Origin of the sequence: Mycolicibacterium palauense (genome assembly GCF_002592005.1) — a bacterium.
GTDB lineage: Bacteria > Actinomycetota > Actinomycetes > Mycobacteriales > Mycobacteriaceae > Mycobacterium > Mycobacterium palauense.
The window spans coordinates 1-94,437 of the sequence record NZ_NVQF01000013.1 but is presented as its reverse complement, the minus strand read 5'-3'; the positions used below and the strand labels follow the sequence as shown (position 1 = coordinate 94,437).

Sequence of the window (94,437 nt, the reverse complement as noted above, 5' to 3'; positions counted from 1 at the left end):
ACGGTGTCTTCGCCACCCCCACCCGGCGGGGCCGCTACGCCCCGGCCCCGGCGCAGATCCCCAGCACCGCGCCCGCCCGGTTCAGCTACCCCGTGGTCGCGCTCGCCCTGGCCGTCGGCCTGCCCGTCACCGCATGGGGAATGACGCTGCCCGACTACGCCCCCCAGGAGTATGCGCTGGGCGCCGTGCTCGACCCCGACCCCGACAGCGTCGACCCGCAGAAGGCGGTGGAACGCCGCATCGCGGCGACCTTCTCCACCGAGCGCGACATCGCGCGCTACCTCGACGATCTCGGTCTGCCGGAGGGCTCGGTGATCACCGACACGGTGTACGGATTCGCCGTGGTGGCGGCCTCGCAGAAGCCGCAGACCTTCGTGGTGCCCTCCGATGAGGACTTCACCAGACTGCTCAACGATCCCCAGGACAACGGGGTCAAGTACCTGCTGGTGGTGCCGCCGAGCGGGCGGGGGATCTCCGATGCGCTCAATCAGCGCTACCCGACGCTCTACGACACCGGGGCCGACATCGCCACCCTCGAGTTGGAGATCCCCAATGACGGCGACAGTCAACCGGATTGGCGGCTCTACCGGGTGAACGAACCGCTCTCGCCGCAGGCCTGAGATGCCGGCGGCGCACGCGCCGCCAAACGCGGCCAATGCCGCACCCAAAATTGTGCTGTCGGTCAATACTTTCGGTGTACTGTCCGGGGCGTTCGGGCAGCACGAGGCCCACCACACGAGGACGGAGTCGGCATGGCGACCGAATTTGCGGGCAGGATCGAACTGGACATCCGTGACTCCGAGCCGGACTGGGGGCCCTATGCGCCGCCGACGGCACCCGAGGGCGCGCCCAACGTGCTCTACCTGGTCTGGGACGACATCGGCATCGCCACCTGGGACTGTTTCGGCGGGCTTGTCGAGATGCCGAACATGGGCAGGATCGCCGATCGGGGCGTGCGTCTGTCGCAGTTCCACACCACCGCGCTGTGTTCGCCCACCCGGGCGTCGCTGTTGACCGGGCGCAACGCGACCACCGTCGGTATGGCCGCCGTCGAGGAGTTCACCGACGGGTTTCCCAACGCCAGCGGGCGGATTCCGGCCGAGACGGCGCTGATCTCGGAGGTGCTCGCCGAGCGGGGCTGGAACACCTACTGCGTCGGAAAGTGGCACCTCACCCCGCTGGAGGAGTCGAATCTGGCCGCCACCAAACGGCATTGGCCGTTGTCGCGTGGATTCGAGCGCTTCTACGGGTTCCTCGGCGGCGAGACCGACCAGTGGTATCCCGAACTCGTCTACGACAACCACCCGGTGGCGGCGCCGGCGACCCCGGAGGAGGGCTACCACCTCTCCAAGGATCTCGCGGACAAGACCATCGAATTCATCAAGGACGCCAAGGTGATCGCCCCGGACAAGCCCTGGTTCTCCTATGTGTGCCCCGGCGCCGGCCACGCTCCGCACCACGTGTTCCGCGAATGGGCCGACCGCTACGCCGGCCGCTTCGACATGGGCTACGAGCGCTACCGCGACATCGTGCTGGAGAACCAGAAGAGAATGGGGATCGTCCCCGCCGACACCGAGATGTCCCCGATGAACCCCTATGCCGACATTCAGGGACCCAACGGCGAGCCGTGGCCGGTGCAGGACACCGTGCGGCCCTGGGATTCGCTGAGCGCCGAGGAACAACGGCTGTTCGCCCGGATGGCCGAGGTGTTCGCCGGCTTCCTGTCCTACACCGACGACCAGATCGGCCGGGTACTGGACTATCTGGAGGAATCCGGGCAGCTGGACAACACGATCATCGTGGTGATCTCCGACAACGGCGCCTCCGGTGAGGGCGGGCCCAACGGGTCGGTCAACGAGGTCAAGTTCTTCAACGGCTACATCGACACCGTCGAGGACAGCATGCGCTTCTACGACGAGCTCGGCGGGCCGCAGACCTACAACCACCACCCGATCGGGTGGGCGATGGCGTTCAACACGCCCTACAAGCTGTTCAAGCGGTACGCCTCCCACGAGGGTGGGATCGCCGACACCGCGATCGTCTCCTGGCCCAAGGGCATCGCCGCGCGCGGCGAGGTCCGCGACAACTACATCAACGTCTGCGACATCACGCCCACGATCTACGACCTGCTCGGCATCACGGCACCGGCCACCGTGGCCGGTGTGCCGCAGCGACCGCTCGACGGCGTGAGTTTCGCTGCGGCACTGGCCGACCCGGAGTTCCCCACCGGCAAGGAGACCCAGTTCTACACCATGTTGGGCACCCGGGGGATCTGGCACCGGGGCTGGTTCGCCGCCACGGTGCACGCCGCCACCCCGGCGGGCTGGGGCCACTTCGACGCCGACCGCTGGGAGCTCTACCACATCGAATCCGACCGCAGCCAGTGTCATGACCTGGCCGCCGAGCAGCCGGAGAAGCTCGAGGAGCTCAAGGCGCTGTGGTTCGCCGAGGCCGCCAAGTACAACGGACTTCCGTTGGCGGATCTGAACCTGATGGAGGTGCTGACGCGGTTCCGGCCGAGCCTGGCGGGGGACCGCACGACGTTCGTCTACTACCCGGACACCGCCGAGGTGGGCATCGGTGCCTCCGTCGAGCTGCGGGGCCGGTCCTTCTCGGTGCTGACCGAGGTCGACCTCGACGGCGACGCCCGGGGGGTGCTGTTCAAACACGGCGCCGGCCACGGCGGCCACGCTCTCTACCTCGCCGATGGTCGCCTGCACTACGTGTACAACTTCATGGGCGAGGAGGAGCAACTGGTGTCCTCGCCGGATCCGGTTCCACCCGGCCCGCACATCCTCGGCGTCCGCTACGAACGCACCGGCACCGTGGCGGGCAGCCACACCCCGCTCGGTGACGTCGCGCTCTACGTCGACGACGCCGTGGTGGCCACCCGGGCCGACGTACGCACCCACCCCGCGATGTTCGGACTGGCCGGCGGGGGAGTCTCCGTGGGGCGCAACGGCGGTCAACCGGTCACCACCGCCTACCGCGCGCCGTTCGCCTTCACCGGGGGCACGATCGCCCAGGTCGTCGTCGACGTCTCCGGGATGCCCTACGTCGATGCCGAACGCGCGCTGGCCGCGGCCTTCGCGCGGGACTGAGCCGGGGCATCCGGTGGTCGACACCGCGGCCGCCCCGTTCTGCGGGGCTCGGCAGCCAGGCACTGTGGCGGGGCTTCGCGGTCGTCATACCCTGAAGGCATGCTGACCGAGCTGATCGAGGTACCCGGCGGGTCGTTCCGGATGGGATCGACCAGCTTCTACCCCGAGGAAGCGCCGGTGCACACCGTGACCGTCGGGGCGTTCGCGATCGAACGCCACCCGGTCACCAACGCCCAGTTCGCCGCGTTCGTCGAGCAGACCGGCTACGTCACTGTCGCCGAACGCGCGCTGGACCCGGCGCTGTACCCCGGTGTGGCAGCCGCCGATCTGCAGCCGGGCTCGCTGGTGTTCCGGCCCACCGCCGGCCCCGTCGATCTGCGGGACTGGCGGCAGTGGTGGGACTGGGCGCCCGGCGCCTGCTGGCGGCGGCCGTTCGGCCCGGGCTCGGGCGTGCAGGACCGCCTCGACCACCCCGTGGTGCAGGTCGCCTACCCCGACGCCGCCGCCTACGCGCACTGGGCCGGCCGGCGACTGCCGACGGAGGCCGAATGGGAGTACGCGGCGCGCGCCGGGACCACGACGACCTATCCCTGGGGTGACGAGGCGGCCCCGGGCGGGCGGCTGATGGCCAACACCTGGCAGGGCCGGTTCCCTTTCCGCAACGACGGTGCGCTCGGGTGGCGCGGAACCTCGCCGGTGGGCACGTTCGACGCCAACGGCTACGGGCTCGTCGACATGATCGGCAACGTCTGGGAGTGGACCACCACCGAGTTCAGTGCCCATCACCGGCCCGCACCGGCCGGCGCGGGCTGCTGCCCGCCGACGGGCAGATCGAATCCGGTCCCGCGTGGCGTTCCGAAGGCCGAGCCCGACCCGGCGATCAGTCAGGTCCTCAAGGGCGGCTCGCATCTGTGCGCGCCCGAGTACTGCCACCGCTACCGGCCCGCGGCGCGTTCGCCGCAGTCGCAGGACAGCTCCACCACCCACATCGGGTTCCGTTGTGTGACCACTGCTTAGTGCGGTGTCCGCCCGCCGCGGCCCTCGGGTACCGCGGCGCTACCGGACATCGAGAGGTCGTCGAGCGCCGTGGCCATCGCGGCCACGAGCCGACGGGCGTCGAGGAACTCCGGGTCGGACGCCAGGCCGACGCCCAGCACACCGTTCCAGCTCAGCGCGCCCAGTGCCAACGGCGCCCCGGGCGCCAACGGCAGGATCGGGGTGACGTGTTCGAGCGGGATTCCGGCCACCGTCATCGGCACCGTCGGCCCCGGCATGTTCGAGACGATGCCCTGCACGAAGGCCGGGCCGTAGACGGTGCGGGCACACCACCGCTGAGCCGGGGCGGGCAGCACGCCGAGGACCGTCGACATCACGAAACGGGACGCCAACGCCCGGGTCGGAGAACCCAATCGGCCGCTGCGGCGGCCGATCTCCGCAAGCCGGTCGGCCGGGGTCATCGGGGCCAGCGCCAGATCGGTGATCACACCGGCGGTGACGTTGCTCTCCGGCGCGGTCCCGGGTTCACGCAGCATGATCGGCACCGACACCCGCAGCCGGCCCCCGGCCGTGCGGGCGAACTCGGGGTGGACGACGACGACGGCGGCGGCCAGCAGGCACAGCACCAGGTCGGTGACCCGTGTGTGCGCCCGGCGCGACAGTGCCCGCACGGTCGCCAGGTCCAGCTCGGTGGTCGCGAAGTCCCGCCTGCCCGAGCCGGGCGGCAACCTGCGTGCCGGGCGGCCGTCGGTGGCCAGTTGGGCCAGCCCGATCGCCGCCGCGGCCGCCGAGCGCAGCGGTCCCGGTGCGCGCCGGTCGCCGGTCGGTAGCTCCAGTCGCGGCCGCAGCAGGTTCAGCGCGTGCACGATCGTGCCGATCCCGTCGGCCACGCAGTGATGCATCAGAAACACCAGCCCGGTCCGCCCCGGCGAGATGTCCCGGACCAGCGCGACCCGCCACATGGGCCGGTCCCGGGGCAGCCGCTCACGGGCCAGTGCGGCCACGGTGGCGCCGAGCACCGCGGCGGGGCCGGCGCGGTCGCGATCGGGTTGCGCGGGCAGTTCGCGGACGTGCCAATCCCAGTCGAGTTCGGTCTCGTCGACGTCGACCCAGCGCCACCACCGCCACGGCGAGGCCCGGTCCGGCCGCTGCCGGGCCCGCGGCATGTGCGGCAGTTCGGCGCGCAGCAGCGCCCGGACCTCGTCGAGGGTGGGTCCGCCCCGCGGATCCTCGGCCAGCACCACCATGCCGCCGACGTGCTGGGGGGCGGTGTCGGTCTCCACGTGCAGGAAGAACGCGTCGGCGGCGGCCATCCGCTGGGGCCGGGCCCCGTGCCAGTCGACCAGCGCGACGCTGAGCCACACCAGCGGGACCGCCGCCACGGCGTCGAGCAGGAAATGATTGGCCGTGGCCATGATGACGTACAGCGTGACGGCCACGTGGACGGCGCTGATCGCCTGCACCGTCAGACCCCGGGAGAGCCGGGCGAGTACCACGCTGACCCACAGCGCCCAGGCCAGATGCAGCGAGGGCATCGCCGCGAGCTGATTCGCCGACGACACCAGCGGTGTGCCCCACGATCCGACGGTCGTGTTGGTGGCCACCGTGTCGAGGTAGCCGATCCCTTCGAGCAGTCGCGGCGGGGTGACGGGGAAGATCCAGAAACACGCGATCGCCAGCAGATTGAGCAGGATGAAGGAGCTGCGGGCGCGCCGGAAGTTGTCCGGATGCCGGACGTAGAGCCAGCCCAGCAGTGCGAAGGCGCTGATCACGTAGGTGTAGGCGTACTCGTAGTTGGCCAGGACCGTCAGCACCGGGTGCCGGGCCAGCCACTGGTTGAGCGACAGCTCGACGTCGATGTGCACCAGGCGCTCGAACTCGAGCAGGATCTGCGCGTTGTGGTCGGCGACCTGTCGTCGGGCGGGGGTGGCCTCGGCGGCGACCACGATGTACACACCGAACACCGCCAGTCCCACCACCAGCTCCCGCCACAGCGGCGGGCGGGTGCTGAGCCGGTCAGGTTCGACGGGCACCGTATGACAACCTTCCCCGGGCTCAGGGCCCGTCCAACCCGGCCGGCGCTACCGTCCGGAACCGCCGCGCAGAGTGTCCACCTCCGTATGATGCGCCCGCGGCGGCCCGGTGCGGGCGTCGCCGCGCTGATGTCGGGCCGGTCCGGCGTCCCCGGCGCGGCCGTAGACCTCGCGGGCCTCCGAGGAGTAGGCCAGCCCGGTGATCCCGGCCGCGATGAGTACCCCGCTGAACCCGAGCATCACCAACGCGTGCGCGCCCGTGGGGGCGGGGACGTCGAAGGCCAGCACGCCCACGGCGAAACTCGCGACCGGGTTGGTGGTGCTGATGGCCGCGACCGCCGGCGGCAGCGCTCCGCTGGCGAAGGCCAGCTGGCCCAGCAGGAGTCCGGCCAGGGTGGAGCCGGCCAGGGCGTAGCCGGGCCAGTCCACCGCCGTCGCCCCCACACCGCGCACGCTCAGGTCGTCGATGGTCAGTTTGAGAAACACCGAGTTCATCGCGTGGCACAGGCCCGCGGCGACGCCGACGAGCATGCTGGCCAGCCAGGTGCGGCTGCGGCGGCCGAGCACGATCAGCGCCACCGTCAGCCCGGCCGCGCACGCCGTGGCCAGCAGGATGCGGTCGCGGTCGGGGTCGCCGTGCAAGGGTGCGGCGTCCTCGGTGGTGAACAACAGCACCAACCCGCCGCTGACCGCCAGGGCCGAGGCCCAGTCGCGCGGGGCGGGCCAGCGTCGGTGCTGCGCCGCGACCAGTGCCACCACGAACAGCAGCTGGGCGGCCATCAGCGGCTGCACCACGGCGACCGACCCGATTCCCAGCGCGGCGGCCAGCGTCCCGAAGCCGAGCAGATTGGCCAGCCAGCCCGCGAACCACGTCCTGCTGCGGACCAGGCCGTGGAACAGGCGCCCCAGCCCGGCGCGGTGGCGAAGCGCCGCGGCGTCTCCGCCGGTGACCGCGTGCGCGGCGCGCTGCTGCAGGAACGCCGAGAGGGCGAACAGGAACGCCGCGGTCACGCCCAGCGCCACCGCGGCGGTCATCGGCGGGATGTGGTGCATGTCAGGTCCCCACCAACCAACGTAGGTGGTGAGTGCGGAGGGTGCGCCGTCGGGCGCATCGCCGAGCCTGTAGATATCGAACTATTGTTCGAGTGGCTGGCGCGGTAACTCCAGGGTCGAGGGAACGAACCGCCGATTCAGGACACTAGGGCCGCTGCGGGGTGGGTTCCGGTGTCGGGGCGTGGCGGCCGGCGGCGGTGAGCGAAAGCCGTGTGTGTCCCAGCACGGCCACCACGGCGGTGATCGCCGCGGCGGTGCCGAAGGCCAGTGCCGTGTGCAGGCGCAGCAGCAGCGCACCGCCGACCGCGCCGGCGAAGAGCACCAGGATCGCGCCCAGCCGCCGGTTGAGCAGCGCCCCTCCGCCGCCCCGCGGCCACGACTCACCCGCCAGCGCCGCCAGCGTCGAGGTGACGACCACGGTGGTCATGTCGGTGACCGCCAGCGTCCGCGCGGCCACCGCCTGGGACCCCATGACCGCCGCGGTCGCCGCGGCCATCGCGATCTGCAGCCCGGGGCCCGGACGGCCGTCGGTGACGGCGGCGAGCACCGCCAGCGCGGCCAACGTCGCGGCCCCCGCGCCGAGCAGCACGGTGACCCGGTCGTGCCAGCCCGGCGGGTGCACGGACCGGGGCTTGCGCAGCAGCATGCCGGCGCCGTAGGCGGCCAGGGTGAAAGCCGCCAATGCGATCGCCGGGCCCGCCACCGGGAGTTCGTCGGCCCCGGCGATGCCCATGCCGAGGATGACGATGTTGCCGGTCATGTTGCCGGTGAACACCCGGTCCAGCGCCAGGAAGCCGACCGCGTCGACGACCCCGGTGACGAAGGTGAGCCCGATCGTGGCCGCCAGGGCCAGGCGCTGCGTCCGCTCGGTGTCGGTCATCGGGTCAGAACGCCAGGATGGCGAACACGGTGGACAGCACCAGCCCGGCCATCACGGGCAGGAAGCACTTGCGGGCCAGGGTCAGCACCGGGACCCGCGCGAACCCGGCCACCGCGATCAGCGACGACCACGCCACCAGAGTTCCCCCGCCCGACCAGATATTGCCCATCTGGCCGACCGCGGCCAGGGTCGACGGGTCCATCCCGACGGCCGGCCCCAGCGCGCCGGCCAGCGAGCCGGTCAGCGGCAGACCGCTGAAGCCCGAGCCGTCGAGCCCGGCCACGATGCCCACCAACAGCACGCCGAAGGCCAACACGAACGGATTGGGGGTCAGGTGAGCCTGGGCGGCGGCGATGAGGTCGAACAGGAACGCCGGCCCGGTGGCGCCCTCGGGCAGACCCAGAATGCGCGCGGAGAAGTCGCCGTTGCCGATGAAGAAGAATCCCGCGATGGGCAGCACGATTCCCATGGCCTTGAACGCGAACACCAGGCCGTCGACGACGTGGGTCGAGGAGCTCTCCAGGAAGTTGCGCTTGTCGCTGGCGGCGCTGGCAGCGAACAGCACCATGGCGGCGATGCCACCGACGATGCCCGCGGCGTCGCCGCCCTGCAGGGGCGGCACCAGCTCGGTGAACTTGCCCAGCATCAGGTAGACGATGAAGGCCAGGTACGCCATCGGCACCAGGACGGCGAACACCTTGGCGGGCACCGGCTTGGGCACCGGATGCGCGTCGGTGCTCAAGCCGGTGGCCGGTTCGGTGCGGGTGGCCGTGGCCACCGCTGTGGCCGATCCGGCCGTGGCCACCGCGGTGGCCGATCCGCCGGAGGGGGACGGCGAGGGGGCCGGGTCCTGGGACGGGGACGGACGGGGCCCGGTGCAGTCCGGGGCGGAATCATCACCGGGCCCTGCGTCGCTGCCCGGTGCCACACCGAGGTGATCGGCCTTGTTCTCCCACGCGGTGAGCAGTGCATCGGATGGCTTCTGCCAGGTCCGGCGCTGCATGACATAGGTGATCAGCAGCGCGGTGAGCCCGACGATCAGTGACAGCACCAGGGCCTTGTCGGCCACGCTGTCGGTGTCGGTGCCCGCGGCGGTCGCCGAGATCCCCGGGGCGACCTTGATGATGTAGTCCGAGGACAGCGCCATCCCCTGCCCGGCGATGGCGATGACCATGCCGACCGACAGCGGGGCCAGCCCGGCGCGGATCGCGACCGGGATGAGGACCGCCCCGACCAGCGGCACGGCCGGAGTGGGCCAGAAGAACAGTGAGATCACGTAGGTGACGACGGCGAGGACGACGAAGCTGCTGGTGCCGGCCCGCATCACCCGGCGGAACGGCGTCACCATCAGGCGGTCGGCGCCGAGTTCCCGCAGGGCCCCCAGCATCGCGGTGACCAGCGCGATGATCAGGAAGATGTTGAACAGCTCCTGGGCGGCCACCAGGCTGGCGTTGAAGATCGAGGACAGCCCGGTGATGATGCTGCCCGAGAACACCCAGGCGGTCAGGAAGGTGGCCGTCACGGCGGGCACAACGATGTTCTTGCGCAGCGCCATCGTGATCAGGATGACGACAATTCCGCCGAGGTAGACCCAGTGGGCCGCGGTGAGGTGTATGTCCATCGGTGGTCTTTCGTTGCAACTGCTCTCGGGCTGGGCAGTTTGATGCTGGAATGCTCGGCGCGCTGCGCTCCTGGGTCAACGACCACAGTGCACACCCGCGTACGCCTTCCCTTGTGCAATATGCGCCGCCGGTGTCGTCGGTGTGTCCTGCGGTTTCGGGGACGTAACGATGCCCCCGTGATATGCGCGCGCCGCGCCCGGCGAGGTGACCGGGACCGCGCCGTGACGCCACCGGGCGCCGCGGGTGAATGTGCGGGCACGCTGTGCACGATGGCGTGCCGGGGCGCCTCCCGGTGTGCACCCTGACCTGGACGGGCACGGCCGGTGAGGGGCCCCGGATGAGACAGTGGACGGGTTCGTCCCGTCCGGCTCCCCGCCCTGTACACCGAGGCCGCATCCCCCGATGACCGATACCCGATGACCGACACCCGTTCGCCCGCGTCCGGCGCCGGGTCGCCATCCCCGGAGGAGGGCACCGGCACCCCGCTGGGCCTGGCCGCGCTGTTGGCGGGCACCTTGGTCGGGACCGTCAGCAACAACGTCGTCAACGTGCCGCTGCCCGCGATCCTGGCGGAGTTCGGGGCCGAGCTCGACGCCGGGGTCTTCGTCGTCGTCGGCTTCCTGCTGACCTTCACGGCCACCATGCCGCTGGTCGGCTGGATCGGAGACCGCTTCGGCCGGCGGCGGGTGTACTCCGCGGCGCTGATCGGCACCGCGGTGTGCGCGATCGGTGCGGCGACCGCGCCGTCGCTGCCGCTGCTGATCGCCTGGCGGTGCCTGGGGGGAGCGCTCGCGGCGGCCTTCGCGCCCGCCGTCATGGGGCTGCTGACCTGGATGTTCGCCGGCGACCGGCGCGCACGTGCAGTCGGCGCCTGGGCGTCGGTCAACGGCATCGGGCAGGCCGTCGGCCCCACCATGGGGGGTTTCGTCGCCGACGCGTGGGGGTGGCGGTGGGTGTTCGTCCCGCTGGTGCCCGTGGCGCTGGCGGGGCTGGTCGGCACGCTGCGGCACGTCCCCGCCTACCCGGGGTTGCGGATGCCCATCGACGCCTGGGGGGCCGCCGCGCTGACCGTCGGGTCGGCCCTGGTGATCGCCGGTGTCGCGCTGATTCCCCGCGCGGGTGCCGCCCCGGTGGTGCTCGCCACGATCGGTGTCGGCGTGGTCGTCCTGGCCGGGTTCGTCCGGCACTGCCTGCGAGCGGAGGCGCCCTTCGTGCAGGTGCGGCTGGTCGCCGAGGTGCGCTTCGTGCGCAGCTCGCTGGCCGGCTACGCGCAGATGTTCAGCCTGGGTGCCATCCTGCTGGCGGTGCCCCTGTTCCTGGCCGGCAGCGGCCGGGCCGCATCGGTGTCGGGGGCGACCCTGCTGGCCGTGCCGGCCACCATGGCCGTGCTGGGACCGCTCGTCGGCCGCTACCTCGACCGGCTCGGGCCGCGACGGGTCATGCGGGTGGGCCTGGCCGTCCTGGCCGCCGCGCAGCTGGGTCTGGCCGTGACCGTGGCCGGGGCGCAGGAGGGCCCGCGCGGCGGACTGGCGGGCCTGGTGGCCGTCCTGGTGGTCGCCGGTGTCGGAATCGCGTTGGTGCAGACCCCGGCGGCCACCGGAGCCACCCGCTCACCGGCGGGGCAGCAGGGCACCGGACTGGGTCTGTACAACCTGATCCGGTTCAGCGGTTCGGCGATGGGGGCGGCGTGGGTGGCCATCGCGCTGGGTGTGGCGTCCTACCCGGTGGTGTTCGTGGCCGCCGCCGTCGTCGTCGCGGTGGGTTTCGCCGGGTCGTTCCTCGGGCCGGATCCGCAGCCGGCGTGACGCGCGCACTCAGCCGAAGCTGGCCTCCCGGTGCACCGCGGTGCGGACCTCGGTCAGCAGGTCCAGCCGCAGCGCCAGCCACACCGTGAACTGGTTCTCCGGGAGCCGGATGTCGAGCCCGACGATGCGCGAGATCCGGTCCAGCTTGGACAGCATCGTGTTGCGGTGCACGGACAGCGCGCGCGCCGTGGCATTGACGTTGCCGCCCTGGGCCAGGTAGGCGGTCAACGTCTCCAACAGGTCCGGGACGGTCCGCAGCGGGGCGACGACATCGTCGACGAGCGCGCGGCTGGAGTCCGCGTCGGCGACTCCGGCCAACACGGCGAAACTGCGCAGGCCCCCGTAGGGGGTGGCGCCGGTGCGGCCCAACCGACGGGCGATGCCCAGCGCCATCCGCGCCTCCCGGTAGCTGCCCGCGACCTCGCCGGCGCCGCGGGCGGGGGCGCCGAACGCCACCGCCACCGGGACACCGCGCCGCTGCTCGAGTTCGTCGGCCATGGCGGCGGCGTAGTCGGCCATCTCGGCGCGCATCGCGGCGGCCTCCTCGGCCTGCAGCGTGCGCACGACCACCAGGACGTCGCCGATCACCGTCACATAGGACTGCACCATCGGGTCGGGCGCCACCCCGGCGGCGTAGCGGGCCAGGCGCACCATGCTCGCGGCCGGATTGTCCACCCCGTGGGGGAGCACACCGGGGGCGACGAACACCCCGAACCGCGAGTCCACATCGAACTCGTGGTGCTCGGCGCGGGCGTGCATGTCGTGTTCGCTGGAGAAACTGCCGTGCACCAGGGCCTGCACGAAGTCGCCCCGGGCGCGTTCCTCGGCCTCGTCGACGCTGCGCTGCCGCAACATCTCCGAGCCGATGATCGCCGTCGCCTGCTCGGTGACCACCACGTACTGGGCGACGTCGTGGCGGCCGGGCTCCGCGTGCGGCACCAGCACCAGCACCCACCCCTCGAAGTCCCTGCCGAGCCTGATCGCGCTCGCGATCACCGTCCACATGGCGCCGTGCGGCCCGGTGAGGGTCTGCACCCTGGTGTCGTGACCGCCCGGCCGGCGGGCGGCCGCGGGGACCGGAGCCGCCAGCAGCGCGGCGATCGGCTCGGCGAACGCCGCGGCGGGCTCGGCACCCAGTCCGTGATGCGCGACGACGGCGCCCCGGGAATCCAGCGCCATGGCGGGGTTGCGCGCCAGGCTGGACACCTCGCGGATCAGGATGCCCAGCCCGGCACCGCGGTGGAACAACCCCGCCAGCGAAGCGTGCACGTGCGTCGAGTACCGCATCACGTGGACCTCGCGGCTCAACGCCCGCTCGGCCAGCAGCCGGTTCAGCGCGGCGAACCCCACGGGGTAACCCATCTCGATCACCGGCAGCTGCGCGGGCAGGGCCTCCGGGGGCAGATCGGCCGGAACCGAACCGTCGACCAGCAGCGCGGTGGCCCCGCGCGCGAGGAGCGCCGGCAGCGCCGAATGACTGGTGCGCAACGCATCCGGGCGGGTGTAGACGCCGACGGCGTCCAGCGGGTCGGGCCGGGTGAGCACCTCGGACAGCGGCAGTACCCACTGCAGCTCCTCGTCGAGACGGTCGTCGCCCGCGATCACGCGGGCATCCGCCATCACCGATTCGTCGAGCAGTCCTGCGACGGTCATCCGATCGTCGTCGTGTGCCGGCATGTGTCACCTGCGCTGTTCTTCACCGGGCGGAGGGGTGTCGGTCGTCCGGCGATCGTCTCGCCGGTCTTCTCGTCACCGTGGTTGTGGATCGTGGTTGTGGACTCCGGTTAACCGAATACACCCTGGCCGTGCACCACACTATGTGCACTTTGACCGTGGCCGCCACCCGAAACCGGACATCTTGACCGTGTCGCGGTGGCGGCGAGGTTGGTAGACATCTCGGCAGGCGCAGGTGAGCCGCACTCGACCGGCGCCGGCTCGCATCGTCTCGGCGACGTCGCCGTGACGGCCACCCACCCCACGATGAAGGGACCGCCCAGCATGCATCAGATTCACCGGATCACCCTCGACGACGCCCTGCCCCTGCTGGCCGCCGGACGCGCCAAGGCCGAGGAGATCGGCGTCCGGCAGACGCTGTGCATCTGCGACGACGGTGGCAATGTCCTTGCACTGCATCGCCTTCCGGGAGCGCGACTGACCGGGGTGGACATCGCGATCGCCAAGGCGTTCACCGCGGCCGGCCACGAACGCGCCACCCACCTGTTCAACGAACCGCCGAACGGCCCGGCGCTGCCCGGCAACGAGGCGTTCGGGATCAGTCACATGCTGCCCGGCAAGTTCGCCATCTTCGTGGGCGGCTTCCCGCTGGTCTTCGACGGTCAGATCGTCGGGGGCGTGGGGATCAGCGGTGGAAACGGCGAACAGGACAAGGCCGTCGGCGCGGCGATCCTGGCCGAGTTCGAGGCGCTGACCGCGGCGGTGGGCCGGCGCTGACCCGGATGTGCACGATGACCGATTCGAGCCCGCTCGGGCGGTGACTGTGTCCATGGTCAGGCCGCCGGTGTCTCGTTAACGTCGCTGGTGCACAGCCCAATTGGCGACACCGCAACAACGTGTTCTCCGCGGGGACGCGGAAGAAAGACCAGTGCAAGCGATTTCGCTGAACCACACTCCGGAAAGGAATCCACCCGAATGACCGAACTGCTGGGGCGCGACGAGTTCCGTGCCGAACTGGAAAACGCCATCAAGGGACGCGAGGCCAAGAACGCCTCGTTCTCCAAGGCATGGGCCGAGGGCACGCTGCAACGGCAGCACTTCGCCCGCTGGGCCGAGAACCACTTCCACTACGTCGGGCCGTTCGCCGACTACCTGGCCAACATCTACGCCAACACTCCCGACGAGTTCACCGGCGCAAAGGATTTCACGCTGCAGAACATGTACGAGGAGGAACTGGCCGACATCCGCCACACCGACCTGCTGATCAAGTTCGGCGAGGCCTGCGGCACGACGCGGGAGCGTATCGAGGATCCCAACAACATGAACGCGATCACCCGTGGGCTGCAGTCGTGGTGCTATGCCGTCTCGGCGCGGGAGAACTTCGTGGTGGCCACCGCGGCGCTGGTGGTCGGTCTGGAGTCGCAGGTGCCCAGCATCTACACCAAGCAGATCGTGCCGCTTCGGGAGGTCTACGGGTTCACCGAGGACGAGATCGAGTTCTTCGACCTGCACATCACCTCCGATGTGGTCCACGGCGAGCGGGGCTATCAGATCGTGCTCGATCACGCCGACACCCCGCAGCTGCAGCAGCGCTGCCTGCAGATGGTGCGTTGGGGTGCCGAGATGCGGTTCGCCTACACCAAGGGCCTCTACGACACCTATGTCGCGGGATCCGAGGTCGCCCCCGAACTGGAGCCCAGCGCCGTCTGAGTCCCCGTCTGAGTCTCCGTCTGAGTCCGTCGGCCCGGCGCACCGCGAGAGTCCGGTGCGCCGGCCCGGACCAGCGTGATCGAGAGGAAACCGTCATGACCATTCAGTGGACTGCGGTGGCCACCACCAGGGAACTCACCCGCCGCCGCAAACTGCGGATCGAGGTCGACGGTGTCGCCATCGCGCTGTTCTGGGCCCAGGGGCGGGTGTACGCGTTCGCCGACCGCTGTGTGCACCAGGATCGGTCACTGGCCAAGGGCACGCTGTTGCACGGCAAGGTGATCTGCCCGGGCCACCAGTGGCAGTTCGACCTGGAGACCGGCCACGAGGCCGATCAGAACCGTTGCCAGCCAACCTTTGCCGTCCGCGTCGACGAGGCCGCGGGCACCATCTACATCGACCCGACTCCGCGGGGCGGCCTGCCGGCGCGGACCGAAGAGGAGGCCCGGACATGACCAGGCACACCTACGTCACCGTCGGCGCCGGGCAGGCCGCCGCGGTGGCCGCACGCCACTTGCGGCGCAACGGCTTCGACGGGCGCATCGTGCTCGTCGGGGACGAGCCGTATGCGCCCTACCAGCGACCGCCGCTGTCCAAGGAGTTCCTGGCCGCTCCCGACACCGGGGATTCCCAGGATTCGCTGTGGATCCTGCCGCCGGCCTGGATCACCGACAACGATGTCGAGATCGTCACCGGGACCACGGTCACCCGGGTGGATCCCGTTTCCCGGCGGGTCGAACTCGACGGGGCCCCGGCGATAGCGGCCGACGCGGTGCTGTTCGCCACCGGCGGCAGCCCACGCACCCTCGCGGTGCCCGGTCCGCGCCCGGAGCTGGTGCACTATCTGCGCACCCTCGACGACGCCCGTCGGCTGGCGGCGTGGTGCCGGCCCGGGTGCCGTCTGCTGCTGATCGGGGCCGGCTTCATCGGACTGGAGATCGCCGCCACCGCCACCGCCGCCGGCGCGTCGGTCACCGTGCTGGAAGCCGCCGACGTGCCGCTGGGCCGGGTGCTCGGCGCGCCCATGGGGGACGTGGTCGCCGGGCTGCACCGGGCCAACGGAGTGGACATCCGGACCGGCGCCGAGCTCGCCGCGCTGAACACCACCACCGACGGCGTGGTCGCGCGGCTGCGCGGCACCGCGGCACCCGTGGAGGCCGACGCGGTGGTGATCGGGGTGGGCATCACGCCCAACACCGCCGTCGCGGCATCGTCCGGGCTGCACATCGATGACGGGATCGTCGTCGACGCCGCCGGGCGCACCGCGATCCCCAACGTCTACGCCGCCGGCGACGTCGCCCGCCGCTACTCGGAGCGCGCCGGGTGCCATGTCCGCCTCGAACACTTCGACAACGCCAACCGCCAGGGCGCCGCGGTGGCGGCGGCGATGCTGGGCGGCTCGGCCGCCAGCGACGAGGCGAACTGGTTCTGGTCGGACCAGTACGGACGCAACATCCAATTCGTCGGGGCCGCCCACGGCGTACCCGTCATCCGCGGCGACGTCGGCGCCCTGGACTTCACCGGCTTCTACCTCGACGGCGCGGTGCTGCGGGGGGCCTTCGCCGTCGACCGCGGCGAGGACGTGATGGCCGCACGCGAGCTGCTCGGCCGGGAGGTCGACACCGCGGCGCTGCGCGACGAGGACACCGATCTGTGGGACCTCGTCTACGGGGACCTCGACGCGCAGGACGCCGCATGCCAGGAGGGGGCACCCGCATGATCGAGGGCGCGAACTTCATTGCCGGAAGCTGGGTTTCGGCGCTGTCGGGCAGGACCTTCACCCGGTGCAACCCCGCCGACCCGCACGACGTGCTCGGCCGGTTCCCCGCCTCGGGGCCCGAAGACGTCCAGCTGGCCGTCGAGGCCCTGGACAAGGCCGCCCCCGAGTGGGCGGCGAGCCCGCCCGAGCGGCGGGCGGCGATTCTGGACGCCGCGGCCGCGCATCTGGAATCACGGGCCGAGCAGCTCCTCGCCGAGCTGGTGCGCGAGGAGGGCAAGACCGTCGCCGAGGCGCGGGTCGAGGTCAGCCGCACCCCGGCGAACCTGCGGTTCTACGCCGCGGAGGCGACCCGGGCGGCCGGGACCACCCATGCCGCCGCCGGCGACGCGCTGGTCTACACCCTGCGCGAGCCGGTCGGCATCGTCGGCGCGATCACGCCGTGGAACTTCCCGCTGAACATCCCGTCGCGCAAGCTCGGGCCGGCCCTGGCGCTGGGCAACCCGGTGCTGTTCAAGCCCTCCGAGATCACCCCGCTGATGGGGCAGCGGCTCGTGGAGGCGCTGCTGGCCGGCGGGCTGCCGCCGGAGGTGATCGCCCTGGTTCAGGGTGACGGGGCCGCGGGGGCGGCGGTGGCCGCCGACGAGCGGGTGGCCGCGGTGACGTTCACCGGCTCCACCGCCGTCGGCCGCCGGATCCACGCGCAGGTCGGCCCGCACCGGCGGGTGCAGCTGGAGATGGGCGGCAAGAACCCCGTCGTCGTCGCCCCCGATGCCGACCCGGACCGCGCGGCCGCCCTGATCGTCAAGGGCGCCTTCGGGCTGTCCGGGCAGGCGTGCACCGGCACCAGCCGGGTGATCGCCACCGCCGAGAACCACGACGCGGTCCTGGAGCGGGTGGTGGCCCGCGCCGCCGCACTGCGCGTGGGGCCCGGCGCCGAGCCGGGGGTCGACATGGGTGCACTGGCAAGCCGGGCCCAGCTGGACAAGTTCCGCCAGTACCTGTCCGCCGGTGTCGGTGAGGGTGCCACGCTGCACTGCGGGGGCGTCGACGAGGACGGGCCCGGTGGTGGATTCTTCGTACGACCAGCGGTTTTCAGCGATACCGTGCCGAGTATGCGGATCGTGACCGAGGAGGTGTTCGGGCCGCTGCTGGCATTCCAGCGGGCCGGCTCGCTGGCCGAGGCCGTGGACCTGGCCAACGCCACCGAATTCGGCCTGTCGGCGGCGATCGTGACCGGCAGCCTGGCCACCGCCCAGTACTTCACCCGGCGCAGCCGCTCCGGGCTGGTGAAGGTCAACCAGCCCACGACGGGCATGGCGATGAACGCACCGTTCGGCGGCTACAAGGCGTCGTCCACCGCGACCTTCAAGGAACAGGCCGGTGCGTCGATGACCGAGTTCTACCTCACCGAGAAGACCGTCTATCTCGATCCGGCCGGCTGAGCACGCGGCACAGCACAAGAGATTCCACAGGAAATTCGGAGTATCAGCATGGAATTCGTTCGTGTCGCCCGATCCGGGCAGGTTCCCGAGGGCATCGTCCGTCGGTTCTACGCCGGTGAACACGAGTTCGCCGTCGCCCGGCTGGGTGGTAAGGCCTACGCAACCTCGAACTACTGCTCGCACCTGGACTGCCTGCTGTCCTCGGGCAAGCTTCGCGACGACGGCATCGGATGCTCTTGTCACGGAAGTGCTTTCGACCTGGAGACCGGCGAGCCGATCAGCCCGCCGGCCACCGAGCCGATCAAGACCTTCCCGGTGCAGGAGCGTGACGGCGAGATCTTCGTCGGTCTGCAACCGGGCGAGGCGCCCGTCGGGCCCACCCGTCGGCTGCGCCGGGAGGCCTGATGAATCCCGGGCACCGGCCGCCGGCCCTGTCGGCGACGGCGATGGTCTCCAGCAGTCACCCGGCGGCCAGCCTGGCCGGTGCCCGGGTGCTGGCCGACGGCGGCAACGCGCTGGACGCGACCCTGGCAATGGCGGCGGTGACCTGGCTGACCCTGCCCGGGCAGTGCGGTATCGGAGGCGACGCGTTCGCCGTGGTGCGCGAACCCGACGGCCGGGTCTGGACCGTCAACGGCTCCGGATACGGCCCCGACGGCGGCACCCCCGAGTTCTACGCCGAGCACGGGTTGGCGGCCATACCGCTGGACGGGGCGCGGGCGGTGGCGGTTCCCGGTGCCCCCGCGGCGTTGGCGGCCCTGCACGCCGGCGGCGCCAGCCGGTCCCTGCACGACCTGTGGGAGCCGGCGGCCCGCCTCGCCGAGAACGGGCTGCCGTGCTCGGCGCGCACCGCCGGCGACGTCACCGAGGCGCTGTCGGCCGTGCGCGCCGACCCCGGGCTGGCCGCGGCGTACACCGGCACCGGTGGGCCCCCGCACGTGGGAAGTGTGCTGGCACAGCCCGACCTCGCTGCCACGATCCGGGCCCTGGCGCTGGACCCGGCCGGTTTCTACACCGGCACCTTCGCCGAGCGGGCCGTCGCGGCGCTGCGCGCGGGCGGCGCGCCGTTCAGCGGCGACGAGTGGGCGGCCACCGCCGCGGTGACGGCCGAGCCGGCGATCACCGGGCGCTACGCCGGTGCGGTGGTCCATCAGACCCCGCTGCCGACGCCGGGGTGGATGGTGCTGCACCAGGCCGCGCTGTGCGACGGCGTCGTCGGATTCCACGGTTGGCTGTCGGCCGACGGGGTGGACCGGATGGCGCGGGCGGCCCGGCTGGCCTTCGCCGACCGGTTGGCGCTGTGCGGCAGCGACAACAGCGGCAGCCGCGACGTGCTGCATCCCCGGCGGATCGAGGCCCAACGCCGCGACCTGGCCGAACGCCGCGGGCGCTCGGCGCCCATCGACGTCCGCGCCGGCGACACCACCTCGACCGTCGCGGTGGACGCGCAGGGCCGCGCGGTCAGCTTCATCCACTCGCTGGCGTTCACGTTCGGAGCCAAGTTCACCGTGCCGGGCACCGGGGTGGCGCTCAACAACCGGCTCGGCCGCGGTGCCTACCTGACTCCCGGCCACCCCAACGCGGTCGCCCCGCGCCGCAAACCGTTGCACACGCTCAACGCCTGGATCGTCACCGACGATGCGGGACAGTTGCTGCACGTCGGCAACACCCCGGGCGGCGACGGGCAGGTGCAGTGGAACATGCAACTGCTCTCGCACCTGCTCGACCACGGTCTCGACCCCGCCGAGGCGGTCGCCGCCCCCCGGTTCACCGTCTTCCCCGGGTCCGACGCCGACGTGGTGGGGGCGCCCGACGAGCTGCGGGTCGAGGCCGGTCTGGCCGCCCCGGTGCGGGCCGCGCTGTCCGAGGCGGGCCACCGGGTGGTGGTCAAACCCGCGCTCGGCGAGGGCGGCAGCGCCCAGGTCATCTCCCGCGACGACCGGGGAATCCTGTCCGGGGCCGCCGACCCCCGACAGGAGGGGGTGGCGCTCGGTGTCGACTGACCCCGTCGCCCACGGCGACCGTCGTGACCCCGTCGCCCACGGCGACCGTCGTGACCCCGTCGCCCACGGCGACCGTCGTGACCCCGTCGCCCACGGCGACTACCTGCCGGCCGTGTGCCACGGCGACCTCGTCTACACCGCGGGCATGACGCCGCGCCGCGACGGTGAACTGGTCGTCACCGGGGTGGTCGGGGCGGGCGTGCCTGTTCCGGTGGCCTCCGCGGCCGCCGGACTGGCCGCGGAGAACGCCCTGGCCGCCGTGCGCTGGGCCCTGCCGCCCGGCGACACCGAGGTGCGATGCCTGCGGATGACGGTGTACGTTGCCTGCGCCCCCGGTTTCGTGCAGCTCAGCGCGGTCGCCGACGGGGCCTCGGAGACCATCCGCCGTGAACTGGGCGCCCGGGCGCTCCCGGCGCGCACCGCCGTCGGTGTGCAGTCCCTGCCGTCCGGGGCTCCGGTCGAGGTGGAGTTGGTGGCGGCCCGCGGTGCGGGCGGGTGAGCTGGGCCCGCGGTGCGGGCGGGTGAGCTGGGCCCGCGGTGCGGGCGGGGTGAACAGGACCCCGCTGAGCCGCGATTTGGTGCCTCGCAGGTCGTCACCTAGAATCTAGGGGTTGCCGTGGGCAGACCTCGGTCGGTGGGTGAACCGTCGACCCCGCGTGCCCTTCGGTGACGAAGACCGCGCACGTCAATGTTTCTTCGGCATGCCCAGGATCCGATCCGGGGCTGCCAGGGCTGCGGTGGCGTGCGAATGACCGAACCCGGTTCCCCCGGCGGCGCTGTTGTGCCGGTGGGTCCGGGGGGAGATATAGGGAGATCGAGTGATTCAGCAGGAATCGCGGCTCAAGGTCGCCGACAACACGGGCGCCAAGGAGATCTTGTGCATCCGCGTGCTCGGTGGCTCCTCGCGGCGCTACGCGGGCATCGGCGATGTCATCGTGGCGACCGTCAAGGACGCCATCCCGGGCGGCAACGTCAAGCGCGGTGACGTGGTCAAGGCCGTGGTGGTGCGCACCGCCAAGGAGCGTCGTCGCGCCGACGGCAGCTACATCCGGTTCGACGAGAACGCGGCGGTGATCATCAAGGCCGACAACGACCCGCGCGGTACCCGCATCTTCGGCCCGGTCGGCCGCGAGCTGCGCGAGAAGCGCTTCATGAAGATCGTCTCGCTGGCCCCGGAGGTTTTGTAAATGAAGATCCACAAGGGCGACACCGTGCTGGTCATCTCCGGCAAGGACAAGGGCGCCAAGGGCAAGGTCATCCAGTCGTACCCCACCCGTAACCGGGTGCTGGTCGAGGGTGTCAACCGCATCAAGAAGCACACCCCGGTCTCGGCCAACCAGCGGGGCGCGCAGTCCGGCGGCATCGTGACCCAGGAGGCGCCCATCCACGTGTCCAACGTGATGGTCGTCGACTCCGACGGCAAGCCGACGCGTGTCGGCTACCGCGTCGACGAGGAGTCGGGCAAGCGCGTCCGCATCGCCAAGACCAACGGCAAAGACATCTAGGACTAGAGCATCTGATGACTACTGCAGAGAAGGTTCAGCCGCGGCTGAAGCAGCGCTACCGCGAGGAGATCCGGGACGCGCTGAACAAGGAGTTCAACTACGCCAACGTGATGCAGATCCCGGGCGTGGTCAAGGTCGTCGTGAACATGGGCGTCGGCGACGCCGCGCGCGACGGCAAGCTGATCAACGGCGCGGTCAACGACCTGGCGCTGATCACGGGTCAGAAGCCGGAGATCCGCCGGGCCCGCAAGTCCATCGCGCAGTTCAAGCTGCGCGAGGGCATGCCGATCGGCGCGCGCGTCACGCTGCGCGGCGACCGGATGTGGGAGTTCCTGGATCGGCTCATCGCCATCTCGCTGCCGCGTATCCGCGACTTCCGCGGGCTGAGCCCCAAGCAGTTCGACGGCACCGGCAACTACACCTTCGGGCTGACCGAGCAGTCGGTGTTCCACGAGATCGACGTGGACTCCATCGACCGGCCCCGGGGGATGGACATCACCGTCGTCACCTCGGCGACGAACGACGACGAGGGACGCGCGCTGCTGCGGGCACTGGGCTTCCCGTTCAAGGAGAACTGAGCATGGCAAAGAAAGCTCTGGTCAACAAGGCCCAGCGCAAGCCGAAGTTCGCGGTGCGTGCCTACACCCGCTGCAACAAGTGCGGTCGCCCGCACGCGGTCTACCGGAAGTTCGGCCTGTGCCGGATCTGCCTGCGCGACATGGCCCATGCCGGCGAACTGCCCGGTGTGCAGAAGTCCAGCTGGTAACCGAGCCAGACCACTCATAGACCTACAAATGTAAGGGCGCGGACAGGCCCGCCGGCGCAGAGGTGCTCCGGCCGGGAACCGCCGCGAGGAAGGTGAAACACCTGTCATGACCATGACGGATCCGATCGCAGACTTCTTGACGCGTCTGCGTAACGCCAACTCGGCGTACCACGACGAGGTGACCCTGCCGCACTCGAAGATCAAGGCCAACATCGCCGAGATCCTCAAGAGCGAGGGCTATATCACCGACTACCACACCGAGGATGCCCGCGTGGGTAAGTCGCTGGTGGTGTCGCTGAAGTACGGCCCCAGCCGGGAGCGCAGCATCGCCGGCCTGCGCCGGGTGAGCAAGCCGGGCCTGCGGGTGTACGCGAAATCGACGAATCTGCCTCGGGTGCTCGGCGGCCTGGGCGTGGCGATCATCTCCACGTCCTCGGGTCTGCTCACCGACCGTCAGGCGGCACGACAGGGCGTGGGCGGCGAAGTCCTCGCATACGTGTGGTAGCGGGAAGGGGAGCTAGACATGTCGCGCATTGGTAAGCAACCGGTCCCGGTTCCCACCGGGGTCGACGTCACGATCGACGGGCAGAACCTGTCGGTCAAGGGCCCGAAGGGCACGCTGTCGCTGGAGGTCTCCGAGCCCATCTCGGTGTCCCGCGCCGACGACGGCGCCATCGTGGTGACTCGTCCCAACGACGAGCGCCGCAACCGCTCGCTGCACGGGCTGTCCCGGACGCTGATCGCCAACCTGGTGACCGGCGTGACCGAGGGCTACACCACCAAGATGGAGATCTTCGGTGTCGGCTACCGCGTGGTGGCCAAGGGCAGCAACCTCGAGTTCGCCCTGGGCTACAGCCACCCGGTGCTGATCACCGCCCCCGAGGGGGTGAGCTTCGCCGTCGAGACGCCGACGAAGTTCTCGATCTCCGGTATCGACAAGCAGAAGGTCGGCCAGATCGCGGCCAACATCCGCCGCCTGCGGCGCAACGACCCCTACAAGGGCAAGGGCATCCGCTACGAGGGTGAGCAGATCCGCCGCAAGGTCGGAAAGACAGGTAAGTAGTCATGGCTGATACCAAAACCAACACCGGTACAGGCACCGCCGACCGTAAGCCGGTGGGGCAGAACATCTCCGCGACCCGCCGCACCGCCCGGATCCGCCGCCACGCGCGTCTGCGCAAGCGGGTGTCCGGCACCGCCGAGCGTCCCCGCCTGGTGGTCAACCGTTCCGCGCGGCACATCCACGTGCAGCTGGTCGACGACCTCACCGGCACCACGCTGGCCGCGGCCTCGTCGATCGAGACCGGCGTGCGCGGTGTCGACGGTGACAAGAAGGCCCACAGTGTGCGGGTCGGGCAGCTGATCGCCGAGCGCGCCAAGGCTGCCGGGGTGGACACCGTGGTGTTCGACCGCGGCGGCTACACCTACGGCGGCCGGATCGCGGCGCTGGCCGACGCCGCCCGCGAGGGAGGGCTGAAGTTCTAGTGATGACGGACTTGTTCAACAACGGAAGGACCGCATGATGGCGGACCAGACTTCGGGTGCCGCCGGCGGTACGGCCGCCGGCAGCACCGACAGCAGTACCCCGACCGCCGGCACGCGTACCGACACCCAGCGCGGTGGACGCGACGACCGTGGTGACCGCGGTGGCCGGGGCCGCCGCGACGACCGCGGCGGGCGCGGTGGCCGCGACGGCGGCGACAAGAGCAACTACCTGGAGCGGGTCGTCACCATCAACCGCGTCTCCAAGGTGGTCAAGGGTGGTCGGCGCTTCAGCTTCACCGCCCTGGTCATCGTCGGCGACGGCAAGGGCATGGTCGGTGTCGGCTACGGCAAGGCCAAAGAGGTCCCGGCCGCGATCGCCAAGGGTGTGGAGGAAGCCCGCAAGAACTTCTTCCGCGTCCCGCTCATCGGTGGCACCATCACCCACCCCGTGCAGGGTGAGGCGGCCGCGGGCGTGGTGCTGCTGCGCCCGGCCAGCCCCGGTACCGGTGTGATCGCCGGCGGTGCGGCCCGCGCGGTGCTGGAATGCGCCGGCGTGCACGACATCCTGGCCAAGTCGCTGGGCAGCGACAACGCGATCAACGTGGTTCACGCCACGGTGGCCGCGCTCAAGCTGCTGCAGCGGCCCGAAGAGGTGGCGGCCCGGCGCGGCCTGCCCATCGAGGACGTGGCGCCGGCCGGCATGCTCCGGGCCCGGCGCGAGAGCGAGGCGCTGGCTGCGGCAGCGGCGCGTGAAGGAAACGCATAACCAATGGCAGAACTGAAGATCACCCAGGTGCGCGGTGTCATCGGCGCCCGCTGGCGGCAGCGGGAGAGCCTGCGGACACTGGGTCTGCGCAAGATCCGCCAGTCGGTGGTTCGTGAGGACAACGCCCAGACGCGTGGACTCATCAAGGCCGTGCACCACCTCGTGGAAGTAGAAGCGGTGGAGGGAGCCAAATGAGTGTCATCAAGCTTCACGACCTGAAGCCGGCCCCCGGCTCGAAGACTGCGCGGACCCGGGTCGGCCGCGGTGAGGGCTCGAAGGGCAAGACCGCCGGCCGCGGTACCAAGGGCACCAAGGCGCGCAAGAACGTGCCGGTGACCTTCGAGGGCGGGCAGATGCCGATCCACATGCGGCTGCCCAAGCTGAAGGGTTTCCGCAACCGGTTCCGCACCGAGTACGCCGTGGTCAACGTCGGTGACATCAGCCGCGCGTTCCCCGACGGCGGCAGTGTCGGCGTCGACGAACTGGTCGCCAAGGGGCTGGTGCGCAAGAACGTACTGGTCAAGGTGCTCGGCGACGGCAAGCTGACGGCCAAGGTCGACGTGACCGCCCACAAGTTCAGCGGCAGCGCCAAAGAGGCGATCACCGCCGCCGGCGGCAGCGCCACCGAGCTGTAGGACCGTAGGCACACGCACACGCGAAACCCCCGCCCCGGTGCGGGGGTTTCTGCGTTGCGGGACCGCCGGCAGGTGCGTGCGCGCCGGTGTCGCTAGACTTTGCCGTCTGGGGTCCGTGTGGGGCCGTCGGGGGCCGTTCACAATCGAGGAGCAACCATGATTCGCCACCGACGCACCGCGGGCCTCGTTGCCGCCGCGCTTTGCCTCGGCGCCGCATCCGTGTTCGGCGCCGGGCCCGCGTCCGCCGATGACGCCGATCAGCGATTCAGCGAGGCGATCGACAAGCTCGGCATCCCGCTGGCACCCGACGCCGACGCCCCGGCGATCGGCCACCACATCTGCGACATGATGAAGACCGGGCTGCAACAGAACGTGAACCCGGTCCCGACCGTGCGCGGTGTGGTCACCACCCTGCAGAACAGCGGGGTCGAACGCGGGCAGGCCGTCGGCCTGATGCAGGCCGCGGTGATCCTGTACTGCCCGGAGTACAGCAACGTCATGGGGCGGTAGCCGGGGGGCTGCGTCGACCGACGGCGGCCGTCGGGCGCGTCGGTACGCTGGCCGCATGGTCGCCTTTCTTCCCGCTCTGCCCGGCCTCGACGACGTGCGCAAGCTGACCCGCAGCGTGGACACCGCCCGCCACCACGGTGTGCCGAAGGGCTGCGTCCTCGAGCTCGACCTGCACACCGTGCCGCAGGAGACCGCCGGATTCGACCCGATCGCGGTCCTCAGCGGTGGCCGGCCGATGCTGCTGCGCCACGCCGTCGACGCGATCCACCGGGCCGCCGAGGACCCGCGGGTCGCCGGACTGATCGCGCGGGTGCAGATTCCGGCCGCCGCGCCCGGTCCGGCGCAGGAGCTGCGGGAGGCCATCGCCGCGTTCACCGCCGCGAAGCCGTCGCTGGCATGGGCCGAGACCTATCCGGGCACGCTGTCCTACTACCTCGCGTCGGCCTTCGGCGAGGTGTGGATGCAGCCCTCGGGCACGGTCGGCCTGGTCGGCTTCGCCACCCATGCGCTGTTCCTGCGCGACGCCCTGGACAAGGCCGGCGTCGAGGCGCAGTTCGTCGCGCGCGGCGAGTACAAGTCGGCGGCCAACCTGTTCACCCAGGACCGCTACACCGACGCCCACCGCGAGGCGGACAGCCGGCTGCTGCAGAGCCTGCACGAGCAGGTGTGGAGCGCGGTGGCCGCCTCCCGCGGCATCGAGGTGGCCGGGATGGACGCGTTGGCCGACCGGGCGCCGCTGCTGCGTGAGGACGCCGTCGGTGCCAAGTTGGTGGACCGGATCGGCTTCCGGGACGAGGCCTACGCGCGGATCGCGGAATTGACCGGCGCCGAGGGCATCTCCCCGGAGACCGGTGAGGCCGACGGCGAGGGTGCGCCGCCGCGGCTGTATCTGTCCCGCTACGCCAAGGCGACCGCGCCGGGGCACGGGCCGGCCACCGCCCTGCCAGGCCTGCCGGCGCTGCCCGGGCGCAAGGACAAACCGGCGATCGCGGTGATCACCCTGTCCGGGCCGATCGTCAGCGGTCGGGGCGGGCCGCAGCTGTTGCCGATCGGCAACTCCAGCGCCGGGGGCGACACCATCGGCGCGGCGCTGCGCGAAGCCGCCGCCGACGACGACGTCGCCGCGATCGTGCTGCGGGTCGACAGCCCCGGCGGGTCGGTGACCGGGTCGGAGACCATCTGGCGCGAGGTGGAACGGGCGCGCAGGGCCGGCACCCCGGTGGTGGCGTCGATGGGTGCGGTGGCCGCCTCCGGCGGGTACTACGTGTCGATGGGCGCCGACGCGATCGTCGCCAACCCGGGCACCATCACCGGCTCGATCGGCGTGGTCACCGGCAAGTTCATCGCCCGCGACCTCAAGGACCGCCTCGGCGTCGGGTCCGACGCGGTGCGCACCAACGCCAACGCCGACGCCTGGTCGGTCAACGCCCCGTTCACCCCCGAGCAGCAGGCCCAGGTGGAGGCCGAGGCCGACCTGTTCTACACCGACTTCGTCCAGCGGGTGGCCCAGGGCCGGGGCCTGAGCGTCGAGGAGGTCCACGAGGTGGCCCGGGGGCGGGTGTGGACCGGAGCCGACGCCGCCGAGCGCGGCCTGGTCGACGAACTCGGCGGGCTGCACACCGCGATCCGGCGGGCCAAGACGCTGGCGGGCCTGGAGCCCGACGCCGAGGTGCGCGTCGCCCATCTGCCGGGCTCGTCGGTGCGTGACCTGCTGCGACCCAAGCCGTCCTCGCAGCCTGCGGCCGGTCTGCCGGAGGCGATCACCGCCCTGGTCGCGGGCTCGGTGCGCTCGGCGCTGGCCCAGGCCGAGACGGCGCTGACCGGCGCCCACGTGCTGTGGTTGGGCTCCACCCGGTTCTGATGAACCCGCGCTGCGCTGCGGTTACGATCCGGTAACCGCAGCAGCCGGGCGTTTGCTTTGCCCCGGAACGGGCAACCAGACTCTCCGTAAACAAGTGACGGCTTGGCCCCGCGGTGGTTGAGAGAGCAGCCCGTGCCGTCTACGCGGAAATAGTCATCGCCGGGTGCCGTGTCGCGAGACACGAGGAGATCCGGTGACTGCTGAAAACCCTCCGTCAGACCGCCAGTCGAGTGCCGCCAGCTCCGTTGAGCAGGAACAACCCCCCGGCGTGCTCAGACGCGCGATCGCCGCGTCGGCGATCGGTAACGCCACCGAATGGTTCGACTACGGCATCTACGCCTACGGCGTCAGCTACATCTCCACCGCGATCTTCCCCGGGGACACCGAGAGCGCGACGCTGCTGGCGTTGATGACCTTCGCGGTTTCCTTCCTGGTCCGCCCGCTGGGCGGCTTCATCTGGGGTCCCCTGGGTGACCGGTTGGGCCGCCGGCAGGTCCTCGCCGTGACGATCATCCTGATGTCGGGCGCCACCTTCTGTGTGGGCCTGGTTCCCTCCTATCACCAGATCGGCCTGTGGGCGCCGGTGCTGCTGGTCGTGCTGCGGATGATCCAGGGCTTCTCCACCGGGGGTGAGTACGGCGGCGCGGCCACCTTCATGGCCGAGTACGCGCCGTCGCGGCGCCGCGGTTTCCTGGGCAGCTTCCTGGAGTTCGGCACCCTGGCCGGGTTCTCGCTGGGGGCCTTCCTGATGCTCGGGTTCTCCCTGGTGCTCACCGACTACCAGATGAACACCTGGGGCTGGCGGCTGCCGTTCATGGTCGCCGCGCCGCTCGGCCTGGTCGGCATCTACCTGCGGTCCAAGCTGGAGGACACCCCGGTGTTCAAGGAGTTGGAGACCTCCGGCGGGGAAGAGAAGAACATCGGCACCGAGTTCAAGGACCTGCTGATGCGCTACTGGGGTCCGATCCTGCGGCTCGGTGGCCTGGTGGTGGCGCTCAACGTCGTCAACTACACGCTGCTGTCCTACATGCCGACCTACCTGGAGACCTCGATCGGGTTGTCCACCGACGTCTCGCTGGTGGTCCCGATTCTGGGCATGCTCGCGATGATGGTCTTCCTGCCGTTCGCCGGGCACCTGTCCGACCGGGTCGGGCGAAAACCGCTGTGGTGGGTGTCGCTGGGTGGCCTGTTCATCATGGTGGCGCCGATGTTCATGCTGATGTCGACCAACGCCGTGGGCGCGTTCGTCGGGTTCGCGATCCTGGGGCTGCTCTACGTGCCCCAGCTGGCCACCATCTCGGCGACCTTCCCGGCGATGTTCCCGACCCAGGTGCGCTACGCGGGTTTCGCGATCGCCTACAACGTGTCGACGTCGGTGTTCGGTGGCACCGCACCCGCGATCAACGAGTGGCTGGTGGAACGCACCGGCGACAACCTGTACCCGGCGTACTACATGATGGCCGCGTGTGTGGTCGGTGCGATCGCGCTCATCAAGGTGCCCGAGACCGCCCGGTGTCCCATCGGGGGCACCGAGATCCCCGGCACGCCCCAGGCGCCGCCGCCGCTGGAGTACGAGATGGCCGGCAGTCGGTGAGCTTCCTGCTACGGTCCCCACTGGCGAAAGGGGACTGCAGTGAGTGAGGGGCCGGACGTGTCGGCGATCGTCGCCGGTGTCGAGAAGCGGTTGTTCGTCGACGGCAAGTGGGTCGATGCCACCGACGGGCGCACCTTCGACGTGGTGAACCCCGCCACCGGGGCGCCGCTGTGCGCGGTGGCCGACGCATCCCCGGCCGACGGGCGCGCAGCCCTGGACGCCGCGGCGGCCGCGCAGCGCTCCTTCGCCGCCACCACGCCGGCCGAGCGCGCCGACATGCTGATGGCCGCCTTCGCCCTGCTGCACGAGCGCATCGACGAGCTGGCGTTGTTGATGACCCTGGAGATGGGCAAGCCGGTGGCCGAGGCGCGCGGTGAGATCGCCTACGCCGCGGAGTTCTTCCGGCATTTCGCCGGGGAGGCCACCCGCATCGACGGCGGCTACCAGCGGGCCCCGTCCGGGTCGGCGCGGTTCCTGATCGCGCGCCAGCCGGTGGGGCCGTGCCTGCTGATCACACCGTGGAATTTCCCGATGGCGATGGGCACCCGCAAGATCGGTCCCGCGATCGCCGCCGGGTGCACCAGCGTCATCAAGCCGGCCCACCAGACCCCGTTGTCGATGCTGGCGTTGATGGGCATCCTCACCGAGGCCGGTGTGCCACCGGGCGCGGTCAACTGCGTCACCGCCATGGACGCCGGCGGGGTGATCGAACCGCTGATCCGCTCCGGGCTGGCCCGCAAGCTGTCCTTCACCGGCTCCACCCGGGTCGGCAAGATGCTGCTGGAGCAGTGCGCCGAGAAGGTGTTGCGCACGTCGATGGAGCTCGGCGGCAACGCCCCGTTCATCGTCTTCGGCGACGCCGACCTCGACGAGGCGGTCGAGGGCACGATGGCCGCCAAGATGCGCAACATGGGGGAGGCCTGCACCGCGGCCAACCGGATCTACGTGCACGAGTCGGTCATCGACGAGTTCGGCCGCCGACTGGCCGAGCGGATGGCCGGCCTGCGGGTCGGGCCCGGCGTCGCCGACGGTGTGCAGGTGGGTCCGCTGATCGACGACGCGGCGCTGCACAAGGTGGAGGCGCTGGTCTCCGACGCGGTGGGCCGCGGCGCGCGGGTCCTCACCGGCGGGACCGCCGCGGGCGGAGAGGGCTACTTCTACTCGCCCACGGTGCTGACCGGCGTGCCTTCGGAGGCGCGGATGGCCAGCGAGGAGATCTTCGGGCCGGTCGCCCCGCTGACCCCGTTCACCGACGAGGACGAGGTGATCGCGGCGGCCAACGACACCGAATACGGCCTGGTGGCCTACGTGTTCACCAACGACCTGCGGCGGGCGCTGCGGGTGGCCGAGGCCCTGGAGACCGGCATGGTGGGCCTCAACCAGGGCGTGGTGTCCAATCCGGCGGCGCCGTTCGGCGGGGTCAAGGAGTCCGGACTGGGCCGCGAGGGCGGCGCGGTCGGCATCGACGAATTCCTGGAGACCAAGTACATCGGCGTCGCGATGTGAGACCGGCCGACCCGACGGGCAGGCCGGGTGCGGCAGGTCAGTGGTGGGTGGCCAACGTGTTGTTGAGCCGCTCCACCGCATCCTCCATGTGGTTGATCAGCAACTTGTCCGACAGGTGCACGTCGCCGGACTGGATGGCGCAGGCCAGCGCGCGGTGTTCGGCCACCCGGTCACCCGGGGTGGCGTAGCCGTCGGTCTGGGCGTGCATGCACATACGGGTCTCGACCAGATAGGTCTGGTGCATCCGGTAGAGCCGCGGACTGTCGGCGAGCTCGACCAGCCGCTCGTGGAAACTGATGTCGGCCTCGGTCATCCCGGTCGGGGTGGGGGCGGCCGCCATCTCGTCGACGATCGCGAGCAGCACCTCGCCGGCGGCCGCGTACTCGCTGGGCTCGCCCCGCAGGATCTTGCGGGTGGCCGCCCGCTCGATGGCCTCGCGCGCCAGGTACATGTCGCCGACCTCGTCGGGGTTCATCTCGGTGACGAACAGGCCGCGGTTGCGGATCGAGACCAGCAGACCCTCCTGGGTCAGGCGCTGCATCCCCTCACGCAGCGGTCCCCGGCTGACCCCGAGCCGGCGGGCCAGCTCCGCCTCGCCGAGCTGTTCACCCGGTTCGAATTCGCCGTGGGCGATGGCCTGGCGCAACTTCTCGGCGACGATGCTGGGAGTGGACTCCTGGGCCACCGGTTCGAGGAAGCTGCTCACGACGCCTCCCTGAACAGCGTGCCCAACCCGGGCAGGGCCGGTACCGGTCCGATCAGCTGCAGCCCCTTCCAGACCGTCACCTGGTTGGCGGTCAGGACCGGTTTGCCGACCGCGGCCTCGAGGTCCTCGATGATCTCCAGCGTGTGCATCGCGGTGTCGGGGACCAGGACCGCCTCGGCGTCGGGATGATCGGCGGCGGTCACCATCGCCACCACCTGCTCGGGCACCAGCGTGCCGACCTCGGCGGCGGTGATGATGCCGTGGCTGCCCATGGCCACCACGTCCACGCCCCCCGCGGACAGGAACGACACGAAGTGCCGGGCGACATCGTCGGGGTAGGACGCGGCCACCGCGACCCGGCCGATGTTCAGGTGCCGCAACGCGTCGACGAACGCGATCGAGGTCGACGACGCCGGCACCCCCATGGTCGCCGCCACGGCGCCGGCCTGGTCGCGGGCACCCTCGGGTCCGAAGACGAAACTGCCCGAGGTGCACGCCCACATCACCGACTCGGGTTCGGCCGCCGCCAGGCGGGCCGCGCCCTCGGCCAGACGTGCGGTGCTGCCGAGGTCAAGCAGCGCGTCGACCCGGTGGGCGTCCTCACCGACCTCGGTGATCACCACCGGAAGGCGCACCGGCGCGGCCGACTGACCGCCCATCCGGTCCCGCAGGGCCTTCTCCAGGATGTCGAAGTCGTCCTCGGCGCTGTGACCTGGGTAAAGCAGGCCGACGGTCGGCATGGGATCTCCTGGCTCAGGCGTCGTTGCGAGGCGCGGTCCATCGACGGCGTCCGCCGATGGTCAACACGATCGTCAACAATGGTAGCGGCCGGCCCTTCGGCGCGGACCCGTCAGGCCTCCAGCAGTCGCTGGCCGTCGCCGACCGCCTTGCGGCCCGCGATGGCCAGCGCCGCCCACATGGTGACCTGGTTGGCGCTGATCACCGGCTTGCCGAGTTCGGCTTCCAGCGGTGCAATCAGGTCATACGTCGGCAGATTCGTGCAGCTGATCACGATGGCCTCCGCGTCGGGACGGTCGGTCCTGCGGACCAGCTCGGCGGTCGTCTCGTAGGGCACCGTCCAGATCGACGCGGTGAGCTCCAGGCCCGCGTTGGCCACCACCTCGACACCGCCGGCGGCCAGATAGCTCGACAGCCCCGAGGTCAGGTCGGCGGTGTAGGGGGTCACGGTGGCGACCCGGGACACGTCGAGGTGACGCAGCGCGGTGGCCAGCGCGCCGCTGGTGGTCAGCGCCGCGGGCGAGCCCGCCGAACGCATGGCCGCGACCAGCGCCGTCTCGCCGGCGACGCCGCCGACGAAGCTGCCCGAGGTGCAGGCGTAGGCGGTCACCAGCGGGGAGACCGCCAGCACGTCGGCGGTGCCGGCGGCCACATGGATGGGGTCGGAGACCTGGCGGGCCAGCTCCATGGTGACCGTCAGGGGCAGGTAGGGCAGCCGGGTCAGGAACAGGCTGATGTCGTGCGGAACCCACCGCCACAATTCGCGGTCGAGTGCGAAGTCGTGAGGCGCCACAACACCGATGCCCACCTGCTGCAATGGTGGGGGCGGCGTCACGTCCGCGATGCTCATCTGCACAGTGTGAGGCCGCGACGCCCCCGCGGCAACAGATTGTTGACAATCCTACGGAACGTTTTTCTGGCCGTTTCACGGGGCTACATTCCGGAAACGTTGCGCGGGGTGGACGTGCGCGCCGCGGCCCCGGTTGGCAGTATCGGAGGACGTGGGTACTCCGACGATCGCTGTGCTGTGTGAGAACGCCACCGATCGTCCGCCCGGCCTCGAAGAACTGCCCGTTGAGCTGCGGTTTTGCACGGCGGACGACCTGTCTGCGGCGGTACGCGGAGCGCAGGCGCTGTTGCTGTGGGACTTCTTCTCCACCGCGGTCCGCGACGTCTGGGACGACGCGGACAGCCTCGAGTGGATCCACGTGACCGCCGCCGGGGTGGACACGCTGCTCTTCGACGCGCTGCGCGAGTCCGACGTCGTGGTCACCAACGCCCACGGGGTGTTCGACCGCCCGATCGCCGAATACGTGCTGGGTGCGGTCATCGCCCACGCCAAGGACAGCCGAGCCAGCTTCGACCTGCAGCGGCGGCACCGGTGGAAACACCGGGAGACCCGCAGCGTCGCCGGGGCGCGTGCGTTGGTGGTCGGGACCGGCGGCATCGGCCGCGAGATCGCCCGGCTGCTGCGCGCGGCCGGCCTGCAGGTACGGGGCGCGGGGCGGACCCCCCGCTCCGGTGACCCGGATTTCGGCGAGGTGGTCGCCAGCGCCGACCTGGCCGCCGAGGTCGGCTGGTGTGATCATCTGGTGCTGGCAGCCCCGCTGACCGAGGCCACCCGCGGCCTCGTCGGCGCCGCGGTGCTGGCGGCCATGAAACCCGATGCGCACCTGGTCAACGTCGCGCGCGGACCGATGGTCGACGAGGCCGCCCTGCTGGCGGCGCTCGACGGCGGCGGCATCGCCGCGGCCACCCTGGACGTGTTCGACCGCGAGCCGCTGCCGGCCGACCACCCGCTCTGGGATGCGCCCGGGGTGACCGTCACCGCGCACATGTCCGGTGACGTCGTCGGGTGGCGCGACACCCTGGCCGCCCAGTTCACCGCCAACGTGCGGCGCTGGCTGGCCGGCGAGCCGTTGCACAACGTGGTGGACAAGCGACTCGGCTACATCCCCGGGATCCCCGGGATCCCCGGGGCGGGCCCCGGAGCGTCGAAAGGTGCGCAGTGAACGCAGAGGCACTCCCGGAAGCGGTGGACCTGATCGAGGGATACCGGTCGGGCACGTTGTCACCGGTGGAGGCCACCCGGGCCGCCCTCGACGCGATCGACCGGTACGACGGGGCGCTCAACGCGTTCATCCTGGTCGACGCCGAGGGCGCACTGGCGTCGGCGCGGGCCTCCGAACAACGCTGGCGGGCCGGGTCCCCGTTGGGTCCCGGGGACGGGGTGCCGACGTCGATCAAGGACGCGCTGTGGACGCAGGGCTGGCCGACGCTGCGCGGCAGCTGGCTCATCGACGAGGCGGGCCCGTGGGAGGAGGACGCGCCCGCGGTGGCGCGGCTGCGGGAGACCGGCGCCGTGCTGCTGGGCAAGACCACCACCCCGGAGTACTCGTGGAAGGGCGTCACCGATTCGCCCCGCTACGGCGCGACGGGCAACCCGTGGGATCCCACCCGCACCGCCGGTGGTTCCAGCGGCGGCAGCGCCAGCGCGGTCGGCGCCGGTATGGGGCCGTGGTCGGTCGGCACCGACGGCGGCGGTTCGGTGCGGATCCCGGCGGCGTTCACCGGCACGGTGGCGCTCAAGGCGACCTACGGGCTGGTGCCGGCGTACCCGCCCAGCCCGTTCGGCACGCTGGCCCACATCGGCCCGATGGCGCGGTCGGTGCGCGACACCGCCGCGCTGATGGACGTCATCACCGGATTCGACCCGCGCGACTGGTCGGCGATGCCCACCCCGGAGGGCTCGTTCCTGGTGGCCGCCAGCCAGGGATCCGACCTGTCGGGGCTGCGGGTCGCGTTCTCGCCGAACCTGGGGTTCGCGCGCAACGAGCCCGACGTCGACGCCGCGGTGCGGCGGGCGGTGCTGGTGCTCGCCGAGGCGGGAGCCCACGTCGAGGAGGTGGACCCCGGGTTCGCCGACCCGGTGGAGGCCTTCCACGTGCTCTGGTTCGCCGGTGAGGCCAAGGTGCTCCAGGGCCTGCTCAACGGCGAGAACGAAGAGCGGGTCGACGCCGGGCTGCGCCGCACCGCGGCGCTGGGCGAGACGTACTCGGCGTCGGACTACCTCGACGCCACGGCCGAGCGGATGCGCCTGGGCCAGCTGATGGGCCGGTTCCACCGGAACTACGACGTGCTGGTGACACCGGCGCTGCCGCTCACCGCGTTCCCGGTCGGCCGCGACGTGCCCGACGGCTCGGCCTCACCGGACTGGACCAGCTGGACGCCCTACACCTATCCGTTCAATCTGACCCAGCAGCCCGCGCTGAGCGTGCCGTGCGGGTTCAGCACGGCGGGCCTGCCGATCGGGTTGCAGATGGTGGGCCCCCGGCACTCCGACGCGCTGCTGCTGCGGGTCGGCCAGGCCTACCAGGACGCCACCGAGTGGCACCGTGCGGTGCCGCCCCTACTGACCTGACCGCTGACCTGACGCTGCCGACCCGGCCCTGCTGACCTGACTGCCGACCCGACCCCGCCGATCAAGGAGATTCGATGACCAGACTCATCACCGTGTCGCTGGACAAGCGCGGGGTGCGGTGTGTCGCCCGGCTGCTCGAGGCGGCCGCCCCGCGCACCTGCGCGGCGGTGTGGGACGCGCTGGCCGACGGGCGCACCCTCTCCGCGCAGGTGTTCCACGGCAAGTACGCCCGCAACGAGATCTACACGCTGCTGCCGCCCTTCGCCGCGGACCCGGGCAAGGAGAACACCACCGTCACCCCGATTCCGGGCGATCTGTGCTGGTTCTCCTTCGATTCCGACGACCTGGGCAACCCGGCCTACGGTTACGAGAACACCACGGGGACCGGGACCACCGGGGCGATCGTGGATCTGGCGTTGTTCTACGGGCGCAACAACCTGCTGATCAACGGAGACCAGGGCTGGGTTCCCGGCAATGTGTTCGGTGAGGTCATCGAGGGCCTGGAGGAGATGGCCGCGGCCTGCCAGGACCTGTGGATGGGTGGCGTGCGGGGGGAGACGCTGACCTTCGCCCGGGCCGAGGGCAGCTGAGGCGGTCGAGGGGCGGGCCGGGTGCCCAGCGCCGCACACGGGTGCGGAGATCTACTCCCCGGCACCGTCCAGGGTGGCGCTGACATAGACGATCTCGCCCAACGGATCCTCGCTGGCCACGGTCGGGATCGGCCGTCCGAAGCGCTGGAACAACTCGTCGCGCGGGACCCCGGTCACCCGCCAGCCCTTGGCCTGCAGGTACTCCATGACGTGGCTGCGTTCCCCCGCGTAGACCAGCGCGCCCATGTCGATGTCGAGTCCCTGGGCCCGCAGCGGCGCCGACATCTCCCGTGCCCGTTCGGCGTCGAACTCGCGGATCCCGGGGGCGTACTCGGTGGCCACGGTGCTGCCGGGCGCGGACAGCTCGGTGATCTGGTCGAACAGCCGGTCCTGGGCCTCGGGTGGCAGGTAGATCAGCAGGCCCTCGGCCAACCAGGCGGTCGGCTGGGCCGGGTCGAAGCCGGCGGCGGCCAGCGCGGCGGGCCAGTCCTCACGCAGATCGATCGCCACGGTGCGGCGGGTGGCGGTGGGCTCGGCGCCGAGACCGGCCAGGGTGGTGGACTTGAACTCGATCACCCGGGGCTGGTCGATCTCGTAGACCACCGTGCCCGCCGGCCAGGTCAGCCGGTAGGCCCGCGAATCCAGCCCCGAGGCCAGGATCACCGCCTGCCGGACTCCGGTGCCAGTCGCCCCACCGGTCGCCCGGGTGAAGTAGTCGTCGAAGAACTTGGTGCGCACCGCCATCGCGTCGATCATGGCCTGCACCCGCTCCGGGGAGGCGTCCGGAATCGTGTCCAGATCCAGGTCGCCGTCGAGCATCCTGGTGAAGAATTCCAGGCCCACGGCGCGCACCAGAGGTGCGGCGTAGGGGTCGTCGATCAGCGGGTCGGCGGCCGCCGAGGCCATCGCGCGTCCGGCCGCGACCATGGTCGCGGTGGCGCCGACACTGGAGGCCAGGTCCCAGGAGTCGTCGTCGGTCCGGGTCATCTCATCAACTCCGCGGTCAGATAGCCGCCGTCGCCGAACGCGGCGGTCAGCGGATTGTCGGGATAGTCGAATCCGTGTGAAGCATAGGAGTCGCGGGCCCGCAGCACGCTCGGCGCCCAGCCCAGACCGCGCAGGTAGTCGGCGACCAGATTGCGTTCCCCGCCGTACATCAGGTCGGCCATGTCCAGATCCAGGCCGACGCGCCGCCAGCTGTCGGTCAGGAACTTGGCGGTGTCGTCGGAGAAGGCGTCGGCGGTGGGGGTGTGCTCGGTGGCGACCCGGCTGCCGGGCGCGGACAGGTCGGTGATCCGGTCGAACAGCCGGTCCTGGGCCTCGGGCGGCAGGTAGATCAGCAGGCCCTCGGCGATCCAGGCCGTCGGCCGGGCCGGGTCGAAGCCGGCCGCGCGCAGGGCGGCGGGCCAGTCCGCACGCAGGTCGATGCCCACGGCGCGGTGCTCGGCGGCCGGCTCGGCGCCCAGGCCGGCCAGCGTCGCCGTCTTGAACGCCATCACCTCGGGCTGGTCGACCTCGAAGACCACGGTGCCGACCGGCCAGGCGAGCCGGTAGGCGCGGGTGTCCAGCCCGGCGGCGAGGATGACCGCCTGGCGGATGCCCGATCCCGCGGCCCGGATGAAGAAGTCGTCGAAGAAGCGGGTGCGCACCGCGATCTGTTCGTCGGCGGTCCGACCCTTCACCAGGGGGTCGGCTTGGGTGTCGGTCTCACCGTCGATCATCGCGGTGAAGGTCGGCGAGCCGACGGCGCGCACCAGCGGCTCGGCGAACGGGTCGTCGAGCAGGGCGTCGGACCCGTGCGAGGCCCGGGCCCGCCCGACCGCGACCATGGTGGCGGTCGCTCCCACGCTGGAGGTCAGATCCCAGCTGTCGCCGTCGGTGCGCGGGGAGTTGGCACGGGTGTTCACGGGTGGTTGTCCTTACTCTGTGCTGTCACTGTTTGACGGCGGTCACGGCCAGCGAGTTGCGCAGCTGTTCGACCGTGGCGTCCTGCGGGTAGGTGCGGCCGTACTGGGCGAACACCTCCGGGCGGGTCCGGGTGCTCACCGTCCAGCCGCGCTCGCTCAGGTAGTCCACGACGTGGCTGCGGTCGCCGTCGTAGAACAGTTCGCCGAGGTCGATGTCGAAACCGTGGTCGCCCCACTGGCCGACCATCTCCTGGGCGCGCTGGCTCAGCGTGCGCGACAACTCGCCGCCGTGGAACTCGGTGGCCAGCATGCTGCCCGGCGCGGACAGGGCGGTGATGTCGTCGAACAGCCGGTCCTGGGCCTCGGGCGGCAGGTACATCAGCAGCCCCTCGGCGCTCCAGGCCACCGGGCGGGCGGTGTCGAGCCCGTGCTCGCGCAACGCCGTGGGCCAGTCCTGGCGCAGGTCGATGGGCACGGTGCGGCGCTGCGCGGTCGGCTGCGCCCCCAGCGCGGCCATCGTGGCCGATTTGAACTCGATGACCTCGGGCTGGTCGATCTCGTAGACGACGGTGCCGTCCGGCCACGGCAGCCGGTAGGGGCGCGCGTCGAGCCCGGAGGCCAGGATGACCGCCTGGCGGACGCCGGCGCGGCCGGCGTCGAGGAAGAAATCGTCGAAGAACCGGGTCCGCACCGCCATCACGTCGGTCATCAGCGCAACCCCCGCGCCGGCCTCGCCGTCACCGGGGATCTGCAGTTCGCCGTCGACGAGCCTGGTGAAGAAGTCGATACCCACCGCGCGTACCAGCGGCGCGGCGAACGGATCGTCGATGATGGCGCCCGGCTCGGTGCTGGCCAGGGTGCGTGCGGCCGCGACCATGGTCGCGGTCGCGCCCACGCTGGAGGCCAGGTCCCAGGTATCGGAGTCCGAACGTGCCATGGGGTGGCTACTTCGTGGCGGTGACGTAGGCGACGTTGGCGAAGTTGGCCTGGCCGTCCTCGTCCTCCTCGGCGTCCTCCACGGCACCGTCCACGGCGCCGGCCTGGGGGGTACCCAGCCCGTAGCGGCGCATCAGATCGGTGCCGCTGGTCGCGTCGGCCCGCCAGCCGTGCCTGGCCAGGTATTCGGTGACCTCCGCGCGCTCGCCGATGTAGACCAGCTGGGAGAAGTCCAGGTCGAATCCGTGCGCCCGCCAGTGGTCGGTGACGGCCTGCATCCGCTCCCGCACCGTGTCCTCGTCGTAGTCGTCACTGTGCAGCACCCCCTCGGCGGCCAGCCGGCTGCCGGGGGCGCTCAGCGCGTCGACGTCGTCGAGCAGCTTGTCCTGGGCCTCGGGCGGCAGGTAGCCGAACAGTCCCTCGGCGATCCACGCGGTCGGCTTGTCCGGATCGAGTCCGGCCTCGCGCAGCGCGGCCGGCCAGTCCTGGCGCAGGTCGATGGGCACGGTGCGGCGCTGTGCGGTCGGCTCCGCACCCAGCCCGGCCAGCGTCGTCGTCTTGAACTCGATGACCTCGGGCTGGTCGATCTCGTAGACCACCATGTCCGCGGGCCAGGTCATCCGGTAGGCGCGGGCGTCGAGCCCGGAGGCCAGGATGACGGCCTGGCGGATGCCGGCCTCGGCGGCGGCGGTGAAGAAGTCGTCGAAGAAGCGGGTGCGCGCGGCCATGCCGTCGGTGAAGCGGTCCATGTTCCCGACTCCGCCGGTCTCCTCGGGGTCGAGGTCGGCCGGCGTGAGCTCGCCGGTGGCCAGGCGGGTGAAGAAGTCGACGCCGACGGCCCGGACGAGTGGCTCGGCGAACGGGTCGTCGATCACCGGGTCCGGCCCCCGGCTGGCGACCGCCCGCGCCGCGGCCACCATCGTGGCGGTCGCCCCCACGCTGGATGCCAGATCCCAGGTGTCGTTGTCGGTTCGCGCCATCGTGGGGTCGTCCTTTCGGTCGGGATTGCTCGGCACAGTAATTAGGTAATTTAACGACTTTGGTGCCGAGCTTACGCCCAACAAGCTGAGAGACACCTGAAGGGTTTCGCGGCCTCGGCTGATGCGGGCGGCGGGGAGGTGAACTGTTACTCTCGTAGACTGTTTGAGGCCCGACGCCGCAGGCCACGCCTGCCCGGGTCGGCATCCGACACACAGACTGACAATGACGCTGGCCAGGCCAGCCCCATCGGCACGCCGCGACATCAGCCCGGCTGCCCAGGAGGAAGAGTGCTCTCGGCTTTCATCTCTTCGCTCAGGACGGTCGACCTGAGGCGGAAGATCCTATTCACGCTGGGCATCGTCATCCTCTACCGGGTCGGTGCCTCGCTGCCCTCGCCGGGGGTCAACTACCGGAACGTGCAGCAGTGCATCGACCAGGTCAGCGGTGGCGACTCGGCGCAGATCTACTCCCTGATCAACCTGTTCTCCGGTGGGGCGCTGCTGCAGCTGTCGGTGTTCGCCGTCGGCGTCATGCCCTACATCACCGCGAGCATCATCGTGCAGTTGCTCACGGTGGTGATCCCGCGGTTCGAGCAGCTCCGCAAGGAAGGCCAGGCGGGTCAGGCCAAGATGACGCAGTACACGCGTTATCTGGCGGTCGCACTGGCGATCCTGCAGGCCACCTCGATCGTGGCGCTGGCCGCCAACGGCGGGCTGCTGCAGGGCTGCTCGCTGGACATCATCTCCGATCAGAGCATCTTCGCCCTGGTCGTCATCGTGATCGTGATGACCGCCGGCGCCGCCCTGGTGATGTGGATGGGCGAGCTGGTCACCGAGCGCGGCATCGGCAACGGCATGTCCCTGCTGATCTTCGCCGGTATCGCCGCGCGCATCCCGTCGGAGGGCAAGTCCATCCTGGACAGCCGCGGCGGCATGGTCTTCGCGCTGGTCTGCGTGGCCGCGCTGATCATCATCATCGGCGTGGTGTTCGTCGAGCAGGGCCAGCGCCGCATCCCGGTGCAGTACGCCAAACGCATGGTGGGTCGGCGCATGTACGGCGGCACCTCGACCTACCTGCCGTTGAAGGTCAACCAGGCCGGCGTCATCCCCGTGATCTTCGCGTCCTCGCTGATCTACATCCCGCACCTGATCACCCAGCTGATCCAGAGCGGCAGCTCCAACCCGGGCACCGGGTGGTGGGACCGCTTCGTCGCGAACTACCTGACCAACCCGGCGGACCCCGTCTACATCACGATCTACTTCGGGCTGATCATCTTCTTCACCTACTTCTACGTCTCGATCACCTTCAACCCCGACGAGCGGGCCGACGAGATGAAGAAGTTCGGCGGCTTCATCCCGGGCATCAGGCCCGGCAAGCCGACCGCGGACTACCTGCGTTACGTGCTGAGCCGGATCACCCTGCCGGGCTCGATCTACCTCGGTGTGATCGCCGTGCTGCCGAACCTGTTCCTCGAAATGGGCAACGGTGGCGGCGTCCAGAACTTGCCGTTTGGCGGCACAGCGGTTCTGATCATGATTGGCGTCGGTTTGGATACCGTCAAACAGATCGAGAGCCAACTCATGCAGCGCAACTACGAAGGGTTCCTCAAGTGAGAATCGTGTTGCTCGGTCCGCCCGGCGCGGGAAAAGGCACTCAGGCCGTCAAGCTGGCCGAACAGCTCGGGGTTCCGCAGATCTCCACCGGCGATCTGTTCCGGCACAACATCAGCACCGGCACGCCGCTGGGGATCGAGGCCAAGAAGTACCTCGACGCCGGTGACCTGGTGCCCGCCACGCTGACCAACGCGCTGGTGGACGACCGTCTCGACGATCCCGACGCGGCGGGCGGGTTCATCCTCGACGGGTTCCCCCGTTCGGTGGAGCAGGCCGTCGCGCTCGACGAGATGCTCACCAAGCGCGGCGTCAAGCTGGACGCGGTGGTGGAGTTCCGCGTGCCCGAGGACGAACTGGTCGAGCGACTCAAGGGCCGCGGCCGCGCCGACGACACCGAGGACGTCATCCGCAACCGGATGAAGGTCTACGCCGACGAGACCGCCCCGCTGCTCGAGCACTACAGCTCCGACCTGAAGACGATCGACGCCGTGGGCTCGATGGACGAGGTGTTCGCCCGGGCCCTGCAGGCGCTCGGTCGCTGACGCGCCCCATGGTGTCGGTGCCGAGGCTGCGCAGCCGCAAGGTGGTTCCGCAACGCAGCGACGGTGAACTCGACGCGATGGCCGCCGCCGGGGCGGTCGTCGCCCGGGCGCTGGCCGCGGTGCGTGAGGCCGCCGCGCCCGGGGTGTCCACGCTGGCCCTCGATGAGATCGCCGAGGCGGTGATCCGCGACGCCGGCGCCGTGCCGTCGTTCCTGGGCTACCACGGCTTTCCCGCGTCCATCTGCGCGTCGGTCAACGACCGGGTGGTGCACGGCATCCCGTCGGGCTCGGAGACGCTGGCCCCCGGCGACCTGGTGTCCATCGACTGCGGAGCGATCCTGGACGGCTGGCACGGCGACTCGGCGATCACCTTCGGGGTGGGGTCGCTGATTCCGGCCGACGAGAACCTCTCGGCGGCGACCCGCCAGTCCATGGAGGCCGGGATCGCCGCGATGGTGCCGGGCAATCGGCTCACCGACGTCTCCCACGCGATCGAGTCCGGCACCTACGCGGCCGAGGAACGCTTCGACCGGCGCTTCGGCATCGTCGAGGGGTACGGCGGGCACGGCATCGGCCGCCAGATGCACATGGACCCGTTCCTGCCCAACGAGGGGACGCCGGGCCGCGGCCCGATTCTGGCGCCGGGCTCGGTGCTGGCGATCGAGCCGATGCTCACGCTGGGGACCGTCAAGACCCGCGTGCTCGACGACGAGTGGACCGTCGTCACCGCCGACGGCACACGCGCGGCGCACTGGGAGCACACCGTGGCCGTCACCGACGACGGCCCCCGCATCCTGACTCTGCTCGCCTGACCGGGGTCGCCCTTGCCCGGCGCGACCCGCCCGCGGATGCGGTATGAAGAGCGGATGCTCGATCATCCGGAGAAGCCCGACCCGATCGCGCAGGCCCGTACCAACTGGGAACGCGCCGGCTGGGGCGACGTCGCCGAGGGGATGGTCGCGGTCACCTCGGTGATGCGCGCCCATCAGATTCTGCTGGCCCGCGTCGAGACCGCCCTGCGGCCCTACGACCTCAGCTTCTCCCGCTTCGAGCTGTTGCGGCTGCTGGCGTTCAGCCGCAACGGGGCCCTGCCGATCACCAAGGCGTCGGACCGGTTGCAGGTGCACGTCACCAGCGTCACCCACGCGATCCGCCGGCTGGAGGCCGCCGGGCTGGTGCGCCGGCTGCCGCACCCGACGGACGGGCGGACCACGCTGGTCGAGATCACCGACCTGGGCCGCTCCACCGTCGAGGACGCGACGGTCACCCTCAACGACAAGGTGTTCGCCGACATCGGGATCACCGCCGAGCAGTCCCGTGCCCTGGTGACCTCGATCGAGACGCTGCGGCACAGCGCCGGCGACTTCTGATCACGCCGAGACTGCAACTTGTGTACGCAACCCCCGAGTGGGGTCGCCACAACCTGCAGGTTCGGCGTGATCAGCCGCGACGGTCAGCCGCGACGGTCAGCGCAGGGTCTCGATGATGGCGCTGAAGTCGAGCGCGGCGTTGTCCTGGTCGGCCTTGGCGAATTCGGCGTAGATCTCGGCGGCGTGCGAGCCCAGCGGCGCGGTGGACCCGCTGCTGTGCACCGCGTCCATCGCCAGTCCGAGGTCCTTGTTCATCAGCGCCGTGGCGAAGCCGGGCTTGAAATCGTTGTTGGCGGGGGAGGTCGGGACCGGTCCCGGCACCGGGCAGTTGGTGTGCACCGCCCAGCAGTTGCCGGTGGCGCCGGTGATGACGTCGAACAGCGACTGCGCCGGCAGGCCCAGCTTCTCGGCCAGCACGAACGCCTCGCCGACCGCGATCTGCTGAACGGCCAGGACCATGTTGTTGCACAGTTTGGCCGCCTGGCCGTTGCCCGAGGCGCCGCAGTGCACCACCTTGCCGGCCATCGGCTCCAGCGCCGGGCGGGCACGCTCGACGGCGTCGTCGGCGCCGCCGACCATGAAGGCCAGGGTGCCGGCGGTGGCGCCCTTGACCCCGCCGGAGACGGGCGCGTCGATCTGGGCGAAGCCCGCCCCGGTCGCCTGCGCGTTGATCTCGCGGGCATCGGCCACCGAGATCGTCGAGGTGTCGATGAACAGTGCCCCCTTGTCGGCGGCCGGCAGCACCTCGGCGTAGCAGGCTTTGACGACGCCACCGTTGGGCAGCGAGGTGATCACCACTTCGGCGCCCGCGACCGCCTCGGCGCCGCTGTCGAACACCTTGATGCCCTTGGCTTCTGCGGCCTCCTTGAGCGCGGGCACCGGATCGAAGCCGCGAACGGTGTGCCCCGCGGAGACCAGATTGGCGGCCATCGGCCCGCCCATGTTGCCCAGACCCAGAAATGCGATCGTCGTCATCGACTCTCCTTTGTTGACCAGACCTACGCAGACGCGCGGGCGCGGGCCGCGGCGGCCCGGCCGATCACGACCCGCATGATTTCGTTGGTGCCCTCCAGGATCCGGTGCACCCGCAGGTCGCGGACCACCTTCTCCATGCCGTACTCCTTGAGATAGCCGTAGCCGCCGTGCAGCTGCAGCGCCTGATCGGCGACCTCGAAGCAGGCCTCGGTGACGTGCAACTTGGCCATCGCGCACAGCTCCACCTTGTCCGGCGCGTTGGCGTCCAGCGCGGCGGCCGCGCGCCAGAGCATCATCCGTGAGGTCTCCAGCGCGGTGGCCATGTCGGCGAGGGTGAACCGGATGGTCGGCTCGTCGAGCAGGGCGCCGCCGAAGGCCACCCGGTCGCGCACATAGGCCGCGGCCTGGTCGTAGGCGAACTGTGCGCCGCCCAACGAGCACGCCGCGATGTTGATGCGCCCGCCGTTGAGGCCGTTCATCGCGATCCCGAACCCGGCGCCCTCGCCCTCCGGCCCGCCCAACATGGCCTCGGCCGGAACCCGCACACCCTCGAAGATGACCTGCGCGGTGGGCTGGGCGTTCCAGCCCATCTTCAGTTCGTCGGTGCCGAAACTGAGCCCCGGAGTGTCCTTCTCGACCAGGAACGCCGAGATGCCGCGTGGTCCGGAGTCGGGTCCGCCGGTGCGGGCCATCACCACGTAGACATCGGAGGTGCCGGCCCCGGAGATGAACTGCTTGACCCCGTCGAGCACATAGTGCGAGCCGTCCCGGACGGCCCGGGTCCGCAGCGCCGCCGCGTCGGACCCGGCCCCCGGTTCGGTCAGGCAGTACGAGGCGATGGCCTGCATGGCCGCCAGCCGGGGCACCCAGGTCTTGCGCTGTTCCGGGGTGCCGTAGCTGTCGACCATCCACGCGCACATGTTGTGGATCGAGATGAACGCGGCCACCGTCGGGTCGGCGTAGGCGAGCTCGGAGAAGATGCGCGCGGCGTCGAGCCGGCGCAGCCCGCTGCCGCCGATGTCCTCGGAGCAGTAGATCGCCGCCATCCCCAGTTCGGCCGCGTCACGCAGCGCGTCGATGGGGAAGTGCTTGTCGGCATCCCAGTCCAGGGCGTGTGGTGCGAGCCGTTTGGCGGCGAACGCGCGGGCCGTCTCGGCGATCACGCGTTCGTCGTCGTCGAGCTCGAACGGGTTGTCGGCCATGGTCATCGGTGGTTTCAGCTCACTTCATCGTGGGGATGACGAACTCGGCGCCGTCCTTGATCCCCGAGGGCCAGCGCTCGGTGATCGTCTTGACCTTGGTGTAGAACTGGATCGAGGCCGGACCGTGCTGGTTGAGGTCACCGAAGCCGGACCGCTTCCAGCCGCCGAAGGTGTGGTAGGAGACCGGCACCGGGATCGGCACGTTCACGCCGACCATGCCGACCTGCACGCGGGAGACGAAGTCACGCGCGGTGTCGCCGTCGCGGGTGAACACCGCGACCCCGTTGCCGTATTCGTGCTCGGACGGCAGCCGCAGGGCCTCTTCGTAGTCGTGGGCGCGCACGATGCACAGCACCGGCCCGAAGATCTCGTCGGTGTAGATCGACATGTCGGTGGTGACGTGGTCGAACAGGGTGGGGCCGATGAAGTAGCCGCCCTCGAGGTTGGCGTCACCGAAGGTCAGCTCGTCGCTGCTCTTCTGCCGGCCGTCGACCACGATCTCGGCGCCGGCGGCCACCCCCGCGTCGATGTAGTCGTGCACCCGCTTCAGCGCGGCGCCGGTGACCAGCGGTCCGTAGTCGGCCTTGGGATCCAGGCTGTGACCGACGCGCAGGTTGTTGATCCGCTCGACCAGCCGCGCGCGCAGCCGGTTCGCGGTCTCCTCGCCGACCGGCACCGCGACGCTGATGGCCATGCAGCGCTCGCCGGCGCTGCCGTAACCGGCGCCGATCAACGCGTCGACGGCCTGGTCGAGGTCGGCGTCGGGCATGATGATCATGTGGTTCTTGGCCCCGCCGAAGCACTGCGAGCGCTTGCCGTTGGCGGCGGAGGTGGCGTAGATGTACTGCGCGATGTCGGAGCTGCCCACGAACCCGACGGCCTTGACGTCCGGGTGGTGCAGGATGGCGTCGACGGCCTCCTTGTCGCCCTGCACGACCTGGAAGACGCCCGGCGGTAGGCCCGCCTCCAGGAACAGCTCGGCCAGCCGCACCGGCACCGAGGGGTCGCGCTCGGAGGGCTTGAGGATGAAGGCGTTGCCGCACGCCAGGGCCGGTCCGGCCTTCCACAGCGGGATCATCGCCGGGAAGTTGAACGGGGTGATGCCGGCGACCACACCCAGCGGCTGACGGAGCGAGTAGACGTCGATGCCGGGACCGGCGCCCTCGGTGAACTCACCCTTGAGCAGGTGCGGAATGCCGACGGCGAACTCGATGACCTCCAGGCCTCGCTGGATGTCGCCGAGCGAATCCGGCACGGTCTTGCCGTGCTCGATGGACAGCAGCTCGGCCAGCTCGTCCTTGTTCTGGTTGACCAGGTCGATGAACTTCATCATCACCCGGGCCCGGCGCTGCGGGTTGAAGGCCGCCCATTCCTTCTGGGCCTCGACGGCCGAGGCGACCGCGGTGTCGACGTCGGCGGCCGAGGCCAACAGGACCTGGGCCTGCACCTCGCCGGTGCTGGGGTTGAGCACGTCGGCGGTGCGGGTCGACGCGAGGTTGCTGCGGTGGCCGTCGATGAAGTGGGGAATCTGTGTGGTCATCTTTGTGTCCCGGGGGCGTAGCGGATGGTGGAGTTGGGGCGCGGGCGCGCCCACACCGAAGATACTTGGATATCCTAGTAAGTCGTGTCACACCTTGGCAAGGCTCCGCCCGCGCCGAGAAACCCCGGGAAAACCGCCAGAAAGTTGCCGATCAGGTCGCCAACCTCCGCACCTCGGCGCCGACGAGGTCTTAATGTCGTGCCTGAGCAGGAGGGGGAGCCGCAGATGAGCGAGACCACCGAGGGCAGCCAGGGCACCGAGACCCCCGGGAGAACGGCCGGGGCCGGGGATCCACTGCCGGGCGGGTACCCGGCACCCCGGACCGTCGACCTGGGCTACGAGGCCCTCGATCTCAACCGGGCCGTGCAGACATACCGGCAGTACTACCGCGCGGTCTCCGGCGCGGCGATCTTCGACGGGATCACCAAGGCCGGCGGGCGGGCCAACGAGGTGTTCGGATACTTCCAGACCCGCCCGCATCACGTCGGCTTCACGCTCAACGCCGACACCCCCTACGGCGTGGCGCTGCTGGACCTGAGCGCCGGGCCGATGGTCATCGAACTCCCGCCCGGACCCTTCGTGGCCACCGTCTTCGACATCCATCAGCACTGGATCCTGGACATGGGACTGCCCGGCCCCGACGGCGGCGAGGGCGGCAGGCATCTGGTGCTGCCGCCGGACCACTCACCGGACCCACCCGAGGGTTTCCACACCGGGGTCGCCGCCTCGGACCGGGTGATCGCCGCGATCCGGGTGATCCCCGCCGGCGCCGACGTGGCGGCCGCGCTGGAGCGACTCACCACGGTCAAGGTGTACCCGCTTGACCCCGGGCCGGACTGGTCGGATCCGGCCTGGTTCGAGATGACCGCGCAGGGCCAGGACACCACACCGCTGGCCTATGAGACCGGCCTGGAGTACTGGCGGGCACTACATGCGCTGATCGACTCCGAGCCGGGCCTGCCCGAGTACCGCTCCGCCTGCGGGGATCTGGCCGCACTGGGGATCGTCCGGGGCCGGCCGTTCGCCCCCGACGAGCGGATGACGCGCATTCTGGAGCTGGCCGCCAAGACCGCCAACACCCAGATGCGGGTGGAGTCGCTGGCCGACCGGAGTCCCGAGCGGGAGGTCTGGCCGGACCGGCAGTGGGAATGGGCGGCGCTGCGGCACGAGAACGGCACCTTCGACGCCGAGGGCTACCGCGACACCCACGCGATCGACAAGTGGTTCTTCCAGGCCATCGCCGTCTCACCGGCGATGTTCCGCCGCGACCCCGGTGCGGGCTCGCTGTACTGGCTGGGCAGCCGCGAGCAGGGCGGCGACTACCTGTGCGGCGAGAACGGCTACCGGCTCACCGTCCCGCTGCCGGTCCCGGCCACGCTGTTCTGGTCGGTCACGGTCTACGACGCGGAGACGCGCAGCCAGATCCGGACCGCCCAGGACCGCGCGGCGCTGCGGTCGGAGTTCGAACTCGCCGATCTCGACGGTGATTCGGTGGATCTGTTCTTCGGCCCCGAGCCGCCGGAATCCGGCGCCGACCGGTGGATACAGACCACCCCGGGCCAGGGCTGGTTCGCCTACCTGCGGCTCTACGGTCCCGAGGGGCCGGCGTTCGACGGGTCCTGGAAGCCGGGCGATTTCGTCGCGCTCTGACGCAACCGCTCGGTGAACGAACGCGCCTCGTCCCAGGTCGGCAGCAGGCCCGCCGCGCGGATGTCCGCCAACGGGGGAGCGGCCCGGTCGCGCTCGGAGAGCGCCGTCGCCGCGCCGAACACCGTGGCGGGCCACTCGATGCCGATCTGCGGATCGAAGGGGGAGATGGTGTGCTCGCGGTCGGGGGCGTAGCCGGACGAGCACAGATACATCACCGTGGAGTCGTCCTGCAGGGCCAGGAATCCGTGCGCCAACCCCTCGGCCAGGTAGACCGATCGGCGGTCCACGTCGTCGAGCAGCACCGAATCCCAGCGGCCGTAGGTGGGCGAGCCGACCCGGATGTCGACGACGACGTCGAAGACCGCCCCCCGCACGCAGGTGACGTATTTGGCCTGGCCGGGCGGGAGCCGGCTGAAGTGCAGCCCCCGCAGCACCCCCGCCGAGGACACCGAGCAGTTGGCCTGGGCGAGCGCGAGCCGGTGACCGGTCATCCGGGCGAACTCGTGTTCGGTGAACCACTCGAAGAACGTCCCGCGGTCGTCGCCGTGCAGACGGGGCGTGAGTTCCCACGCACCGGGCACCGTCAGTTCACGAAAGCCCATGTTGCCCCGTCACTGCCCGCGCCCGGCGTAGGTCGCCTCGACACCGTCCTTGAGCGGCTCCCACCAGTGGCGGTGGGTGCGATACCACTGCACGGTCTCCGAGAGCGCCGCCGTGAAATCGGAATGGCTTGGAGCCCAGCCGAGTTCGCTGCGCAACAGCGACGGGTCGATGGCGTAGCGCAGGTCGTGTCCGGCCCGGTCGGTGACGTGGTCGAAGTCCCCGGGGTCCCGGTCCATGACGGCCAGGATCGCCTGCAGCACCTCCAGGTTCGACCTCTGGCAGTCGGCGCCGATCAGGTACGTCCGGCCGATGCGGCCGTCGGTGAGGATGGTGCGCACCGCGGCATTGTGGTCCTCGACGTGGATCCAGTCGCGCACGTTGGCGCCGGTGCCGTAGAGCTTGGGCCGTCTGCCGGTCAGGATGTTCGTGATCTGCCGCGGAATGAACTTCTCCACGTGCTGGTAGGGCCCGAAGTTGTTGGAGCAGTTGGAGATCGTGGCCCGCACCCGGTAGGACCGGACCCAGGCGCGCACCAGCATGTCGGCGGCCGCCTTGGTCGCCGAGTAGGGACTCGACGGGTGGTAGGGCGTGGTCTCGGTGAACCGTTCGGTGCCGCCGAGCCCGAGATCGCCGTACACCTCGTCGGTCGAGACGTGGTGGAGCCGGACGTCGTGCCGGCGCACGGCCTCCAGCAGGGTGTAGGTGCCCACGACGTTGGAGTGCAGGAACGGCGCGGGATCGGCGAGCGCGTTGTCGACGTGGGTCTCGGCCGCGAAGTGCACCACCGCGTCGGATTCGGCGACCAGCCTGGTGACCAGCTCGGCGTCGGCGATGTCGCCGCGGATCAGCCGGATCTCGTTCTCGATCGGGCGCAGCGACTCCAGGCTGCCCGCGTAGGTCAGCGAGTCCACGACGGTCACCGCGTCCTCGGGATGCTCGCGCACGCAGGCGTGCACGAAGTTGGCGCCGATGAAGCCCGCGCCCCCGGTGACCAGCAACCGCATGGGCCAACCCTAGCCGGATGCCGGCGCGGCGGTCGCGATCAGCCCCGGGCGGAGAGACCCAGCGGTCCGGCCAGCTCCGCCAGCGCCGGCACCAGGTCCTCGCGGCTACCCAGCACCTGAACGGTGACGTGGTCGGCCCCGGCCGCCAGGTGCTCGCCGAGGCGCTCGGCGATCTGTGCGGGAGTGCCGTAGGCCACCACCGAGTCGATCAGCCGGTCGCTGCCGGGCGGGGTGACGTCGGCGGCCGTGAAGCCGATGCGGCGCCAGTTGTTGACGTAGTTGGACAGCCCCAGGTAGAACTCCACCGTCTTGCGGCCCAGTTCGCGGGCCCGCTCGGCGTCGGTGGAAAGCACCACCTTGTGTTCGGGCGCCAGGAACACGCTGTTGCCGATCGTCTCGCGTGCCATGGCGGTGTGTTCGGGCGTGGTCAGGTAGGGGTGGGCGCCGGCACTGCGGTCGCGGGCCAGCCGTAGCACCCGGGGTCCGAGCGCGGCCACCACCCGCCGGCTCGTCGGCACGCCCGCGGCGTCCAGCGCGTCCAGGTAGGACACCAGTGCGTCGTAGGGCTTGACGTATTCCTGGGTGTGCTCGGGATGCCCGGCGCCGATGCCGAGCAGGAACCGGCCCGGGTGGGCGGCCTCGATGCGGTGGTAGGACTCGGCGACCTGGTCGGCCGGGGCCGACCAGATGTTGACGATTCCGGTCGCCAGCGTCAGGGTTTCGGTGGCCTCCAGGATGGGTTCGACGAAGGTCAGGTCGGCCGGCGGGGAGCCGCCCACCCAGATGGCGCCGTAACCCAGCTTCTCGATCTCGGCGGCCTGCTCGGGTGTGACGGGGCCGCCGGTCCACACGCCGTAGGCGCCGAGGTCGGGCTTGAGTTCGACGGCGTCGGGCTTGGGTGCGGTGTTCGGTGCGCTCTCGGTCACGGGGGTTACCTCTCGTCGGGCGGTGTCGTCGGGCGGATTCGTCCTGTTGGCCGTTCGGGGACCGCTGTTCGGGGCCCGGGCATGCCCGCTGCAACCGGCACGGCACGGGCCCCTATTCCGCTGCGGTGCCCGTGGTTGGCGGGCGACCGGTCAGTCCGAACGGGCCGGCAGTTCGGTGGGGGTGGGCGCCTCCGGCGCGGGGGCCTGCAGCGGCAGGCACACGATGAACCGGGTGTCGCCCGGTCGCGACTGCACGGAGATGTTGCCGTGGTGTTTTTCCACCACGATGCGCCAGGCCAGGTCCAGGCCCAGGCCGGTGCCCTCGCCGAACGGTTTGGTGGTGAAGAACGGGGTGAAGATGCGGTCGATGATCTCCTCGGGGATTCCCGGTCCGTCGTCGCAGATCTCCACCCGGATCATGTCGTCGCTCTCGCGCATGGTGCGAACCGTCAGCGTGCCGTGGCCGTCCATCGCCTGCAGCGCATTGTCGATGATGTTCGTCCACACCTGGTTGAGATCGCCCGGGTAGCAGAGCAATTCGGGCAGCGACTTGTCCATGTCCTTGACCAGGGAGATGGGTTTGTCCTTCCCGAGCTTGTCGCCGAACATCATGATGGTGCTGCGCAGCAGTTCGTGGACGTTGGCGCTCTGATAGGAGCCGCGGTCCATCTGCGAGTACTGCTTGGCGCCGGCCAGCAGGGCCGAGATGCGCTTGCTGGCCTCGACGATCTCGGACATCCGCAGCTCGGTGTCGATGGTGTACTTCAGCCAGCCGATGGCGCTCTGCAGCGACGCCGAGGCGTCCACGTCGTCCACCGATGCCGACACCCGTTCCAGCCAGTCGATGTCGAGACCGGCCTCGACGAACGTCGGCGCATAGTCCCAGGCGCCGAGGATGCCGTGGTCCTCCAGCCAGTCGCCGATCTGGTCCTCGCGGTCGGAGGTCTCCAGCGCCGACAGCTCCTGGTCGCGGGCCTTGGCAACCCGTTCGGCGACCTCGTCCTGGATGGTCACCAGCGTGTGCAGCGCCTGCGGGGTGAACTTGCCGTCGGCGAGCATCGCCAGCTTGTGGCGCATCTTGCCGACCCCCTCGCGCAGATCGGCGACCGCACGCGCGGTGGCCGCGGCCGGGTTGTTGAGCTGGTGGGTCAGTCCGGCGGTGATGGTGCCCAGGGCGAGTAGCTTCTCCCGCTGCCCGATGATCTGGCTCTGCCGCCGGCCGCCGACCTTGTGTCCCTCCAGCAGGTGCACGGCCATCGGGAACTGCGACTGCATGAAGTGGGCGAAGGCGTTGGCGTCCAGGACGAACATCCGCGACGGTTTGGTCAGGCGCACCGAGGCCTCGTAGACGTGCTCCTCGCCGGGGACGTAAGCCGACCAGGCGCCGCAGTACACGCCGCGCTGGGAGGTGCGGTTGGTCTGGATGTCCACGCCACCGGAGCGCTTGGACATCGCCAGCTCGCCGTCGATGAGGACGTAGAAGCAGGTGGCCGGCTCGCCCTCGACGCACAACGGGCCCGGATCCAGGGTCTCGATCTGACCGTCGGCGCACAGCATGTCCAGCTGGGCGTCGGTGAGGTGTTCGAACAGGAACAGCGTGCGCAGCTCGTCGGCCAGGCAGGTATCGCCCATGACTGTTGTCTCTCCTCAAGTCCGCCGGCGGAGCCTTCCGCCGGTGCGCTTACGCCTCGTCCAGATACCGGTGGACCAGCATCACCGCCATCGATCCTTCGCCGACGGCCGCCGCGACGCGTTTGGCCGACTCGGCCCGGACGTCTCCTGCAACAAAAACACCCGGCACACTTGTTTCCAGGTGGTGCGGCGGGCGGTCCAGGGTCCACCCGGTGACCTCGCGCAGGTCCGGACCGGACAGGATGAAACCCTTGTCGTCGCGGGCCACGACGCCGTCGAGCCACTCGGTGCGGGGCTCGGCGCCGATGAAGATGAACATCCGCCCGCAGTCGTGGTCCTCGCGCGCACCGGTCTGGGTGTTCTCCAGGCAGATCCGTTCCAGGTGGCCATTGCCGGTGACCGCGTGGACCACGGTGTGCGGCATCTCCTTGATCCGCTCGTTGGCCCTGATCTGCTGGATCAGGTAGTAGGACATCGAGTCCTCCAGGGTGCGGCGGATGACGATGGTCACCGACCTGGCCGTCCGCGAGAGGTACATCGCGGCCTGGCCGGCGGAGTTGGCGCCGCCGACGACGAACACGTCGTCACCGTCGCAGTCGGTGGCCACCGAGACGGCCGCGCCGTAGTAGACGCCGGCCCCGGTCAGCGGGGCGCAGCCGTCGGCGGGCAGCTGGCGGTATTCGACGCCCATGGCCAGGATCACCGCCCGCGCCCCGATGGCGCGCCCGTCGGAGAGGTGCACCGTGCGTGCCGACCCGTCGACCTCCAGGCTGACCGCCTCGGCCGCGGTGATCAGCTCGGCGTCGAACTTCTCGGCCTGCCGACGGGCCCGCTCGGCGAGCTGGGCGCCCGACAGGCCGTCGGGGAAGCCCAGGTAGTTCTCGATGCGGGAGCTCTGCCCGGCCTGCCCGCCGGTGGCGGTCCGTTCGATCAGGACGGTCTTGAGTCCCTCCGAGGCGCCGTAGACCGCGGCGGCCAGGCCCGCCGGGCCGCCGCCGATGACCACCAGGTCATAGAAGTCCTCGGCCGGGGTGGTGGTCAGGCCCAGGGTGGCCGCCAGCTCGGCGTCGGTCGGTTCGACCAGCGTCTCGCCCTGCTCGGTGATGACCACCGGAAGCGTCAGCCCGTCGAGCCCCGCGGCGTCCAGCAGCTGGCGGCCCTTGGCCTCGTCGGCGCGGAACCAGGTGTAGAAGAGGCGGTTGCGGGCCAGGAACTCGCGCACCTCCGAGGACCGGGCATTCCACGGGTGCCCGATGATCTTGGTGTGCGGGATGGCCCGGTCGCCGGTGGCACGCCACGCGTCGATCAGCGCGTCGATCACCGGGTAGAGCTTCTCCTCCGGGGGATCCCACGGCTTGAGGAGGTAGTGGTCGAGGTCCACGACGTTGATCGCGTCGATGGCCGCGTGGGTGTCGGCGTAGGCGGTCAGCAGCACCCGGCGGGCCATCGGGAAGATGTCCATCGCCTCTTCGAGGAACTCGATCCCGCTCATCTGCGGCATCCGGTAGTCGGCGACGAAGACCGCGACCGTCTCGCCCCGCAGCTTGAGCTCGTTGAGCGTTTCCAGCGCGTCCGGGCCGGATTCGGCGCGCACGATGCGGAAGTTCTCGCCGTAGTGGCGACGCAGGTCGCGGGCCACCGCGCGGGACACCGCGGGGTCGTCATCGACGGTGAGGATGACCGGTTTGCGGGGGTGCGAGCGGGCCCGCTCGTCGGAGGCTGACATCGCCTGTAAGTATGCGCCCACCGGCCGACCGGCCGCGGCCCGGATTCGGGGTGGTTATTCGGTGGGCGAAACCGGCCCGGCGATGTCGGTGGGCGCACCGCCGCCGACGGTGTTGCCGGTGTGGCCGTCGGTGTTGCCGGTGTTGCCGGTGTTGCCGGAATCGGGGCTCAGCAGCGCCGCCACATCGATTCCGGAGGTCCGCAGCGCCTCGACGATCTTGGCCACCGCCAGCGGGCCGACGCCGAGCATGCCGCCGACGGCGTCCTGGGCGTCGCCGGCACCGCCGATGATCGACAGCCGCTCGATCTCGCCCAGCGGCATCGCGGCGGCCTCGGTGGCCTTGACCACGGATGCCAGCACGTCGGGCAGCATCAGCAGCCGGGCGGCGTCGGGGCTGTAGCTGTTCAGCGCCACGGCGACCTCCTTCTTGCCGGCCGCCTCGGCCACCAGCCGGGCCTTGACGCCGTCGGCTTCGGCCTGCCGCTCGACACGCAGCGCGTCGGCGGCCGCCTTGCGCGCGTCGGCCTCGGCCTGCCCGGCCAGGATGGTGGCCTGACGCTGGCCCTCGGCGCGGGCGATGTCGGCCTGCCGCTGCGCCTCGGCGGGAGCGATCACGTCGGCCTGCAGCGCGGCCTGGGCCTGTTCGGCCCGGCGCTGCTCCACCTCGATGCGGGCCTGCACGCGGGCGGCCTCGGCCTGCTCGGTGGCGATGCCGACGTCCTTCTGGGCGCGGGCGTTGGCCAGCGGCCCGGCCTGGTCGGCCTGGGCGTTCTCGGCCTCGGTCTGGGCGCGCAGCCGGGCCAGTTCGACGTCGCGGCGCTGGTTGGCCGTGGCGATCGCGGTGTCGGCCTCGGCCTGGGCGACCGAGCCCTCCTGGCGGGCCTTGGCCGAGCGGATCTGGGCGTCGCGTTCGGCCTCGGCGGTGCCGACCGCGGCGTCGCGTTTCACCTCGGCGATGCGCCGCTGACCCAGCGACTCCAGGTAGCCGTTGTGGTCGGAGATGCCGGCGATCTTGAGGACGTCGACCTCCATACCGATGCGGGCCAGATCGGAGCCGGCCTCCTCGACGACGTTGCGGGCCATGGCGTCGCGGTTGGAGTTGAGGTCCTCGACGGTCATGGTGGCGGTGATACCGCGCAGGCTGCCGGCCAGGATCTCGTTGATCTGGCGGCGCAGCTCGTTGAGGTCGGAGGTCAGGAAGCGCTGCACGGCGGTCTGCACCGCCTCGTCGGCCGAACCGACCCGCACCAGGCCCACCGCCTCGACGTTGACCGGCACGCCGTTGTGCGACAGCGCGTTCTGCAGGTTGATGCTGACGTTGAACGGTTCCAGCGTCATGATGTCGACGCGTTCGATGCCGGGCATCCGGAACCGGGCTCCGCCGCGGACCACCTTGGGGGTGCCGCGGCCGGTGAAGACCGCGACCTCATTGGGCGGGACCTTGATGTAGTTCTTCACGTAGATCAGCGGCAGCGCGACGAACAACAGCAGCGCGGCGACGGTGACCAGGACGGCGATCATCAGCGTGGACATGTCGGACCTTTCGGGGCGGCCGGGGGATCAGGGTTCGGGAACTGCGACGACGTGGACGTAGTCGGCGTCGACGTCGGCGATGTAGACGCGGGTGGACTTGCTCAGTGGCGCGGTCTCGGCGCTGACGGCCCGGGAGCGCACCCGGTTGCCCTCGGCGTCGACGAAGGCGACCTCACCCCAGCCGCCGGCGGGGACCTCCAGGGTGACGGTGCCCAGCAGCCCGATATAGGAGGAGCGGCCGCGGTGGGAGTTGGCCTCCTGCCGGCGCAGATAGGGCAGCAGCAGCCCCTGTAGGGCCAGGATCAGCGCCAGTCCCGACACCGCCGCGATCACGCCGGCACCGAGGCCGCCCAGTCCGCTCCAGCCGCTGACCAGCCCGCCGGTGCCCGCGCCGAGCAGGCCGGCGGACAGGCTGGTCAGGCTCAGGAAGGGCATGCCCTGCAGGGAATGGCCGACATCGGCGTGACCGACGTCGAAATCGGTCAGCAGCAGCGCGGCCAGCACGCCGATACCGCCCACGGCGAACAGGCCAAGATAGACGACCGTCACCCGACCCCCCTCAGACTCGTGCAGGCCGCGCGCCGCGGTCCCGCGGTGCGCCGTCGGCGCCATGCCAGTGTGATCCTTGCACCTCCGCGGCGAGGGGTCTCGGCGGTTTTGGAGCCTGAGCGGGAAGCGGGTATCGTAGACCAACGGTGCGGTCGCCGCGCCGGCTCTTTGCGTGCCAGTTCTGGAATCCGGATGTGTCGGAAATTCCTGACGCCCGGTCCACGTTTGTGAAGTCGGAGCGAAGGCTGCGCCGAGAACAGGGCGTCACGCACTCGAACAGAACACGTGAAGACCAGATACGTAACCAGAAACTAAGGATCGCCGGAAAGTAATGGCCAAGAAAGACGGTGCCATAGAGGTCGAGGGCCGCGTGGTCGAGCCCCTGCCCAATGCGATGTTCCGCATTGAGCTGGAGAACGGCCACAAGGTGCTCGCCCATATCAGCGGCAAGATGCGGCAGCACTACATCCGCATCCTGCCCGAGGACCGCGTCGTGGTGGAGCTGTCTCCCTACGACCTGTCCCGGGGCCGCATCGTGTACCGGTACAAGTAACGCCCGTTTATCCACCCCTACCGACAAGAACAGGATCGATACAGCCGTGAAGGTGAACCCGAGCGTCAAGCCGATCTGCGACAAGTGCAGGGTGATCCGCCGGCATGGGCGGGTCATGGTGATCTGCTCCGATCCGCGCCACAAGCAGCGCCAGGGCTAGTCCCCGCGCGGCGAGCGCCGAGCAGCACCCGAGACAACTGAATGATGAACTCCCAGATCCACTGAGCAGCCGGCGCGTCAGCGCCACCAAGACGATTCAGCGCTGCTCGCACACGTCCGGCACGGAGGCCGGACCCCGCGAACAGGCGGGAACGGACTGGGACCAGACCTCCGCGATGAAGTAAGGAAACACTGCCTGATGGCACGTCTAGTGGGCGTCGACCTCCCGCGCGACAAGCGCATGGAGATCGCGTTGACCTATATCTACGGCGTCGGCCGTACCCGTTCCCAGGAGATCCTGGCCGCGACCGGCATCGACCGGGACCAGCGCAGCAAGGACCTCACCGATGACCAGCTGACCCAGCTGCGTGACTACATCGAGGCCAATCTCAAGGTCGAGGGCGACCTGCGCCGCGAGGTGCAGGCCGACATCCGCCGCAAGATCGAGATCGGCTGCTACCAGGGCCTGCGGCACCGCCGGGGCCTGCCCGTCCGCGGCCAGCGCACCAAGACCAATGCGCGCACCCGCAAGGGCCCCAAGAAGACCATCGCCGGCAAGAAGAAGGCCAGGTAAGACATGCCACCGACCAAGAAGCCCGGCGCCCGCGGCCAGAAGGCCCGTCGTCGCGAGAAGAAGAACGTCCCGCACGGCGCCGCGCACATCAAGAGCACGTTCAACAACACCATCGTGTCGATCACCGACCCCCAGGGCAACGTCATCGCCTGGGCCTCCTCGGGTCATGTCGGCTTCAAGGGCTCGCGCAAGTCGACCCCGTTCGCCGCGCAGCTGGCCGCCGAGAACGCCGCCCGCAAGGCGCAGGAGCACGGCGTGAAGAAGGTCGACGTGTTCGTCAAGGGCCCGGGCTCGGGCCGCGAGACCGCGATCCGCTCGCTGCAGGCCGCCGGCCTGGAGGTCGGTGCGATCTCCGACGTCACGCCGCAGCCGCACAACGGTTGCCGTCCGCCGAAGCGGCGCCGGGTCTAAGGGTCTAGAGGACTAGAGGGAGTTTGTAAGAGATGGCTCGTTACACCGGACCCGCGACCCGCAAGTCGCGCCGGCTGGGCACCGACCTCGTCGGTGGCGACCAGTCGTTCGAGAAGCGCCCCTACCCGCCCGGCCAGCACGGTCGCGCGCGGATCAAGGAGAGCGAATACCGCCAGCAGCTGCACGAGAAGCAGAAGGCCCGCTTCACCTACGGCGTGCTGGAGAAGCAGTTCCGCCGCTACTACGAAGAGGCCGTGCGCAAGCCCGGCAAGACCGGCGAGAACCTGCTGCAGATCCTGGAGAGCCGGCTGGACAACGTGGTGTACCGCGCCGGGCTGGCCCGCACCCGCCGGATGGCCCGCCAGCTGGTCAGCCACGGCCACTTCACCGTCAACGGTGTCAAGGTGGACATCCCCAGCTACCGGGTGTCGCAGTACGACATCATCGACGTCAAGGACAAGTCGCTGAACACCCTGCCGTTCGAGGTGGCCCGGCAGACCGCCGGCGAGCGCCCGATCCCGGGGTGGCTGCAGGTCATCGGTGAGCGTCAGCGCATCCTCGTGCACCAGCTGCCCGAGCGCGCGCAGATCGACGTGCCGCTCACCGAGCAGCTCATCGTCGAGCTCTACTCGAAGTAACCCCCACGCCCCACCCGCCGTCCGGCGGGTGGGGAACTCACCTACCGGCATCAAATAGCGGTTGCCGAGAAGGAGAAAAGAAACACCATGCTGATTTCTCAGCGCCCCGCCCTGAGCGAAGAGGTTCTCGCCGAGAACCGCTCCCAGTTCGTCATCGAGCCGCTGGAGCCCGGATTCGGCTACACCCTGGGCAATTCGCTGCGCCGCACGCTGCTGTCGTCGATTCCGGGCGCGGCGGTCACCAGCATCCGCATCGACGGTGTGCTGCACGAGTTCACCACGGTGCCCGGGGTCAAGGAAGACGTCACCGACATCATCCTGAACCTCAAGGGTCTGGTCGTGTCCTCCGAGGAGGACGAGCCGGTCACCATGTACCTGCGCAAGCAGGGCCCGGGCGAGGTCACCGCGGGCGACATCGTGCCGCCCGCCGGTGTCACCGTGCACAACCCGGACATGCACATCGCGACGCTCAACGACAAGGGCAAGCTGGAGGTCGAGCTCGTCGTCGAGCGCGGCCGCGGCTACGTCCCCGCCGTGCAGAACAAGGCCTCCGGCGCCGAGATCGGCCGCATCCCGGTCGATTCGATCTACTCGCCGGTCCTCAAGGTCACCTACAAGGTGGAGGCCACCCGTGTCGAGCAGCGCACCGACTTCGACAAGCTGATCCTCGACGTCGAGACCAAGAACTCGATCAGCCCGCGTGACGCGCTGGCCTCGGCCGGCAAGACGCTGGTCGAGCTGTTCGGTCTGGCGCGCGAGCTCAACGTCGAGGCCGAGGGCATCGAGATCGGGCCGTCGCCGGCCGAGGCCGACCACATCGCCAGCTTCGCGCTGCCGATCGACGACCTGGACCTCACGGTGCGTTCCTACAACTGCCTCAAGCGCGAGGGCGTGCACACCGTGGGCGAGCTCGTCGCCCGCACGGAGTCCGACCTGCTGGACATCCGCAACTTCGGCCAGAAGTCCATCGACGAGGTGAAGATCAAGCTGCACCAGCTGGGTCTGTCGCTCAAGGACTCGCCGGCCACCTTCGATCCGTCCGAGGTCGCCGGCTATGACGTCGCCACCGGCACCTGGAACAGTGACGCCGGCTATGACCTGGATGACAACCAGGACTACGCCGAAACCGAACAGCTCTAAGAGAAACCGTCCCGGTCCTACCTGATACGGGGACCGGCCCCATTGAGGAGATAGTCGCAATGCCCAAGCCATCCAAGGGCCCTCGCCTCGGCGGGTCGTCCTCGCACCAGAAGGCGCTGCTGGCCAACCTGGCCACCTCGCTGTTCGAGCACGGCCGAATCAAGACCACCGAGCCGAAGGCCCGGGCGCTGCGGCCGTACGCGGAGAAGCTCATCACCCACGCCAAGAAGGGCACGCTGCACAACCGGCGTGAGGTGATGAAGAAGATCCGCGACAAGGATGTCGTGCACACCCTGTTCGCCGAGATCGGACCGTTCTACTCCGACCGCAACGGCGGCTACACCCGCATCATCAAGGTCGAGAACCGCAAGGGCGACAACGCCCCGATGGCGGTGATCGAGCTGGTGCGGGAGAAGACGGTCACCTCCGAAGCGGATCGGGCCCGTCGGGTGGCGGCATCGCAGGAGGCCGCCCCGGTCGCCGAGGCTCCGGTGGAGGAGACGCCCGTCGCCGAGGTGCAGGCCGAGGACGAGGCGATCGCCGACGCCCAGACCGCCGAAGCCGCCGAGGCGGCTGAGGTCGAGGCCCCCGAGGTTGCCGAGCCCGGCAGTGCCGAGGATGACACGAAGTCCTAGCGACGACGCTGTGATCATGCCCGCCTCCGAATCCGGTGGCGGGCATGATCATTTTTCCTCCCCGGGTGAGGAGACGACCCGGCTCCGGTTCGACATCGCCTACGACGGGACCGAGTTCGCCGGGTGGGCGGTGCAGGCCGGGCAGCGCACGGTCGCCGGAGTCCTCGAGGAGGCGCTCTCGACGGTCTTTCGCGTCCCGGTGGTGGTGCGTGTGGCGGGACGCACCGACGCCGGGGTGCACGCCACGGGCCAGGTGGCGCATGCCGACGTTCCCGTGGACGCCCTGACGCACGCCTACCCGCGGCGGCCCCGCCCCGGGGAGGCGGAGTTCGCGCCGCTGGTGCGCCGGCTGGCCCGGTTCCTGCCCGCCGACGTCCGGGTCCGCGAGATCGTGCGGGCACCGGACGGTTTCGACGCGCGCTTCTCGGCGCTGCGCCGGCATTACGTCTACCGGTTGTCCACGGCCGCATGGGGTGTCGACCCGTTCGCGGCCCGCTACGTCACCGCCTGGCCGCGACCACTGGACGTGGCGGCGATGTCGGCGGCCTCGGCCCGGCTGGTGGGGTTGCGTGACTTCGCCGCGTTCTGCCGGCACCGTGAGGGGGCTACCACCATCCGCGACCTGCAACGTCTGGACTGGGTGCGTGACGGTGACCGGGTCACCGCGTTCGTCAGCGCGGACGCGTTCTGCTGGAACATGGTCCGTTCGCTGGTGGGCGCCGTGCTGGCGGTGGGGGAGCGGCGCCGCGATGCCGAGTGGCTCGCCGGCCTGCTCACGGTGACCCGGCGCTCCAGCGATTTCGCGGCGGCGCCGGCGCGGGGTCTCACGCTGGTGGGGGTCGACTACCCCCCGGCCGATCAGCTCGCGGCCCGCAACGCGGTGACGCGCGATGTACGCAATCTCGGCGACGGATCCGGATGACCACGGCGGTCAACGGCCGGCCTGCCAGAAGACGATCTTGCGGTCGAGCAGTTCCATCAGGCCGTACAGGAGCAGGCCGATGACCATCAGGACGAAGATCGTGGCGAAGCCGTGCGCAACGTTGAGCTGGAAATTGTAGGTCTGCACCAGCACCCCCATTCCTTCGCTGGCCCCGGCGAACTCCGCCACGATCGCGCCGGTGAGCGCGAGCGTCATGGCGGTCTTCAGACCGGCGAAGAAGAAGGGCAGCGACGACGGCAGGCTCAGCTTGTAGTACATCTGCCACCGGCTTGCGCCCATCGACCTCAACAGGGTCGCGGCGTCGCGGTCCACGGTCTCCAGGCCGACCACCACGGAGATCAGCAGTGGGAAGAAGCAGATCGTCGCCGCCATCATGACCTTGGAGGTCAGCCCGAACCCGAACCAGACGAGGAAGACCGGCGCCAGGGCGACGCGTGGCGTGTTCTGAAACGCGATGACGAGGGGATAGACGATGCGCCGGAAGGTCACCGACAGCCCGATACCCATGCCGATGACCCAGGCTCCCAGGCACCCCAGCAGGAACCCGTAGATCGTCTCCTGGACCGTCACCCAGGTCGCGGACCAGAAGTAGCCGGTCCGGGCGATCTCCCAGAGCGCCGCGGCGATCTCGCTGGGCGCCGGCATGATGATGGCGCTGAAGAATCCGGTGCGGGTCGCGATCTCCCACAGGGACAGCACGACGACACACGCCGTCGCCGGCAACACGACTGCGGCGATCGGAATGCGGCGCCGGCCCGGGCCGTCCGCGTCGGTGGCTTCGGTGGTTGCGGTCCGCGCCGGGGAGTGATCGGTCGGTGCGGCCATCAGCTCGCCTCTCCTTCGTGCGCGAACAGCAGTGACCGGATGTGGGCGATGAGCTCGAACGCGGCGGGGCTGCCGAGTGTGTCGCGGGTGCGGGGCCGGGGGAGGTCGACCGGCACCACCTCCAGGACCTCGCCGGGATGCGGCTTGAGGACGACGACCTTGTCGGAAAGCAGAACCGATTCGGCGATGCTGTGCGTGACGTAGATGGCGGTACGGCCGAGGTCGGCCTGGATCGAGGAGAGCTCGAGTGTCAGCTTCTCCCGGTTGAATTCGTCGAGGGCCGAGAACGGCTCGTCGAGCAGCATGATGTCGGGGTCCAGGAGCAGCAGGCGGGCCAGGCTGGCCCGTTGCTGCATCCCGCCGGAGAGCTCCCAGGCGTGCTTGTCGATGAACTTCGTCAGGCCGACGAGCTCCAGGACCTCGTGTGCGCGCGCTCGTGCCGCCGCCATGTCGCCGCGGGTGATCTCGATGGGCAGCAGCACGTTGGACAGAACCGTGCGCCAGGGCAACAGGACCGGCGATTGCAGCATGATGCCGACGTCGGTTCGTCCGGCCCTGGGAGGCGCACCGAAGACCTGGACGTCGCCGCCCTGGTAGTCCTCCAGTCCGGCGATCACCTTCAGCAGGGTCGATTTGCCGCACCCGCTCGGCCCGACGAACGACACGAACTCACCCGGGCGGACGCACACGTCCACGGAACGCAGCGCCTCCACGCGGCCGCGCCGCGTCGCATAGGACTTGCTGAGTCCCGCGACCGACACCACCGGGGCGGCCTGGGCTCGAACGGAGGTGGCCGCGTGGTCCATGGAGGAGCTCCTCCCGGGGGTCGTGGTGTCCGGCCGATCGTGCCGGGTCAGTACGGATCGGGCGGGGCTCATGAATCCTTCAGGACGGGTTCGGTGAAGTCGTTGGTCTGCTCGATGTAGTCGTTGGTGAACACCTTCTGGAAGTCGATCGGCTGATCACCGAGGGCGTTTCCGGCCAGGACGGAGGCCTGCAGCTCCAACGCCGGGTAGTCGTACTCCCCGAGCATCTTGTCGGCGCGTGGCGCGACGCCGCGCAGGGTAGCGTCGAGATAGGCACGCGCGGTGTCCATGTCGGTGCACTCCTCCGGCACGTACGAGCAACCGACCTCCAGTGCTGTGCCCGGGTCGTTGAGGGCGTCGACGGTGCCGCGGTTCCACGCGCGCACGATCTTGATCAGGGTGTCGCGTTCGTCGGAGGAGGCATCGTGTTTGAGGACGAACGAGTTGGCGGGCATGCCGCGGAAGTCCTCCGGCAGGATGTTGACGAATGCGCTGCCCTGGGCCTCCACGGCGGCCAGGTCGTTGGTGTACCCGGCGTATGCGGCGATCTTTCCGGTCTGCAGGGCGTCGAACACCGCGGGGCCGCCGGCGCCGACCGCGACGACGTTGACCTGGTCGGTCAGGCCCTGGGCGTCGAGCACCGCATTGACCAGCCCCACCTCGCCACCACCGGGATCGGTGATGCCCAGGGTCTTTCCGGCGAGATCGGTCACCGAGGTGACGCCGGAACCCTGCGGCGCGCCGATCAGGATGATGTCTCGGTCGGCCTCGGAGATCCCCTGCAACTGGTGGCCCTGCGACGCGGCGACCGACGTTCCCTCCGTGGAGGCCAGGCCGTAGGGGATCTTCCCGGCGATCAACTGCTGGACGACGTAGGTACCGCCCTCGCTGGCCTGCAGTTCGACATCGAGTCCCTCGTCGGCGAAATAGCCGTTCTCCTGGGCCATGATCTCGCCGATGAACGCCAGCGACCGCTGGTAGGACACCATCAGGTCGACCTTGCGTGGACCGTCGCCGGAGGCGCCGGCGGAACTGTCGGATTGGCTGGAACAGGCGCCCGCACCGAGCGTGGTCACGAGGGCGAGCGCGGCGGCGGCGGTGATACGACGGGTCGGTGACATCCGGTCTCCTTTGGAATATTAGATCTTATTATTAGACCGCGGCGGCCGGGCCGGGACCACTCGGGGAGGGCAGGTTTCACACCGCGTTTACAGAATGCGGCGGTGAGCCCGCCCGCCGCACGGCGGCCGGGACCGACGCGACCGCGACACAGGTCCAATGGTGTTGTGCCACTGGGGAAATGGTCCGATCGCCGCCGCGTGACGTCAGCCGAGCTGCCCGGCTCGCTGCAGGGCGGCCACCTGGACGTCGCGGATGCTGGCGATGTGGGCACGCATGACGTCCTGCGCACGCACGCTGTCGCCGGCGGCGATGGCGGACACGATGGCGCGGTGTTGGGCCAGCGACTCGTGGTAGCGCTCGATCCCGCCGCCGATGGCTCCGATCCGTTTCAGGTGCGCCGAGAGCCGGTCCACAACTTCGGCGAGGCTGCGGTTGTTCAACTGCCCGATCAGGATGTCGTCGAAGGCGTCGAGATAGTCGGCCGCGGACTTCAGGTCACCGGAGTCCAGGGCGGCGCGTGTGCCCGCGATGTTCACGTTCAGCGCGTCGAGCAGCGCGGGATCTCGCGTATCGGCCGCCCGGCGAACGCATTCGCACTCCAGAATCTCCCGAACCTCGTAGTGCTCGCGCACGTCGGACTCGGTATAGCGCTTGGCGCGGGCCCCGCGATACGGCAGTATCTCGACGAGGCCGTCCTGATCCAGGCGGACGAGCGCCTCCCTGATGGGTGTCTTGCTGACGCCGTACAACGCGCACAGCGCCACCTCGCGCAGCGGTTCGCCCGGAGCGAAGGTGTGGTCGATGAGCGCGGACCGCAGCCTGCGGTAGACCGCTTCCTTGACCTGAATCGGAGAGGTGTTGTCCAACACGCGATCCTTACCCTCGGCGCATCGCACTGTGGGAGATCATATCTTATACTCCGCCAGCAGATTCGGGAGCGCGCACGCTCGGGCCGGCGGGCCCGGCCGGGGCGGTGCGGCTCGGATTGGTTGCCGCCAGCACACTCTCGCACCACTGGGCGATGTCGAGAAGCAGGTCGTCGGCCGACCAGGCGCACACCAACTGCACCCCGATCGGCAGGGCGGTCGAGCCGAGGTGGGTCGGCAGCGTGATCGCCGGCTGCCCGGTCAGATTGAACGGATACGTGTAGGGCGTCCACGTCACCCACGGGAGGGCGGCGTCGGCCTCCCCGCCCTCGGGCACCTCGGCCTCGGCGTCGAACGCGGTGATCGGCATCGTCGGCATCAGCAGCGCGTCGCAGCGGTCGAAGAGAGCGAAGAGGCCGGCGCTGAACTCCCGCAGCCTGGCGAGCACGTCGAGGAAGTCGGGCATCGAGTAGCGCTGGGCCAGCTCCGCGAGGCGCACCAGCCCGGGGTCCATGATCGAGGCATGGGCCCGGATCGTGGAACCGAATCCGATGCCCCGTCCGGTGATCCAGAGCGCCTCGAACATCTCCCGGGGTGGCGGTCCGGGCAGTGCCAGCTCGACGAGGTCGGCCACGCCGGCGCGGTCCAGTAGCTGGACCGTCGCCTCGAAGACCGCGGCGACCGCGTCGCACGGCGCGATTCCGAACGGTTCCCGCACCACCGCGATGCGTGCGCGACCGGTCAGGCCGGGCCCCCGACGGGAGAAGAAGGACTGCGGATCACGGGCGTCGGGGCCGCGGGTGAGGTCGAAGGCCAGCCGGGCGTCGGCGACGTGCCTGCTCATCGGGCCGGCGTGGGACAGGGTGGCGTTGTGGGTGGCCGGCCAGACCGGGATGGCGCCCAGCGTCGGTTTGAAGCCGACGATCCCGCAGAACGCCGCGGGGATGCGCACGGAACCGCCCGCGTCGGTGCCGGTGGCCAGCGGTACGGCGCCCGCGGCCACCGTCGCGCCGGAGCCCGCGCTGGACCCGCCGGTGTTCCTGCTGGTGTCCCAGGGGTTTCGGGTGACGCCGGTGCGCGGTGAGATTCCCGTGCCCTTCCAGCCGAACTCGGGAGTGGTGGTTCGACCGATGACCACCGCGCCGGCCTCGAGCAGTCGCGCCATGATCGGCGATGTGGTGGCCGCCGGTGTCGCAGAGGTGGTCAGCGAGCCCTTGCCGATCACCTCGCCGGCGATGTTGAGATTGTCCTTGGCCGCGATCGGAACACCGTGCAAGCCGCTGCGCAGGTGCCCGGAGCGGATCTCCCGCTCGGCCCGTGCGGCGTCGCGCAGCGCCCGGTCGGCCATGAATCCGGCATACGCGTTGATCCGGGGCTCTGCCTCGCGGGCGAGCTCGAGGGCACACTCCACCAGGTGCACCGGTGACAGTTCAGCCGTCGCGACGCGACGCCCGAGCTCGACGGCGCTGCTGGCGGCGTACTCCCCGGGGGTCACGTCGGAGAAGCGGCTCGCGGGGGTCACCGGGCCACCTCTCGCCTGGCGGCCAGCGCGGTCCACTCTGCGCAGAACCGGTCCGTCCAGGCCGGGGGTACCGATGTGCTCACCTTGACGAAGCGATCGCCGAACCGCGGTGACTGGTAGGTGCCCGGGCGGATGAAGATGTTCCGCTCCAGCATGGCCCGGCAGACCTGTTCCGAGGTCGGACCGGCCGCGTCGAGCTCGATCGCGACGAAATTGCCCTGCGATGGTGACACCACTATCCGGTCCGCGCCGCGGCCGGCCACCACCGACTCGATGGCCTCGATGTTCCGGCGATTCGCCGCACGGACCCGGGCGAGCCACGGCACCTTGACCCGCAGGCCGGCGATCGCGGCCCGCTGTGCGGTGATGCCGGCACCGAGGGGATTGGCGGGCGCATGGGTGAAGGTTGCGAGCAGCTCCGGGATCGCCACCAGGGCACCCACCCGCAGCCCCGCGATGCCCAGCCACTTCGAGAAGCTGTAGGTGGTGATGGTCCGTTCCGGATAGAGCTGGGCGGCCAGGGTGTGGTTGTCGGCGAAATGGCGGTAGGTGCAGTCGTGCACGACGTAGGAACCGGTGGCGCGCGCGAGGTCGGTGATCTCGATGAGCTGGTCGCGGGTGTAGCTGCTGCCCAGCGGATTGAGTGGGTCGATGAGGTAGAGGAGACTGCCGGGCTCGATCACCGCGGCGATCTGCGCCGCGGTCAGTATCCGTTCCGGGGTGTCGAACACCGGCGCGACGGCGACGGGCAGACCCTGGTCGGCGACGAACCGGGCCGGCCAGGGCCAGCCCGGGTCGCTGGTGATGAGCTTGCTGACCCGTGGGGCCAGGACGGTGCACACCTGGTGAAGACCCGACACCGCCCCGTCGGTGACCCAGGCCTGGCTGCCCGGCAGGCCGAGGTCCTCGACGATGAGCTCGCGCAGCTCGGCGAAACCCGCTGCGGGGGCGTAGAACTGAAATTCGTGCCGCTCGATGCTCGTGCGCAGCGCGTCGACCACCGCCGCGGGCGGCTCCAGGTGGGTGGTGTTCTGTCCCATCCAGATCAGGTCCGGCCGGCGCAGCAACGCTTCGAATGACGGCATGCCGGACAGCGCCGGCGGTGACTCGTCGGTCACCGCGGTGCCCCCTGCCCGATCGCCTCACCGTCGCAGATCCGCGGTGTGCCGTCCAGCCATATCGTCGCATCGCGCATGACACAGTCGAGGTGGGCGGGGGCGTCGACGGTCCCGCCGTAGGCCAGCGAGTTGCCGAAGGCGATATGTGCGCTGCCCTTGGTGGATTCGGTCTCCATCGGGACCCCGCAGACCGTGCCCTGGGGATTCAGGCCGACGGCCACCTCGGCGAGGTTGCTCATCCGGGGGTCGTCGACGTCGCCGAGCATGGACTGCAGACGCGCTCCCTGACGCCCTTCGACGCCGACCAGCCGGCCCCGGCTGATGTGCAGCGCAACCGGTTCGGTGACCGGGCCGGCACCCATGAACAGGAAATCGCCGTCGATGACCACGACACCCTCCGAGGACTCCTCCACCGGCGCGGTCCCGGACTCGATGTCCGGCGGGGCCATGTATTCGCCCGGGTTGCGGGCGACCCCGGTCAGTGCACGCCCGCGTCGGCCACGCACCGAACCGCGAAGGTCGGTGCCGGCGCCGGTGGTGATGCGGTAGGTGTCGGCCTCCTCCCACAGCCGGGAGAGCGCGGTGGTGGTCGCGACCAGGGCGTCGAAGTCGACGTCCAGGGGGCCGCCGAGCCGAAAGGTGTCCTCGACGACGGCGGGCATGCACAGGTATCGGCGCCCCGCCGCGGTGGCGTTCTGCCGGGCCCGGCTGGAGCCCAGGAAGGTGGAGGTGAGTTCGATCGCCGCGTTGGCCTCGAGCAGCGCGGCCGCGACGGCCGGGGGCGGTTCGGAGCCCGGGATCCGGTAGCGGGGCACGGCGACGGGTGTCGGTATCGCGCCGCGCTCGAGTAGTCCGGCCGACAGGGCACCCAGAACCGCGGCGTCGGTGTCGGCGTCGTGCAGCAATGCCACGATCTCGCCGCGCCGCACGCCCAGGCAGGTCTCCAGGACGATGGCGACGGTCTTCGACGGGATGTGGCTCGTCACCCGGCCTCCCGCATGGCCTCGGCGAATGCCCCGATGGTCGCGATGCGGCTGGGCTGGTCTCCGCCGATGGGAAAGACGGTCAGCGTGTCCACGCCGACCGCGGCGAGTGTCCGGATGTGGGCCACGGCGTCGGAGCGGTTGCCGGCCAGGGCCATTCTGCGGACGAAGTCGTCGGGCAACAACGCCGCCGCCGCCTGCGCCTCCTGGAACTCGCCCCCGGTGTAGGTCGACCGCACCTGCTCGACGAGAGAACGTGGCAGTCCGGCGAGCTCGCAGTACACCGGTGCGGTCTGGGGAAACCATGCCGCGATGGTCCGGGCCGCCTGCAGCGCGCTTTCGGTGTCCTCGGAGATCTGTCCGTATGCGAAGACGTTGATCGTCGGGCGCTCACCGCGGCCGGCCTGTTCGACGCCGCGGTCGATGTGCTGCAGCGCATATCGGATGCCGTCGGGATGCAGTCCCGCGAGGATGATCACTCCGTCGGCGATGCGCCCGGCCAGCTCGAGCGTCCTCGGCCCGCTGGCCGACAGGTAGACCGGGATCGGTGCGGCAGGCGGGAACTTCATGTGCGCCTGCTCCAACCGGAAGCCCTCCGCCGCGCACGTGACGTCGTCGCCGCGCCAGAGCCGCCGCGACACGCTGACGGCGTCTTCGAGGGTCGCCAGTTTCGCCGGTCGCAGCCCGAGCGACTCCAGGGGCCGGTCGCCCACGCCGATCCCGTACCGGGCGCGGCCGCCGGAGATCTCGTCGACGGCCGCGATGGCGCTCGCGCCGACGGCGGGATGCCGGGTCAGCGGATTGGTGACGGCGGTTCCCAGCGCGATCCGCGAGGTCGCCATGGCCGCGAGTGTCAGGTAGGCGTAGCAGTTGCGGGCGTGCAGCGACGAGTCGGTCAGCCAGAGTTCGTCGAAGCCGAGGTCCTCGATCTCCGCGCTGATCCGCCGGAACTCCGCTGGGGGGTAGACCGGTTGCAGTGTGACGGCAGATCTCACGGGAGCTCCCTGCTGGTCGAGGATCGGGTGGTCTGGTCCGACGCCAGCGCGTAAGCGCAGAAGGCCGCGTAGACCCGCGCCGCCTCGACGATGTCGTCGATCGAGAGATGCTCGTTCGGGCAGTACACCGGTTCGCCCCCGGGGCCGAAGATGACGGTCGGGATGCGATCACCGAAACTCGCGGTGTCGCCGAGCCAGCCGGCCACCCCCACGCCGGGCTCGTGCCCCCGAACCGAGTGGACGGCTCGTCTCATCAGCATGGTGACCTCGTCGTCCTCGGAGGCGAGATAGCCCGATTTGACATCGGCGAGAACGATTTCCGCGCGTAGGCGGGGTTCGCGTTCGCGGGCCACCGCCAGGCAGCGTTCGACCTCCGCGCGGACGGTCTGCACGCTGACACCCGGCTGGGGGCGGCAGTCTATCCGGACCACGCATTCGTCGGGGATCATCGACGGGCCGCCCGGGGGCAGGCCGCCGTAGACCCGGCCGGGGCTCATGAACGTCTCCGGCCCGAACAGCGACGACACCCGGTCGTCGAGCGCCGGCTCCAGCCGCGAGGCGTCCAGCTCGATGATCGCGTGCGCGGCAAGCATGTTTGCGTTGACGGCCAGGCTCTTGTGACAGGTGTGGGCGGAGACGCCGCGGACGACGACGTCGAAGTAGTACCGGCCGCGGTGGCCCACGAAGATCTCATTGTCGGACAGCTCGCCGAGCACGCAATAGTCGGCGCCGTGCTCCTCGAAGTAGCGAATCGACCCGAGCTGCTCGCCCATGTGGTCGGACACCGCGGCCATCGCGACACGGCCCTGTATCGGCAGCTGGGCGGACCGCAGCGCCTCGATCGCGACGATCTGGCACGCCAGGGCGGCCTTCATATCCATGATGCCGTGCCCGTAGACCGCGCCGTCGACGATGTCGCCGGAGAAGGGCTCGGCGACCGTCCAGCCGTGCGAGACCGGCTTGGTGTCCATGTGTCCGGTGAGGACCACCGTCGGGCCGTCGGTGGGTCGAGGGCCGAAGTCCAAGTGCCCGATCGCATTCGGCCGTGCGGGGAGCACCTCCTGCGCGCGGACTCCGGCGAAGCCGGACCGTCGCATGGTGTCGACAAGGTGTCGCGCCAGTGGCCCTTCCTCACCCAGAACGCTGGGAATTCGGCACACTTCCTGCACCAGCTGCACCAGCCGCGCCTCATCGATGTGGGCGATGACAGCCTGCGCGAGGTCGAGGTCGGCGGCCGGGGGAGTGTCGGGCATCGAGGAACCTTCCATCAGATCGTGTATTAGATCTTATTTTCGGGAAGACCGGCTCTGCAACTCAGGAGGGCGACCCGTCGGGTCGTGTCAGGCGTGCGAAGAAGCGCCGGGGGCGGTGTCTGTCGGGCGTCGGCGCGGACACGCTCGGGGCTCGCCGAGGCCTGATTGGCGCCTGTCTAGAGCCGTCCGGCCACGAAATCGGCGGCCTGGTTCACCATGCCGGCACTGATGTAGGCCGGTGCGAGGTGGTCGGGCCAGTACGACTCCCAGTTCTCCGGGTCGGTCGGGTTGCAGATCGGGTCGTCGCCGTGGCAGAGCTCGATGGTGCGATCGCGGTAGACGGGGTTGAAGGCGGAGATCGGGCCGACCCACTGGATGCCGTTGCCGAACAGGGCGACCGCCGCGATGTGGTCGGAGGCGTTGGGCGGCAGCGGTTTCTTGAAGGTGAAGAACGACAACGGCACGGCGAGTACCACATCGGTGACGGCCGCTCCCAGGGAGTAGCCGCCCAACACGATCCTGGTATCGGGGCAGTTGGCCATCGTCTGCTGCACGCGCTGGCTCATGTCGTTGGCGCCCAGGTCGACCTCGGTGTTGGCGGGGTAGTCGACCGCGTACAGGGACACGTTCTCGCCCTTGGCGCGCAGCGCGCTGGCCAGGGCGTTGCCGATCTGGCCGGCCCCGGCGGGTTCGAGGCGGCCGCGGGCGAAGATCAGCTCGGTTGCCGGACAGTCGGCGGCGGCAGCGGTGGCCGGCAGTGCGACGGCCAGGACCGCCGCCAGTGCGGCGACCAGGCCGGCTGCCAGTGCTCTACCGCGACCGAGACTCACCCGGCCCATGGTAGCGAAAGTTGGTGGGTGGCTGAACGTATCCGGCCTAAACGTATCCGGCCTAAACGTATCCGACGATGAATCCGGCGGCCTGGCCCGGCATCGGGCCGGACTCGTAGTTGGTGTGTGCGAAGGGATTGCGCCCGTCCGAGCAGATCGGATCCCCGTTGCTGCACAGGTCGATCGCGCGGCCCCCGAACGCACCCGAGAGCGGGTTGCCGAACTTCGTGGCGGGGTTGCCGAAGACCGCTGCGGCGGCGACGTTTCCGACCAGGCTGGCCGGCAGCGGCGGCGCGGAGCCGACCTCGCCGATCTTGTTGCCCAGCGGGGGGATGCCGGCGAGCATGTCCACCACGGCGGCGCCCTGGGAGTAGCCGCCGAGGACGATGCGGGTGTTCGGGCACTGCTGCGACATCGTCGCGATGTGGTTGGTGGCGTCGTTGGCGCCGTCGGCGGCGGCCAGGAAGTCATAGGTGGCGGGGTAGTTGACGCCGTAGATACCCAGGCTGCGGCCACCGAGCTGGCCGTGCAGCGAGTCGGCCAGCGCCTGTCCGACCCGGCCGATGCCGGGCGCCTCGCTGGTGCCGCGGGCGAACACCAGCTCCACATCCGGGCACGGGGCGGCGGACGCCACGGGCAGGCCTGCCGGTGCGACGACGACGGCGGCGGCCACCGATGCGGCCGCGGCCACCGATGCGGCGGCGACCGCCATACGGCGGCGCACCGTTGGGCGGGCGTGAGGGGCGTCGATCATAGCGGTAATCCTCACATACTTAGCCGATAAAACCGAATCACAGCAACCCGGCGACGAAGGATGCGGCCTGGTTGGTCAGGCCCGAATTCACGTAGTCGCTGTGCGCGGGAATGTTGTCGCCGTCGGAGCACACCGGATCGCCGGCCTCGCACAGGTCGATGGCCCGGGTGCCGTAGACCGGGCTGACCGTGAGGGGCAGGCCCACCTTGGCGGTGGGGTTACCGAAGACGGCCACCGCGGCGATGTGGTCGGGCACGTTGCCGGGCAGCGGTGCGTTGAAGCCGACGGCGGGGAAGGGCACCGAGGTGATGACATCGATCACCGCCGCGCCCTGGGAGTAGCCGCCGAGTACCAGCCGGGTGGCCGGACAGTTGGCCACCATCCACTGGATGTGGTTGCTGGCGTCGTTGGCGCCCTGGGCCGCGGCCAGGAAGTCGTAGGTGGCGGGGTAGTTGACCGCATAGGTGCCCACCGCCTGGCTGACCTTCCCGCGCAGCGAGCCGACGAAGGCGTCGCCCACCCGGCCCAGGCCCGGGGGCTCGTCGGTGCCGCGGGCGAAGACCACCTCCACCGGGGGGCAGTCCGCCGCTCGGGCGGTGGGCAGCGCGGCGGGAGCCAGCACGCCGGCCACGGTGGCCACGATCCCGGCCACGATCGGAAGCAGCAGCCGCAGTGGACGCGGTAGCGACAACTGAGACAGCGGGGAGGTCTTGCCGATGGTCGTCACATCAAGATCTTAACGACCACTCGCGGAATTCATTCCCTAAAGTATTCCGGAAGTCGGTCCTGAGGTGGTTGCCGTGTTACCCCTGCGGCTCGGCCGGCTGCGGTGTCGCGGCGGTATCGGGCCAGCCCGCGGCGGCGATCGTCGCCCCCGAGACCTCGGCGGACTCGGCGGGGCCCGGGCTCACGGCGGTGTCGTCGCCGCGGCGGGCCAGGGCCAGGCCGGTCAGCACGACCGCCCCGCCGATCGCCTGGGTGAGCGTGATGGCCTCGCTGACCAGCAACCATGCCCACAGCACCGCGAAGAGGACCTCGGCCAGCCCCACCAGGGAGGCGAACCCGGGCCGCAGCTTCGAGACCCCGAGGATGCCCAGGGTGTAGGCCAGGGCGGTGCTGACGACACCGAGCAACACCACCGGGACCAGCCACGACGTGGTGAAACCGGCGATCACCACGTCGGCGGTGGTGAACGTCAGCGGCATCACGCCGGCGGCGCCGAGCAGCGCGACCGCGGCCGCGCCGACGACGAGTCCACCGGCGGCCAGCGTCACCGGGGAGATCCCGGTGCCGTCGGCGCCGACCTGGTCGCTCATCAGGAAGTAGCAGGCCGCGCACACGGCCGCGGCCAGGCCCCACGCGACGCCGACGGCATTGATGTGGGCTCCGGTGAAGATGTTGAGCACGAGCATGATCCCGGCGACGGCCAGGCCCGCACCGGCCAGTGTCCGGGCGCTGGGCCGGCGCCGGGTGGTGAGCCAGATCCAGCCCACCACCAGCAGCGGGGCGGCGTACTCGAGGAGCAGGGCGACGCCCACCGACAGGTGTGCCACCGCGTTGTAGTAGCACAGCTGGGCGCCCGCGATCGGGATCAGCCCGTACAGCACGACGGTGCGGGCGTGCTGCGCCGACTCGCGCCACCAGTCAGGCTTGACGAGGGTGGCGTAGACGGCCATGAGCAGGGCGCCGCCGGCGAGGCGGGCGGTGACCGCCGCGGTGGGGCTCCACCCGGCCTCCATCAGCGCCCGAGCGAAGGGACCGGACATCCCGAAGGACAACGCGGACACGACCGCGAACAGCATGCCGAGCCGGAACGTGGTGGCGGTCTCGGCGCGCTCGGTCATCAACATGGGGCACCTCGGGGGACGGGCAGGGGGGACGCAACAGAGCGATGTAATGAGTAAAATCAGCTTTGGTAGTGACGATATGACCAAAGGAGGTCATGAGTCAAATGAATTTCAGTCATGACACCGAGCTCACACTGCGCGCCGCCTGTGCCCTGGTCAACAGCGATCGGATCGACGGCGAACAGCTCGGTGACCAGGCGGCGCTCGACGAGTACCTGGACGGTTACGGATGGACCGGCCGCCGCGACCACGACGACGCGGAACTGGAGGCGGTGCACCGGCTGCGGGAGCGGCTGGGCAGGCTGTGGGCGGTCACCGACGACGAGGAGCGCACCGTCGGACTGGTCAACGCGCTGTTGTCCGACACCCGGGCCTCGCCCTGGCTGACCAGGCATCCCGAGATGCCCGAGTGGCATCTGCACCTGGCGTCCATCCACGATCCGCTGGCCCAACGCATGGGCGCGGAGATGGCGATGGCGCTGGCCGACCTGATCCGGGTGGGCGAGCTGCGCCGGCTCAAGCTGTGCGCGGCACCGGACTGCGACGCGGCGTTGGTCGACCTGTCCCGCAACCGCTCCCGGATCTTCTGTGACACCGGCAACTGCGGCAACCGCCAGCACGTGGCGGCCTACCGGGAACGGCAGGCCCGGGAGGACTGACCCCACCGGCGGAGAGCTACGGCAGCCAGTAGCCGCGGATGCGGTGAAAGCGGGCGCGGCCGCGCACCGCGTTGGCGGCCTGAAGGCCCGACATCACCGCCGCCTCGATGCACCCCGCGTTCATGCCGCAGTCGGTCCAGTCCCCGGCGAGCACCAGGTTGTCGTAGCCACTCTCGTCGGGACGCAACCGGTAACGGTCGGATCCGGGGACCGACTGCACATACCGGTCGGAGGGATCGATGTTCGCGCTGACGTAGATGTCGGCCAGCACGCTCCAATCGAAACCGTCCTCGGTGACGGCGTTCGGATAGAACGGCTTCAGGTTGTGCGCCAGGTGGTCGAGGGCGTCGGCGCGGACCTGCTCGCGGTAGCGGCGCACATAGTGCTCATCTGGGTGCTCATCGGGGTGCTCATCGGGGTGCTCATGATCGGGCGCGTCGCCCGGCGGCCACGGGGCATCCAGACTGCCGCAGAAATACGCGACCGCACCCGGCCGGTCGTCGTGCGGCCACTGTTCGGCCCACAGCGTCTGCGGCATGGAGGCCCAGGTCTCGAACGGGCGCAGGTAGGCGCTGACGGTGGCGCCCGGCCTGGGCCAGCCCAGTTCGTCCTCGGTCGGCCGGAACCAGACCTGACACGCCTGGGTGGCGACGGTGCGCACCCGCGTGACCATCTGCTTCCATTCCGGCCGGTCGTCGATCAGTTCGCCGGCGACCACCGGCAGCATGGCCAGCGATACCGCCAGCACCACGTCGTCGAAGTCGGTGCCCCGCCGCAGAACCCGGCTCTGCGTGTCGGCACGCTCGGCGAAGTGCGATTCGGATTCCGGCAGCGACGAGGTACCGGGCACATCGGTGACGAGCTGGTCGGCCAGCGGCCGATCGGGAAACACCGGCAGCCCGCCGACGCGGATCAGCGGCTCGTAGGCCTCGGCGTCCCCGGCCAGCCCTGCCTGACGGCCCAGGGTGATCGCGTCGATCGCGCATCCGTCTTCGGACAGGTGCAGCCCGTCGAGGCGGTGGAAGAACTCGAACCGCACGCCGCGCCGGCGTAGCGCCTGATACAGCGGCGCGATCACCACATCGCCCATACCGGCGGTCATCTTCCAGAAGAACGCACCCTTGTACTCGAACAGGGCGGTGCCGAGCAGGAACACCATCAACCCCGCGGAGACGGCGGGCCGCTCCGGGTCGGCATCCGCGTAGCCGAAGACGAGGTCGTAGAGCCCGCGCACCATCGCCGAATCGAGTACGTCGGGATGTCCGCCGTGGCGAAGTATCCACTCGCCGAACTCCTCGTCGTTGAGGGCGCGGAACCCGTCTGCGCGGGTGACGAGGTTGTCCGCCACGATGCCGCGGATCGCGGCGGTGACCAGAGACATCAACAGCCACGCCCGGCGGTGGGCGGGTTGGGTTTGATAGTCGATGGCCTCCCGCACCGCACCCAGTGCGGTGTCGAGCACGTCGCCGGTGACGGCGTCGGGCTCGGCCAGGGCCGCCAGCGCCGTGAGCACCGCCCGCTGGACGGCCGACGCCTGCGCCGACGGAGCGGGTGGCGCCACCGGTGAGGTCGTCAGGTGCAGATCGCTCGCGGTCGCCTCGCGCAGGGACTCGACGAACGCCAGCAGCAGTCGAAGCGCCCGGTCGAGGAACGAGACCACGGTGAGCTCGCGGCCGGTGGCATCGGGATCACCCGGCAGGCGATGATCACCGGGATGGGTGCCGAGCCAGGTCAGCCATTCGTCGCCGAAACGGTCGGCCAGGCCGGGGTTCTCGGCGGGAACCAGCGCCTGGCGCCAGCTTTGGATCGGTGCTCGCGGATCGGTGCGGCCCCGGTCCAGTTCCGCATAGCACTCGCGCAGCAGGGCGAAGGCGTTCTCGTAGGAGCCGAGCCAGATGTGCAGTCCGTGCTCTTCGATCCGGCCGTGCTCCCCGCGGCTCGACGCGCCCTTACCGCCGAGCCGCCAGCCGCGCTGATACACGGTGATGGACTCGAACTCGTCGCGCCAGCCCGGCTCGCTGAGCCGCCACGCCGCGGCCAGGCCCGCCATCCCCCCGCCCAGGATGGCGACCCTGCTCCGATGCCGGGTCACCCGAGAACGGAACGGGCGCGGACGACTTCGGGGCAGCTGTCGTCGGCGAACCCGGCCACGACGTGGGACAGTTCGGCTGCAAAGGACTCCGGGTCCTGTTCGAAAAGATCGAGGACCGTGCGCAATTCGAACAGTCTGGCCTGTTGCTGGCGGGTCAGTTCGCGGGCCGCGGTCAGGTCGGACCGGCGCTGCTGCCCGTCATCGACCGTGCGGGCGCGCAACCGGAGGAGCTCGCCGTCGTAGAAGTGCATTCCCGTGCTCTCGGCCAGCTCGAGCCCGAGCCGGATTCGCTCCCGGGCCGTCGCGGGCTGCCCGGCCGCCAGCAACAGCGTCGCGAGCAGGGCGTCATAGAAGGTGATCAGCGAGATCACCCCCACCTCACGCCACATGCTCACGATGGCGTCCAGCGTGGCGATGTGGGGGGCCAGCAGGGCCCCCGGATCCGCGGCGTGCTCTGCCTCGGCGAGCGCGACGAGCGCGGCGACGGCGGCCTGCTGGGCGGTGCCGGCGATCGCCCAGGAATCGAAGCCGTGCCGCTCGCCCAGCTCCTCCAGCTCGACGGCCGCAGCGGCGGCGCGATCCAGTTGGCCGGCTTCGATCCGGATCAGCACCTCGATCTGGCGCGCGTAGGCCAGGCTGAACGAGCCCTGCGGAAACGGCAGCTCGCTGCAGCGCCGCTCTGCGGCGGCCAGTTCGGTCTCGGCGGCGGTCACGTCCCCGTCGACATACCGAGACAACGCGCGGTGGGTGTAGAGCCCCGCGGTCGCGTCATTGGGCATGAAGAGCATCTTGTCGAGCTCGTCGACGGCCTGCTGGCTCACCGACCGTGCCGCCGTCTCCATCTTCGACCAGGCGTAGCCGAAGTCGCCGCGGTACCAGGCGAGCATCCCGAGGGCGAACTCGTTGACCGGAAGATAACCCTGCCGTGGACCGGTCAGGCTCGCCCGGATCGAGCGGACCAACCGTTCGGCGCGTTGCAGGTCGGCGCGCATCGTGTAGTACGGATACAGTGACATCACCGTGGAGAACAGGTCGTCGTCCTGAAAATCGTTGCCGCACAGGTGAAGACACCGCTCGAAGTCGGCGGCGACATTCGGGCTGAACACTCCCTCCGCCGCCTGCGCGAGCATCGCCCGGCGCTGGCGCAGCGCGATCTCCATCCGGTCGCGGGCGGCCGTCGGCTCGGCGCGCTGGATCTGGGCGATCGCGTGTGTCAGGTAGGTTCGGGCCTCGCCCAGTGCCCCCCGTTGCCACGCGTTCAGGGAAGCGTGGCGGTACGCGGTGGCCGCCTCCACGAGGCGCCCGGCATTCTCGTAGTGGCGGGCGATCAACGGCCAGTCCGGGTTGCCGCTGTCGGCAGCCGAGAGCAGGCTGTCGGCGATGCGGCTGTGCAGTTGACGGCGCAGGGTCGGGGGTGCGAGCTCGGAACCCACCTCACGCAGCAGTTCGTGCCGGAACCGCCAGGTGTCGGCCTCGAGGGGCTCGAGTACGCGACTGTTGACCAGCTGGGTCATCACCTCGTCGACCTCCGCGTCGGTCAGGTCGACCGCCGAGAGCAGCAGGCTGCGTTCGATGCGGCTGCCGATGATCGAGGCGGCCTCCACCACCCGTACCGAGTTCTCGCTGGAGCGCAGGCGCGCGAACAGTGCCTCGTAGAGCGAGTCGGGGACGCCGGCCATCGCCGCGGAGTCGGAGGCCAGTTCCCGCAGTTTGGCCAGCACCTCCTCGATGTAGAGAGGTACCCCGTCGCAGCGCATCCGTACGGCGCTCCGCTGCGATGGGCTGGCATCGGGATGCAGTGCCGCGATGAGCTGCTCGGCTTCGGCGTCGCTGAGCGGTCTGAGCTCGAAGGTCTCGACCAGATCGGCGGGGAAGGGGATCTCGTTGCGGCTGGTCATCACGACGAGCACGTGGCCACCGAGATCCGAGGCGAGCAGGTGCTGGACGGCTTCGACAGTGTCCTCGTCGAACCAGTGCATGTCCTCGACGAGCACCAGCGCCGGCACCGCCCGCACGCAGGCGCGCAGATAGTCCTGCACCGCCGCGGAGATCAGTTCGAACAGCTTGCGTCCCTCGGCCTGCACCGGCTCGTAGCCCGCGCTCGGGGCGATCCCGAGAATGGGAGCCAGCAGCGGGATCATCGTCGAGGGATCCAGGGAACGGTCGACGAGTTCGCGGGTGAGCAGTGTCAGGCGTTCCGACGGCTCGGAGACGCGGGTGATGCCGCACCGGCGTTCCAGCAGGCGGCGGAACGGGCGCAACCCGACATCGGTGTGAAACGGCGATCCGACCAGCTGTAGGACGACGGCGTGCGAGCGCTCGGCGAGGTCCACCGCGGACCAGGCCAGCCGGCTCTTCCCGATGCCGGCGTCGCCGTGCAGGGCTACGCCGGGCGTGCTGAGCTGATTGGCCAGCACCTGCTCCCAGCTGTGCCGAAGGTGCCCGAGTTCGCGATCACGGCCCACCAGCGGCCCCAGGGAAACCGGCCGGACGTCACGCTCGCCCAGCACCCGGTAGTACCTGATCGGGTCGTCGACGCCCTTGACCTTGCGGGGCAACTGCACTTCCAGGTCGAAGCGGCCGACGACCAATGGTTCGACGGCCTCGGAGACCGCGACGGTGCCCGGGTCGGCGACGCTGCAGATGCGTGCCGCCAGGTTCGCCGCCAGGCCGTAGACGTCGTCCTGGCTGGTATCCAGGTAGACGATCCCGCGGTGGATACCGACGCGCACGGCGATGTCGAAGCCGAACCTGCGGCGCACCGCCACGGTCAGCTCGCTGATGGCACGGGTGATGTCGAGGCCGGCCTGGGTGGCGCGGATGGCGTCGTCCTCATGGGCGACCGGATGCCCGAACACGGCCAGCAGTCCGTCGCCCTTGGTCGAGCCGATATGCCCCTCGAATTGGCCGACGATCCGCAGTACGTCGTCGCGGTAGCGGCCGACCACGGTGCGGTAGATCTCGGGTTCGGTCCTCGTCGACAGTGCTGTCGAGTCGACGAGATCGGCGAACATGATTGTCAGGCGCCGGATCTCACCGTGAGCGACGGGGGCCGAGAGTAGATCCTCGGCCTCGGCGTTGCCGGCGTCCAGCGCGAGCACCTGCTCGGCCAGGACGTTGGCGGTCGCGCGGTCACCGGCGTTGATCGCCTCGCACGCCCGGTCGAGAAGCTCGTCGACGCGCGGCCGTTGTTCTGCGTCGCTCACGGCTCCGGCGGGTCCGAGGTCTCGGGGATCGCGATGGAGAACGCGATGGTGCTCTGACCGTCCTCGTCGGTGGCCACCACCTCACCGTGGAACACCCCGCTGGGCAGCCCGGCGGTGTTGACGACGAGGGTGAACGTGTCGGCATCCGCCGGGAGGCTGCCGTCCTTGGGGTCGAACATGGCCAGGGCGGCGACGTCCACCCCGTCGTCCGGGCGGGTCAGTTTCGTGACGGTCAGAGTCGACGGTTTGGGTCTGCGGTCGGCGGCCGCGATCGGGACGGTCCGGCTGATGACGGGGTTGGCGTAGGCGCCCGGCCCGGCGATGACGGTCTCCAGGATCTCCGCGCCCCGCAGTGCGGCGATCCCAGTGAGCTTGATCGCGGTGTCCACCCATTCCTGCTGCTGTGTCTCGACGGGTTTGGGCTTGGCCTGCTTGGCGGTGTCCGCGGCGACGTCGACGACGTCGGATAGACCGTTCTGCACGATCGAGGCCACGTTGTCGGCCACGAGGAGAACCCTGCGGTCCCACTGCACCTGCAGAGCGACCCTGGCCAGCGAGATGCCACCGTCGAGTGCCGCGGCGGCCAGTCCGGCCAGCGAGCCGATCGCGTCCTTGGGCTCGTACTTCTGCGGTGGGTTGCCCTGCGGCCCGTTGACCTTGTCGAAGGCGTCGATGCCGACCTGGGCGATGGCGTTCACGGCATCCTTGGCCGCGCCGGCGTAGCGCGCGGCGATCGCTTCGGGCGGGTCGGGCGGTTTCAGCTCATCGCTCATCTCGTCGTCTCACTTCTCGGCCGGCTTGACGTTCTTCTCGGCGGTGTCCCAGGCGTCGAGGACCTGCTCGGTGAACTTGGCGCCGGCATCCTCGGCGACCTCCTGGGCGTCCATCCGGACGAACCCGTCGATCCACTTCGCGCCGGTCGCGCCCGCGACCGCGGCGGCCCGGTCGATGAGCCTGTTCACCAGGTCGCGGGTGTCTTCGACGGAGTCCCTGAAATTGGGCGGGAACTGCGGCTGGTCGGCCATCACATTTCCTGTTCGTTGGGGTCGTCCTCGTCGGACGGATAGAACTTCTTCAGCGTGGCGAAACCTTTTCCGGCCTGATCGGCCTCGATCACCCGCTGCGCCGTGCCGGCGAGCATGTCCTTGCCGGCGTCGGCCCAGCCCATCAGGCATGCCAGGGCGGCGGTGGCGCACGGGCTCAGCCCGTTGACGTGCTCCTGCTTGCTGGTCCGGATCCGCACGCCCTTCTCCTGCGGTGATTTCTGGGCGTTCTCCGGCGTTATCCAGATGTAGCCGTTGTCGACCTCGACATAGCCGGGATCCTCGCGATCGGGGTCGACGTCGTAGTTCATGAAAATGCTGCCGTCGCTTTGCCGGACCTTGTAGAACACCAGATCGGTGATCAGGCGGTATTCGCCGCATTCGGCACCCACCTCCTCGCGTACCCGGCTCCATCTCTTGGCGTTGCGATTCGGTATTCCCTTGCTCATCGTGCAGAAGAACTTGCTGCACACGCCCCAGTTCATCGGGTCGACAATGCGTTCCACGTCGTCGACGCTGAGTGCGGGATGCGTGCTGTTGGTCACCACTGTGCTGCAGTATTGGCCGTCGATTTCCTGCAGTGTGCCAAAACACGGCCGGGAGTTCTCGGCGAAGGCGGAATTGACCGCGGCGCCGGCGCGAACCGTCCAATCCGATCGGCTGTCGATGTCCTCGAGGGAGTCCAGCAGAACCTGGGTGGACGCGAGCGCGTCGCCGCCGCTGAACGAGCGCACCGACGTCGCAACGACCTCGCGCAGTTGCTCGGCCAGGCCCTGCTGCTCGGCGCCGGGGCCGGACAGGCTGCCGAGCCTGAGCAGCACCGCTGCGGCGTAGCCCGCGCGTCCCAATGCCGGGTCGCGTGCCGAGTCGTAGAACCGGTGCGACTCGAATCCTCCGGTTCCGTTGGGTTCGGGCGGGTTTGGCCTCGAGGAAGCGGAATTCGGCGGTGGCACGTTGTTGAGTTCGGTCACGGCGGCCTCGAGCCCGGGGAATCGGACCGCGCCGCCGCGGCGAATGCCGTCCCGATTGAGGAAGTTCTCCAGTTCGCGGTACCAGCCGGCCTGCCCCAGGCCGGTGCTGTTCGGCATCAACTTCGCGGCCGTCGTCAGGACTTTCCGGTCGGTGTCCGGGTGGCGCCCTTTCCTGGCCTCGACGACGATGTCATCTATCGCACCGAAAATCGCCAACTGGCTGTGCAGAATCGACATGCCCCCGCCTCCCGCTGCGCGCCGACCTAGCATACCGTTGTACAGCGGAAATCGAGCGGGGAACAGGGCAGGGGATCGGTGACCGAGAAGGCGTACGGCGGCGGCGCCGCAAAAGACGGCTCCATGTCCGAGGTGCCCTGGGCGCTGGTCTTCGACCCGGCGGCCAACGTGCGCGCGCTGGGTGAGATACAGGCACGTGGTTTTCGCGCCGCCGCCGAACTCGTCGACCGCTTCGTCAACCTGTCCGACCGCCGTTCGCCGTCGCCCGAGCAGCCGCAGACCGCCGGGGCCCCCGAATCCCACGCCGGGGCGGGCCCCGAATCCCACGCCGGGGCGGGCCCCGAGTCCCGCGCCGGGGCGGGCCCCGAATCCCGCGCGGACACCCGTCCCGAGGTGGATCGACTCGTCGCGTCGTGGAAGGGCATTGTCGAACAGTTGGCCGGCTCGCTGCGCGGGACGGTCACCGCCAACGCCGGCGGAGCGCCCTCGGTCGACCTGTCCGGGGCGGCGGCACACGGCCGGGTCGATCTGAGCGGTGGGGTACCCGGGGCGGCCGGTGCCGAGGTGTGGCTGCACAACCCGGGTGCCACCGACCACGGCACCGTCGAGTTGCGCAGCGGTGACCTGTTGGCCCACGACGGAAACGTGATCGACGCGGCACGGGTCAGTTTCGACCCGGCGGCGGTGCCCATGCCGGCGCGGTGCAGCCGTGGTGTGACGATCCGGGTCGACATCGCCGAGAACACCGCACCCGGGAGCTACCACGGCACCCTGCTGGTGGCGGGCCATCCCGACCTCTGGCTGCCCCTGGTGGTCACCGTCGCGGAGCCGGCGTGACAGCCGATTCCGACACCTCGGACCGCGCGGGCCAGATCGAGCACGTCGAGGGCAGGCTCCACGAAATCGCCCGTCTGGTGCGCAATTCCATGCTCGACGCATTGCCCGACGGGGAGCCGCACCGCTGGCTCTACGGCCCGATACGGGAGTACCCGGGCCGGCCGGGCAAGGCCCTGCGGCCCGCGCTGTGTCTGTCGGCGGGGCGGGTGTTCGGCGCCGAAGCCGATGCCCTTTTGGGAATCTCCGTGGCGATCGAATTGCTGCACAACGCTTTTCTCGTCCACGACGACATCGTCGACGGCAGCGAGATGCGCCGCGGACGTCCGACGCTGGCGGCCACCTACGGTTTGGGCACGGCGCTGAACGCCGGCGACGGCCTGGCCATGATCGCCGGGCAGGTGCTACGGAAGGCGACCCGGCGACTCGACCGGCAGCTGGCCGACCTGGTGTGGGCCGAGTTCGACACCATGGCGATGCGCACACTGGAAGGCCAGGCCACCGAGATCGGCTGGCAGCGCGACAAGGTCGTCGACCTGCGTCCCGAGGACTACCTCGAGCTGATCATGCACAAGACCTGCTGGTACACCACGATCCACCCGCTGCGGGTCGGCGCGATCGTCGGTTCGGGGGGCACCGTCGACCTCGGTCCGCTGGTGCGCTTCGGCTTCCACTTCGGTGCGGCCTTCCAGATCCGTGACGACCTGCTCAACCTGATCGGCGACGAAACCACCTACGGCAAGGAGATTCTGGGCGATCTCTACGAGGGCAAACGAACCTTGCCGCTGGTGCACCTGGTATCCGCGACCTCCGGTGCCGATCGGGATGTGGTGCGCGACTACCTCGCGCGCAGCCGGGGCGAACGATCCGAGGAACTGGTCACCACCATCCGGGCGCTGATGGACGACTACGGCAGCATCGAGTTCACCCGCCAGTACGCCGAGGGCATCCTGCTGGTCGCCGAGGACTATTTCGAGCAGGCCTTCGCCGACGCCACCCCCGGCCCGGATCTGGACTTCCTGCGGTCCCTGGTGCCCTACGTGTGGTCACGCTGGCGCTGAGCACCTGTGGAGCGCCGCACACCCGGTGCGGCCCGCGACCGTAGCGTGCGGTGCGTGCCCCCCGGTGTTCGCGGCGTCCCGAACCGGCTGCAGATCAGCGGTCGCCGCTACCTGATGCGCCGGCTGGAACGCGCCGCGCTGTTCGGCGATCCGTCCTGTGCGCGGCCGGTTCGGGCGCCGCTGGTGGCGGTGGCCTGCGGTGCCGGTGTGGCCGCGGTGGCACTCGCCGCCGCGGTGGCACTGGCCTGGATGCGCCCCGCGGCGGACATCGGCGACGCCGCGATCGTGATGGTGCGCGGCACCGGCGCGCTGTACGTGCGTATCGACGACACCGTGCATCCCGTCGCGAATCTGACCTCGGCGCGGCTGATCATCGGCCGCGCAGACACCCCGAAGGTCCTCGACGAGGCCGCGCTGCACGCGGTGGGCCGCGGACCGGCCCTGGGCATCCCCGGCCTGCCCGCGGCAATCGGGGAGCCGCTGGCCCCGCAGTCCAGCAGCTGGACGGTCTGCGACGGCGACCGCACCACGGTGTTCGCCGGCCCGGGCCCGGCCACCGCGCCCGAGCCGGATCCGGTCCTGGTCGAAAGCGCCTCCGGCACTCGCTATCTGATCCACGAGGGTCGGCGCGCCGCCGTCGACACCACGGATCCGGCGATCCGTCGGGCGCTCGGGGTGGACGGTCCGGCCCCGCGGCGGGTGTCCCCGGCGCTGCTGGCCCTGCTGCCGGAGGGGCCACCCCTGGCCGTCCCGCCGATACCGGGAGCGGGCAACCCCGGGCCCGGGGCGCTGCGGGGCCACGCGGTCGGTGAGGTGGTCCGGGTGGCCCGCGCGGCCGGTGCCGGGAACGCCGGCGTGGAGTACTACGTGGTACTCGCCGGGGGCGTGCAGCGGATCGCGCGCACCGCGGCCGACGCGCTCCGCTTCGCGTTCACCGGGGCAGGGTCCGAGATCGCCGCCATCGACCCGGGCCTGCTGGACGGCGTCCCCTCGGTCGGGGTGCTGCCGCTGTCCGGCTTCCCCGACCGGCCCGCGGGTGCCGGAGCCGGGCCGCTGTGTGTCCGGTGGGTCGACGGGCGGTCCGAGATCCTGAGGTCCCGGACCCGACCGACCTCGCCGCCGGCCACGGCACTGGCGCAGGCCGACGGGCCCGGCCCCGCGGTGGACGCGGTGTCGCTGCCCGCCGGCCGCAGCGTCTACGTCCGGGCCGGAGGAGCCGGCTGGGTGATCGACGACAGCGGTCTGCGCCTGGGTCTGGCCGACGAGGCGGCCGCCGCCGCGCTGGGGCTGTCCGGGCGGCCCGCCGCGGGGCCGTGGCCGATGCTGTCACTGCTCCCGTCGGGTCCCTCGCTGAGCAGGGAGGCCGCCCTGCTCGCCCGCGACGGCGCCTACCCGCGGTGAGCGCCTGCGGGTCGCCGCCAGCATTGCGACCAGCACGGCCGCGCACACCGCCGTCCCCGCCAGCGCGGTCCGTCCCGCGGTTCGCCGGCCGGGCCCGGCGGTATCGTTCGTGGCCGCTGCGGGCGCCGGCACCGGGCGCGCACCGGGCGCGGGCGGCGCCGTCGGGGGTTCGGTTCCGAGCGCGGCGAGCGGATCGACGATCCCGTTGCCCACATAGGGGTTCCAGCCGCCGGGGGCGCGTTGTGCGGTGGCCTCGATGCGCTGGGTCACCTCGCGGGCCGTGAGCTCCGGGAAGCGCGCGCGCACCAGCGCGGCCAGCGCGCTGACCACCGGGGCGGCATAGCTGGTGCCCGAGATCGGCGCATCTCGGCCCGACGCCGGCAACGCGTCCACGACCCCGGCCCCCGTCGGGCTCAGCGACACCACGTCCTCGCCGGGTGCGGCCACGTCCACCCACGGCCCCGCCAGGGTGAACTCCGCCGGTGCGCCCTCGGCGTCCACCGCCGCCACGGTGAGCACATAGTCGTCGTACCAGGCCGGGCTCACCGCGACGGTGGCGCTGTCCCAGCTGTCCTGGGCCGACGGTGAGGCTGCGACCGGCCGCGGGCACCGGCCGGGCCCACCGACGTTGCCGGCCGCGGACACCACCACCGCGTCCTTGACGTCCACGGCGTAGGCCAGGGCGGCGCCCAGGGATCCGTCGTTGAGCGGGCCGGCGGCGCAGGCCACCGACGAGATGTTGATCACCGATGCACCCAGGTCCGCGGCGGTGCGCACTGCCGCGGCGAGCGTGTCGACATCGCCGACGCCGTCGGCCGACGGGTCGTCGGTGGGCGCGAACTTGGTGCTGGTCTGGCGCAGACTGATCAGCGTGGCGCCCGGTGCGAGCCCGGCGAAGCCGGAGGCGTCGTCCGGATCGACCGCGGCCGCGATGATTCCCGCGACGATCGTGCCGTGTGCGTCGCAGTCCACGGTCCCGTCCCCGTCGGCCACGTAGTCGCCGCCGCCTTCGAGACGGGGCAGCCGCGGGTGGCGTGCCACGCCGGTATCGATGACGGCCACCCGTTGCCCGTCGCCCCGCGAGAGCCGCCACAGCGCGGCCCGGTCGGTCGCCTTGGCGGTGGACACCGGCGGGGCGTCCCGGGCGCGGGGCCGGGGGACGGTGCAGACCTCCCGTTGGGTCGTCGCCGCCGGTGGCCGTGGGTGTGCCGCCGGGGGCAGCAGGGTGTGGTCCACCGACGGGGGCGTCAGCGCCCGGGCCGGGGGAGCGCAGCCCGGCCAGCAGGCCAGCAGCCCGGCGGCGGCGACGGCCAGCCCACGCCGCGCCGTCACGGCAGGCTCAGTCCGCGCGCCGCGCCGTAGCAGCCCAGGGCCCACAGCGCCGAGGGAGCCACCGCCGCCAGTGCCAGATAGCCGGTGGCGGCCGGCCACCGGCGGCCGGCGGCGGGCGGCGGGATCGGACCGCGGGCGACGCCCAGCAGCGCCGCCACGGCGGCCCCGGCCGGCACCAGCCACGGGCCCGGACCCGGCAGTCCGTTCGCCGCCACCGCGACAAGCGTTGCCGCACAGAGGACCGCCGCACCGCTGAGTGACACCCGCGTGGACATCTGGTCGTGGTCGGGCACGCGCAGCGCCAGTGCGGCGGTCACCGCGGCGGCCAGACACATCGGCGCCGGGGCCGCGGGAGCGGCCAGCAGCGCGGTCGTCACGCCCAACGCCGAGGCGGCCGCGGTCGCCGACACCGTGATCGCCACGGCGCGGCGGGCCGTGGCCCCGGCATCGGTGGCCCCCGCGTCGGGGGCCCCCGGGTCGGGGGCCACAGTCGGCTCCTCGAGACCCAGATCGGCCGGAATGCACCGGGTCAGACCGGAGATCAGCACCGCCAGCCGGCCCGCGCCCGGCAGCAGCGCCACCGACACCGCCGCAAGCACGACAGCCGCGCGATGCAGCGGCAGCGCGAAGACGGTTCCCAGCGCCGCGGCCGCGGCGACGAGTCCGCACACGGCGGCGAACACCGTCAACGGTGTTCTGCCGCAATCGGTCAGCCGCGCTGCGGCCGCGGCGGCGGTCCCCGCCCCGGCAGCACCGAGCAGGAGGCCGGGCAGTCCCGGGGGCCCGGGCACCGCACCCGCTCCGGCGCCGGCGGCGAACAGCACCGCCGCCAGCGCGGCCACCGCCCGCGGCGCGGCGGCCCAGCGGGGTGGACCGGGCCGGGCGCTGTCCCCACCCCGACCGGTGGCCCCGGCTCCGCCGGTGCAGCCGTGTGGTGGCGGATCGGGGTCGGCCAGCAGCAGGACCGCCCCCTCCCGGATGCCCTGCTCGGTGAGGGATCTGGCACCCGTCAGCGGCGGAGATCCCGGTTCGGACAGGGTCGGTGCACCCGTCGGCCGGGGACACCCGTGCGCGACCATCAGGTCGGTGATGGCCGGCAGCAGATCGGCCAGCGGAACCGCCTCCGGCAGAGCCAGATCGGCGTGTGTGGCGTCGGCGTGAATCGAGACCCGGAGCACGGATGGTGACCGTAGGCGGCCGCCCGCCGCGGCGTGTGCGGCGCTCCACAGGTGAATTGCGGCGCACCCGGCGTGCTGCCTACGGTCGGCGGCCAACGGGTGGGAGGAGCAGGCGTGCACGAGGGCGGAACCCCGGTGGCCCCGGTGGCCCCGGTGTGTAGGGCGTTCACGGTGTTCACGCGCGGGCCACGGTCTCCCGTGCCGCCGGAACCGGCCGGGTGCATGGAGGTCCTCGCCCCGCCGCCCGTCCCGGAGACGGGTCGGGCCGGGACGGTCGCGCGGCTGCTGCCGGCCGGAACCGCGATCGCGGGGGTGGCCATGACCGGGATGCTGCTGAGCTCGGCCTCGGCGGGCCGGCCCAGCCCGGTGTTTCTGCTGCTCCCACTGGTCATGGTGCTCTCGGCGGCGGCCATGCTCGTGCACGGGCGATCCGGCGGTTCCGCCGCGCAGCTCGACCGGCAGCGCGACACCTACCTGGACTACCTCGCCGGGCTGAGCACCGAGGTGACCGCGGACCTGGACCGCCAGCGCCGGCGGCTGCTGAGCACCTCCCCGCCCCCGCGGGAGCTGTGGGCGATCGCCGGCTCGACCCGCATGTGGGAACGCCGCCCCGCCGACGCGGACTTCGGGTACGTCCGCGTCGGGACCGGTGCGCGACCCTCGGGGACCCGCCTGGAGGTCGCGGCCGGCGGGGGTGACGAGGACCCGGTGACCGCCACCGCGCTGCGGCGGGTAGTCGACGGCGCCCGTGTGGTCACCGATGCGCCGATCGCCGTCGGACTGAACGGGATACCGGTGCTCGGTGTCGGGGGCGACCCGGACCGGGCGCGGGCCCGGATCCGCGCGCTGCTGTGCCAGCTGGCCGTCTGGCACAGTCCGGCCGATCTGTGGGTAGCCGCCGCCCTGGCGCCCGAGCGATGCCCCGAATGGGACTGGATGAAATGGCTCCCGCACCATCGCCATCCCGCCGACGGCGATGACGCGGGCGCGGCGCGGCTGCGGTACCGCAGCGTGGCCGAAGCCACCGAGCAGGCCCCTGGGTGCTGGCTGGTAGTGGTGGCCGACGGTGTGCCGATCCCGTCGGGCGGGCTGCCCGACGGGGTCACCGTCGTCTCCGTCGACGACCATCCGGGAGGCGGGGACGGAATGCCCCCGGTCGATCGGGCCGACCTGATGTCGATTCCGGACGCCCGCGGCTGTGCGCGCCGGCTCGCGCGGTATCGGCCCGCGGCCGACGAGGACCGGGCCGGACCGTCCTGGGCGGCCCTGCTGCGCGGTGGCGCCGGTGCCGCGCTGCAGGCCCCGATCGGGGTCACCGCCGACGGCGCGGCGCTCTCGCTGGACATCAACGAATCCGCCGCGGGCGGGATGGGGCCGCACGGACTGTGCGTCGGGGCCACCGGATCCGGAAAGTCGGAGCTGTTGCGCACCATCGTGCTGGGCATGATCGCGCGCCACCCCTCCGAGGACCTCAACCTGGTGCTCGTCGACTTCAAGGGCGGAGCCACCTTCCTCGGCTTCGACCGGGCCAACCACACCGCCGCGGTCCTGACGAACCTGGCCGACGAGGCGTATCTGGTCGCCCGGATGCGCGAGGCGCTCACCGGCGAGATCAACCGGCGTCAACGGATTCTGCGCGACGCCGGCAACCTGGCGAGCCTCGACGAGTACCGGCGGCTGCGGCCGAAACGGGGCCTGCCGCCCCTGCCGGCGTTGTTCGTGGTCGTCGACGAGTTCTCCGAACTGCTCAGCGCCCACCCCGATTTCATCGACGTCTTCGTCGCGATCGGGCGCCTGGGCCGGTCGCTGGGCATCCATCTGCTGCTGGCCACGCAGCGGCTCGACGAAGGCCGGCTGCGCGGACTGGATTCCCACCTGTCCTACCGGATCTGTCTGAAGACGTTGTCGGCGAACGAGTCCCGTGCGGTGATCGGTACCGCCGACGCCTATCACCTCCCACCGGACCCGGGGGCCGGCTACCTCAAGGTCGCCGCGTGCGATCCGGTCGCGTTCCGGGCCGCCCGGGTGAGCGTTGCGGCCCCCGGTCCCCAGGCGCGGGATCGCCGGGAGCCACCGACGGGCCCGTGTGTGTTCACCGCCGATCCGGTGGGCCCGGTGCGGCGCGCGGCGGAACCTCCCGCCGTCGAGGACCCCCCGCGGCTTCTCGACACCGTCCTCGACGGACTTTGCGGGCGGGGGCCGGCCGCGCACCCGGTCTGGCTGCCTCCGCTCGACGAGGCGCCCGCGCTCACAACACTGCTCGAGCGAACCCCGCCGCGCCCCCTGACGGTGCCACTCGGGGTGGTCGACCGGGTCTTCGAACACCGGCGCGCCACCCTGGAACTCGATCTGGCCGGCGGAGCGGGACACCTCGCCGTCGTCGGGGCACCGCAGTCGGGCAAGTCCGGCGCGCTGCGCTGCGTGGCCGCGGGCCTGGCGCTTCGGCACGATCCCGCGCAGGTGCAGCTGTACTGCCTCGACTTCGGCGGGGGAGGCCTGAGCACCCTGGCCGAGCTGCCCCACGTCGGCGCCGTCGCCGGCCGCGTCGACCCGGATCTGACGCGGCGCATCGTCACCGAGACGGCGGCACTGGTGCGTCGCCGCGAAGCCCTGTTCCGCGAGCGCGGTCTCAGCGCCATGGACCAGTACCGGCGGCGGCGTGATCCCGACGAGGACCCCTTCGGTGACGTCTTCCTCCTCGTCGACGGGTGGCAGGCGCTGCGGCAGGGCTTCGAGACCGAGGAGGCCGCCCTCACCGGGCTCGCCGCCGAGGGACTGTCCTACGGGGTGCACCTCCTGCTGTCCGCGGGACGGTGGGCCGACCTGCGTCCGGCGCTCAAGGACCAGATCGGCACGCGCATCGAACTGCGGCTGGCCGAACCCACCGACTCCGAGATCGACCGGCACCGGGCACGACTGGTCCCGGCCCGGCCCCCGGGACGGGGCCTGAGCCCCGACGGGGAGCCGCTGGCGATCGCGGCGCCGACACCGGTCGAGACGATCCGCGCCGCGAGGGCCTGGACCACCACCGCGCCGCGGATCGCCACGCTGCCGGCGCGGGTCGCCCACGACGGCCTGGTCGCCGCGGCCGGTGACCGTGGCCCGGTGCTCGGCATCGAGGACGCGGGCCTGAAGCCGGTGGTCCTGAGCTTCGGTGTCTCACCGCACCTGGTGATCAGCGGCGACGCCGAATGCGGCAAGACCACCACGCTGCGGGTGCTGTGCCGGGAGATCGCCCGCACCGTTCCCCCGAGCCGACGCCGGCTGGTGGTCGTCGACCCGCGCCGGGGATTGGGCGGCTGCGCCGATCCCGGCCGCGGCGACGTGTATGTCGGCACCGCCGCCGGGCTCGCCGAAGTGGTGGGCCCGCTCGCGCAGACCCTGCGGGCCGGGATCGCCGGCCCCGCGGGTCCGCAGCCGGCTCCCGAGCTTTTCCTGGTGGTCGACGATTACGACCTGCTCGCCGGCGAACGCGACGGCCCCCTGGAACCGTTGCGGCCGCTGCTGCCGCATGCCCGTGACATCGGGATGCACCTGATCCTGGCGCGCCGCCCCGGGGCCCGGACCCGCTACGAGCCGACGCTGACGGCGGTGCACGACGCCGGGGCGATGACGCTGCGAATGAACACCTGCGGTGACGAGGCCGCCGGCCCGGGCGGGGCGCGGCACTCGACGCTGCCGGCGGGGCGGGGAGTGCTGGTCACCCGCGGCCGGGAGTCCCTGGTCCAGGTCGGATGGGTGCCGGACCGGTGAGCGGCCTCGAATGCGAGATCGGCCCGTGTGCGGTGCGCGTGCCCGCCGGTACGGCCCACCCGGATCCGGGACTGGCGCAGGCGGCCCTGGCCGGGGGCGAGGATCCGCTGACCCTGGTCGGCGACCGGCCCGTCGCCGTCGCCGAGGCGTGGCGTGCGCTTCTTCAGCCCGTTCTCGACGGTGCCTCCCGGGTGGTGCTGATTCACCCGAGCTGGTGGAGCCGGCGCCTGGTCGAGACCGTGCTCGCCGCGGCCGCGGGGCCGGGGCGCGACGTCACCGCCTCTGCCCGGGCCGCGGCGGCGCGGCCCGGGCAGACGTGGGTGGAGATCGCGCCGCATCTGGTGTTGGTCGTGGCCGGAGCCACCCGCACCGCGGTGTCCAGGCGGATGCGGACGCCCCAGACCGTCGCTGAGGCCGTCGCTCAGGCCGTTGCTCAGGTCGTCGAGGGGGCGGCATCCGGGGCCCGGGTATCGGTGGACGCGCCGGCCGGGGTACCCGGGTGTGACGCGCTGGCGGCGCTGATCGACGAGCGGCTCCTGCGCGGCGGCGTCGCCTGCCGGCGGGTCACCGCCGTGGGTGGCGCCGAGCCGGTGCAGAACCCACCGCCGGCCCGACCCGCGGCCCGGGTGCGCCGGCGGGGCGCGCCGGCGGCCACGGCCGTCGGGGCGGTCCTGGCGGTGGCGCTCGGGCTGCCCGCCCTGGCGGGTCGCGGCGAGGCCGACCCGGAGATGGTGGCCCTCGTGGAGGGCCGGGTGGCGCTGGAGATACCCGCGGACTGGGCCGTGCAACGGGTCACCGAAGGTCCCGGCTCGGCGCGGCTACAGGCCGGTCCGCGACAGGAGGGCACCGCGACGCTGCATGTCACCCAGTCGCGCGTTCCCGCGGAGACGCCGGCGGCCACGGCGGCCGTCCTGCGCCGGGCCATGCTCGCCGAACCGGCGGGCGTGTTCGTCGATTTCCGCCCCGACGATGTGGTGGCGGGCCGCCGGGTGGTGACCTACCGGGAGATCAGGCCCGGTCACCAGATCCGTTGGGCGGTGTTCGTCGACGGCGGGGTGCGCATCGGCATCGGCTGTGCCGCCGGGCCCACGGGGGAGCCGGCGGCGGAGTGGGCCTGCCGGCGCGCCGTCCGTTCCGCACATGAAATCGGTTGACCACCAGTGGAACCGAATCGGTCCGCGAAGGGTCCAATCTGATGAGGATCAAACGCAGAAGGGATCAGCATGACACATTCCGGTGCACTCACCACCGATCTGGCGATGATGCGCGCGGTCGCCGACGACACCGTGACCCGCTCGGACGAGATCCGCGCGGAACTCGGATCGTTCATCGGGCGCATGACGTCGGTGCCGCCCACGGTGTGGAGCGGGCAGGCCGCCGTGCGGTTCCGCGAGGTCGTCGAGGCCTGGAACACCGAATCCGGCCGGCTGTGCCACGCCCTGAACCGCATCGCCGACACCATGCGCGCCAACGAGCGCGCCCTCTCGGAGGTCGCCGACCGGCACGCCGGCCGGATCGCGGCCACCGGCTCCGAGCTGAGGGGCTAGCTCATGGATCCAGTGTTGTCCTACGACTTCGCCGCCATCGAGTACACCGTCCGCCAGGACATCGCCACCACGGCGGCCCGGCTCAACGCCGCGCTCGACGACCTCAAGGCGCGCATCGCCCCGCTGCAACAGATCTGGACCAGGGAGGCCGCCGAGGCCTACCGCGTCGAACAGGACAACTGGAACCGGGCAGCGCTGGCGCTGAACGACATTCTGGTGCGGCTGGGGGCTGCGGTCACCGCGGGCGCCGAGGAGGTCGCCGAGGCCGACCGCCGCGCCGCGCAGGCCTGGTGGTAGCGCCCCACCCCTAGCCCGGTCCCTTATACACATCTGACGCT

At 70.8% G+C, this 94,437-nt stretch carries 91 protein-coding genes and 1 pseudogene; 50 read left to right on the top strand and 42 right to left on the bottom strand.

Annotation, left to right across the window (positions count from 1 at the left end; genetic code table 11):
• The 3 genes and pseudogenes from CSR00_RS07975 to CSR00_RS07965 all read left to right on the top strand — a co-directional run.
• Positions 1 to 620: pseudogene (locus CSR00_RS07975) on the top strand (ABC transporter); the annotation flags it as partial.
• 132 nt (positions 621 to 752) lie between these two features.
• Entirely contained in the window at positions 753 to 3,101 is a 2,349-nt protein-coding gene (locus CSR00_RS07970; RefSeq protein WP_099021848.1) for an arylsulfatase, read from the top strand.
• Between the two features lie 99 nt (positions 3,102 to 3,200).
• Positions 3,201 to 4,118 carry a formylglycine-generating enzyme family protein gene (locus tag CSR00_RS07965; protein WP_099021847.1) on the top strand — a complete coding sequence of 306 codons (918 nt, stop codon included), beginning with the start codon at positions 3,201 to 3,203 and terminating at the stop codon, positions 4,116 to 4,118.
• Here the strand turns inward: CSR00_RS07965 and CSR00_RS07960 are convergent.
• From CSR00_RS07960 to CSR00_RS07945, 4 genes are all read right to left on the bottom strand, one after another.
• On the bottom strand, positions 4,115 to 6,130 hold the full coding sequence (locus CSR00_RS07960; protein ID WP_099021846.1) for a bifunctional phosphatase PAP2/O-acyltransferase family protein: 2,016 nt from the start codon (positions 6,128 to 6,130) through the stop codon (positions 4,115 to 4,117). The two genes, CSR00_RS07965 and CSR00_RS07960, sit on opposite strands and share 4 nt — an antisense overlap.
• Before the next feature lie 48 nt (positions 6,131 to 6,178).
• Positions 6,179 to 7,183, bottom strand: a complete 1,005-nt coding sequence (locus CSR00_RS07955) for a DMT family transporter (RefSeq protein ID WP_099021845.1) — start codon at positions 7,181 to 7,183, stop codon at positions 6,179 to 6,181.
• Positions 7,184 to 7,328: 145 nt separating this feature from the next.
• Complete coding sequence (locus tag CSR00_RS07950) at positions 7,329 to 8,063, bottom strand: YoaK family protein (protein ID WP_099021844.1); 735 nt, start codon at positions 8,061 to 8,063, stop codon at positions 7,329 to 7,331.
• A 4-nt stretch (positions 8,064 to 8,067) separates the two neighbouring features.
• Positions 8,068 to 9,684, bottom strand: coding sequence for a hypothetical protein (locus CSR00_RS07945; RefSeq protein ID WP_099021843.1), 1,617 nt, complete (start codon positions 9,682 to 9,684; stop codon positions 8,068 to 8,070).
• 417 nt (positions 9,685 to 10,101) lie between these two features.
• On the opposite strand from CSR00_RS07945, the gene CSR00_RS07940 reads away from it, so the two are divergent.
• Positions 10,102 to 11,490 (top strand): MFS transporter, encoded by a 1,389-nt coding sequence (locus CSR00_RS07940; protein ID WP_099021842.1) that lies wholly within the window; start codon positions 10,102 to 10,104, stop codon positions 11,488 to 11,490.
• A gap of 9 nt (positions 11,491 to 11,499) precedes the next feature.
• Here the strand turns inward: CSR00_RS07940 and CSR00_RS07935 are convergent, their stop codons facing one another.
• Positions 11,500 to 13,167: a helix-turn-helix domain-containing protein gene (locus CSR00_RS07935; RefSeq protein ID WP_245905891.1), complete on the bottom strand. Its 1,668-nt coding sequence runs from the start codon at positions 13,165 to 13,167 to the stop codon at positions 11,500 to 11,502.
• 321 nt (positions 13,168 to 13,488) lie between these two features.
• On the opposite strand from CSR00_RS07935, the gene CSR00_RS07930 reads away from it, so the two are divergent.
• From CSR00_RS07930 to CSR00_RS07825, 22 genes are all read left to right on the top strand, one after another.
• On the top strand, positions 13,489 to 13,941 hold the full coding sequence (locus CSR00_RS07930; protein ID WP_099021841.1) for a GlcG/HbpS family heme-binding protein: 453 nt from the start codon (positions 13,489 to 13,491) through the stop codon (positions 13,939 to 13,941).
• A gap of 198 nt (positions 13,942 to 14,139) precedes the next feature.
• A complete protein-coding gene (locus CSR00_RS07925; RefSeq protein ID WP_099021840.1) occupies positions 14,140 to 14,874 on the top strand; it encodes an iron-containing redox enzyme family protein in 735 nt (244 codons plus the stop codon).
• Between the two features lie 95 nt (positions 14,875 to 14,969).
• Complete coding sequence (locus CSR00_RS07920) at positions 14,970 to 15,329, top strand: Rieske (2Fe-2S) protein (RefSeq protein ID WP_099021839.1); 360 nt, start codon at positions 14,970 to 14,972, stop codon at positions 15,327 to 15,329.
• Entirely contained in the window at positions 15,326 to 16,594 is a 1,269-nt protein-coding gene (locus CSR00_RS07915) for an NAD(P)/FAD-dependent oxidoreductase (protein WP_099021838.1), read from the top strand. The genes CSR00_RS07920 and CSR00_RS07915 overlap by 4 nt, the downstream gene beginning before the upstream one ends.
• A complete protein-coding gene (locus tag CSR00_RS07910; RefSeq protein ID WP_099021837.1) occupies positions 16,591 to 18,036 on the top strand; it encodes an aldehyde dehydrogenase family protein in 1,446 nt (481 codons plus the stop codon). Before CSR00_RS07915 ends, CSR00_RS07910 begins: the two co-directional genes overlap by 4 nt.
• 48 nt (positions 18,037 to 18,084) lie before the next feature.
• Positions 18,085 to 18,441 carry a Rieske (2Fe-2S) protein gene (locus tag CSR00_RS07905; protein WP_099021836.1) on the top strand — a complete coding sequence of 119 codons (357 nt, stop codon included), beginning with the start codon at positions 18,085 to 18,087 and terminating at the stop codon, positions 18,439 to 18,441.
• Entirely contained in the window at positions 18,441 to 20,039 is a 1,599-nt protein-coding gene (locus tag CSR00_RS07900) for a gamma-glutamyltransferase family protein (RefSeq protein WP_099021835.1), read from the top strand. The genes CSR00_RS07905 and CSR00_RS07900 overlap by 1 nt, the downstream gene beginning before the upstream one ends.
• On the top strand, positions 20,029 to 20,538 hold the full coding sequence (locus CSR00_RS07895; protein WP_099021834.1) for a RidA family protein: 510 nt from the start codon (positions 20,029 to 20,031) through the stop codon (positions 20,536 to 20,538). Before CSR00_RS07900 ends, CSR00_RS07895 begins: the two co-directional genes overlap by 11 nt.
• A gap of 319 nt (positions 20,539 to 20,857) precedes the next feature.
• Entirely contained in the window at positions 20,858 to 21,226 is a 369-nt protein-coding gene (gene rplN / locus CSR00_RS07890) for a 50S ribosomal protein L14 (RefSeq protein WP_099021833.1), read from the top strand.
• A complete protein-coding gene (gene rplX / locus CSR00_RS07885; RefSeq protein WP_099021832.1) occupies positions 21,227 to 21,544 on the top strand; it encodes a 50S ribosomal protein L24 in 318 nt (105 codons plus the stop codon).
• A 14-nt stretch (positions 21,545 to 21,558) separates the two neighbouring features.
• On the top strand, positions 21,559 to 22,122 hold the full coding sequence (gene rplE / locus CSR00_RS07880; protein WP_099021831.1) for a 50S ribosomal protein L5: 564 nt from the start codon (positions 21,559 to 21,561) through the stop codon (positions 22,120 to 22,122).
• Positions 22,123 to 22,124: 2 nt separating this feature from the next.
• Positions 22,125 to 22,310, top strand: coding sequence for a type Z 30S ribosomal protein S14 (locus CSR00_RS07875; protein WP_099021830.1), 186 nt, complete (start codon positions 22,125 to 22,127; stop codon positions 22,308 to 22,310).
• Positions 22,311 to 22,416: 106 nt separating this feature from the next.
• Positions 22,417 to 22,815, top strand: coding sequence for a 30S ribosomal protein S8 (rpsH, locus tag CSR00_RS07870; RefSeq protein WP_099021829.1), 399 nt, complete (start codon positions 22,417 to 22,419; stop codon positions 22,813 to 22,815).
• An 18-nt stretch (positions 22,816 to 22,833) separates the two neighbouring features.
• Positions 22,834 to 23,373, top strand: coding sequence for a 50S ribosomal protein L6 (gene rplF, locus CSR00_RS07865; protein WP_099021828.1), 540 nt, complete (start codon positions 22,834 to 22,836; stop codon positions 23,371 to 23,373).
• Between the two features lie 2 nt (positions 23,374 to 23,375).
• Positions 23,376 to 23,795: a 50S ribosomal protein L18 gene (gene rplR / locus CSR00_RS07860; protein ID WP_099021827.1), complete on the top strand. Its 420-nt coding sequence runs from the start codon at positions 23,376 to 23,378 to the stop codon at positions 23,793 to 23,795.
• A 34-nt stretch (positions 23,796 to 23,829) separates the two neighbouring features.
• Positions 23,830 to 24,561, top strand: a complete 732-nt coding sequence (rpsE, locus tag CSR00_RS07855; RefSeq protein ID WP_099021826.1) for a 30S ribosomal protein S5 — start codon at positions 23,830 to 23,832, stop codon at positions 24,559 to 24,561.
• A gap of 3 nt (positions 24,562 to 24,564) precedes the next feature.
• Positions 24,565 to 24,756 (top strand): 50S ribosomal protein L30, encoded by a 192-nt coding sequence (gene rpmD / locus CSR00_RS07850; RefSeq protein ID WP_099021825.1) that lies wholly within the window; start codon positions 24,565 to 24,567, stop codon positions 24,754 to 24,756.
• Positions 24,753 to 25,196 carry a 50S ribosomal protein L15 gene (gene rplO, locus CSR00_RS07845; protein ID WP_099021824.1) on the top strand — a complete coding sequence of 148 codons (444 nt, stop codon included), beginning with the start codon at positions 24,753 to 24,755 and terminating at the stop codon, positions 25,194 to 25,196. The genes rpmD and rplO overlap by 4 nt, the downstream gene beginning before the upstream one ends.
• A gap of 156 nt (positions 25,197 to 25,352) precedes the next feature.
• On the top strand, positions 25,353 to 25,706 hold the full coding sequence (locus CSR00_RS07840; RefSeq protein WP_099021823.1) for a DUF732 domain-containing protein: 354 nt from the start codon (positions 25,353 to 25,355) through the stop codon (positions 25,704 to 25,706).
• 55 nt (positions 25,707 to 25,761) lie between these two features.
• Positions 25,762 to 27,567 (top strand): signal peptide peptidase SppA, encoded by a 1,806-nt coding sequence (gene sppA, locus CSR00_RS07835; RefSeq protein ID WP_099021822.1) that lies wholly within the window; start codon positions 25,762 to 25,764, stop codon positions 27,565 to 27,567.
• A gap of 268 nt (positions 27,568 to 27,835) precedes the next feature.
• Positions 27,836 to 29,161 (top strand): MFS transporter, encoded by a 1,326-nt coding sequence (locus CSR00_RS07830; RefSeq protein WP_245905890.1) that lies wholly within the window; start codon positions 27,836 to 27,838, stop codon positions 29,159 to 29,161.
• A 39-nt stretch (positions 29,162 to 29,200) separates the two neighbouring features.
• A complete protein-coding gene (locus tag CSR00_RS07825; protein ID WP_176561955.1) occupies positions 29,201 to 30,667 on the top strand; it encodes an NAD-dependent succinate-semialdehyde dehydrogenase in 1,467 nt (488 codons plus the stop codon).
• 37 nt (positions 30,668 to 30,704) lie between these two features.
• Here CSR00_RS07825 and CSR00_RS07820 read toward each other — a convergent pair whose 3' ends face one another.
• From CSR00_RS07820 to CSR00_RS07810, 3 genes are all read right to left on the bottom strand, one after another.
• Positions 30,705 to 31,373, bottom strand: coding sequence for a GntR family transcriptional regulator (locus tag CSR00_RS07820; protein ID WP_099021819.1), 669 nt, complete (start codon positions 31,371 to 31,373; stop codon positions 30,705 to 30,707).
• Positions 31,370 to 32,113 (bottom strand): maleate cis-trans isomerase family protein, encoded by a 744-nt coding sequence (locus CSR00_RS07815; protein WP_176561954.1) that lies wholly within the window; start codon positions 32,111 to 32,113, stop codon positions 31,370 to 31,372. The genes CSR00_RS07820 and CSR00_RS07815 overlap by 4 nt, the downstream gene beginning before the upstream one ends.
• Before the next feature lie 110 nt (positions 32,114 to 32,223).
• Positions 32,224 to 32,961: a maleate cis-trans isomerase family protein gene (locus CSR00_RS07810; RefSeq protein ID WP_176561953.1), complete on the bottom strand. Its 738-nt coding sequence runs from the start codon at positions 32,959 to 32,961 to the stop codon at positions 32,224 to 32,226.
• 151 nt (positions 32,962 to 33,112) lie between these two features.
• On the opposite strand from CSR00_RS07810, the gene CSR00_RS07805 reads away from it, so the two are divergent.
• The 3 genes from CSR00_RS07805 to CSR00_RS07795 all read left to right on the top strand — a co-directional run bounded on the left by CSR00_RS07805 (position 33,113) and on the right by CSR00_RS07795 (position 36,122).
• A complete protein-coding gene (locus tag CSR00_RS07805) occupies positions 33,113 to 34,123 on the top strand; it encodes a D-2-hydroxyacid dehydrogenase (RefSeq protein WP_176561952.1) in 1,011 nt (336 codons plus the stop codon).
• The gene (locus CSR00_RS07800) at positions 34,120 to 35,532 is read left to right on the top strand and encodes an amidase (protein ID WP_245905889.1); all 1,413 of its coding nucleotides are present in this window, start codon (positions 34,120 to 34,122) and stop codon (positions 35,530 to 35,532) included. The genes CSR00_RS07805 and CSR00_RS07800 overlap by 4 nt, the downstream gene beginning before the upstream one ends.
• Before the next feature lie 74 nt (positions 35,533 to 35,606).
• Entirely contained in the window at positions 35,607 to 36,122 is a 516-nt protein-coding gene (locus CSR00_RS07795; RefSeq protein ID WP_099021816.1) for a DUF3830 family protein, read from the top strand.
• A 51-nt stretch (positions 36,123 to 36,173) separates the two neighbouring features.
• Here CSR00_RS07795 and CSR00_RS07790 read toward each other — a convergent pair whose 3' ends face one another.
• The 4 genes from CSR00_RS07790 to CSR00_RS07775 all read right to left on the bottom strand — a co-directional run bounded on the left by CSR00_RS07790 (position 36,174) and on the right by CSR00_RS07775 (position 39,945).
• Positions 36,174 to 37,109: a class I SAM-dependent methyltransferase gene (locus tag CSR00_RS07790; protein ID WP_099021815.1), complete on the bottom strand. Its 936-nt coding sequence runs from the start codon at positions 37,107 to 37,109 to the stop codon at positions 36,174 to 36,176.
• Entirely contained in the window at positions 37,106 to 37,951 is an 846-nt protein-coding gene (locus tag CSR00_RS07785) for a class I SAM-dependent methyltransferase (RefSeq protein WP_099021857.1), read from the bottom strand. The genes CSR00_RS07790 and CSR00_RS07785 overlap by 4 nt, the downstream gene beginning before the upstream one ends.
• A 103-nt stretch (positions 37,952 to 38,054) precedes the next feature.
• Positions 38,055 to 38,966, bottom strand: coding sequence for a class I SAM-dependent methyltransferase (locus CSR00_RS07780; protein WP_099021814.1), 912 nt, complete (start codon positions 38,964 to 38,966; stop codon positions 38,055 to 38,057).
• Between the two features lie 7 nt (positions 38,967 to 38,973).
• Positions 38,974 to 39,945, bottom strand: a complete 972-nt coding sequence (locus tag CSR00_RS07775) for a class I SAM-dependent methyltransferase (RefSeq protein WP_099021856.1) — start codon at positions 39,943 to 39,945, stop codon at positions 38,974 to 38,976.
• A gap of 288 nt (positions 39,946 to 40,233) precedes the next feature.
• On the opposite strand from CSR00_RS07775, the gene secY reads away from it, so the two are divergent.
• From secY to CSR00_RS07755, 4 genes are read left to right on the top strand one after another with little or no spacing between them, the layout of a single operon-like run.
• The gene (gene secY, locus CSR00_RS07770; protein WP_099021813.1) at positions 40,234 to 41,559 is read left to right on the top strand and encodes a preprotein translocase subunit SecY; all 1,326 of its coding nucleotides are present in this window, start codon (positions 40,234 to 40,236) and stop codon (positions 41,557 to 41,559) included.
• Entirely contained in the window at positions 41,556 to 42,101 is a 546-nt protein-coding gene (locus tag CSR00_RS07765; RefSeq protein ID WP_099021812.1) for an adenylate kinase, read from the top strand. Before secY ends, CSR00_RS07765 begins: the two co-directional genes overlap by 4 nt.
• An 8-nt stretch (positions 42,102 to 42,109) precedes the next feature.
• Positions 42,110 to 42,913: a type I methionyl aminopeptidase gene (gene map, locus CSR00_RS07760; protein WP_099021811.1), complete on the top strand. Its 804-nt coding sequence runs from the start codon at positions 42,110 to 42,112 to the stop codon at positions 42,911 to 42,913.
• Between the two features lie 54 nt (positions 42,914 to 42,967).
• On the top strand, positions 42,968 to 43,471 hold the full coding sequence (locus CSR00_RS07755; RefSeq protein WP_176561951.1) for a MarR family transcriptional regulator: 504 nt from the start codon (positions 42,968 to 42,970) through the stop codon (positions 43,469 to 43,471).
• A gap of 96 nt (positions 43,472 to 43,567) precedes the next feature.
• On the opposite strand, the gene mmsB is transcribed toward CSR00_RS07755, so the two are convergent.
• Genes mmsB through CSR00_RS07740 form a run of 3 tightly spaced genes read right to left on the bottom strand, consistent with a single transcriptional unit; the run spans position 43,568 to position 47,188 of the window.
• A complete protein-coding gene (gene mmsB, locus CSR00_RS07750) occupies positions 43,568 to 44,446 on the bottom strand; it encodes a 3-hydroxyisobutyrate dehydrogenase (protein ID WP_099021809.1) in 879 nt (292 codons plus the stop codon).
• Between the two features lie 23 nt (positions 44,447 to 44,469).
• Positions 44,470 to 45,648, bottom strand: a complete 1,179-nt coding sequence (locus CSR00_RS07745) for an acyl-CoA dehydrogenase family protein (protein ID WP_099021855.1) — start codon at positions 45,646 to 45,648, stop codon at positions 44,470 to 44,472.
• A gap of 19 nt (positions 45,649 to 45,667) precedes the next feature.
• Positions 45,668 to 47,188: a CoA-acylating methylmalonate-semialdehyde dehydrogenase gene (locus CSR00_RS07740; protein ID WP_099021808.1), complete on the bottom strand. Its 1,521-nt coding sequence runs from the start codon at positions 47,186 to 47,188 to the stop codon at positions 45,668 to 45,670.
• A gap of 225 nt (positions 47,189 to 47,413) precedes the next feature.
• Between CSR00_RS07740 and CSR00_RS07735 the strand changes: the two genes are divergently transcribed.
• Positions 47,414 to 48,838: a DUF1214 domain-containing protein gene (locus CSR00_RS07735; protein ID WP_099021807.1), complete on the top strand. Its 1,425-nt coding sequence runs from the start codon at positions 47,414 to 47,416 to the stop codon at positions 48,836 to 48,838.
• Here CSR00_RS07735 and rfbC read toward each other — a convergent pair.
• The 7 genes from rfbC to CSR00_RS07700 form a co-directional block, all read right to left on the bottom strand.
• Entirely contained in the window at positions 48,775 to 49,440 is a 666-nt protein-coding gene (rfbC, locus tag CSR00_RS07730) for a dTDP-4-dehydrorhamnose 3,5-epimerase (protein ID WP_099021806.1), read from the bottom strand. The genes CSR00_RS07735 and rfbC overlap by 64 nt on opposite strands.
• Positions 49,441 to 49,449: 9 nt before the next feature.
• Positions 49,450 to 50,445 carry a dTDP-glucose 4,6-dehydratase gene (rfbB, locus tag CSR00_RS07725; RefSeq protein ID WP_099021805.1) on the bottom strand — a complete coding sequence of 332 codons (996 nt, stop codon included), beginning with the start codon at positions 50,443 to 50,445 and terminating at the stop codon, positions 49,450 to 49,452.
• A gap of 38 nt (positions 50,446 to 50,483) precedes the next feature.
• Entirely contained in the window at positions 50,484 to 51,371 is an 888-nt protein-coding gene (locus CSR00_RS07720; RefSeq protein ID WP_099021804.1) for an LLM class F420-dependent oxidoreductase, read from the bottom strand.
• A 150-nt stretch (positions 51,372 to 51,521) separates the two neighbouring features.
• Positions 51,522 to 53,003, bottom strand: coding sequence for an ATP-binding protein (locus CSR00_RS07715; protein WP_099021803.1), 1,482 nt, complete (start codon positions 53,001 to 53,003; stop codon positions 51,522 to 51,524).
• 49 nt (positions 53,004 to 53,052) lie between these two features.
• Positions 53,053 to 54,729, bottom strand: a complete 1,677-nt coding sequence (locus CSR00_RS07710) for an NAD(P)/FAD-dependent oxidoreductase (protein ID WP_099021802.1) — start codon at positions 54,727 to 54,729, stop codon at positions 53,053 to 53,055.
• A 54-nt stretch (positions 54,730 to 54,783) separates the two neighbouring features.
• On the bottom strand, positions 54,784 to 56,262 hold the full coding sequence (locus tag CSR00_RS07705) for a flotillin family protein (protein WP_245905888.1): 1,479 nt from the start codon (positions 56,260 to 56,262) through the stop codon (positions 54,784 to 54,786).
• Between the two features lie 27 nt (positions 56,263 to 56,289).
• Positions 56,290 to 56,811, bottom strand: coding sequence for a hypothetical protein (locus CSR00_RS07700; RefSeq protein ID WP_099021854.1), 522 nt, complete (start codon positions 56,809 to 56,811; stop codon positions 56,290 to 56,292).
• 331 nt (positions 56,812 to 57,142) lie between these two features.
• On the opposite strand from CSR00_RS07700, the gene infA reads away from it, so the two are divergent.
• From infA to truA, 8 genes are all read left to right on the top strand, one after another.
• Positions 57,143 to 57,364: a translation initiation factor IF-1 gene (infA, locus tag CSR00_RS07695; RefSeq protein ID WP_003418601.1), complete on the top strand. Its 222-nt coding sequence runs from the start codon at positions 57,143 to 57,145 to the stop codon at positions 57,362 to 57,364.
• Positions 57,365 to 57,410: 46 nt separating this feature from the next.
• A complete protein-coding gene (gene rpmJ / locus CSR00_RS07690; protein ID WP_003879483.1) occupies positions 57,411 to 57,524 on the top strand; it encodes a 50S ribosomal protein L36 in 114 nt (37 codons plus the stop codon).
• Positions 57,525 to 57,722: 198 nt separating this feature from the next.
• Positions 57,723 to 58,097 carry a 30S ribosomal protein S13 gene (rpsM, locus tag CSR00_RS07685; protein WP_099021801.1) on the top strand — a complete coding sequence of 125 codons (375 nt, stop codon included), beginning with the start codon at positions 57,723 to 57,725 and terminating at the stop codon, positions 58,095 to 58,097.
• A gap of 3 nt (positions 58,098 to 58,100) precedes the next feature.
• Positions 58,101 to 58,508 (top strand): 30S ribosomal protein S11, encoded by a 408-nt coding sequence (gene rpsK / locus CSR00_RS07680; RefSeq protein ID WP_099021800.1) that lies wholly within the window; start codon positions 58,101 to 58,103, stop codon positions 58,506 to 58,508.
• Positions 58,509 to 58,540: 32 nt separating this feature from the next.
• Positions 58,541 to 59,146: a 30S ribosomal protein S4 gene (gene rpsD / locus CSR00_RS07675; protein ID WP_099021799.1), complete on the top strand. Its 606-nt coding sequence runs from the start codon at positions 58,541 to 58,543 to the stop codon at positions 59,144 to 59,146.
• A gap of 87 nt (positions 59,147 to 59,233) precedes the next feature.
• Positions 59,234 to 60,286 carry a DNA-directed RNA polymerase subunit alpha gene (locus tag CSR00_RS07670; protein ID WP_099021798.1) on the top strand — a complete coding sequence of 351 codons (1,053 nt, stop codon included), beginning with the start codon at positions 59,234 to 59,236 and terminating at the stop codon, positions 60,284 to 60,286.
• 59 nt (positions 60,287 to 60,345) lie between these two features.
• Positions 60,346 to 60,921 carry a 50S ribosomal protein L17 gene (rplQ, locus tag CSR00_RS07665; protein WP_099021797.1) on the top strand — a complete coding sequence of 192 codons (576 nt, stop codon included), beginning with the start codon at positions 60,346 to 60,348 and terminating at the stop codon, positions 60,919 to 60,921.
• A 16-nt stretch (positions 60,922 to 60,937) separates the two neighbouring features.
• Positions 60,938 to 61,843, top strand: coding sequence for a tRNA pseudouridine(38-40) synthase TruA (gene truA, locus CSR00_RS07660; RefSeq protein WP_099021853.1), 906 nt, complete (start codon positions 60,938 to 60,940; stop codon positions 61,841 to 61,843).
• A 9-nt stretch (positions 61,844 to 61,852) separates the two neighbouring features.
• Here the strand turns inward: truA and CSR00_RS07655 are convergent, their stop codons facing one another.
• The 13 genes from CSR00_RS07655 to CSR00_RS07595 all read right to left on the bottom strand — a co-directional run bounded on the left by CSR00_RS07655 (position 61,853) and on the right by CSR00_RS07595 (position 74,782).
• On the bottom strand, positions 61,853 to 62,689 hold the full coding sequence (locus CSR00_RS07655; RefSeq protein WP_099021796.1) for an ABC transporter permease: 837 nt from the start codon (positions 62,687 to 62,689) through the stop codon (positions 61,853 to 61,855).
• Positions 62,689 to 63,495: an ABC transporter ATP-binding protein gene (locus CSR00_RS07650; protein ID WP_099021795.1), complete on the bottom strand. Its 807-nt coding sequence runs from the start codon at positions 63,493 to 63,495 to the stop codon at positions 62,689 to 62,691. Before CSR00_RS07650 ends, CSR00_RS07655 begins: the two co-directional genes overlap by 1 nt.
• Before the next feature lie 68 nt (positions 63,496 to 63,563).
• Positions 63,564 to 64,616, bottom strand: a complete 1,053-nt coding sequence (locus tag CSR00_RS07645; protein WP_099021794.1) for an ABC transporter substrate-binding protein — start codon at positions 64,614 to 64,616, stop codon at positions 63,564 to 63,566.
• Positions 64,617 to 64,820: 204 nt separating this feature from the next.
• Entirely contained in the window at positions 64,821 to 65,483 is a 663-nt protein-coding gene (locus CSR00_RS07640; RefSeq protein WP_176561949.1) for a GntR family transcriptional regulator, read from the bottom strand.
• Positions 65,484 to 65,529: 46 nt separating this feature from the next.
• Positions 65,530 to 67,005: an amidase gene (locus CSR00_RS07635; protein ID WP_176561948.1), complete on the bottom strand. Its 1,476-nt coding sequence runs from the start codon at positions 67,003 to 67,005 to the stop codon at positions 65,530 to 65,532.
• Positions 67,002 to 68,123, bottom strand: a complete 1,122-nt coding sequence (locus CSR00_RS07630) for a pyridoxal phosphate-dependent aminotransferase (protein WP_099021791.1) — start codon at positions 68,121 to 68,123, stop codon at positions 67,002 to 67,004. The genes CSR00_RS07635 and CSR00_RS07630 overlap by 4 nt, the downstream gene beginning before the upstream one ends.
• The gene (locus CSR00_RS07625) at positions 68,120 to 69,109 is read right to left on the bottom strand and encodes a 2,5-dihydroxypyridine 5,6-dioxygenase NicX family protein (protein ID WP_099021790.1); all 990 of its coding nucleotides are present in this window, start codon (positions 69,107 to 69,109) and stop codon (positions 68,120 to 68,122) included. Before CSR00_RS07625 ends, CSR00_RS07630 begins: the two co-directional genes overlap by 4 nt.
• A complete protein-coding gene (locus CSR00_RS07620; RefSeq protein ID WP_176561947.1) occupies positions 69,106 to 70,101 on the bottom strand; it encodes an LLM class flavin-dependent oxidoreductase in 996 nt (331 codons plus the stop codon). Before CSR00_RS07620 ends, CSR00_RS07625 begins: the two co-directional genes overlap by 4 nt.
• A complete protein-coding gene (locus CSR00_RS07615; RefSeq protein ID WP_176561946.1) occupies positions 70,098 to 71,354 on the bottom strand; it encodes a M20 family metallopeptidase in 1,257 nt (418 codons plus the stop codon). Before CSR00_RS07615 ends, CSR00_RS07620 begins: the two co-directional genes overlap by 4 nt.
• A gap of 176 nt (positions 71,355 to 71,530) precedes the next feature.
• Positions 71,531 to 72,193, bottom strand: coding sequence for a cutinase family protein (locus CSR00_RS07610; protein WP_099021787.1), 663 nt, complete (start codon positions 72,191 to 72,193; stop codon positions 71,531 to 71,533).
• A gap of 52 nt (positions 72,194 to 72,245) precedes the next feature.
• The gene (locus CSR00_RS07605; RefSeq protein WP_099021786.1) at positions 72,246 to 72,896 is read right to left on the bottom strand and encodes a cutinase family protein; all 651 of its coding nucleotides are present in this window, start codon (positions 72,894 to 72,896) and stop codon (positions 72,246 to 72,248) included.
• Positions 72,897 to 72,975: 79 nt separating this feature from the next.
• Positions 72,976 to 73,611 (bottom strand): cutinase family protein, encoded by a 636-nt coding sequence (locus CSR00_RS07600; protein ID WP_407662408.1) that lies wholly within the window; start codon positions 73,609 to 73,611, stop codon positions 72,976 to 72,978.
• A 130-nt stretch (positions 73,612 to 73,741) separates the two neighbouring features.
• On the bottom strand, positions 73,742 to 74,782 hold the full coding sequence (locus CSR00_RS07595) for an EamA family transporter (RefSeq protein ID WP_245905887.1): 1,041 nt from the start codon (positions 74,780 to 74,782) through the stop codon (positions 73,742 to 73,744).
• 107 nt (positions 74,783 to 74,889) lie between these two features.
• Here CSR00_RS07595 and CSR00_RS07590 point away from each other — a divergent pair, with 107 nt between their 5' ends.
• Positions 74,890 to 75,444 carry a CGNR zinc finger domain-containing protein gene (locus tag CSR00_RS07590; RefSeq protein ID WP_099021784.1) on the top strand — a complete coding sequence of 185 codons (555 nt, stop codon included), beginning with the start codon at positions 74,890 to 74,892 and terminating at the stop codon, positions 75,442 to 75,444.
• Between the two features lie 16 nt (positions 75,445 to 75,460).
• On the opposite strand, the gene CSR00_RS07585 is transcribed toward CSR00_RS07590, so the two are convergent.
• From CSR00_RS07585 to CSR00_RS07565, 5 genes are read right to left on the bottom strand one after another with little or no spacing between them, the layout of a single operon-like run.
• The gene (locus tag CSR00_RS07585) at positions 75,461 to 77,536 is read right to left on the bottom strand and encodes an FAD-dependent oxidoreductase (protein ID WP_328514689.1); all 2,076 of its coding nucleotides are present in this window, start codon (positions 77,534 to 77,536) and stop codon (positions 75,461 to 75,463) included.
• On the bottom strand, positions 77,533 to 80,742 hold the full coding sequence (locus CSR00_RS07580; protein WP_099021783.1) for an ATP-binding protein: 3,210 nt from the start codon (positions 80,740 to 80,742) through the stop codon (positions 77,533 to 77,535). The genes CSR00_RS07585 and CSR00_RS07580 overlap by 4 nt, the downstream gene beginning before the upstream one ends.
• A complete protein-coding gene (locus tag CSR00_RS07575; RefSeq protein WP_099021782.1) occupies positions 80,739 to 81,515 on the bottom strand; it encodes a hypothetical protein in 777 nt (258 codons plus the stop codon). The genes CSR00_RS07580 and CSR00_RS07575 overlap by 4 nt, the downstream gene beginning before the upstream one ends.
• Positions 81,516 to 81,524: 9 nt before the next feature.
• The gene (locus tag CSR00_RS07570; protein ID WP_099021781.1) at positions 81,525 to 81,767 is read right to left on the bottom strand and encodes a hypothetical protein; all 243 of its coding nucleotides are present in this window, start codon (positions 81,765 to 81,767) and stop codon (positions 81,525 to 81,527) included.
• Complete coding sequence (locus CSR00_RS07565; RefSeq protein ID WP_099021780.1) at positions 81,767 to 82,993, bottom strand: hypothetical protein; 1,227 nt, start codon at positions 82,991 to 82,993, stop codon at positions 81,767 to 81,769. Before CSR00_RS07565 ends, CSR00_RS07570 begins: the two co-directional genes overlap by 1 nt.
• A 78-nt stretch (positions 82,994 to 83,071) precedes the next feature.
• On the opposite strand from CSR00_RS07565, the gene CSR00_RS07560 reads away from it, so the two are divergent.
• From CSR00_RS07560 to eccB, 3 genes are read left to right on the top strand one after another with little or no spacing between them, the layout of a single operon-like run.
• The gene (locus tag CSR00_RS07560) at positions 83,072 to 83,830 is read left to right on the top strand and encodes a hypothetical protein (RefSeq protein ID WP_099021779.1); all 759 of its coding nucleotides are present in this window, start codon (positions 83,072 to 83,074) and stop codon (positions 83,828 to 83,830) included.
• Positions 83,827 to 84,888, top strand: a complete 1,062-nt coding sequence (locus tag CSR00_RS07555) for a polyprenyl synthetase family protein (RefSeq protein ID WP_281259685.1) — start codon at positions 83,827 to 83,829, stop codon at positions 84,886 to 84,888. Before CSR00_RS07560 ends, CSR00_RS07555 begins: the two co-directional genes overlap by 4 nt.
• Positions 84,889 to 84,942: 54 nt before the next feature.
• On the top strand, positions 84,943 to 86,289 hold the full coding sequence (gene eccB / locus CSR00_RS07550) for a type VII secretion protein EccB (protein WP_099021778.1): 1,347 nt from the start codon (positions 84,943 to 84,945) through the stop codon (positions 86,287 to 86,289).
• On the opposite strand, the gene mycP is transcribed toward eccB, so the two are convergent.
• Positions 86,215 to 87,621, bottom strand: coding sequence for a type VII secretion-associated serine protease mycosin (mycP, locus tag CSR00_RS07545; protein ID WP_099021777.1), 1,407 nt, complete (start codon positions 87,619 to 87,621; stop codon positions 86,215 to 86,217). The two genes, eccB and mycP, sit on opposite strands and share 75 nt — an antisense overlap.
• Entirely contained in the window at positions 87,618 to 88,799 is a 1,182-nt protein-coding gene (locus tag CSR00_RS07540; RefSeq protein WP_176561945.1) for an EsaB/YukD family protein, read from the bottom strand. The genes mycP and CSR00_RS07540 overlap by 4 nt, the downstream gene beginning before the upstream one ends.
• A 222-nt stretch (positions 88,800 to 89,021) precedes the next feature.
• Between CSR00_RS07540 and eccCb the strand changes: the two genes are divergently transcribed.
• The 4 genes from eccCb to CSR00_RS07520 all read left to right on the top strand — a co-directional run bounded on the left by eccCb (position 89,022) and on the right by CSR00_RS07520 (position 94,396).
• Positions 89,022 to 92,552, top strand: a complete 3,531-nt coding sequence (eccCb, locus tag CSR00_RS07535; protein WP_099021849.1) for a type VII secretion protein EccCb — start codon at positions 89,022 to 89,024, stop codon at positions 92,550 to 92,552.
• Positions 92,549 to 93,706, top strand: a complete 1,158-nt coding sequence (locus tag CSR00_RS07530; protein ID WP_176561944.1) for a type VII secretion-associated protein — start codon at positions 92,549 to 92,551, stop codon at positions 93,704 to 93,706. Before eccCb ends, CSR00_RS07530 begins: the two co-directional genes overlap by 4 nt.
• A gap of 69 nt (positions 93,707 to 93,775) precedes the next feature.
• Positions 93,776 to 94,099 carry a WXG100 family type VII secretion target gene (locus tag CSR00_RS07525; protein ID WP_099021774.1) on the top strand — a complete coding sequence of 108 codons (324 nt, stop codon included), beginning with the start codon at positions 93,776 to 93,778 and terminating at the stop codon, positions 94,097 to 94,099.
• Between the two features lie 3 nt (positions 94,100 to 94,102).
• Complete coding sequence (locus CSR00_RS07520) at positions 94,103 to 94,396, top strand: WXG100 family type VII secretion target (protein WP_099021773.1); 294 nt, start codon at positions 94,103 to 94,105, stop codon at positions 94,394 to 94,396.
• Positions 94,397 to 94,437: the final 41 nt, after the last annotated feature.

Coding starts and splice junctions, on each gene's coding strand:
- CSR00_RS07965 (WP_099021847.1), top strand. CDS start 3,201: ATGCTGACCGAGCTGATCGAGGTACCCGGCGGGTCGTTCCGGATGGGA.
- CSR00_RS07840 (WP_099021823.1), top strand. CDS start 25,353: ATGATTCGCCACCGACGCACCGCGGGCCTCGTTGCCGCCGCGCTTTGC.
- rpsD (WP_099021799.1), top strand. CDS start 58,541: ATGGCTCGTTACACCGGACCCGCGACCCGCAAGTCGCGCCGGCTGGGC.
- map (WP_099021811.1), top strand. CDS start 42,110: ATGGTGTCGGTGCCGAGGCTGCGCAGCCGCAAGGTGGTTCCGCAACGC.
- rplO (WP_099021824.1), top strand. CDS start 24,753: ATGAGTGTCATCAAGCTTCACGACCTGAAGCCGGCCCCCGGCTCGAAG.
- CSR00_RS07775 (WP_099021856.1), bottom strand. CDS start 39,945: ATGGCGCGAACCGACAACGACACCTGGGATCTGGCATCCAGCGTGGGG.
- rpsM (WP_099021801.1), top strand. CDS start 57,723: ATGGCACGTCTAGTGGGCGTCGACCTCCCGCGCGACAAGCGCATGGAG.
- CSR00_RS07610 (WP_099021787.1), bottom strand. CDS start 72,193: ATGGGCCGGGTGAGTCTCGGTCGCGGTAGAGCACTGGCAGCCGGCCTG.
- CSR00_RS07570 (WP_099021781.1), bottom strand. CDS start 81,767: ATGGCCGACCAGCCGCAGTTCCCGCCCAATTTCAGGGACTCCGTCGAA.
- CSR00_RS07645 (WP_099021794.1), bottom strand. CDS start 64,616: ATGTCACCGACCCGTCGTATCACCGCCGCCGCCGCGCTCGCCCTCGTG.
- truA (WP_099021853.1), top strand. CDS start 60,938: ATGCCCGCCTCCGAATCCGGTGGCGGGCATGATCATTTTTCCTCCCCG.
- CSR00_RS07795 (WP_099021816.1), top strand. CDS start 35,607: ATGACCAGACTCATCACCGTGTCGCTGGACAAGCGCGGGGTGCGGTGT.
- CSR00_RS07565 (WP_099021780.1), bottom strand. CDS start 82,993: ATGTCGATTCTGCACAGCCAGTTGGCGATTTTCGGTGCGATAGATGAC.
- CSR00_RS07525 (WP_099021774.1), top strand. CDS start 93,776: ATGACACATTCCGGTGCACTCACCACCGATCTGGCGATGATGCGCGCG.
- CSR00_RS07745 (WP_099021855.1), bottom strand. CDS start 45,648: ATGGCCGACAACCCGTTCGAGCTCGACGACGACGAACGCGTGATCGCC.
- CSR00_RS07920 (WP_099021839.1), top strand. CDS start 14,970: ATGACCATTCAGTGGACTGCGGTGGCCACCACCAGGGAACTCACCCGC.
- rpsH (WP_099021829.1), top strand. CDS start 22,417: ATGACCATGACGGATCCGATCGCAGACTTCTTGACGCGTCTGCGTAAC.
- rplF (WP_099021828.1), top strand. CDS start 22,834: ATGTCGCGCATTGGTAAGCAACCGGTCCCGGTTCCCACCGGGGTCGAC.
- infA (WP_003418601.1), top strand. CDS start 57,143: ATGGCCAAGAAAGACGGTGCCATAGAGGTCGAGGGCCGCGTGGTCGAG.
- CSR00_RS07735 (WP_099021807.1), top strand. CDS start 47,414: ATGAGCGAGACCACCGAGGGCAGCCAGGGCACCGAGACCCCCGGGAGA.
- rfbB (WP_099021805.1), bottom strand. CDS start 50,445: ATGCGGTTGCTGGTCACCGGGGGCGCGGGCTTCATCGGCGCCAACTTC.
- CSR00_RS07900 (WP_099021835.1), top strand. CDS start 18,441: ATGAATCCCGGGCACCGGCCGCCGGCCCTGTCGGCGACGGCGATGGTC.
- CSR00_RS07780 (WP_099021814.1), bottom strand. CDS start 38,966: ATGGCACGTTCGGACTCCGATACCTGGGACCTGGCCTCCAGCGTGGGC.
- rplE (WP_099021831.1), top strand. CDS start 21,559: ATGACTACTGCAGAGAAGGTTCAGCCGCGGCTGAAGCAGCGCTACCGC.
- CSR00_RS07785 (WP_099021857.1), bottom strand. CDS start 37,951: ATGGTCGCGGTCGGGCGGGCCCGGGCCTCGCACGGGTCCGACGCCCTG.
- CSR00_RS07655 (WP_099021796.1), bottom strand. CDS start 62,689: ATGGCCGCACCGACCGATCACTCCCCGGCGCGGACCGCAACCACCGAA.
- CSR00_RS07595 (WP_245905887.1), bottom strand. CDS start 74,782: ATGACCGAGCGCGCCGAGACCGCCACCACGTTCCGGCTCGGCATGCTG.
- CSR00_RS07755 (WP_176561951.1), top strand. CDS start 42,968: ATGCTCGATCATCCGGAGAAGCCCGACCCGATCGCGCAGGCCCGTACC.
- CSR00_RS07935 (WP_245905891.1), bottom strand. CDS start 13,167: ATGCCGGCACACGACGACGATCGGATGACCGTCGCAGGACTGCTCGAC.
- CSR00_RS07520 (WP_099021773.1), top strand. CDS start 94,103: ATGGATCCAGTGTTGTCCTACGACTTCGCCGCCATCGAGTACACCGTC.
- CSR00_RS07705 (WP_245905888.1), bottom strand. CDS start 56,262: ATGTCCACGCTGATGATCGCCGTCCTGGTCACCGTCGCCGCGCTGCTG.
- CSR00_RS07925 (WP_099021840.1), top strand. CDS start 14,140: ATGACCGAACTGCTGGGGCGCGACGAGTTCCGTGCCGAACTGGAAAAC.
- CSR00_RS07940 (WP_099021842.1), top strand. CDS start 10,102: ATGACCGACACCCGTTCGCCCGCGTCCGGCGCCGGGTCGCCATCCCCG.
- CSR00_RS07810 (WP_176561953.1), bottom strand. CDS start 32,961: ATGAGCATCGCGGACGTGACGCCGCCCCCACCATTGCAGCAGGTGGGC.
- CSR00_RS07740 (WP_099021808.1), bottom strand. CDS start 47,188: ATGACCACACAGATTCCCCACTTCATCGACGGCCACCGCAGCAACCTC.
- mmsB (WP_099021809.1), bottom strand. CDS start 44,446: ATGACGACGATCGCATTTCTGGGTCTGGGCAACATGGGCGGGCCGATG.
- rpsK (WP_099021800.1), top strand. CDS start 58,101: ATGCCACCGACCAAGAAGCCCGGCGCCCGCGGCCAGAAGGCCCGTCGT.
- CSR00_RS07955 (WP_099021845.1), bottom strand. CDS start 7,183: ATGCACCACATCCCGCCGATGACCGCCGCGGTGGCGCTGGGCGTGACC.
- CSR00_RS07715 (WP_099021803.1), bottom strand. CDS start 53,003: ATGGGCGATACCTGCCTGGCCGACGAGCTGCGCACGCTGTTCCTGTTC.
- rfbC (WP_099021806.1), bottom strand. CDS start 49,440: ATGGGCTTTCGTGAACTGACGGTGCCCGGTGCGTGGGAACTCACGCCC.
- CSR00_RS07650 (WP_099021795.1), bottom strand. CDS start 63,495: ATGGACCACGCGGCCACCTCCGTTCGAGCCCAGGCCGCCCCGGTGGTG.
- eccCb (WP_099021849.1), top strand. CDS start 89,022: ATGGAGGTCCTCGCCCCGCCGCCCGTCCCGGAGACGGGTCGGGCCGGG.
- CSR00_RS07605 (WP_099021786.1), bottom strand. CDS start 72,896: ATGGCGGTCGCCGCCGCATCGGTGGCCGCGGCCGCATCGGTGGCCGCC.
- CSR00_RS07670 (WP_099021798.1), top strand. CDS start 59,234: ATGCTGATTTCTCAGCGCCCCGCCCTGAGCGAAGAGGTTCTCGCCGAG.
- rpsE (WP_099021826.1), top strand. CDS start 23,830: ATGATGGCGGACCAGACTTCGGGTGCCGCCGGCGGTACGGCCGCCGGC.
- rplR (WP_099021827.1), top strand. CDS start 23,376: ATGGCTGATACCAAAACCAACACCGGTACAGGCACCGCCGACCGTAAG.
- sppA (WP_099021822.1), top strand. CDS start 25,762: ATGGTCGCCTTTCTTCCCGCTCTGCCCGGCCTCGACGACGTGCGCAAG.
- CSR00_RS07945 (WP_099021843.1), bottom strand. CDS start 9,684: ATGGACATACACCTCACCGCGGCCCACTGGGTCTACCTCGGCGGAATT.
- CSR00_RS07930 (WP_099021841.1), top strand. CDS start 13,489: ATGCATCAGATTCACCGGATCACCCTCGACGACGCCCTGCCCCTGCTG.
- CSR00_RS07950 (WP_099021844.1), bottom strand. CDS start 8,063: ATGACCGACACCGAGCGGACGCAGCGCCTGGCCCTGGCGGCCACGATC.
- CSR00_RS07575 (WP_099021782.1), bottom strand. CDS start 81,515: ATGAGCGATGAGCTGAAACCGCCCGACCCGCCCGAAGCGATCGCCGCG.
- CSR00_RS07615 (WP_176561946.1), bottom strand. CDS start 71,354: ATGCCCGACACTCCCCCGGCCGCCGACCTCGACCTCGCGCAGGCTGTC.
- rplQ (WP_099021797.1), top strand. CDS start 60,346: ATGCCCAAGCCATCCAAGGGCCCTCGCCTCGGCGGGTCGTCCTCGCAC.
- CSR00_RS07910 (WP_099021837.1), top strand. CDS start 16,591: ATGATCGAGGGCGCGAACTTCATTGCCGGAAGCTGGGTTTCGGCGCTG.
- CSR00_RS07905 (WP_099021836.1), top strand. CDS start 18,085: ATGGAATTCGTTCGTGTCGCCCGATCCGGGCAGGTTCCCGAGGGCATC.
- CSR00_RS07710 (WP_099021802.1), bottom strand. CDS start 54,729: ATGTCAGCCTCCGACGAGCGGGCCCGCTCGCACCCCCGCAAACCGGTC.
- CSR00_RS07970 (WP_099021848.1), top strand. CDS start 753: ATGGCGACCGAATTTGCGGGCAGGATCGAACTGGACATCCGTGACTCC.
- rpmD (WP_099021825.1), top strand. CDS start 24,565: ATGGCAGAACTGAAGATCACCCAGGTGCGCGGTGTCATCGGCGCCCGC.
- CSR00_RS07915 (WP_099021838.1), top strand. CDS start 15,326: ATGACCAGGCACACCTACGTCACCGTCGGCGCCGGGCAGGCCGCCGCG.
- CSR00_RS07875 (WP_099021830.1), top strand. CDS start 22,125: ATGGCAAAGAAAGCTCTGGTCAACAAGGCCCAGCGCAAGCCGAAGTTC.
- rplX (WP_099021832.1), top strand. CDS start 21,227: ATGAAGATCCACAAGGGCGACACCGTGCTGGTCATCTCCGGCAAGGAC.
- CSR00_RS07590 (WP_099021784.1), top strand. CDS start 74,890: ATGAATTTCAGTCATGACACCGAGCTCACACTGCGCGCCGCCTGTGCC.
- CSR00_RS07790 (WP_099021815.1), bottom strand. CDS start 37,109: ATGACCCGGACCGACGACGACTCCTGGGACCTGGCCTCCAGTGTCGGC.
- CSR00_RS07815 (WP_176561954.1), bottom strand. CDS start 32,113: ATGCCGACCGTCGGCCTGCTTTACCCAGGTCACAGCGCCGAGGACGAC.